The following is a 95,175-nucleotide window of genomic DNA, read 5'->3' as shown; positions in this document are numbered from 1 at the left end:
TAAAATTCTGGCCGTGGATTTTTGATACAATTTAAAATGCTAAAAATCCTGAAAGGAAAGGGAAATGCGTTATTTTAACTATCTGAGGCTTCCAGTTGCATCAACTTCTTATGTTATTGTTTTTATTCTGCTGATTCTTGTTTTTGCTCTGTTTCTCTTCACAGTTGCTGTAGTTAAGAAGTTTTTTGAGAAGAGACGTTATAGGGCTTCTTTTTTTAAAGAGGCTATGGATAAAGGGCTTTCGGAGAAAGAAGCGGAAATTCTCTGGGAATATTCTGTAAAAGAGGGGAGAGATCCCTTTTTAACCCTTGAGTTTAAAGTTGCATTCGAGAAGGTGGTTGATTTTTATCTTCACACTGCACCTGATGCTGATGAAGAGATTGTAAGATCTATGAGAGAAAAGCTTGGGTTTGATGCTGTTCCTTTCTTTGTTCCACTTGTTTCAACGAAAGATATAGAGCTTTTTCAACCGGCGCGTGTGGAACTTGCGGATGGTTATTCTGCGGATGTGGCACTTTTTGATAAAGACGAGAGGTATATGTATTGGGCATTTACAGACCCTTTTCCTATGAATAGGATAAAGACTGGTGATGAAGTAACTTTCGTTTTTATAAGAAAGGCCGATGCTATATATAAGTTTGTTGTTCCCGTGGAAGAAGTTTATAAGGAAGGGGACAGAATTATCATAAAGGTTCCCCATACCTTCTCCCTGCAAAGGTATCAGAGGAGGAACTTTGCGAGAGTTGAGGTTGATATTTTGTGTAAATTTGGCGTATCAACAGACGGTGGTTGGGAATGGTATGAAGGTAGATTAAAAGATATAAGTGGCGGTGGAGCAAGGGTTTGTTTACCCTACGGCAAAAAGAAGCCATCTGTTTCGATTCTCTCTGAGGTTAAGCTTGAATTTTTCCTTGAAGGGAAGCATTTTTCTTTAAAGGGGAGTGTTGTTAATGAGGATTTAAGGGAAAAGGTTTTGTGTCTTGGCGTTCAATTTGTAGATATAAAAGACACAGAACAGCAAGCTATTTTAAGGTTTGTTAAGAAAGAACAGAAAAAATTGGCGGAACTCTTTGTTAGAAAAAGATAATGAAGGCACTTTCTCTATTTATTAAACAGCGTGATTTGGTTATAAAAAAGAAGGAATATAAGCTCAGACAGGTTTTTGACCGTATCGATGCACTTTTAAAAGAAGTTGAATCGTTAAATAGGATTTACGATAGGTTAAAGTTTGACATGCAGAGAGGCAGAACGGTCGCTGAAATTTTTGAAAAGAACATTTATTGCCACTATGTTCTTGAAGAAATAAAGAAAAAAGAGGAAGAGAGGTCTTCTTTACTTAAGGAGGCAGAAAATTTAAAGAGAGAACTTGCTGTTCTGCACGGTGAGAAAAAGGCGGTTGAAAAGTTTATAATGAAACTGGAAAGAGAAAGAAGGAAAGAAGAGCTGATTCAGGAAGGGAGACTTGCCGATGAGATATTTAGCAGGCGTTTTAGTGATTCTTCTTTTAATGATTAATCCTGCCTTTTCTCAGGAGGCGGAAAAGGTTGAACTTCAAAAGGAGATTAAACGTTTAACTGCTCTTAGAGAAGAGGTACAAAAACTTATTCAAAAGAATGAGTCTATATTGAAGAAAATAGAAGAAGAAAGAAAAAAGTTAGCGGAAGAGAAGAAAGCTTTTGAAGAAGAACTTAAGTCCATTCAGAATGAGCGTTACAAAAGGTTAGCAAAGATTTTTTCCAAGATGGATCCAGAACTTGCCGGACAGAAAATTTCTGCCATGGATAATATGACGGAGGCAGCTTATATATTTTTGAACATGAAGGAGAGATACGCAGGTCAGATTTTGAATTATGTTAGACCTGATAAGGTTAACGAGATTGTCAGGATAATGGCAGAGGTGAAGAAGCAAAAAGGTGGTTAATCTTTTTAAATAAACACCTACCGTGTATAATTAAGTCTGTTATTTTTCTCTGGAGAAGATTCATGTTTAAGTTTTCTGTAAAGCATGTTCATTTTATAGGTATAGGCGGGATTGGTATTTCCGGCCTTGCATATCTCTTCAAAAAAGAAGGTTATTATGTAACCGGTTCAGATATAAGAGAGAGTGAAACAACAAAGTTCCTTGAAAGGGAAGGAATAAAGGTTTTCATTGGTCATAAAAAGGAGAACGTTGAAGGGGCGGATGTTGTTATTCATACTTCTGCTGTGAAGCGCTCAAATCCTGAGATAGTAGCAGCTCTTGAGAGAGGAATTCCAGTTATTCCGAGGTGTGACGCCCTTTCGGAACTTATGAGATTCAGAGAGGGAATAGCTGTTGCCGGGACTCACGGGAAAACAACAACAAGCTCTATGATTTCTAAAATTTTCTATGATGCTGGTGTTGAGCCTACGATTTTGGTTGGTGGAAAGCTTGATTTTTTAGGTTTCACCAATGCGTATTATGGGAAAAGCAGGGTGATGATTGCTGAAACAGATGAAAGTGATGGAACTTTTTTAAAAGTACTTCCGTCAGTCAGTGTTGTAACAAACATAGATGCGGATCATCTTGATTTTTATAAGAACATTGAAACCATAAAGCATTCCTTTGCAGAATTTGCAAATAGAGTCTCCTTTTACGGGAAAGTTTTTTTATGTGGTGAGTGTGAAAATGTTAGAGAGATTTTGCCCTTTATCTATAAAAGAAAAATCGTTTACGGTTTTTCTAAAGAATTTGATCTCTGTGCTTGCAACGTGAAACAGGAAGGGCTTTCTGTAGAGTTCGAAGTTCTGTTTAAAGGTAGATTGGAAGGAAAAATTCACCTTCCTATTCCGGGTAAGCACAATGTTCTGAATGCTCTTGCAGCTGTGGGTGTTTCTCTTGAGGCGGGGATTTCTTTTAACGAGATAGCAGAAAGTCTTTCCACCTTTAAGAACGCGAAGAGGAGAGCCGAGATTAAAGGCGAGGAGGCTGGTGTTGTTGTGATTGATGATTATGGTCACCATCCGACAGAGATAGAAAATACGTATAAAGGTATAAAGGATGCCTACCCTGATAGGGATATTCTGGTTCTCTTTCAGCCTCATCGTTACACAAGGACAAAACTTTTGTGGAATGAGTTTGCTGATGTTTTAAGCAGGATAGATAACCTCTTTCTCGTTGATATATATCCTGCCGGTGAAATGCCCATAGAATCAGTTTCGGCGGAAAAGCTTGCACGCTTTTGTGGTGGGACGTATGTAGGAAGTGTGGACGAAGCGGTTTTTCATATCCTTCCACTTTTAAAGTCTAATACGGTTCTATTAACCCTTGGTGCCGGTGATGTCTATCTTGCCGGGGAAAAAATTTTAAAGCACCTCAAGGAGAAGAAGATTTTAGAAGGCTCTTCCCGCTAAACGTTCTTTCGTAAAGTTCAACAAAGGCAACGATGGACAGGGGTACTGTCACAATCAGTCCAATCAAAAAGAACAGGGCACCTATAACATTTAAAAGGATGATAAGGTTGACGAATATAAAATACCGAAACCAGTGCTTGTGGACAGTTTTTCTGCTTGTTTCAAGAGCTTCCCATGGTGAAAGTCGCCTGTCGATGAGAAGGTATTGCGCAAAGATGTAACCTACAGAAAGGTATATTCCGGGTATTATTAAAAGTGTAAAGGCAATCGCTAAGATAATAATTTTAAGGACACTCATTATTACAAAGTTTGCTCCTAAGTTCATATCTTCGAACATAATAAAAAGGTCCATTACTTCGGCGGTTTCTTCTCTTACCAGCTTTATCATTGTATAGATTAAGCCGCCGCTGAGCAAATCGACAAATAGAAATCCTATAACGTCACCTGCAAGATAAAGGTGGAGCTTTGCCAGGATTGCGGTTAGCATCTGGAGTGCAAAGACAATTAAAAAGTAGATACTTAGAATTTTTATTATAATACCAAACTTTTTCTTTGTTACCTGCCATGACATTTTTATTATTTCAATAGCATTAACGTTTTCCATCTTTATTTTCTCCGAGCAGGTTGTTTTTAACAATAATACCAAATTGTTGAAAGCTGTTTAGAGGTATTGAAGGAAAATTACGCGGAAAGTTGGTCGCACTTACAAAATTAGTATTTGCTAATAAAACAATCTTCAGAAAATTTTATGTCGTTTGTTTTGTCTTATTGATTTTAATAATGTTTATTTTCGTCATATTTATTAAAACCGCAAGAACAGTCCTTGAAGAATTTTGCAGTTTAATGAGAAAGATGGGTCATGAAAGACGAAAGAGTGAGCCTCTTAAGGTGTCTGTCAGCAGGATATTAGAGAGATGTGAAAAGAAGAATGTCCGGAAATTTATAGAAATGCATGAAGAAAATTTTTATTAAAACAAGTTTATTTGCTGTATGACGCTGAAAAAGCCAGTAACAACACCCGGAGATTTAAAGGAAAATCATTTACAATAAGAAATTTATTTAATGAAACTTGCATTAATAGATAAGCAATAATAAAATTAAAAAGAGAGGAGGTAGTTATGGAAAATCTTTTAAAAAGTATGGACTTTGATTTCTGGGCTTCGGGAAAACATAAAATTTCTGCAGAAAAATTCTTTGAGTTATGGAAGAAAGACAAAGCAATTCTTCTTGATGTAAGGGATAGAAGGGAGACTGAACTGCTTTCCTTCTCTTTTGGTCTTAATATTCCTGTTCACGAGATCCCCGATAGAGTTAATGAAATTCCAGGAGATAAGATGGTGTGTCTCTTCTGTGCTGGAAAAATAAAAGCTTCCATAGTTTACTTTTATCTTTTAAATAAAGGTTTTGATAATGTGAAAATCCTGGCGGCTACTATAGAGCAGTTCGCCGGCTTTATAAAGCCGGGTTTCATAAAAAAACTGTTTTAAAGGAGAGGAGGAGTGAGAGAGTTTGCTGAAGCCATGAAGATTTTAGGAGAACCGAACAGGCTGCGGATAGTGAAGATGCTACAGGAAAGGTCTGCCTATGTTTGTGAAATAGCCCGGGTCCTGGGTATTTCGATGGCTACTGTTTCGACTCATCTTTCTGTTCTTAAAAGGTTTCATCTTGTTGAAGATAAGAGAGAAGGGGTAAAGATTCTTTACTCTTTATCTTCGCCACCCAATAAAGATGTAGAAAAACTCCTTGAGTTTTTAAAGGATATAGGTGAAGATTGGGAAATAACAAAAAGAGACAGAAAACACCTGAATTCTATACATGATGTTGATGAAATTTGTTCTAAGCAAACGAATACAGGAGTCTAATCTCTTCCGGCCATAGCGCCGGGTCTATCGTTTCAAGTATTAATGGAATATTATTGAACCTATTGTCTCTCATTATAAACCTGAACGGTTCAATTCCTAAGTTTCCTTTTCCAATAGAGTGGTGCCTGTCGACTCTGCTGCCAAACTGTGATTTGGCATCATTCAGGTGCATACCTTTAAGGAAGTGAAATCCAACGATAGAATCGAACTTTTTCATCGTTTCATTAAAGGTATCTTCTGTTCTTAAGTCGTAGCCTGCCGCAAACAGATGGCAGGTATCAAGACAGACGCCGATTCTTGTTTTGTCTTCGACAAGATCAATTATTTCTGCAAGATGTTCAAATCTGTATCCAACATTGCTTCCCTGTCCGGCGGTGTTTTCAAGTACCAGCGTTACGTTCTGTGTTGCTTCAAGTGTCCGGTTTATGGAATTGGCTATTAATCTTATACATTCCGTTTCTGAAATCTGACGGAGATGGCTTCCAGGGTGGAAGTTGAGATACTTTAATCCTAAAATTTCGCATCTTTTGACTTCGTCTATGAATGCATTAATAGATTTTTCCCGTTTTTCTTTTACAGGGTGGCCTAAGTTTATAAGATAACTGTCGTGAGGAAGAACGTGATCTGTTTTTATGCCCGCTTTAGCAAGGTTTTCTCTGAAACGTTCAACCTCTTCTTCAGATATCGGTTTTGCTTTCCACTGCCGCTGATTTTTTGTAAACAGAGCGAACGCCTTTGCTCCTATTTTCATGGCGTTTAATGGTGCGTTTGAAACGCCTCCGGCAGTACTGACGTGGGCACCTACAAACTTCATGCTTACTCCTTTTTAGCCGGACAGATGTGTCTAAAGTCACACCACCTACAGTTTGTTGATGATGGTGATGGTGTCAGATCTGCAAAACTCTTTCCGAAAAACTCTTCCTCAACCATCTCTATGATGGGTACCAATCTAAGCTTAAAATGGAGAATGTCAGTATCTGTAAAAATTACTCTTTTGACAAATCCGTAACGAACGTTGTGAACTTCGAGGGCAAGCTTTTTAAATTCGGGATATTTAGCCTTTGCTAAAAGTGCGTACCAGCGTAGCTGTGTTTTCATTCTTTTTGAGAATTCTCTGCTTCTGTTTGTTTTATGGTCAACAATGTAGAGGGTATCGTCCTGGGCAAATACAAAGTCAAGTTTTCCCCTTATGAAAGCCTCTTGTCCGTTAAAACCGGCCGGTACAAATTCCCTGTTTATGCAAAGTTCTACTTCTGAATGGAAGAAGTGAATTTTCCCCAGCCTCCTTAGTTGTCCGTTCACGTAGTTTAAGATTTTAGGCATGAACGGTTTTACCCTTTCATACTCTATTGAAGGCTCTTTCTGCTTGAACTGTTCGAAGAAGTACTTTAACACGTTGTAGTTGAGAGGTTTTTGCCTTTTGAAAACGGTATTTATGGCATTTTCAAGTATATAGTGAACGCCGCTTCCAAGAATGAAAAAATCTGCCCGTTCTGCCGGTTCCTGTTTTTCCACATAGGTCCAATAGAAATCGTAGGCGCACCTTTTTGCTTTTTGAATTTTTGAGAAAGACCACGGCCGTAGATGTTTTATGTCTATGTATATATTCTCATTAATTTTGGCTTTCATAACGGTTATTCTACCATTTTAATAGATTCAAGTTCTGTTGTAAAACCTGTTTTGAGAAGGGTTATATTTAAATTTAGAGGAAGTGCTTTGGAAAAAACTTCATTTCAGGGGGAATGGGATGGTTCGTTATCCGGCGGTTGCAGGGCAGTTTTATCCGGCGTCACCTGAGGATTTAAAAATGATGCTTGATTCTATGTGTGAACCTGCACCAAAAATTAAGGCAAAAGCAGTAATCGTTCCGCATGCAGGATATATCTATTCTGGTCGGGTTGCCGGTGCAACTTATAGCAGGGTGGAGATTCCCGATTTAAATGTTCTGCTTGGGCCAAATCACACAGGATTTGGCAGGAGGGTGTCTGTTTTCCCGGACGGTATCTGGGTTACGCCGTTTGGTGAGGTTCCCGTAAACAGCGAAGTATCGAAAAAGCTTGTGAAGTATCCACCTTACGAACCTGATGTTAATGCTCACATATACGAACATTCGCTTGAAGTTCAGCTTCCATTTCTCCAGTACTGTTCCGGGTTTAGAGAAACGCTTTCCATTGTACCTATCGTTTTTAGCTTCATAAGCTATGATGTGTGTGAGCAGGCCGGAAAGATTTTGGCTGAGTCTCTTTCCGATAAAGATGGTTTAATAGTTATAAGCTCTGATTTTTCCCACTACGTTACTCAGGAGAAGGCGAAGGAGATGGATAAACTTGCCATAGATGCCATTTTAGACCTCAACCCTTACGAACTCTACACCAGGGTTGTTACTTATGACATATCCATGTGTGGTGTTGTTCCGGCAACAGTAGGTCTTATCGCGGCAAAGCTACTTGGCGCTACGGCGGCAGAACTTGTAATGTACAGAACATCCGGTGATGTTACAGGAAATTACAGAGAGGTTGTCAGCTATGGTGGATTAATCATATATTAATGGTATAATCAATTCTCATAATCCAATTGAGAAGGAGAGAAACATTGGAAACGAAGGTGGACTATCAGGAGATAGCTGAACTTTTAAAAGCACTTTCTCATCCTACGAGGCTTCAGATTGTAGAGTATCTGGCGGGCGGTGAGAAGTGTGTTAAGGAAATATGGGAGGAGCTTGGTATCCCTCAGCCCACGGCTTCTCAGCATATTAATGTTTTAAAAAATGCGGGCGTTATCTGCTACAAAAAAGAGGGTGTTAGAACGTGCTACAGAATTAAAGATGATAGAGTAATACAAATCTTACAAATACTTAAAGAGGAGGAATAGTTAGATGGCAAGAGAAATCCAGACAATTGAAGAGTTTGAAAGGGAAGTTTTGGCTTCCGATGTACCGGTTCTCGTAGATTTTTGGGCACCGTGGTGTGGACCTTGCAGGATGCTCGCACCTACAATAGAGGAGCTTGCAAATCAGTACGAAGGAAAGATTAAAGTTTTCAAGGTTAATACGGATGACCTTCCGATGCTTGCTATGCAGTACGGCATAAGAGGTATTCCTACGGTTATGCTCTTTGTTAATGGTGAGCCCGCCGATGTTAAGGTAGGTCTTCAACCTAAGGCTGTTTTTGAGCAGACGATAGAAAGATTTATCGGGGAAGAGTAATGTTTGATACACTCTGGGATGTTGTGATAGTCGGAGCCGGTCCTGCGGGGCTGGCCTCTGCCATATATACGGGTAGGAGTAACCTTAAGACGCTCGTTCTTGATGCCATGTTTCCCGGCGGGCAGCTTCTTATTACCGAGATGATAGAGAACTACCCCGGTTTTCCTGAGCCAATGGCCGGTTTTGAGCTTTCCGACAGGATGAAAAAGCAGGCTGAAAACTTTGGAGCCGTTATAGAGAGCGGTTATTCCGTCAATAAAGTTGATATTGATGGTGACATTTTTACTTTAAAGCTTGAATCTGGTGGTGAAGTTAAGGCCAGGACTGTTATATGGGCTGCAGGTTCTACACCAAGAAAACTCGGCGTTCCCGGTGAAGCAGAATTTTTGGGAAGGGGTGTTTCATACTGTGCTGTATGTGATGGTGCTCTTTTTAAAGGAAGAGATGTCGCCGTTGTCGGTGGTGGAGATTCTGCACTTGAGGAGGCACTCTTTCTAACGAAATTTGCAAACAAGGTTTACCTCATTCACAGGAGAGATAAGTTCCGTGCTGTTCCGATTGTTCAGGAAAGGGTAAAGGCAAATGAAAAGATAAAGCCCGTTTTAAATAAAGTTGTGGAATCTATTAACGGTGATCAATTTGTTGAATCTCTTACGCTTAAAGATACAGTTACAGGGGAAAAGAGCGAGCAGAAAGTTGATGGTATATTCATTTTTATAGGTAGTGAACCAAATACAGCTCCTATAGCTCATCTTGTTGAGCTTGACGATAGAGGGTACATTCTTACCGATGATGAGATGAAAACGGCAACGCCGGGCCTCTTTGCTGCCGGTGATACACGTAAAAAGCCGCTCAAGCAGGTGATTACTGCCGCAGCCGATGGGGCTGTTGCGGCAATGTCAGCATCAAGATACTTAGAGGAGAAGAAATGAAAAAGAAAATAGCTGCCGGTCTTCTTCTTGCGGCTGCCCTTATCGGCGGTTGTGGTCAGAATAAGACTGTTTCTAAAGAAAATTCTGCTGTTCAGAAAGAGTCGCGAGAGCCTGAGAAACCAAAGTGTGCTGTTGGCTATAACTTTGAGCTTCAAACGGTAAGCGGTAAGAAGATAAGACTTTCGGATTTTAAAGGAAAGGTTGTTGTTCTTCAGTTTTTTGGGACATTTTGTCCAACCTGCAGAAGGGAAATTCCTGTCCTTAACAGACTTTATGAAGAGTATGGCGGAAAGGTTGTTGTAATCGGAATGAACACTGATTACGAGGGAAATCCGCCGCCAGCTCTAAAAGCGTTTGTTAAGGAGGAAGGAATTAAGTATCCCGTGGTTGTTGTTGACCAGAAAACCTGGATGAATTATCCGGGCTACTTTACCGGAAGTGATATAATTCCCCAGACATTTTTCATAGATAAAAACGGGGATGTTTGCTACTATGGTGTTGGTTTTGCCCCCGGTGATGAGGCAAAATACAAAGCTGCCATAGATAAACTACTGCACGGATGATAACGGTAAAGAAAGCACAACTTTACAAAACGGTTTTTAAACCGGAAGACCTGCCAGATACACCCTACAATGAGGTTGCCTTTGTCGGACGTTCCAACGTGGGCAAGTCTTCCCTTCTTAATACGATTGTCAAGAATTACCGCCTTGCAAAGGTGAGTTCTTCCCCCGGTAAGACGCGTTCCGTTAATTTTTACTTTGTTAATGATAGGTTTTTTGTCGTTGACCTTCCCGGTTACGGTTTTGCCAGGCTTTCGAAAGCTGAACAGCGGCGCTGGAAAGAGCTTATAGAATCCTACCTTACAGGAAGGGATAAATTAAAAGGAGTTTTTCTGCTTGTTGATTCAAAGGTTGGTCCTACTGACAAGGATATTATGATGAAGGAGTGGCTTGAGTATTACGGAATTCCTTTCTGTGTTGTTGCAACGAAAGTGGATAGGTTAAAAAAGCAGTCTGAAAGGGCTACACTAAAGAGGAGAATCAGACAGAAGTTGGGGATAGATGACAGCGTCAATGTAATTCCCTTTTCTGCCAGAACCCGGGAAGGAAGGGTTGAGATTTTGAAGCAGATAGAACAATTTCTGGAGCAGTAATGCTTTCGGAACTCTCAATTAGAAATTTTGCGACGATAAAAGAGGCGGAGCTTATCTTTGATAATGGATTGAACGTTATCGTTGGCGAAACGGGGGCTGGAAAATCCCTCCTCCTTGGTGCAGTAGGTTTTCTTAAAGGGGATAGGGTAAAACTTCCCATTTCTAACGGGACGGTTGTCGAGGCGGTGTTTGAGAGAGATGGAGAGGAGATAATTGTCCGTCGTGAAATTGTCAACGGTAGGACCCGGTTTTTCCTTAACGGTAGGCGCGTTCCTCAGCAATTAGTAAAAGAAAACATAGCCCCTCTCATAACCATTCAATCTCAGCATGAGTCTATAACCCTCTTGAAACCTTCACGTCAACTAAAGATTGTGGATCAGTTTGCAGGTAACAGTGATTTGCTTGAAGAGTACAGGGCAGCTTATACCCTTTTTTTAAAGGCTAAAGAGAGGTTAGAAACTCTTAAAGAGAGTATGGCAGAGAAGAAGAGAAAGATTGATGTTCTTAAATTTCAGATAAATGAGCTTGAGAGTGTTGAGTGGGGAGAGGAGATAGAAAACGAGCTTTCAAGGCTTGTGGATATCCTTTCAAAGGCAGAAAAAATAAAAGAGGTAATGGCCCTCTCCCGTGCTGAACTGTATGAAGGAGAAGATTCTGCCCACAGTAAAATAGGGAGGGTTTTGAGGGAGATAGAAGAGCTTGATGTGGAAGACTTAATTGAGGAGCTTTCGGATATCCATTATAGAATAGAGGGTTTTGTCTTTGAGCTTGAGAAGAGGCTTTCTATTCCGGAGACGGAAAGCTCCCTTGAGGAAATAGAAGATAGACTTTACGAGATGAGAAAACTTAAAGAAAAGTACGGTCCTTCGTGGGGTGATGTTAGAGTATTTTATGAGAGAGCGAAGGCGGAGCTTGAGGAGCTTGAGAACATTGATTTTAAGATAGAATCTGCAGAAAAATCTTATCTTGAAGCTAAGGAGAAGGTTGAAAGACTTGCAGAAGAGCTGTCAAAATCACGAAGGAAGGCGGCAGGACGCCTTGAGAGACGGATAAAAGAACACCTGAAAGAGCTTGAGCTTAAGAATGCGAGGTTCAAAATAGAATTTGAAACTGTTCCCCTTTCATCTACCGGGAAAGATAGAGTTTCATTCCTATTTACAGGTAATCCAGCTATGCCGCTTCAACCTGTTGATGTTTCGATTTCCGGCGGCGAACTTTCAAGGTTACTCCTATCTATCCTTGCTGAAGGTGGAAAGGCTTCCGATGTTCTTGTTTTTGATGAGATAGATGCCGGTATGTCGGGGAAGGTTCTTTCTCGCGTAGCGGAAAAACTGCTTAAAATTTCAAGGAATGTTCAGATTATAGCTGTATCTCATTCGCCTGCAGTTGTTGCTATGGCCGATACTGTTTTCAAAGTGGAGAAGTCTCCAAAGGGTGAGATAGCAGTGTTTCCTCTTGAGAAAGGAGATGTGGAAAGGGAAATAGCCAGGATGATAGCAGGAGAAATGACGGAAGGTTCGCTTCAGGCTGCCCGGGAGCTTATGGATAGGAAAGGTGAACTTGGATAGGAAAGTAAAAAGTATCTTTATTTTTTCTCTTATCTCTATTTACATTTTTTCCGTCATTCCTGTTCAGGCACTTCCACCTACAAACGATAAGCTTAATCACATTGCTGCTTTTCTCTATCTTGCTCTTTTAGGCAGTTTTTGGATTGATAGAGCCAGGCTTTTTTTATTACTTTTTTCTTATGGTGTTTTTATAGAGCTTACGCAGCTTTTTGTCCCGGGTAGGTGCTGTGACTGGAAGGACGTTGTTGCTGATACAATCGGTATAGCTGCTGGATTTCTGTTGTTTTCGGCTGCATCATCTCTTCTTTGTCTGGTAGGTAAGGACAAGAAACGCTAAAAAGATAAATCCGTTAACACCTGCCATAATTATAGCCGTTTTCATGTAGGGAAGTCCGTAAGTGATGCGCTTCGTGATTAACTGATAAGCTGTATAAGTGTAAATGCCTATTCCAACAAGGAGCGCTGTTTGTAAAATCTTTCTTGCAGTTGCGCTTTTTGAAAACCATAGAAAAAAGAGGGCAAGATAGCCGGCGGAAAGCAGTGGATTTCCGGCTCTTAGAAAGTGAGCGCTTATGAGCAGGAGGCTAAACAGGGTTAATGTGCCTTCAACGGCCTTTCTCATTGTTTACCTTAAAACCTCTAAAGGATTGAGAGGATATGCTTTTCCGTTATGAATTCTGCTTATTTCAAAGTATAGACCGCTTCTTCCCCAGTCGCCGGATATTCCAGAAGTCCCTATAACCTCTCCTCTGTGAACCAGCTGTCCGGGTTTTACATCTATTCTGCCCAGAGATGCATAAATGGTCGTATATCCTTGAGGATGCTCAAGAATGATGACGTTTCCATACTTTTTCAGGAACTTGTCATCCTTCCCCGCAAACTTAACTATACCAACCTCTGCTGCTTTAACAGGTTCTCCCGGTGGGGCTATTATGAATATTCCCTTGTATCCTTTTGCTCTTATGGTGGTGTCTATCTGCCCGTCAAGTGGCATTTTGAATTCAATTGGTCTGTTTAGGGCAAGGCGGTCTTTGTAGCCAACAAGAATTTTTAACCTCTGTCCCGGTCTTATGAGGTAAGGTTTTCTAATGTGGTTTACTCTTATTATGCTTCTAACGGAGACGCCAAATTTTTTTGCAATTTTTCCTATCGAGTCCCCGCGCCTTACCCGGTAGTATTTGTATATTGGAACTTTCCTCAACATTGAATATTTTGGGGTTTCTACCGTTTCTGCCTTTGTATTGCTACTTTTGTAATTTCTTTTTACAGGAATTTTTAATATCTGTCCCCTGTATATTCGGTAAGGTCTTTTTAGGTGGTTGATTTCAATGATATTTCTTACGGTTGTCCCAAATTTTTTGGCAATCTTTCCGAGATAGTCTCCTCTCCTTACCCTGTATCTGATAATTTTTGTTTTGGAAGTTTCCCTTTTAGTTTGCTGCCGGAGAGAAACTTTTCCTGCCGGGATTTTTAGCCTTTGTCCGGGATATATTTTATATGGTTTTCGAAGATGGTTTTCTTTGATAAGGGCTTTCAGGGAAACGCCGAACTTTCTGGCTATTCTGTTTAGAGAATCACCTTTCCTCACTCTGTAGATTTTGTACCGTTCCGGTATAACAAGACGTTGTCCTGGATATATTACGTAAGGTGGTTTTAGTTTATTTGAGAGAATAATTTCTGTAGTTGTTGTACCAAATTTTTCGGCTATCTTATTGAGGGAATCCCCCTTTTTTACGATGTACGTTGAAGCAGTTGCTGTAACGGAGATTGTGAGAACTATAATAAAAACTTTAATAAGTGATTTCAAAATCTTCATACACGCCTCTGTAGTTGGAGTAGCTGTATTTTACATCTTTAACATCTGCAAAGAAAGGCCCTTCTCTAAGGTAGCCAAGGAGTCTTTCGAGTTTTTCCTCATCGCCTTCAGCAACGACCTCAACTCTTCCGTCCGGAAGATTCCTCACGAAACCTTTTAATCCCAGGGATTTTGCCTTTGAACGTGTGAATGCTCTGTATCCTACGCCCTGAACCCTTCCTGATACGAAGGCGTGGAGTGTCTTCAGAGCCATTTTTTAATCTCCTCTGCCGTTTTTAAACCATTTTCATATCCGGTTTTAAAAAATTTTTCAATGTTTTTGAAGTCAAACGGCGAACCGGGCAGGTAGTGGTTGACAACAATGTCGCAGAAGGGCTCTCTGTACTGCTGGTTTTCAAGAACCTGTGCCATAGCACTTCTCATAGCAACATCTGTGAGAGATTCGGGATTGTATTCAGGATTTACGAAGTGAACGCTTGAACCTATGACGATGTCGCATCCAGAAACCCTTGGAAATTCAGCAGGCATGGCGTTTCTTATTCCGCCGTCTATGTAGTAATTTCCGTCTATTTTCCAGGGAGCAAATAGGGGCGGTATTGAACAGGAAGCGACTATCCAATCGGAAGCTTTTCCCTCTGTAACGAATCTGACTTTAAGTGTTTTAAGATCAACGACGGTGAGGGCAAATGGAATTTTGAGCTCTTTTATGTCTACGTCGCCAATGAATTCTTCCAGTTTCTTTTTCAACTTTGTCAGTTTGAAAAGACCACCTTTGAAGGACGGAGTTGCTAACTGCTTCCAGTTTAGAGACAGTGCAACTTCAACAATTTTATCAGGATTGTATCCGTAAGCGTAAAGAGCACCTATTATCGAACCGGCACTTGCACCGGAAATGGCAGCAGGACAGATACCCTTTTGTTCCAGACCTTTTAAAAATCCGGCATGAGCAACTCCCCTGAGGAAGCCGCCGGAAAGGGCAATTCCTATCTTTTTCATTTAGAATTCGTACTCCTGACCCGGTTTTACTATTTCAACCCTGATACCTCTTTCTTCAGCCAGCTTTTTGAAATCTTCCGGGTCTTTATCTATAACCGGCCAGGTTTTGTAGTGCATCGGTATGGCAACTTTCGGTTTTATCATTTCAGCTGCTATGGCGGCGTCTCCTGGGTCCATGGTAAAGTTTCCACCGATTGGCAGGAGTGCTACATCTATATTTTCATATTTTCCTAAAAGTTCCATGTCGGCAATAAGTCCTGTATCGCCGGCGTGATAAAGGTTTTTGCCCTCAACTTCTATTATTATTCCACACGGATTTCCACCGTAGATGACTTTATCGCCTTCGACGATTGCACTTCCGTGGGCTGCCGGTGTTAGTTTTACCCTTCCAAACGGGAACTGGTATGTTCCACCTATGTGCATTGCGTGAATGTTTGCTCCCTTTGATCCGCAGTAGGATGCAGTTTCAAAGATTGAGACTATAGTTGCGCCGGTTCTCTTTGCTATTTCAATGGCGTCACCTAAGTGGTCGCCGTGGCCGTGGGTAACGAAGATGTAGTTTATATCTGTAAACTCTTCAGGTTGGGCTATGTTCCATGGGTTCTGTGATAGAAATGGGTCAATAAGAGCTTTTAGCCCGTTTCCCTCCACGTAGAAAGCTGCATGGCCTAAATACCTTAGTTTTGCCATCTCCACCTCCCTCAAAGGGTTTCTCTGAGTGTTACAAGATTTTTCTTGACGATGAATCTCACTTTTCCGTAGAGAGGCGTCTTTTCAAGAGCGGCAACTAAGTAGGTTTCATATGCAAGTTTGTAGAGAATAACAATTGTGTGGCTCAAGAACACTACCATTTCTTCCAATTTTTCTTCCTTATCTACATCTGTAAAAGCTTCTGAGAGGCGTAGTGCCGGAGTAATTATGAGGCTTGCCATCTCTTCAATATCAAAGTTCAGGTTTGGCTTTGAGTATTCAGCGATTATAAGTCCTTCTTCATCAACGATAGCAAGTGCCTTTATATCTTTGCTCTCTTCAGCCAATTTTTTCAGAGTTTCTTTCATCCTTCTATCCTAAATAAGGTTTTCCTCTATTAAAACTTCCGCTATTTGAACGGCGTTTAACGCTGCTCCTTTTCTGAGATTATCACCAACTATCCACAAGTTTAAACCATTTTCTATTGTATCATCTTTTCTAATTCTTCCTACAAGAACGTTATCTTTCCCTGCTACATCTATGGGGGTTGGATATACGCCGTTTTTAAAGTCGTCAACGACGGTAACGCCCGGGGCATTTTTTAGAGCATTTATCGCATCTTCAACGGATACAGGTTTTTCAAATTCCAGGTTTACGCTCTCAGAGTGTCCTATGAAGACAGGAACTCTTACACAGGTTGCGGAAACTTTTATTTCCGGGTCGTGCATGATTTTTTTCGTTTCGTTTACCATTTTGTGTTCTTCTTTTGTGTAGCCGTCGTCAAAAAAGACATCTATTTGTGGAACGCAGTTAAAGGCAATTTGTTTTGGTATTTTTTTGGCTGGAGGGACTTTTGTTCCCTTTAAAACGGCTTCTGATTGGGCCTTAAGTTCTTCTATAGCGGCAGCGCCTGCCCCTGAAACGGCCTGATAGGTTGAAACGACGATTCTTTTTATTCTTGATAGGTCGTAGAGCGGTTTAAGAGCAACTACCATTTGAATAGTAGAGCAGTTTGGATTCGCGATGATTCCTTTGTGCCACTTTACGTCCTCTGGATTCACTTCCGGAACAACTAAAGGTACCTCTTTGTCCATGCGGAATGCGGAGCTGTTGTCTATTACTACGGCTCCCCTTTTAACGGCTTCCGGAGCAAACTGCTTGCTCCTGTCTCCACCGGCAGAAAATAAAGCTATTTCAACGCCTTCAAATGATTCTGGTGTAAGTTTTTCTACGGTTATTTCTTCTCCTTTAAACTTTAGTTTTTTTCCGGCAGAACGTTCAGATGCTAACAGTTTTATCTTATCAACGGGAAAGTTGCGCTGTTCTAATACCTTTATCATTTCTTTTCCAACGGCACCTGTTGCACCGACCACGGCTACGCTGTATCCCATTCTTTCTCTCCTTAAACCTTATTTAAATAGGGATTTAATTATACTACACCGATACTTTAAGTTCTTCACACAGGGTTTTAATGGCTTTGCCTCTAAGTTGACTTTTAACTTTCTCAGTAAGTGCTTTTTTAATTGCTTCTCTTTTTTCTGATACGTCTATTAGAGCTTTTTTGATTTCTGCAGGTGTCGCTTTGTCCTGGATAAGCTCGGGGATCACCTCTTCCCCGGCTATTATGTTAGGGAGAGATATATACTTCGTCCTTACGAGTCGCTTTGCAATTGCGAATGTTAATGGATGAAGTTTGTAGATGACAACATGAGGAAGAAGGGCTATTGCAGCTTCAAGGCTTGCGGTTCCGGAAGCTATAATTCCTGCCTTTGAATAAAACATTGCGTTGTATGCTTCTTTTCCTTTTACAATTTTTACGAAGGGGGCTTCTCTTTTTATCGTTTCCGAAACAGCTTTAAAATCGAGGCTTTCGGCAATAGGGAGAATAAATTCTTCTGCAGGGTCTGTTTCTTTTATTTTTTTGGCGGCTTTTAACATGAGTTGAAGGAGATATTTTATTTCGGATTCGCGGCTGCCCGGCATGAGGAGGATGGGAGGTTTTTTTAAGTTGTATTCTTTAAAGAATGCTTCTCTACTTTTGTCTGGTTTTACCATGTCCATTAGCGGATTGCCCACGTAGGTTACTTCAAAGTTAAATTCTTTATAGAGTTCCACTTCAAAGGGGAATATTACAAACATTCTATCGACTAACTTTGCAATCTTTTTTCCCCTTTTGTAGTTCCACGCCCAGAATTTTGGAGATATGAAGTAGAAGACTTTTATTCCCTCCTCTTTTGCTGCTTCTGCCACTTTCATGTTAAATCCGGGAAAGTCTATCAGAAGTACTGCATCAGGCTTTTCCTTCTTTAAAAAGTTTCTGATTGTATTTAGTCCCTTTCTTATTTCTAAAAGTTTTGTAACTGCTTCAAACAGCCCAAATGCCGTTAGTTTTTTTGCATCGTAGATGTTTTTAACGCCTTCTATCTCTTCAAGCAAAACGCCGTAAAGTTCTAAATCGTTTTTAAGTTCATCTGCGATTTCCCTTGCATAGTTGAATGCGGAAAGTTCACCTGTTACTATGAGAAGCTTTTTCATCGTTCACCTGTAATTTTTCTGGCTATCATTAAAAATTCACCCTCTTTTACAAGGTAGCTCTTTTTGCATCCCGCCCTTTTTCCGGCTTCAATATCGATTATCTTATCTCCTATCATGAAGCTCTCTCTTAAATTTATGTTCCACTTTTTTGCTGCTTTAAAGAAAAGTTCGGTTTCCGGTTTTCTGCAACTGCATCCTTCGTCAGGTTTGTGAGGGCAGAAAAAGAAATCGTCAATTTGAACGCTGTAAGGTTCTAAAAGTTGATTCAGCCTTTTGTTTACTGCATGGAAATCTTCCTCTTTAAAATAGCCTCTTCCTATGCCGGATTGATTGGAGATTACGATTAGGAGAAATCCTGCGTCTTTTAGTATTTTAAGTCCTTCGGCAACGCCCGGGAGTAGTTTTACCTTTTCTGGCTCGTGTATGTATCCTTCGTCTTCAATGAGCGTATTGTCTCTATCAAGGAATACTGCCCTTTGCATTCTATGTCCCTGCCTTTTCGGTGTGGTTGATTATACTTAATTCTGCTTGAATGGTATTGCTAAAACTTTCAAAAGTGTGAAAATTTATCTTGCTACTTTTAATCTGAAGGATAGATTTAGGTTTTGCTAACTCATGGTGGAGGGTGAAAGATGGAATTTGTAGGAAGACACATAATGATGGATGCGGTTGTAACTGATATTACAAGAATTAACACGATTCAGCCCATCTACGACTACATGGAAGAGATGGCGAGGCAACTTGACATGACACTTGTATATCCACCTATCGTTGCCCGTTTTCCGTTTGCACAGTCAGAACTTGAGCAGTTTGTTAAAAAACTTTCTGAAGAGAACGTTAAGAGTGTAACCCTCGATTTTATGGAGGAGACTCTTAAAAGGAGAGCCACTGAAGATAGCGGAGTTTCAGGTGTTTCTATCTGGCTGGAGAGCCACTGTACTATTCACACATGGCCTGAAGAGAAGTTTTTCAGTCTTGACGCTTACAGCTGTAAAGATTTTGATCCAATGGTTGCCCTTGAGCTTACTATAAAGTGGTTTAAGGTTGAGTATGCATCTTTTGTTGATGTTGAAAGATATATCGGTGCTCCATGTAAGATAAAAGCTTATGAGTATAAAAACGGAGAACTTGTTCCCTGTCAACCTTCCATTAAGTGAAAGCAGGCGGTTAGCCTGCTTTCACTCTGAAAATATCTTCAGTGCTTTCTTGTAAATCTCGTTTTTCTTTAAGCCTGTAATCTGGCATGTCTTTTTAACTGCTTCTTTGAGAGTTTTTCCCTCTTTTTTGAATTTCTCAAGGAGTTTTGCAGGGTCTATCTCTTCAGCTGTTGCTTTTTGAGGATAAAAGAGAAGCACCATTTCGCCTTTTGGTGTCAGGTTTTTTAAAATCTCTTCAGCTGTTCCCTCTGTAAATTCTTCGTGAAGTTTCGTTATTTCCCGGTAGAGAGCGATTTTCCTGTCGGGTGATAACTTTGAAATCGTTTTTAATGTTTCTTCTATACGGTGGGGAGATTCGTATGCTACCACTGTCCATGGCATTTGTAAAATTTCCACGAGCGCCTCTTCCCTTTTCTTTCTCTTTTTAGGCAGGAAACCGTAGAAGAGAAATTTATCCGTTGGAAATCCAGAAGCAGATAGTGCTGCGATTACCGCTGATGCACCGGGTACGGGAATGACATTTATTTTCTCTTCCCGGGCCCTTTTTACGACTCGGAATCCCGGATCGCTTATGGCTGGCGTTCCGGCATCTGAGACTAAACAGACGTTGTTCCCTTCCTCTAACAGATTTATGATTTTTTCGGTGGCTTCTTTTTCGTTGTGTTCGTGGTAAGCGAGGAGTTTCTTTCCTGAAATGTTAAACGCTGAAAGTAGCTCTTTTGTTCTCCTTGTGTCTTCTGCAGCTATTACGTCAGCATTTTTCAATGTTTTAAGTGCTCGTAGAGTGATATCTTCCAAATTGCCAATAGGTGTTGCCACAACAAAAAGGGTGCCTTTCATTTTAAACCTTTGCAATACACTCTATTTCTATCTCTGCATTGAGTGGAAGGTTTGAAACTTCGACTGTTGACCTTGCGGGGAATACCGGGCAATTCTTGAAGAAATTTCCATAGATTTCGTTTACTTTTGCGAAGTTTTTGATGTCTTTTATAAAGATAGTAGTTTTAACTATTCTTTCTTTAGAACTTCCTGCCGCTTTTAGAACAGCTTCTATGTTTTTTAAAATCTGCTCTGTTTGGTTTTCAATTCCTTCTACAAGTTTTCCCGTTTCCGGATCTATGCCTATCTGTCCGGACAGGAATAAGAATCCGCTGACGATTATTCCCTGAGAGTAGGGCCCCACCGGTTCCGGTGCTTCTTTCGTTTTTACACTTTCCACCGCTTGCTCCTTTTTGGTTTCTATTTCTACAGAAATTTTATCAAAATGTAAAGTTGAAAAGACGGCAGAAGTTGATGTAGAATAAACAAAATGAGAAGCTACATAAGAAATTATATTGGTGAGGGGATTCTTATATGAAAGAAAAAGAACTACTGATAAAGCAAATTGAAAAGGCAAGGGAAGAAGGGGATAAGATGGTTTCCGAGATTCTCTCGGGCGTAAAGAGAATCCTCGAGCTTCTTCCGGAGATTTCCAGCGGGAACGATGAAAAATGCGAGAGGGTACGAAACCTTCTTCAAGAAATGACGACAGTTACCGGCTATCAGGATATCATTTCTCAGAGACTTGAAAAGGTTAAAAAAGTTCTTGCCGGTGACGAAAATGTAACTGTTGAGGATCTTGATTGGAATTTAGAAGAGAGTAAAAGGGTTGCTCAGGACGACATTGATAAGTTTTTTTAATTAATGGAGCGGGGTTGGGTACATGAAGATTGATATTCCTCAGGACATGCAGGAAATTTTTGAAGAATTTTTGGTTGAAGCCGGTGAGATAATAGACAGTCTTGATCAGGATCTTATAAATCTTGAAAATTCTCCCGATGATGAAGAGCTGATTAACCGTATTTTCAGGGGAATGCATACCCTTAAAGGTGGTGCTGGATTTCTAAATCTTACTACTATCGTTGAGCTCGCCCACCGTATGGAAGACATTTTTAACAAGGTAAGAAGTGGTGAGTTGAAGATAGATTCTGAAAAATTGGACATTCTTTTTGAGGGCCTTGATAAGTTAAAAGAGGCTCTTGATATGGTGAGGGACAGTGGCGAAATTCCTGATCCAGAAGATATAGACGATATATTGAAAAAACTGGACTCCATACTTAAAGGCGATAGCGGCAGTCCGCAGGAAGAGAGTGGTTCAGAAAGCTCAGAAAGTTCTTCAACAGAAGGTGGTGAAAACGGTGTTAAGGGATTAAAGTTTAAGGAGGATGTTCCGGAAGCTCTTAAAAAGTTGATAGAGAGGTATCCGGATAAGGATTTAGCCGGACTTTTGGAAGAGATAATTTTGATGCCACCGGAAGAGCGGCCTATGGAGATAATTCCGGTTATTGAAAAGTTGATTGATGAAGGAAAGGAGATAAAAGACCTTTTGAAGGAAGAGAAACAGGAAGAAAAGAAAGAGCCTCCTCCACCTCCTTTGCAGAAAAAAGAACCTGAGAAAAGGCCAGAACCTGTAAAGCCTCCCGTGCCTGCCAAGCCTCCTAAGGAAAAGAAGAAAACAAGTGATGTTATCAGAATAGATGTTGAGAGAATAGAAAATCTTATGAATCTCGTTGGAGAGATAGTCCTTGATAGAAACAGAATAATGAGGCTTATTTCTCAGCTTGAGAGAGAGCTTAGAAGTGAGACGATAGAAGCTCTCAACGAAACCGTTATAAGTATGGACAGGACGGTTAGTGACCTTCAGGCTGCGGTTATGAAACTGAGAATGCAGCCCATAAAGAAGATATTTTCCAAGTTTCCCCGCATAGTAAGAGACCTTTCTAAAAAGCTCGGCAAAAAGGTTAATCTAATAATAGAAGGTGAGGATACAGAGCTTGATAAATCCATAATAGATAAGCTGGAAGATCCACTTATCCATCTTGTTAGAAACTCTCTTGATCACGGTATAGAGATGCCCGAAGAAAGAGTAATGATGGGCAAGCCGGAAACGGGGACGATAAAGCTTTTTGCCTATCACGAGGGTGATCACATCATTATTGGCATTTCTGATGACGGTCGCGGTATAGATGTTGAAAAGGTGAAGGAAAAAGCGATAGAAAAGGGGTTGATAACGCCGGATCAGGCAAAACAGATGACGGAGAAAGATGCCTACAGCATTATCTTAATGCCAGGGTTCTCAACCAATGACCAGGTCACGGAACTTTCGGGTCGTGGTGTTGGCATGGATGTTGTTGCCTCTGTCATTTATTCCCTTAGAGGAACTATAGAGATAGAGAGTGAAGAGGGGAAAGGGACTACAATTCTTCTCAAACTACCGCTGACTGTTGCCATTATAAGAACCCTTATCATAGGCGTTAATAATCAAATATTCTCTATCCCACTCCATGCCATAATAGAGATTGTGAAGTACGATAAAGAAAAAGTTAAAAATGTTGGAAGGTTTAAGAGTCTTGTATTAAGAGATGAAGTTTTACCTTTGTTTAGCTTGAATGAACTTTTAGGCATTGAGGAATCAGGAGATAAAAATTTCATCGTTGTTGTTAAAGTTGGTGAAAAGTATATTGCCGTTTCTGTTGATAAACTTTACGGAGAAGAAGAGATAGTTATTAAATCAATGGGGGCTCTTCTTGAAGATATTCCCGGAATTGCCGGTGCAACAATTGCCGGCGATGGAAGAGTAATTCTGATTTTAGACATTAATTCCCTTTTGAACGACATTAAAAAAGACCTGATAGGGGTAATCTAATGCAGGTAGAAGATGGTAGGAAGAAAGAGCTGGAGATAGAAGAGATAGTTGGTGCGACGGTTTCAAGAGAGATACAGGTAATAGGTTTTAAGTTGAACGATGAACTTGTCGGTATTCCTATAGAAGAGATTGTTGAAATAACGACCGATAAAGATATAACGCCTGTTCCAAAGTCGCCCGAGTTTGTTTTGGGAGTAATGAACCTGAGAGGAAAGATTGTTCCCGTAGCTACTGTAAAAAAGAAGTTGGGGATAAGGGAAGAAATTACACCGGAGCTGTTTGAAAAGAATAACATCATTATCCTTGATACCGACTACGGAGAGGTTGGAATTACGGTAGATGAAATAGTCGGTTCTCTGAGGTTTACTGAGGATGATATCCTGCCGGAGCCGACGGGAACAATAGGGATTGAGATTAAACACATAAAAGGTGTGGTTCAGTTAGACAGTCAGCTTTTGATAATCCTTGATACGAAAACCATTTTTTCAAAGGAGGAAAAATAGATGTTTGGCAACAGAGGGAACGGGGAATCCACAGTTTTTCTCAAAAAAACGATAGCCAATCTTGAGAAAGAGATAGAAAAACTTGAAGAGCAGCTGAAGGCTTGTGAAAAGGAGAAGAAGAACCTTTTTGAAACAGTAGAACAGGTAAAAAGGACTGCGGAAGAAGAGAAGAGGGCATTACAGGAAGAGCTTGAAAAGGTTAAGGAAGAAAAAGAGAAGATAGATAACGATCTCTACATGTATAAACAGATAGTTGACTCTTTCATGGAAGAAGCATTTTTCCTTGCCAGTCCGGACTTTAAGCCAGGTCGGGCGGGTAACGAAATTGTGCTGGCAAACAGGAGAGCTCTCGAGATAGCCTCAAAGTGGAAAGACGTTTTCCTTAAAGAGTTTGGCGTTAATCCCGATAATTTAATAGGGACGTCTATTCACGTGATGCATAAAGATCCGGAAAGGATAAAGACTCTTCTTAAAGCGACAAGACCCGGTGAACACATTAAAAACGCCGACATCCCTGTAGGCCCTTACGTTATGGCATCATACAGGCATGTTATTCTCAATAAAGACGGAAGCGTCAGGGGTTATCTTGCAACCTGGAAGGATGCAACTGCAGAAAGAGAGATAGTTGAAAACCTGAAAACAACGCAACAGATGATAGTTTCAAACCTTAAAGCAGCGAAAGAGAGTCTCTTCCAGGCTATTGACACGGCCGTTTCCGTTTCTGTTGTTCTCAACAGCATTCAAAAGGTTATAGAGACATCAAAAGAAGAGTCTGAAGCGGCAAGAAAGATAAAGGAACAGATAAATGACCTTGTGAAGGTTTCTGAGCAGCTTAAAGTAAACTACAACAAAATACTTGAATATCTTAACGAAGCGGAGAAGAAAACCACCTCTTCTATTGAGCAGATGAAGTACATTCACTCAATAACCAGCAACCTTGAAGAGGTTGTTCAGGACTTAAGGCATCAGACAGAGCAGATTGACCAGGTTGTGGAAGTGATAACTTCCATAACTGAGCAGACTAACCTGCTTGCTCTCAATGCTGCCATTGAAGCCGCAAGGGCAGGAGAAGCAGGTAGAGGCTTTGCCGTAGTTGCTGATGAGGTAAGAAAGCTGGCAGAAAGAACGAATAAGTCTGCCGTTGAGATTAAAGAGGTTGTTAAGAACATGCGTGAGAAGATGGCAAAAACAACTAAGATTACGGAAGAAGCAACGAAAGCTGTCAACGACGGGATGGATATATTCAGTCAGAACAAGGAGGTTTACAACAATATTAAGGATTCAGCGGAAGACACACTTGCAGTTATCAACAGGCTGTTTACTGCCGTTGAAGAGGAAGAGAAACACATCGAGACAATTGTTGAGAAGATTCAGGATTCTTCAGAGATTATCAGTAACCTTTCCACGATTACAGATAATGTTATTAAGAATTCTGACAGAACGAAAGCCGAGATTAAAAAAGTTCTTGCTACATTTGGTATGGTTGATCTTGGAGATGCAAAAGACCTCATCAAGATTGTTACCGATGTTCTTGATATTATTGAAAGCATTGAGGAGAACATCAGGAAAGTTTACGTTCTCAATATTCAGCCCGATACAACATTTATCGCTTCCGTTAATTCACTGATGAATACGATAACCTCTTCAACCCACGTCTTTAGAACGGTTGTTTCAAAACATCCAGAGCTTGCTTCTTTAATTTCTGAGATAGAAGAACTTATAGAGGATCTTCTTGTAGAGGCTAAAGAGATAGCCGTAGCTCTTCAGAATAGGGACTTTGGAGAAACACTTGAAAAGATGGAAGAGCTTATCAAGGTGAGCAACGAGATTACATCAAAGGTAGTTGTTTGTATAAAAACCTATCTGAACATAAAAGATGGAGGCCGTTGATAAATGCCTAAGAAACAGGAGCTGCTTCCGAAAATACTTGAAACCGGAGCCAATGAGCTTGAGATAGTTGACTTTAGAATGTATGAGGAGCTTGAGGACGGTTCCATATATGAGTGGGCTTTAGGCGTTAATGTTGCCAAGGTAAAAGAAGTTATCTTTACCCCTGAGAATGTGGCGAAGACGCCGAAGTCACCTCCTGAAGTTGTGGGAATAGCCAGAATAAGGGATAAGAATGTCCCTCTCCTTTCTCTTGCAAGATGGATGAAGATTAAACCGGCAATGGATGAGAAATACACTATTGTAATGGAATTTTTGAGAGAGATTGTCGGTATAACAATTCACGAGGCAAAGAGAATCCGCCGTTTAAAGTGGAACGAGATTAAAAAACCGCCTGAGAGTATGAACAACAAGCTCGGCGGCAAGATTGTTGGAGTTATAGAGATAGAGAACGGTCAGCTTCTTCTACTGCTTGACTTTGAAGGTATTCTTGATGAGCTTGGTATGATAAGGGTTATGAGCGTCAGCAGTATTAATAAGAAAAAACTCGGAATTAAGGAAGATGAACACTTTAAGATTCTCATTGTTGATGATAGTTCCGTTGCTCGCAGAATAATGAGAAAAATTCTGACCGAAGATGGTCACACCGTATATGAGGCGACAAACGGTATAGAAGCTCTTGAGTTACTTCACGACTGGCTTAAAAATGCCAAAGAAGAGGGGAAAGACCTTTCCGATTTTGTTCAGCTTATAATTTCTGACATAGAGATGCCCGGAATGGATGGTTTAACTTTCACCAAGAAAGTTAAAGGCAATCCTGAGCTTGCAAAGATACCTGTTATAATAAATACATCGCTCAGTGACCAGGCTAACGTTAGCAAGAGTAAGTTTGTTGGAGCAGATGCGCACCTTGTAAAGTTTGATGCACCTGACCTGATAAAGCTTGTCCATAAATACGCTTTAAGGAGGAATGATGCCTCTTCCTGATCCGAATATAAAGATTCTGGTAGTTGACGATATGGCTACAATGAGGAGGATAGAAAAATCCCTTCTGATGCAGCTTGGTTTTAAAAACATAGACGAAGCTGAAGACGGAAAGGTTGCCCTTCAAAAATTAAGGCAGGGGGATTACGATTTTGTTCTTACAGACTGGAACATGCCCAACATGACCGGACTTGAGCTTGTTCAGGAGATAAGAAAGGACCCAAAGTTAAAACATCTGCCCGTTTTGATGGTAACTGCTGAAGCGAAAAAAGAAAACGTTCTTGCAGCCATAAAAGCCGGTGTTAATAACTATGTTGTTAAGCCATTTACCGCAGAAACGCTGAAAGAAAAGATAGAAAAGATATTTTCTGCCTATAAAAAGTGAGGAAACTATGGCAGTTGACCTTCAATCTATATATATGCTTGCAAGTGGCGGCAGGCGTGCTATGGAACAGTTGGATGTTGTTTCAAACAACATAGCCAACGTTGACACGCCGGGTTTTAAAAAAATTTTTGAAGAAGAGATGTACCAGAATGTTCCTGTTAATAAAGGAGAAGCCGCCAAACTGTTGACCTTCCCGAGGTTTAAAGAAACGGTTCCTGTACTTTCCCAGGGTTCACTTCAAAAGACCGATTCGCCCTTTGATTTTGCCATTTCCGGTAAAGGCTTTTTTACCGTTTTAACAAAAGCGGGCGTTCTTCTTACCAGAAACGGACACTTCCACCTTGATAAAAACGGCTTTTTAGTTGATGCAAATGGGAATAAAGTTCTTGATGGTGCGGGGAAGCCTATTCTTTTAGACGGGACAATGCCTTTTAATGTTACAGAAGATGGCAGAGTATTACAGGGTGGTGTTCAGGTTGCTGTTTTAGGTATAGAGGATTACGATTCTGTGACGCCCGTTGGGGAAGGTTACTATCGGGGTTCAGGAAACCGTAAGAAGGCAGAGTATAAAGTTTTGGCCGGTTATCTTGAGAATTCTAACGTCAATCCGGTTGAGGAGATGGTTAATCTGATAGAAGCACAGAGACGTTTCGACATTTATGGAAATTTGATACGAAGCCTTGACAGAATTAACATAAAGAGTGTTGAAATAGGAAAGGTTTAATAAAGGGGGAAGACGATGATAAGGGCTCTCTGGACATCCGCTTCCGGAATGGAAGCACAGCAGACAAACCTTGACGTTGTTTCAAACAACATAGCCAACGTTAACACTATTGGATTTAAACGTTCGAGAGCAAACTTTGAAGACTTGATGTATCAGACGATTAAAGATCCCGGAGTTATGAGTTCAGATGAAAACATGGTGCCTTCCGGCATTCAGATAGGACTTGGCGTTAAGCTTTCTGACGTCAGCAAGATATTCACACAGGGAAGTTTGATAAAGACAGATAAAAAGTTTGACCTTGCCATTCAGGGTGATGGATTTTTCAAAATAGAGCTTCCCGGCGGCGGAGAGGCTTATACGAGAGCGGGTGATTTTCAGGTTGACAGTGAAGGTTATCTTGTTACGCCTGAAGGTTACCGTTTGAGCCCAAATATACAGATTTCTTCCCCTGAAACGATAGTAAATGTGTCCATAAGTCCAAATGGAAACGTTTACATTGTTAGAAACAGCGGCGGGCAGGAGACAACAGAAGAGGTTGGAAAAATAAAGCTTTATAAGTTCATAAATCCCTCAGGTTTAAAGTCACTCGGTGGCAATCTTTACGCTCAAACAGATGCTTCAGGTGAACCTATTGAAGGTGATCCAAACACCGATGGTTACGGAAAACTACTTCAGGGATTCCTTGAGGCTTCCAACGTCAATATCGTTGAAGAGATGGTTAACCTGATAGTGGCCCAGCGTGCCTATGAAATTAACTCAAAAGGCATAACAACGGCTGACGATATGCTTCGGGTTGTCAGTTCTCTTAAATCATAAGTTTTGAGAGGGTGTGTTTTGCGCTTTTTACTCCTTGCTTTTTCGTTTCTTCTTTTAACGGTTTTGCCGGCAAGTGGTGAAACCGTTAAAGATTTTATAAAACACTACATTGATGTTCATTTTCCGGGTAAAGCGGTAATTTTTGTAAGTGCACCTGATAAAGATATAGATTCTGATTCTGTCAGGGTTACGCTTACTTCAGAAGATAAATATTATCTGCGTTTCAGACTTTTTGTAAAAGATGGCGCAAAGGAAGAGATTATTCCTGTAAACGTGAGGGTTGCAAATCTTAAACCTGTAGTTGTTGCTGCACATGATATTCTTCCTAAAACGCTTATAAAAAAGAGTGACCTTAAAGTTAAAAAGGTTTTAGAAGGCAGGGCTTCTCTTGGTTTCAACTCTGCTGAAGATGTTATCGGTAAAAGGGCAAAAAGACTTATAAGAGCCGGCGCTATAATTAAGCCTTCAGATGTGATTCCAGATTTTAAGGTTTTCAAAAATGCGCCGGTTAAGGTTGTCTATGTTTCTAACAACATAAGAATAGAGATGGTGGGACAGGCACTTCAAAATGGTGCTTTAGGGGATATAATAGAGGTTAAAAACATATCTACCGGGAAGAAATTGCTATGCAGAGTTATAGGAAGTGGTGTTGTGGAATTTGTGCCCTGATTTTCTTTCTTTCAGGGTGCGCAAGTAATCCGCCGGTGAAAAAGGAGGTGGCCTACAGACCGCCGCCGCCACCAGTAGAAGAGGCAAAACCGCTTTCAAAAGGTTCTCTTTACACTGGCTATGACAATCTCTTTTCTGATCCCAAAGCTCATCAGGTTGGAGATATTATAACGATAAAGGTTGTGGAGTCGCTTTCTGGTGAGGGAAGTTCAACCAGCTCAACGGGAAAGAAGTCTTCTATGAGTCTCAACGTTAATGGTCCAACCGTTTTAGGTAAGAGCATTCCCGGTAATTCAACCAATCCGATTCTTGGTTTTTCTACTTCGCCTTCGATGGATTTTTCCGGTCAAGGAGCTACAAAAAGAGATGCCAAGCTTGTGGCAACGATAACTGCACGGGTTGTTAAAGTTTATCCTAATGGGAATCTCTACATAGAAGGCGAAAAGGTTATAAAGATAAACGACGATACTCAGGTTTTAAAAATATCGGGGATAATCAGTCCAACCGACATAGAACAGGACAACTCGATACTATCTTCCAGAATTTCTGACATGTACGTTGAATATAACGGTAAAGGTTTCTGGGCAGAGAGTCAGAGGCCCGGCTGGCTTGCAAGATTCTTGATGAAGATATGGCCATTTTAGGGAGCAGATTTATGATTAAAAGGGTGTTTTTTCTCTTCGCTGTTTTGTTTATCTTTTCAGTTAATGCCGGAGCGGTCACTACGAAGATAGGTTCTGAGGTAAATATTGAAGGCGTGCGGCCGAACTTTTTGACGGGTTACGGTATTGTTGTCGGGCTTGACGGTACCGGTGACGGCTCTTCCAGCGTTTTTACGCTTCAGAGTATTTCAAATATGCTGAGAAAAATGGGGATTTATGTTGATCCAAAGGTAGTTAAGACCAAAAACGCTGCAGCTGTGATAGTTACGGCAAAACTTCCACCTTTTGCGAAACCGGGAATGACATTTGATGTTAATGTTGCTTCAATAGGTGATGCAAAGGATATTTCCAACGGAATTCTTATAAGAACGCCGCTCCTTGGTCCCGATGGAAAGGTTTATGCCTTTGCTCAGGGTTCTGTTTCCACCGGCGGTGGTTATTCAGAATCAAACAAAGGAGGAAAGGTTCAGAAGAACTTTCCAACAACCGGTATCATTCCAGATGGTGGTATAGTTGAGAGGGGACTTCCCTTTGAACTTACCGATGAACATTCTGTAACTCTCACGCTGAAGCATCCTTCCTTTTCTGAAGCTGCTACGATAGCCGATGCCATTAACAGTGCCTTTGGTAGAGGAACGGCTGTTGCCGTTGATTCTTCAACGGTTAAAGTGAGGTTTCCGGAAGGCGTTAACAAGGTTGATTTCATTTCAAAGATTCTTAACCTTTCCATAAATACCGAGCCTGAACCTGTAGTTGTGATATATGAAAGGACAGGAACGGTTATAATGAGCGGTAACGTTAGGATAGACCCTCCTGTTTATGTTGCCCACGGTAATATTTATGTTTCAGTAACGAAAACGCCGCAGGTTTCGCAGCCATCCCCTCTTTCAAACGGCAAGACGGTTGCTACCGAGAATGTAACTACCGAGGTTAAAGAGGAGAAGGGTCGTATATTTAGTGTTCAGTCTGCCGACCTTAGAGATCTTGTTAAGGCTCTCAACGAGCTTGGTATATCCCCGAGGGATTTAATAGCGATAATTCAGGCTATAAAAGCAGCTGGCAAGCTTCATGCTAAAATAGTGATTATGTAACGGGGAGAGAGATGGAGCCGAAGATTATTCCTTACTGGGATGTTACGGCAATTAAAAATATCAAAACGGTAAAAGACGTTGCCAGAGAGTTTGAGGCAACGTTTCTTGAGATTATGTTGAAAGAGATGAGAAAGGGAATACCGGAAGGTATGTTTTCCTCCTTTTCAGATAAGATGTACACCGATATGTTTGATATGACAGTTGCAAATAAACTTGCCTCCTCTGATAGATTTGGACTTGCAAAGTATATAGAGAATGCCCTTAACGCCTATAAAAAGGCGGAGAATCTATGAAAGAAACACTTCTTCTCTACGTGAACAAGCTTTACAAGTATTCTGATCTTCTTTTTGTTCTTCTCCTCCTTGCCATTCTTGCCTCGATGGTGCTTCCCATTCCTCCTATGGCTCTTGATATTCTTTTAACCTTTAGCATTACACTATCTCTGTTAATTCTGATGACTACGATTTATATAAACCATCCCCTTGAACTTTCTTCTTTTCCATCTCTACTCCTTATCGCAACGCTTTTTCGTCTATCTCTTAACATTGCAACAACAAGGCGAATTCTCCTTCATGGAAATGAGGGACCTGCGGCAGCCGGTAAGGTTATAGAGGCCTTTGGACAGTTTGTCGTTGGTGGTAACTACATCGTAGGTATTATCGTTTTCCTGATACTTGTGGTAATCAACTTTATCGTCATTACAAAAGGTACTGAAAGGATTTCAGAAGTTGCCGCAAGGTTTACTCTTGACGCCATGCCAGGTAAACAGATGGCGATAGACGCTGACCTTAACGCCGGTTTGATCGATGAGAAAGAAGCCCAGAGGCGCCGTCAGGAAATAGCAAGAGAAGCGGACTTCTACGGGGCGATGGACGGTGCTTCGAAGTTTATCCGTGGCGATGCCATTGCAGGGATTATCATTACGCTTATAAACATCCTTGGCGGTCTTGCCATAGGTGTTTTTCAGCATCACATGAGTTTGTCTGATGCCGCAAAAACATTTACTATTCTTACCGTTGGTGATGGACTTGTAGGACAGATTCCCTCTCTCATTACCTCAACCGCGGCCGGTCTTATGGTTACAAGAGCAGCAGCCGAGACTGACCTTGGAACGGAAATTTTCAAGCAGTTGACAGGTTACCATAAAGCCCTTTTCATGGCGGCAGGAACTCTTGCAGTTATGGGTATCGTTCCGGGAATGCCAACAATTCCGTTCCTGCTTGTAGCTTCTCTCATTGCAATAGTTGCCTACATGGTTTACGAAGCTACTAAAGAGAAAGAGTTAAAAGAGGCAGAAGAGAGGGCAAAAGAGCTTTTAAAAGAGGCAAAGGCGAAAGAAGAGGAAGAAGATGTGATTTCTCCACCGGAAACGCTGGCAATGGAAATAGGTTATGCTTTGATACCTTATGTTGAGGATAAGAAAAAAGGGGAAATTGTTAAGAGGATAAAATCGCTAAGAAAGCAGCTTGCTAAAGAGTTAGGAATAATCATTCCCCTTGTTCACATAAAAGATAATCTTGAGCTTAAACCGGGTGAGTATAGAATTTTAATAAGAGATGTTGAGGTTGCCAGAGGTGAGGTAGAGCCTAACAAGCTACTTGCCATTGATACGGGGACAACAAAGGAAAAGATTCCCGGGAAGGAGACAAAAGAGCCGGCATTCGGGCTTACAGCTTACTGGATAGCACCTAACCTGAAAGATAGGGCAAAACTTTTGGGATATACTGTTGTTGACATTCCAACAGTTATAATTACTCATCTTTCGGAAGTTATCAAGAAACATGCCTACGAGATTTTGGGAAGGGTTGAAACAAAAGAGCTCATAGACAACCTTGCCAGGAAGTATCCTCTCGTTAAAGACATCGTTCCGGAGCAGGTGCCTTTAGGTGTCGTTCACAGGGTTCTTCAGAATTTGCTTAAAGAGGGCATTCCTGTTAAAGACCTTATGACTATCCTGGAGGCGCTTTCAGATAACATTTCAAAAACGCAGGATCCGGACATCCTCACCGAATTTGTAAGACAGGCACTTGCCCGTTTGATAACGAACCTTTACGCTGTGAACGGTGAGATTACCGTTCTGACGCTGACTCCAAAAGCAGAAAATTACATTTTAGAAAAGGTGAAACAGAACGACGGTTACCTTCCGCCTCTTGAACCTGCTTTCGTTCAGCGAATAATGGGTGACATTATGAAATACCGTGACATTTTCACCAGGAAGCAGGCAGTTCCGGTTATTCTCACCTCTCCTGCCGTTCGCCGTTTTCTTAAAAAGATAATAGAACCGTATGCACCAAATATTGTTGTTCTTTCTTACTCTGAAGTAGAACCGGGCGCAAAGGTTAACGTCGTAGGAACAGTCGGAGAGTGATTTTCCTTTGTCTTTGGAAGTTGATTTTGTTGTAGAATAATGGCACTAACAACAGTCCTACGGAGGTTTAAAGATGATTCTCTCTTTTGGAGAAGTTCCACAGAAGCATGAGGTTATAAACATAGCTTACGCTTTCATTCAGCAGAAAGAGAAAAACTGGTTCAACGGCGAGCTTCCGATTGACCCTGTTATGAGGGTTGTTGCAATGCTTGAGCAGCAGGCTGAGGATATCGGCGGGAACGGTGTTAAGAATATTACTGTCAAGATTCTTGAAGGCGTTGATAACGACGGTGATAAAGTGATTAATGTTTGGGGTATGGGAACGATAATAAAGGTTGAAGAAGGCGGTAAAGAGATATCCTTCAATAGGTAAATTTGAATTCAGGAGGAGAGTATGAAGATAGGAATTATCGGTGGAAGCGGACTTTACGACATTGAAGGTCTTACCGATGTTGAGGAAATAACACTTGATACACCTTTTGGTAAACCTTCAGATGCTTACATTCACGGAAAACTTGCCGGTAAGGATGTCTATTTCCTTCCAAGACACGGAAGGGGACACGTTTACCTTCCTTCAGAAGTTCCTTATAGAGCAAACATTTACGGATTTAAAATGCTCGGCGTTGATGCCATTCTCTCTGTCAGTGCTGTTGGTTCAATGAAGGAAGAAATAAAGCCCGGTGATTTTGTTATAGTTACCCAGTACTTTGACAGAACAAAAAACAGACCTTCTACGTTTTTTGGTAACGGCATCGTTGCCCACATTCCTTTCGATAAACCCACCTGCGAATGTTTGAACGAGCTTATTTACAAGGCCTGCCTTGATGAAGGTATCCCGGTTCATAGAGAAGGAACTTACATCTGTATAGAGGGACCTCAATTTTCAACAAAGGCTGAATCAAAGATTTACAGGAGCTGGGGTGTTGATGTGATTGGAATGACAAACATCCCTGAAGCAAAGCTCACAAGGGAAGCAGAGATTCCTTATGCGGCTGTTGCTCTTGCAACAGATTACGATGTATGGAAGGAAGGTGAAGAGGTTAACGTTGAAAAAGTTCTTGCCACTATGGCGAAGAACATTGAGAATGCTAAAAGGATGCTTAAGCGTGTTATAGAGACGATTAAGCCAGAAGACATTGAAAACTCTTACGCAAAAACGGCGCTTGTTGGTGCTATTCAGACAAAAAAAGAGTATATCTCTGAAGAGGCGATGAAAAGGCTTGAGCTTCTAATAAAAGATAGAATTTAAAGTAAAAAAGGGGCTTTGAAGCCCCCTTTTTTTTTATTTTTAAGGACTTTTTACCTTTCCACTTCACCTTTGATAAATCTATCAACAAGCTCTTTTGCTTTCCAGTCCGGATACTGGATAGGTGGATGTTTCATCGTGTATGAAGAGATGGAGTAGAGGGGACCGCCTATCTTTCTATCAAGTCCAACTTTTGCACATCTTATAGCATCAATTGCAGAACCTGCACTGTTTGGTGAGTCTTCAACGGATAGTTTCAATTCTATGTACATTGGAACGTCGCCAAAGAGCCTTCCTTCAAGTCTTATGTATGCAATTTTGTTGTCTTTAAGCCATGGGACGTAGTCACTTGGTCCTATATGAATGTTGTTGTCAGCCATAGGGTACGGAATCAGTGAGCGAACGGCTTCCGTTTTTGATATTTTCTTTGTTTTAAGTCTTTTTCTTTCGAGCATGTTTAAGAAGTCTGTGTTTCCACCAAAGTTTAACTGGTAGGTTCTGTCTATTGCAACGCCTCTGTCTGACATGAGTGTTGCCAGAACTCTGTGAGTGATTGTTGCGCCCACCTGTGATTTTATGTCGTCTCCGACGATTGGTAGTCCTTTTTCTTCAAACTTTTTAGCCCATTCGCTGTCTGATGCTATGAAAACAGGAATACAGTTGACAAAGGCGCATCCAGCGTCAAGAGCGCACCGGGCATAGTATCTTGTTGCTTCTTCAGAGCCAACAGGTAAGTAGTTGATAACAACCTCTGCTCCCGATTCTTTTAAAACTTTTGTTACGTCGACAGGTTCCTTGTCAGCTACCACGAATCTCTGGTCTTCCGGGTACTCATTCATGTGTTCTGCAAAGCCGTCAAGAACGGGTCCCATCTGGACTTCAACACCCATTTCCGGAACATCGGGATTGAAAACGGTCGTGCAGTTTGGCTTTTCAAAAATTGCCCTGCTTACATCCTTTCCAACTTTTCTTTTATCAATGTCAAATGCGGCAACGATTTCTATGTCCCACGGTCTATAGCCGCCTATATCGTAGTGCATAAGTCCAGATATATCTTTTTCTGACTTCCCCTGGTAGTAGTAAATTCCCTGTATGAGGGAACTGGCACAGTTTCCAACCCCTACTATGGCAACTTTTATTTTCCCTGACATTTAATTGCCTCCTTCCTTTTCTCTATACTTTTTAGCAAGCTCCTTGAACTGGCTAATTTTACCATTTATACTTTCTGCTATCTTTTCCATCTCTTCCACTATGAGGGGAAAGTCAGACGCAAGCTGCTCCACAACCTCTTTTATTACCTGTTCTCTCTCTTCTTCAGTAAAGTACTCCTTACCTTTCAGAGCATCCTCTATTAATGCCATTTCAAGGAGTCCTAAAACTTCAAGCAAGGGATTGAGATTTTCCGTTTTGAACCGTTTTGACAGAAACCTTTCGACCTCTTCGTAACCGCCGTCCGGCCGGAACTTCGAAAGTTCAAGGTTAAGCCAGAGATCGAAGCCTCTATATGCAAGTCCTTTGATTCTCATATCTCTTTCATTCATCTATCAATCTCCAAGTTCCATCAGTTTTACTTTGGCTATGGCTGCTTCGTTTGTTGAAGGGTATTTTGAAATCAGTTTTTTCAGCAGCTGCTTTGCTTTTGCATTGTCACCGAGTCCTTTGTAGCAGAGGGCTTCTTTAAGCAGGGCTGCAGGCACTTTGTTTCCTTTTGGTGATGGGTAGTAGTTTGAGTAGTTGTCAACAACCTTTTTGAAGTAGTCAAGTGCTGTTGCGTAATCGCCGTGGGAGTAGAATATTTCACCTATCCAGTAGAGGGAGTTGTCTGCCAGAGGACTGTCCGGATACCTTTTAACCAGTGTTTCAAACAGGATTCTGGCCGTGTCGAGTTCACCCGATTCCATTGCGTTGAAAGCCTTTTTATAGATGTCTTCGTCAGATACATTTATTACTTCTGGTGTTTGGACTTCTGCTGAAGGTTGCTCGACTTCGGCAGTTTCCTGCGGAACTGCCTCTGTTTGATTTTCCGGTTGTACGGCGGATTTAGCAGATACGGTTATTTCTTTCAAAACTTTTTGTGTCTGCTGTGATGTTTTCTTGAGTTCGTATATTTCTTTTTCGTCTTCAACGAGCCTGTCCTCTACTCTGGCGACTCTCTCGTTGAGAGTTTTAATTTGAGCGCTGTTCTGTAAACTTTTTGCTTCTATTGAAGATATACGTTTTTCTAATTCTTCAAGTTTTTTATCGTATGCGCTCTCCTGCTTTGCAGGTGTTGTGTTTACCGGCTGTGTCTGAACGCAACCTGCCAGCAGAAGAGGAAAAACTGCAGCAACAAGTATCTTTTTCATCATTCCCCCCGGAAGTTAAGATTTTTCTTTGCAAGTTCCTCTTCGCACTCTTTTACAAGTTCCTGTATCAGTTCGTCAACGTGGTACATTCTGTTAACTCTTCCTACGTTACTGCCGGAAAATACAAGTCCATTTACCACGTCGCCCGCTGCAGATGCAAGCAGGGCATCAGCTATACAGTATATAGAATCTGCCTTTGCACATGTCTTTAAGCAGTTGTAGTGGCATCTGTGAGGTATTTTCCCTTCCTTTTCCAACCTTTCCGTAAATGGGTTTCTAACTGCATGTGCCGGCATGCCAACAGGGCTTTTTATAAATATAGAATCTTCCGGCTTCGCATTTATTATATACTCTTTGAATTTTTGATCGGCGTCACATTCGTAGGTTGCTATAAATCTTGTTGCGATTTGAACGCCTTTTGCACCCATTTCAAAGGCTTTTGCCATGTCTTTTCCGTCGAAAATGCCACCGGCCGCTATTACAGGTATCTTCTTAACGGCTTTTACTATGTCTGGAAGAACTTCCCACAATCCTTTGTCTGTTCCAAGATGGCCGCCCGCTTCGACGCTTTCAACAATTATCGCAGAAGCTCCGAGTCTTTCAGATAGAGCGGCGCCTTTTGGCGTTGATACTATCTCTATAAGCGGGATGTCAAAGGTTTTACATATTTTAAAGACGTCCTTTCCAAAGCCTGCTCCCTGAATGATAAAGTCCGCACCTGCATCAATGGCTGTAAGGAGCAGTTCGTAAAAGTGTGTCAATGCGTACATTATGTTTACGCCTATCAGACCGTTTGGTGCAAGTTCCTTTGCTTTTCTTATCTCTTCTGCAAGCTCTGTTGCGTATAGATAAGGCTTCATTCCCAATTCTTCAAGGTTTTTGCCTTTGCAAGTCTTTTTGGGTTCCTTTTTTCTGTCTTTTTCCTGGAGTAGAACGGCTGATATAACGCCCATTCCACCTGCGTTTGCAACAGCAGCTGCAAGTTTGTGGAGGGATACTTTCGCACCCATTCCGCCCTGGATAATCGGGTATTTTGGTTTTAGTCCTGCTATAACAAGTTCTGGCAATCTACTCATCTGTACTCCTTTTTAAAGTTTTTCTATCTCTTCAAGTTCGTCAGAACTTAAAACGCGGTAGCCATTTTTAATAAATAGGGCTGCTGCTACGCCTTTCCCTGCTTTTAGAGAGTCTGAGTTAAAATTATATATGGTTTTCACGCCGCACGAAGGACTTTTCTCCTTTAATATTACAGCTTTCACATTTTCTCTGAATAGATTTACTATTTTGAGTGCCTCCTGCGCACCTTTCACAAAATTTGCTGTCACGTCTGTTTTTTCTTCAACGGTTAAAACTCTGCTTTTTCCTTCTAAAACGGTGAAGCCGTCTCCTTTCTCTATTTTTGATGGAGATCTTGGCGTTGAAAGTCCTCCAAGCTGTTCCGGACAGACGGGAAGGATAAAAAACCTATCCTTAATAAACTTTAATCCTTCCCACGGAACACTCTTTCCGTCGTAACGGCATCGTATTCCTAATAAACACATACTTACAACTATTACGCTATCCATTGCAGACGATTACCTGATGGTAGGGTTTTTTACTTAACTCTTCAGCTGCTTCTTTTACGTCTTTAAGTGTTAGTGATTCAATCTCTTCTATGTATTGGGTGTCTTTTTCCGGTGTTCCTGTCAGCACTGTCCACCATCCGTAGTACCAGGCTTTTCGTAGTCTTTTCTCGTGGTCAAGTAGATAAGTCCCTTTAAGGTAGTTTTTGGCCCTGTTAATATCTTCTTCGCCGATTAACGCCGGCAGGTTTTCTATCAGGTTGTCAATGCCTTTTAGTGCCTGTTCTTCCTTTTCCGGCGACGTGCCTATGTATATGACAAATCTTCCAGGATTTTTTAGTGTCGGGAAGAAGGAACCTGTTGAATAGGCAAGTCCCTGTTTTTCCCGTAGCTGCTGAAAGAGGATAGAGTTAAATCCATCACCTACAACGGTGTTCAGCAGCTTATAGGAGACGTACTTTTTCCAGTCATTTACTGACGGTGCTTCGTATCCTCTTATTATGAAGGTTTGTGTTGAACCTTTCCTGCATAAGTTTACACTTTCACTTTTTTCAATGGGCGTTTTAAAGAGAAGTTTTCTGTTCTTTCCTCCCTTTATGGGAAGTTTAGAGAGTAGTTTTTCCACATTTTCGGGGATTTTCCCTGCAATTGAAATAATGAATTTTCCTTCGTTAAAAAACCTTCTGTATTTCTCTTTAAGGTCGTTGAGAGTTATGGGCACGACGGTTTCTACCGTTCCGGACGGTAGATTTTTGTAAGGTGTGTTTTTATAGGTGAAAAGGTTAAATTCTTCGTAACCAAACGAAAATGCACTTTCAAGTCTTGCCCTTATGGCAGCAATGGTTGTCTCTTTTTCTATTATGAAATCTTCTTCGGTAAAGGCCGGTTCCGTTATCAGTTCAGAGAGGACTTCTATGAAGACCGGGAATCCATCGGGAGTTATCTGGAAAGATATAGTAGAAAAATCTTTTCCTGTTTCTGGAATTATCGATGAACCGTAAGGTTCTGTTAAGAATGCTATTTCCTTGGTCGTTTTTGAAACACTCCTTTTTAGACCAACGTGGAGGGACAAGTTTGTGAGTCCTGCTTTTCCGTTGTCTGTTACGCTTCCGTTTTCTGAAAAGATGACGACAGAAGTTATGTCAAGTTCATCTACGGGATTGAGGACTGCTTCAACGTTTTCAGAAATTTTAAACCTCTCCATCAAAAGTCCTCCAGTGCCGGAACGACCGGCGGGGAGTCATAGGATGCACCTTTTACTGTAACCTTTCTTTCGTTGATTGTTATCCTGCCTTCAACGAACCACTTTACAGCCTGGGGATAAATTCTGTGCTCCCATTCCAAGATTCTATTAGCAAGTGTGTCAGGCGTGTCTTCCGGCTTTACAGGTACAACCGCCTGAATGATTATTGGACCTGTGTCAACACCGGTATCAATAAAGTGGACTGTGGCGCCGGAAAACTTTGCACCGTATTCCAGAACTTTTTTGTGAACGCCAAGTCCTGGAAAAGCGGGAAGGAGCGAAGGGTGTATGTTCATTATTCTGTTTTCAAAGGCTTTTACGAAAGTTGGCGTAACTATTCTCATGTAACCGGCAAGACAGACGAGGGATACACCTTCCCGTTTTAATATGGAAACGATTTTTTCATCGTAAGTTTCTCTATTTGAAAATTTTTTGAAAGGCAGGTAGCAAATGTTTATTCCAAATTCTCTTGCAATATTTATCGCACCGGCGGTTTCTCTGTCAGTGATAAGCAATGCTATTTCAGCTTGAATTTTTCCTGCCTCTACGGCTTCTGCTATTTTCTTAAAATTTGAACCTCTTCCAGAAGCAAGGACTGCTATTTTCATTTTATCTCAACCTTTTTGTTTCCTTCCTCTATTTTACCTATTATGAAAGCTTTTTCACCCGCTTCTTTAAGAACGGCAAGTGTTTTCTCCACGTCTTCAGGTGAAACTACCACACACATTCCAACGCCCATGTTGAACGTTTTAAACATCTCTTCTTCAGGAACGTTTCCCTTTTCCTGAATGAATTTAAATATTGGCAAAACTTCCCATGAATCTTTCTCTATTACGGCTTTTGTTCCGTTTGGAAGAATTCTTACAAGGTTTCCGGGTATTCCACCGCCCGTAATGTGGGCAAGCCCTTTAACATTTACTTTTGACAGGAGATTTAATATCGATTTTACGTATATTTTTGTGGGTGTCAGCAGAATTTCGGCAACGCTTTTTCCTAACTCATCAACGGTATCGTTTACGTCTAATTTCAGAATTTCAAAGAAGAGCTTTCTTACTAAAGAGTATCCGTTGCTGTGTATTCCCGATGATGCAATACCTATAACAATATTCCCCGGCTTTATCTTTTCGCCGGTTATGTACTTTTCCATGTCAACGATTCCGACTACGAAACCTGCAAGGTCATATTCACCTTCAGGGTAAAAGTCAGGCATCTCAGCCGTTTCGCCACCGATGAGTGCACAGCCGGCAATTTCGCATCCCTTTGCTATACCTTTTACAACGTCTGCGGCGGTGTCAACTGAGAGTTTACCTGTTGCGAAGTAGTCAAGGAAAAAGAGGGGTTTTGCACCAACGGTCAATATGTCGTTAACGCACATTGCTACAAGGTCAATTCCAACAGTATCGTGAACGTTTGCCATCTGGGCAACTTTAAGTTTTGTTCCAACACCGTCTGTTCCGGAAACTAAAACGGGTTTTTTGTAACCTTCAGGTATAAGATATCCTGCACCAAAACCGCCTATTCCGGCAAGTACGTTACTGTCAAACGTTTTTTTCGCGAAAGGTTTTATCCTCTCAACGAGTGCGTCTCCAGCTTCAATATCAACGCCAGCGTCCTTGTATGTAAGTTTTTTCTCACTCATAGCTAATCTCCCCGTCAAAGTAGATAGGAACTTCATAGGCAAAGTGTCTCTTTGTCCATCCCTTTCCTTCACCAAGCTCTCTCTCTATGTGCTCTTCGTATCCTTTGACTTTAGAATCGAGGGCGTCCGCATAGTGGAGAGCTACCGCCTCGAGTGTTTTTGGTTTTTTTGGTGAACCGAATTCGTACTCACCGTGGTGGGAAAGGATGCAGTGGAGCAGTTTTACTTTTAAGGTTTTAGGAAATCCTTCTATTTCATCAATTTTTTTAGAGATTAGTTCGCTTCCCGTGAAAATGTGGCCTAAGAGTATTCCTTCGTCTGTTCTATCAATTGCTACGTCCATGCTGTATTCGTCTATCTTTCCTATGTCATGAAGTATTGCAGCAGTAATGAGGAGATCTCTGTCTATGCTTTTATACCTTTTTGCCACGACTTCGCATATTTCAACAACCCCTAAAGTGTGTTCTAAAAGACCACCGATGGAGGCATGATGGATGAACTTTCCACCTGGTGCTTTCATAAATGCTGATGCAATCTCATCGTCGTAGAATATGAGTTCAAGAAGTTTTTTCAGGTATGGATTTTCTATCGTTTCAATAATTTCAAGCAGCTTTGTAAACTGTTCTTCAACGTCAAACCTGCTTACCTTTATAAATTTTTCTCTCTTAAATTCGGCTTTTTCTGCGTGGCGCATAAATTTTATCTTTGGCTGGACGTTTCCCTGAAAAAGTTCAACGTAAGCTTCAATAAAAACGACGTCACCTTTTTTGAAAATTGTGAGGTCTGCATCCTTTGGCGGCTTCCACCAGAGAATTGGAAGAGTTCCTGTCCTGTCAGAAACGATAAGTCTCAAGTATGGTTCGCCCGTTCGGTGCTTTTTGATCTCGGCGCTCTCTATTATAAAAAAGCCCTTAAACTCCTGCCCTGCCGGCATTTTATAAATGTCCCTTACAAGTACGTCCATCACGCTCCTTATAGTGATGAGTTTTAGGGGAAAATTATAGACTTTATATGAAATTGTAAACTTTTTTGAATGCTTTTACGAATAAGTTCTGATGGTTTAAAGAGAAAGATGGGATTTCGGCAGGTTTTTGTTAGGAGGGGGGATTTCCCCCCTTAAATTTTGAAAAGATGAGTACTTTTAGGTGTGGTTTTTGATGTATTCGATGGCGTCGCCAACTGTTTGAATCTTTTCAGCGTCTTCGTCAGGAATTTCAATTCCGAACTCTTCCTCAAGAGCCATAACGAGCTCAACTGTGTCAAGAGAGTCTGCGCCGAGGTCTTCTACAAAAGAAGCATCTGGAGTTACTTCTTCGGGATCAACTCCAAGTCTATCGGCGATAAGTTCTTTCACCTTTTCTTCGATGTTTTCTGCCATGCCAACCTCCTTAAATAGTTGATAGTGGAAATTATATTCCTAACTTTAGAAAAGTCCACCGTTGACGTGAATTGTGGTGCCTGTGATGTATGACGCCATGTCTGACACTAAAAATAGGACGGCGTCTGCAACCTCTGATGGTTCACCTTCTCTGCGCATAGGTATGGACTTTATTAGGGCATCTTTTACCTTTTCCGGTATTTTCTGCGTCATGTCTGTTGTTATGTATCCCGGTGCTACGGCGTTTACGCGGATTCCCCGAGATGCAACTTCTTTTGCCAAGGATTTCGTAAATCCAACAAGTGCTGCTTTTGTAGATGAGTAGTTAACCTGTCCCGGGTTTCCTGTGAATCCAACGACAGAGGAGATGTTGACGATGGAGCCGGTTTTCTTTTTCATCATAAGGGGGACTACCTGCCTTGTTACATTGTAGATGCCTGTGAGGTTTGTTTCTATTACTGCATCCCAATCTTCATCCTTCATTCTCATAAAAAGGGTGTCCCTTGTAATGCCGGCGTTGTTTATGAGAATGTCTATTTTTCCCTCTTTTTCCGCTATCTCTGAAACAACTTTTTTGACCTCTTCTCTGTCGCAGACATTCATCTTCACGCCGTTTACGCCTATCTCTTCTGCGGCTTGCTTTGTTCTCTCTTCGTTTGTTCCCGTGATATAGACTATTGCACCTGCACTTTTAAGAGCAACAGCTATTGCCCTTCCTATACCTCTTGTGCCGCCTGTTACGAGGGCAACTTTACCGCTTAAATCGATGCTTTTTGCCATTAAAACCTCCCTATTACTTTTGAAGGGTTATAAGTGAATAACCTCCGTCCTCTCTTACTAAAACATCATCTTCAATTCTTACGCCGCCAAGTTCGGGTATGTATATACCCGGTTCTACCGTTACAACGCTGTTTTTCTTTAAAATCTCATTTGATTTCGGGCTTAACGTTGGTGCTTCGTGGATTTCAACGCCTATTCCGTGTCCCGTACCGTGGACAAAGTAGTCACCGTATCCCTTTTCAGTGATGAAATCTCTTACTATTTTATCAACTTCGCGGCAGGGCATGCCCGATTTTGCTGCTTCTATTCCTTTTAATTGAGCTTCAAGGGTTATATTGTAAATCTTTTTAAGTTCGTAAGAAACGTTTCCTATAAGAAAAGTTCTTGTTATGTCTGAAAGATAGCCGCCGAAAATTGAACCGAAATCAACAATAACAACATCACCGTCCTTTACCTCTTTATGAGAGGTTTTCCAGTGAGGAATAGATGCACCTTTCCCGGATGCGACTATCGTCTCAAACGATTCTTCGCTGCCGTAGTGAAACATTCTGTTTACTAACTCTTTTCTGAACTGATACTCTGTTATACCCGGTTTTAAAAGGTGCAGAACGTCCCTTAATGACTGTTCGGCAATGGCAACTGCACGGGCTATGGCGCAGATCTCTTCTTCCGTTTTTACCACGCGAAACTCTTTCAAAAAGCCGTTGACCGTGGTGGTTTCAAAGTGTTTTTCTATTTCGTTAAACTGTTTTAACGTTACTCTTTCGCCGTCAACTATTACCTTCCTGTTCCCGAAAATTTCTTTCAGGTTTTCAAAGCTTTTCCACTCTAAAACGTTGAACTTTTTTGCTCTTTCTCTTGCAGCGTTAAGGTAGCGTTTATCGGTGAAGAAAAAGCCTTCACCTTCTGCTGTGATAACCACGACGCCAAATGACGACGGAAACTTTGTGAGATAGAACCGTTCCTTTCCATCAATGGTTATTAAAAGATCACCGTACTTTTTTATCTTTGCGGCTATCCTTTCAAGCATGCTTTCTCCAGATTCACAGTATGTATCTTGTAAGATCTTCGTCTTCTATAATGTTGCCGAGTCTTTCTTTTACGTATTCTCTGTTTATTATGACCTTTTGTCCTTTCATTTCGGGTGCGTTGAATGATATGTCTTCAAGGAGTCTTTCAAGTACGGTGTGAAGTCTTCTTGCGCCGATGTTTTCGGCTTTTGTATTTGCCTCTTCCGCCATTTTAGCTATCTCTTCGATGCCGTCTTCTGTAAATTCTATTTCAACGCCTTCCGTTTTAAGAAGTTCAGTGTACTGTTTTGTTAGTGCGTTTTTCGGTTCCGTCAGGATTCTTATGAAATCTTCTTTTGTGAGCGGTTTTAGTTCTACCCTTATCGGGAATCTTCCCTGAAGTTCCGGTAGCAGGTCAGAAGGTTTTGCTATGTGGAAAGCACCGGCCGCTATGAATAGTATGTGGTCTGTCTTTATCAGGCCGTATTTTGTTGGCACTTTTGAGCCTTCTACTATCGGCAGCAGATCTCTCTGGACACCTTCCCTTGAAACGTCCGGGCCTTTTCCGCTTCCCTTTGCAGCTACCTTATCTATTTCGTCTATGAAAACGATGCCGTGATTTTCAACGCGATTTATTGCCTCTTTGATTACTTCGTCCATGTCTATCAGTTTTTGTGCCTCTTCCTGTTCAAGGTATCTGAGGGCTTCTTTTACTTTCATTTTTCGCATCTTTTTAGGCTTTGGAAAGAGCGAGGAAATTATGTCCTGAATGTTTCCGGCGTCGCCTCCCATCCCGGGACCTATGCCTATTACGCCTATGTTGGCAGGTGTTTCAACGGTTACCGGTATCTCAACCTCTTCTTCATCAAGTTTTCCTTCTTTTAAAAGCTTCAGGTATCTTTCCCTTTCCTTTTTAATCTCTCTTGCTAATGGTTCTTCTTTTTTCTTTGATTGTGAAGGCAGAAAAACGTCAAATAGAGTTTCAAGGGATTGAGGTTTGGCGGGCTGTTCCGGTATCATGTGGTCAAGAAGTCTTTCGTAAGCAAGTTCTCTCGCCTTTACCTTTACCTCTTCTATCTTTTCCTCTTTTACCATGTTAACCGCTATTTCAACAAGGTCTCTTATCATTGATTCTACGTCTCTTCCGACGTAACCGACTTCTGTAAACTTTGTGGCTTCTACTTTCACGAACGGTGCATTTACAAGCTTTGCCAATCTCCTTGCTATTTCCGTTTTTCCAACGCCTGTAGGTCCTATCATAATAATATTTTTGGGCGCAACTTCTTCTCTCATATCTTCAGGAAGTTTTTGCCTTCTCCACCTGTTTCTAAGGGCAATGGCAACCGCTTTCTTTGCTTCCTGCTGTCCTACGATGTATTTATCCAGCTCTTCAACTATCTGTTTTGGTGTCAGAAATCCTTCCTCGTTTCCCTTTTTTCTGAAGATATTCTTAAACATTCTGCCTCCTTGTCTGATATGAAACCTCAATTATTTTATCACTGATAGTATGTCAGTTTCTTGCCGGTTGCAATGTTTTGCTATTATTAAACCACTTTCTACTTGTGAGGTGGTTGATGGAAGCTACGGGATTTATAACGGGTACTTTGAAAGGTTTAAAGATAGATTATGTTCTTTCTCTTCCGTGTGATAGGGTTAAGACGTTACTGGCTAAACTTGATGATGTTTACGGTAAAAAGCACATTCACCTTTCAAGGGAGGAAGAGGGTTTAGGTATAGCTGCGGGACTTTTTGCCGGCGGCAAGCGTTATGCTCTTTTCATTCAGTCTTCCGGTGTGGGTAACATTTTCGGTGCTCTTATGACGCTGATAAAGACTTACAGAATTCCCCTTCCCATCTTTGTTTCTCACAGGGGTATTTATAAAGAGAAAATTTTTCCTCAGGTTTTGATGGGCGAGGTTACGGAAAACCTTTTTAAAGCCTGCGGTGTTCCTGTTGTAAAGGTTTATGATAAGAGTGCCCTGCCTATCATTCCAAAAGCTGTAGAAGAAGCTTTTAGGAAGAGGGAGCCAATAGCCATTCTGCTTTCTCCTGCACTTTTTGAAGGTGAAGAGTATAAAAATCCGGTATTTGAGAAAGAGAGAGAAAAAGTTGTTTCTGTTAAGGTTGAAAAAAGTATTAAAAATCCCGACATGAGAAGGTTTGAAGCTGTGGCGGAACTTTTCTCTTTCCTGAAGGAAAAGGGAGATAAAGGTACGGTTCTTTTTGCAAACATCGGTTTCCCGGCAAGGGAAGTTTACCATCTTAAAAACCTTTTTGGTATCGAAAATTCCGTTTTTTACATGCTCGGAAGTCTTGGCCTTGTTTCCTCAATAGCCCTTGGATACTCTGTTGCAACAGGCAGATCCGTTATTTCCATAGACGGTGACGGTTCCCTTTTAATGAACACGGGAACGCTTGCAACGTGCAGCAGCTACGCACCGGAAAACTTTAGAATTTTCTGCGTTGATAACGGAACGTGGGGAAGCACCGGTGATCAGGAGAACTTTAACTTTTCAACGGTTGATGTTGAGGTTGTTGCAAAGGGAATGGGCTTTAAAAACACTTCTTCGGTATGGAAAAGGGACGGTTTGAAGGAAAAGCTTGAGTGGTTCTTTACATCCGATAAACCGTTCCTTCAGGTTGTTGTTAATCCCGGAAATGAAAAGGTCGGAACAATTCCCCTTTCTCCAGAAGAGATTTTAAGAGAGGTTAAGGTTGATTCTTGCTACTGAAGCTTTTAAAAACTGCACAATCTGTCCCAGAAACTGCGGCGTAGATAGGGAAAAGGAAAAGGGCTTTTGCAAAACGGGAATTAAACTGAAGGTTGCCTCTGCCTTTGCCCACTTCGGTGAGGAACCTGTTTTAACGGGTATTTACGGTTCGGGAACTATATTCTTTTCAGGCTGTAACCTCGGGTGTGTTTTCTGTCAGAATTACGACATTTCGCACCTGTGCGAAGGGGAAGAGATAACGGTTGAAGAGCTTACAGAAATCATGCTCTACCTTCAGGCAAACAGGTGCCACAACATAAACCTTGTGACGCCGACCCATCAGATTCCCCTTATAGTTCCTGCGATTTTAAAGGCGAAAGAGAAAGGCCTTTCCGTCCCTGTAGTTTACAACTGCGGAGGTTATGAAAAGGTTGAAACGTTAAAAGAGTTAGATGGTATCGTTGACATCTACATGCCGGACATTAAAACTTTTAACCGGAATTTTGCAACTAAATACCTTAAAGCGCCGGATTATCCGGAAGTTGTAAAAGATGCGGTTCTGGAAATGTTTCGTCAGGTTGGAAATCTTGAAATCGGCAGTGACGGGACAGCTAAAAGGGGCGTTTTAATAAGGCACCTTGTCATGCCGGGATACACCGGTGACACCATAGAAATTCTTAACTGGATAAAAGATACGATAGGAAAAGGTGCTTACGTAAACGTTATGGATCAGTACTTTCCCGCTTACAGGGCATCTGAATTTCCTGAAATAGCGCGGCGGATAACGGAAGAGGAATTTTTAACCGTTTACAACCACGCAAAAAAACTCGGATTGAGGCTTGCAGTTGAATAAGTTAGAGATAAAAAGAGAAGTCATCCTTGCACCTATGGCAGGATACACCCACTCTGCGTTTCGGAGGCTGTGCAGGCGGCTCGGTGCCGACAGGGTCTATTCAGAACTCATGAACGCTACCGGTATCGTTTTTAAAAGAATAGAAAAAGAACTTGCCTACTTCACCGAAGAGGAGCGGCCGATACATTTACAGCTTTACGGAAGAAACCCCGAAGAGATAGCAAGAGCTGCTGTTAAAGTGGTAAAGGAGTATAAGCCCGATGCTGTAGATATAAACTTCGGCTGTTCCGTTAAAAAGGTTTTAAAAGCAAAATCTGCAGGATACCTTCTCCAGTTTCCCGAAATTATGGGGGAGATAGTAAGGGAGACTGTTAATGCCCTTAAACCTTACGGTGTTCCTGTTACTGCCAAAATCAGGCTCGGCTTTCATGAAGACAACCTTGAAAAGATAGCCGAAGAACTGATAGAAGCAGGTGTTTCCCTCATTGCACTTCATCCGCGGCTTGCAAGGGAACTTTTCACAGGAAAGGCACGGTGGGAAAGGATAAGAGACCTTAAAAAAATTTCACCTGTTCCTGTTGTTGGCAGCGGTGATGTCTGGAGCTGGAAAGATATAGAGAGAATGTTTGAAGAGACCGGCTGTGACGGTGTCATGGCAGGCAGAGGCGCCATTTCAAATCCCTGGATATTTAAAGAATTTAAAGAAAAAAGAGACTACAAAGCAACATTTGGCGAAAGAATAGAATTTCTTTTGGAAGAACTAAAATTAATGTGGGAATTTATGGAAAAAGAAAGAGCCTGCAAAGAGATAAAAATGGAAGCAGTCCAGCTTTTCAAGGGCATCCGCGGCAAAGCAAAGTTAAATGAAAGAGTAATGCGAAGCAAAAGCTGTGAGGAGCTGATAAAAGGTTTAGAGGAGTTGCGTCAATATATAAACCGTTAAAACCCGGTAAAGTCTTCTGTGCTTTCATTTTTTACTCCTGAGGTTGGTATTTGTGGGTGTTCCTCGGGAGCTTTTTATCTAATTTCTCAAGCTTACACAAAATATCGTACACTACCGGAGAAAAGGACTAATTGTTAGAGTTATCTAAAAGCAGAAATTTTTATTTACGACTCTATGAAAGTTTAAAATAGTGCGAGTCACATCTTCTATAATATATTAATTTTTAATACTTCCTGACGGGAGACTTGAAATGCCCTGAAAAGTGAAAGGGATTGCAATAAGGACTACTCCTTACCTTTCCACATGACTGTTGGCTAATTCGAATCAACCTGAAGAGTGAAAAGAATGAGGAACATTAGAAGGTTACTAATCCTCCAACCTTTTGCCGTTAGTGTCCTGAAAGGTAGAAGAGGGTAGTTCTACGTTTCCCATACCCATTGTTGTTTTTCTTCCGATTCCTGAAAAGGAGGAAAAATTAAAGAGAATATTTAGTTTACGCAAGGTTTCTTTTTTTTCTGTTCTTACATTTATGAAAACTCTACCGTAAAATCCGATTGTTTTTCCATTAGGTAAAAGGGAAAATTTTCTGGTTTTTATCCAGACTCCTCCGATTTGAAGAAGTTTTAATAGCTCTTTAGTAGATATTTCGATTTTGAAAGGGGAGAATTTATTCCACTTCTTCAAAAGATTTTTGAATATTAAAACCGGTTCGGGAAGGGGATAGTCAGAACTTCCTTTTTTGAATGTGGTGGGGGTTTTGAAGTAAAATAGGAAATCCCTGTTCTCTTCAGTATTTCCAATCAGATCCTCATAACTTTTGTGTTCGATGGAGAGTATTTCTTTTTTTCTTATTGCAGTAGAGCCCATGTATAGTTTTTTCTCTCCGAGGATGACTCCCTGAGAAAAATACGGAAATAGAAAGTCATCCAGAAGGGTTACCTTCAGTTTTAACTTTGAAACTTCATTTTCTCCATTCTCTCTAAAAAACTTTTCAAAGCAGATGGTAAAGGGTTTCGTACTTTTTTGAGAGTGAATTTTTTCTGATATATCTTCAGGGAGAATAGAGAAAAAAAGAGCATGCACTCTTTTAGGATATACTTCCTTTATCTTAATGGACTTTTCAAGATGAAGAATTAAACCGAGTTTTACAGGCATTAAATACTCTCCACACTACAAAATCCGAGGGGAAGTTTCTCCTTCATTGTAAGTTTTCTTGTCTTGTTGGGAATTCCTGATACTCTCGGAGCGGAGAGTTTGAACACTTTTTCAAAGGTTTTCTCATTCTTCTCTTTCAATAAGGCCATTACCGTTGTGAAAAGATAACCTTCATGTTTACCGATTCTTACTACCGACCGCTTTCCTTCTTTTAGCTGGTTGATGAACCTCAATATCTGGTTAGCCCTCTTCTTATTTTTTGTTGAGGAGAGGATTTCGTTATCAGAAACTGGAACAAGGTAAGGATCAAGTTTGATGCACTCTTTCTCAGCTTCTTTCCAGATCTTGATGATTCCTTCTATCGTTGTGTCTTCGTTATTAGAATCTAAAAAGAGAGACTTGATGATATGATGACAATCAAGCACATCAGCGAGCCTCTTTGCGCTGAGAGATAAATTTATATTAAATTCAAACTGTGTTCCCGCTAAGACAACTTCCGAAGGAAACTCTTTTCGTTTCTGGGACGTTATGTAAAAAAGACCAATTTTTTTCACTTTTAGATTTTTCTCAGAAGGCTTAAGAAGATTTGTATCACTTACTCTCAGGAGCTTCATGATATCATACTGCATGATATCATACTGTACATCTTCTTCCCTTCCTCTAAAAACTATATTCTCTATACGTTTACTGACTGTTTTAAAGTTTTTCTTTTCCTTTGCTTCTTTTAGCATGTTTAGGAGTTTTTCAAAAACTTTTTTGTCTTCTTTTAAAACGTGAAAAAGGAGAGCTCTCCTTATACTTCCCTTAATTTCACTACCCGGAATGTAGATTTTTCCACTGCTTTTTATAAATTCTTCCACCTCCTCTTCTTTTCCAATTTCTGCCCTGATTATGTACTCAGGTTCCTGCTCGAGAATAATTTTCCTGAGAGATGGATTTGTATTGCAAATTTCATTTAAACTGTAGAGTCTTTTATTTGGTAAAGTTTCTCTCTTGAAATAAGAAGCTAACGATTCTAAAAGCTTTCTCTCTTCCGCTTTGCTGATTATTTTCTCAATGCTGTACTTTTTCAGCAGTCCATTTTCAAGAATGTATTCAAATGCAGAATACTTTTCTCCATTTCCTATGTGAATAGGAGTGATCACTTTCAGTCTAACTTTCATCTCCACTCTCCTTAATGTAGATGGGAAATTCAAAACCGTAATGGTAGAGTTCTATCCCTTCAAACGGTTTTATTAAAGCTCCTGCAAATTTACTATCCTCTTTTAGTTTTATTAAACTTCCGGCTTTCAGATAGAAAATTTTCGGTTTCCAGAGGAAATTCTGGCATCCGCTCTCCACTGCTCCTTTATAGGTTTTTATATCGTAAAAGCTCTTTTCATAATCTATTCTGTCTGTAGCAACAACTGGCGAAAGAGTTATGAAGTCTTTTCCATTCCTGTTGATGAGTTTCTCAAACCTCTTTTCTCTCTCTATTTTGAAAGAAAAACTTCCGAATCCTACGCTTCTGTTTCCTCCAATTCCCCAGTCCTGCAAAAGTTTCAAGGGTGGTATTAACACCTCGTCGGTAATATTTTCATCTTTGACAGCAACCAAAAAGTAAACATCAGATCTGAAAAAGAGGGATTCTTCAAAGTAAAATTCACCACCTTCCGATGTACTGTTTGTTATTCTGTTCAGTTTTGCATGGGGTAGAGCTAAAGAGGTAAATGGAAAAACTTCTCCAGGTTCCTTTCCCAATGTTAGCATAAGATCCTTATCGTTTTTTATTTCTCCTTCTGACACTTTCATCAGAACATCGAGAGGGACAAAAGAGAGCTTTTTGAATTTCTTGATGAAGTTCCTGAATTCACTCTCTCTGTTTTCTTCATTGCTGCTTAGAAATTTGAGGTCTTCCGCACCAATACGTTCAGGTTTAAGTATCGGCTTGAATACATAGAGTTTCCCATCGACTACCGGCATAACAGAAGAGATTAAAAGTTCCCCCTCTTTTACCAGTTTGATCAGTTCTGAAACTCTTTTCTCTCCGTAGAGGTATCTTACCGCCCAGCAGAGAGCTCCAAAGATCGTGTGAGAGGAAAGTTCTGATGAGAAATAACTCAGGGGTTTTAAAGTAATCCTGAAAACTTTAAGGTTCTCCATCTTTCAGTCTCCGCTTAACTTACTGCAGATTTTTTGCCAATTCATCTGTAGCTTTTAGTAGAGCATCAGTTTCTCCTTCTGAAAGAATTACTTCTTCCTTCCTATTTTCATAGTACTCTTTGCTTCTAAAAACTACTTTAACTTTCTCAAACTTCACTCTGCCTGAGCCTCTTGAACCTCCTCCTCCGAGATAATCATCCTCAAGAAGGCTGAAACCTTCGTATAGCAAACGGAGAAGCTCGCTATCCTTTTCTGAGAAAATTCTAATAACTATCTTTCCTTCAAATTCTGCTCCCGCTGGTACCCTCTCAAAGTTTCGGGGATTGGCTTTTGAGGTTATCCTGTTGATTGAGTTTTCAAACTTGAGCTTTGTTTCCACTTTTTCGACCGGATAAGCGTCAAAGACACGAATTCTTACAGGTTCGTTGAAGTCTTTATCCGCTGGAGCTCCAAAAAGCTTCTTTATCAGTGGATTGCCAAAAGCAGGTTCTCCAAAAGATTTTGAACTGCTGTCAAAATCCACATCGTTGTATTTGAGTTCCAAGAGGCTTCTCATTTTACCTTTCAAAGAAGAACCGGGAATGTAAGGTTGTTCAGGAAGTACGTTTATCTTTCCACCGAAAGCGGATTTGATGGTAAGGTATTCATTTGAGTTGTCAGAAAGTCTTGCAAGCTTTATTACGGGATTATCCACCCCGCCTATTTCGAAAGAGTCCTTCGAACCTCCTATGTGAAGTCCTGTTAAAGTCTTGAGCCTGTAATGGATGATAACATTTCCTCTAAACTTAAACTCCATAACTACCCCCTGTCACCGTGAAGTTTAGAATAAGCCACTATAGCTGTTATCAGTTTGACCACCATTTTGGCATCTTCTTTATTCTTTTCTGCTTTTTCAAGCAGCAAAGTGAGTAGCTTAAAGAAATTTTTCGGCATTAAACCCCTTCCTGTTGAGTAAGCAAGCTTGGGATATAGTTCCAGAATTTTAGATTTGTAGTCTTCTCCTCTTTCTATTGCTCTTTCTATCTCCTTAACTTTATTAAAGACTTTACGAAGTTGAGCAGTTTTAAATTTCTTTTTGAGTTCCAGGTCACTGGCTATTTTGTCCGCAAATTTACCGGGTTTCAGTATTTCTTCATCGGTTAAAATCTGCGTTAGCTTCTTTCCCTTTTCTGCTTTTATTCTTCCTGTTAACTCTTCTATGGCACTCATTTTCTCCCCCTCGTAGCTGTTAAGATATAGTTACAAAGAAACTTTATCTTCCACTTTTCTGCATTGTTGACAAATTCTGTAGCTTCCTCTCTTACTTTTTCATCTTTGATGTTCCTGGCAATGGTGTAGTGCATTAAAGGGTAAAACATCATATTTTTTTTCTCTCCTGCCAGCATCTCTACATAGAGATTGTAGAGCCTGAAAAAAAATCCTCTTGGTATTCTTTCCTCTTCTATATAGGGTACCCACTTCTCTTTACACTTGTTAATCAGGCAATCAGCTGTTTCCCAGCTTAGAACTTCTCCGAATGCTCCTATGGCATTTTTCCCTTTTTCTTTGGCTTTCTTTTCTTCTTTTTTACACATTTCTGCTGCCATTCTGACCGTAAACTTGGGTTTAACGGTAACGAATCCTGCAGAAAGGGAAAGTCCTTTCCTTTTTCCATTTTCATCTTTTTGATAGAAGATGATTTCATTTTTTTTATTCTCTTTTTTTAGGAGTTGTGCAATTTCCCTATCTCCATTAAGGGATTTTGCAAAGTTTTCAAACTCTTTGTTAACTTTCACTGCAAACTCTAAAAGCTTGTCCCACGGACCTATTGCAAAAAGGTCATCCCCTCCAGCATAAAGAATGTATATAACTGTGTCATCAAGTAGATCAATTTTCTCACTTTCAGGTTTAAAATTGCTCCTTGCAATCTTTGGAACTTCTTCTGAAAAAAATTCGTCTATCTTTTTACTTATCTTTTCTTGAAGTTCCACACTGCGAATTTTTCCAAACAGTAATCCTAAATTGTCAACATCCATAACTAAGTATCCTAACTTATTGTCTCCTTTTGAGTAAAGAGATATTACCTCAAAAGGGGCTACCATTCCTTTTCTCAAATCTGCTATGTCTTCCGATAGTTGATATCTATTTATATCTTCATGTGTCAGATTTCTTTTCAGCAGAGGGACGGTGATCAGAGGTGTTTTATCACTCTCTTTGTTTTTGGACAAAGATAGTGTAAAGCAGGTGTTTCCTATCTTACCTATTTCGAATGTTTCGTTTTCTTCTTCGCCGTCTGTTTTACCGGATGTCTCTATTTTTTTCTCGGTGGTTTTGGGAAGAACTGTTCCAAGTCTTTTTAATGTCCTGCAAAATTCGCAGACGTTCCTATCCTTCTCAAAAAAGGTTCTGCAGACAGCACACCTTTTGTTCTTCCCATTCTTTTCAGGTTTTTCAAGGAAAAGAACGCCCTCTTTATCCTTTGAAAACGCTGAAGCATCGGTAAGGGCTTTTCTAAACTTCCTTTTTTTTCCTCATCAACACGTTCATAAAGTTTATTTAAGTTGATCTCTTCATTCTTTCCTTTTAGATACCCAAACGTTATTCCAATTTCTCCATACAGTTTTTTCAGTAGAAACTCTTCTACATTTTTTCTTACATCTTCTAATCTTTCTTTAAACTCTTCTTCTTTTCCTTCTTGTTTGGGAGTAATTTCCATAATGAATCCACCACCGCCGTTAAGTATTGTTTTACACTCCCATTCTTTGTCCATTATGTCTTTAACATATTCAATAATGACATCCGATAATATAGAAATGTAAAAACTTCTTGCTCTTAAAATCTTTGCAACGCCTCCTTCTCCTTCATAGACATTGTATATAAAATTCTGAATGCCGTTTATATCTCCTTTAACAAGATAGCTTTCCATCACCACCTCTCTTTACACAAACGTATGTAGAAATTTTTCAGTTTCTTTTATGTAATCTTTTATTCGCTGAGATAGCTTACCTGCTTTTTTCAGTTTGTCTTTATTTACAAATCCATGTGCCATATTGTTCCTTATTTTATCCACTTCAAGGAGAATTTTCTTGAACTTATGTTCTCCTAATTTAGAAAGTTTTTTTTCATCAAGTTCGCTTCTTGAAACAAGGATATTTCCATATCTTTCTATCTCTTTAGCATTTAGTAACAATCGTTTATAAGCATTTCTTATAGAATATATACTCCCCTTTTTATTTCGAAGAGCCGAAGGTTTAACTATCATCTCTATAATGCATAATAGAGCTTCGGATAAGTTGGTTATAGCATTTAGTTGATAATTTCTTTTATTGTATATACCTGCTAATAACAACCGTTCTTCAGCTTCGCAAGAAGATGTATTTATCCTTTCAATTTCTTCTAAAAAATCAATGGCTTTTTTTATCCCAACTATCGAAAACTTGAGTGATGGGTGCTTACTTAAATTCACTAACTTTCTTTTAAAATCAGATACTTCCTTTTTAATTTCGGGTATATTGTTCTCAAAAAAGAAGTTGGAGAATTTTGCAAGTTCTCTACTTACTTTTCTTAGTTCCGTGTTTTGAATTTTCTTTGATAGATAAGAAGCCATATTGACTGATTTTCCGAAGAAATGAAGAATCTGATTAAAGTAGGCGATGTCAAGATAAACAGTGAGATCCATAAATTCACTTTTACCGTACTTTCCATCAGAAGGGCTTTCCGTTTCCAAAGCAAAAAATATGTTCCTTCTTTTCTCCAAATCTATGCCCTCTATCAATGTTGCCATAAGGAGCAACATAGGTAAATGTCTATAACCTTGTGTTAGATCGATAACAACATTGGAATTTCTATCGAGACAGTCAAACATGCTTTCTATAACTTTTTCAAAATCTGTACTGGAAATATCTCTATATTCGATGGGTATAGAGAAGTTTTTTCCTTTTATTAATTTTTCGGTAACATTGCGAGACTGAGGAGTAACGAAAAGGATTACCTTTTCTATGTCATTTAGAAATTTAGAAAGAGCTATGAATGTTGCTTTCGATTTTACTTTCTGTCCATTATAACTATATTCATACATCCGCTGGCTTGTTCCTTGGCAGCCTATGAGGATTCTTCCCACTTTTTCTTCCTCCTAATCCTCCTCCAATAGAATCTTTTATCTTCTTTTAGCCATCTTCTACAATTATGGTGTTTATTTAATTTACGATTATACTCCTTATGTATTACGATTTTAGCACATCCTGGGGAACATCCCACAAATACCAACTGGAACTATAGAAAATTTTACCAGGTATCATTAAAGAAGCGGTAAAGCAGATACTGGAATCCATCATGACAGCAGAAAGAAAAGTGTTTCTTAAAGAACACGGAGGAACAAAAACGGCTTTTATAAAAGTATTTTTATGATGCAACCTTTGGGAAACTTTGAAACCTAAAAATAGATAAAGACTATAAAGAAAACAGAGAAGTAAGTTAAGCTAATAGAAGCGTTACCGTCTGTTAGTTCTGCTTTTGAAGTTCGTTTACTTAATAGTAGCAATGTACAGGTGTGGGTGGTCTAACAGGGCAGTGAACGGCTTTTTAGAAGTCAAAAAGGAAATTCGGGAGATGTTCTCCAGGAGGTATTTCTGATAGCTTCCACAAAATTATTGACATAACTTCAAGTTCTGCCTCAAGGGCTTCTCTAAGGGCCTGCTGGATGAGCTTTTAAAGATCTTCCCATATGAGTTTGGGATCATACTGCTTTTTCATGTGTCCACCCTCCTTTAGGTTAAAGATTAAAAATTTTTACACTTGGGGGGATACTCCCTGATAAACCCCCTCACATCTATTCGCTTTCTGTTCTTCTTGAAAAATCAAGAATGGTAAATCCTGCGACTTCATTTGTTTTAGGGTCTATTCTAAGGATAGTTCCGTCTCCAATGTCTAAACCTTCGGCGGGCTTGGGCTTCCCGAAAGAAACATATAAAACGTCAGCTTCACCATCATAATGAATAACTGCATTGGCTCTTTTAGGAATTTTTAGCATTGCCGTCTTCTTTATTTTGTATCGAAAAACTTTTTCCAACCGAAAATTTCTAAACCTACGGGTTCTCCGTCTTTATCAAAATCAACTACAAAACCACCACTAAAATATTCACCCTCACAACTGCTTTTATCAACTATATTCACCCAAAGAGTATCGTCTTCAGGAAAATACTTTGATTTATCCTTGAGATTTTCTAAGGTGAGTGATACCCATTTTCCTTTTTCAGTATCATAAAACGATACATAAAGAATATCCTTACTCTTATCGTAGTGAATCTCACCCTTCTCAGGTTCAAACTGTTTTAAGCTTTCCATTCTCTGCTCCCTGCTCTGTTAACACAGTAGAGTTCCGTCTGACGGTCAACTGTGATTATGTTCCTGCTCCCTCAACAGCTGTATCCAAAAGGTAAAACCCCTCACTCAATAAATGCTTAATAGAAATATTTTCGTCTAATAATTTATCCCGGTAAATTCTGTCAGCGGTAAATCTAATTTTTTACCTCTATATTACCCACTTTTCGTGCCATCTCCGGTATTCCTACCTCTCTCCTGCAAGCTCAAGTATTTTTTCTTTCTCTTCTTGAGAAAAGTAAACGGCTATGTAAGTTTCGCTACGCTTTCTTTTTCCAGTATTCTTCTTTAAATCCGCCTTTTTCACGAACTCATCGGCTTTCTTTTTGTCAGAGTTTGTCTTTTTAATTGGTCAAGCTCTTGAGAATTTCATGAAATTTTTTGCTTTCTTTTTGTCAGAGTTTGTCTTTTTAAGCATCTTTTCCTCTACAGTATAGCTTTGAATAATTAAGAGAGGCGCCGTTCGGCGCCTCTTTCAGTTTTCACAGGGCAGAAACGAGAGCTTTTGCCTCTTTTTCGGCTTTTTTGCATATCTCGTCAATTTCGCTGAAAGAGAGTCCTTCTGTATCTTTTAGGTCAGCCTGCTCATTTCTTGATACTTTTTCGCAGAAAGAGAGAATTTTCTTTGTGAATTCTTTTATTCTGTAAAGAGAGCTGTCCTTGTCGAGGAGTCCCATTACGATGTTGTCTGATACGCCGGCTTTCTGGAGAATTTTTTTGATTTCTGCTTCGTCAACCTCTTTGAGAACGGGGTCAAGGAGTCCCACCATGAAGGCTTCATCTGTGTGGGCCGGAAGGAGCTTTTCAGAAACGTATCTCATTGCGAATGCCTGCTTGAGTATTTTTGTAATCTCGTCTCTATCAGCTGACTTTAACAGTGAAGAAGTTAGTAAAACGAAAATGTAATCTTTCAGATTTTGGTATCCAAGGTATGCTACTGCCTGGACGATAGAGGTAATCTCTTTTCTCAATCCAAAGTACGGTGAGTTTATGAACTTAAGGAGTCTCAAGGATAGGTTTGGATCCATGCTGACTATTTCGGAAACCTTTTCAAGCTCTTCACCGTCTATCAGAGCTTTGATAAGTTTAAGCATGACTTCTCTTTTTAGCTTCAGCCTTTCAACTTCTGCCATGTCCCCTCCTTATTTTCTAAATATGGCGTAGAAGAAGCCGTCCATGTTGTCTCTGTGGGGAAAAACTCTCATGGTGTTTTTCCGGTTTTTTCCCACATCTCCAAATTTTATATCAAATTGGACAGGTTTAAAACCTATACTAACTGCGTATTCTACGTTTTCTTCTCCTTCCTCCCTTTCGAGACTGCAGACGCTGTAAAGCAGATATCCCCCCGGCTTTAGTAGCTTATAGGCACTTTTTAAGAGAGCTCTCTGTATCTTTTGATTGTGTTTTATCAGGTTAAGGCTTTTGTTCCATTTTCCTTCGGGATGCCTCCTTATTACGCCGGTTGCACTGCACGGAGCGTCAAGGAGTATCCTGTCAAAATAGTTTTCGGGAAGGGAAGTCCTTTTTGTTATGTCTTCGAGAAGGATTTTACATTTTAGTCCTGCCTTTTGAACGTTTTCTTTTAGAAGCTTTAATCTCTCTTCGTCTATGTCAACAGCAGTGATTTCGGCTTTCCCTTTTGTTAAAGAGCCTATTGCTGTCGTTTTTCCGCCGGGCGCGGCAGCTATGTCAAGTATCTTTTCGTTTTGTTGTGGATTTAGCAGAACTGCCGACAGAAAAGAAGCAGGATCCTGAATGTAGAAAAATCCCTCTCTGTAGCCCGGAATAGAGGTTATTTCCACTCTTCCCTTTATTCTGAACATGTCGTGCAGGAAGGGATGCGGTTCAAATTCTATGTTTGCCTTTTCAAGGAGTTTTGCAAAGTTTTCCGGAGAGGTTTTTGTCCTGTTTATCCTTAAAAACAGGGAGGGTGTTCTGTTTAATCCTTCAAGGAGGTTTATATAGTCAGGATAAAATCTTTTCCACCTTTCAACCATCCAGGTTTCAAAAGAGAAAAGTGTTGCTGTTCTTTCAATTTCATCTGGAATCTTTTCTATTTCTCTTCTGTAGTTGAAGCTAATCAGCTTTTTACCGACTGCGTTTACAAAACCGGCACTTTTTCTGCTTACCTTTTTAACCGCTTCAACCGTTTCGTACAGCGTTGCGTAGGCGGGCACAGACATGAAAAATAGCTGGTAGGCTAATATGCGGAGAGCGTTTCGGATGAAGGGTTTCTGTTTTTTCTGCTTTTTTCCGGATGCTTTTTCTATGGAAAAGTCTAAAAGCTTTAGAAATCTCACGCTTCCAGAAGTCAGCTCCCTTACAAAGCTTCTATCTCTGAAGTTTAGATGATTTGTTAGCGATTCAAAGTGGGGTTTAAGTTTCAGGTCTTTCTCAAAGTTGCAGAGGATTCTTACGGCAGTTTCTCGGGTGCTCATTGGCTACCGCCCAACTTTTCTTTTGCTATTTTCTTTCCTATTTCAACGCCCGGCTGTCCATAGGGGTTTACACCTATAAGATGTGCCATTATTGTCGTTTTTATCATGAAAACTATGAAAAGAGCACCGATGGCTTCAGGTGTGATTCTGTCTATCTCTATCGTGCACACAGGTCGTTTCTTCATTTTAAGGGATTCCACCGTTCCTTCAAACTCTGCGTGGACAATTTCAGAGATGGTTTTTCCACCTATAAAGTCAAGGATCTCTGTTTTTTCCGGAAGGACGAAGTTACTCCCGTAACTTCTAAGTTTTATGAACTGGTAAAACTTGTCGTCCGGGCCGTCTATGAACAGCTGGAGGAGAGAATGCTGGTCAACGGTTCCGACGGCTGGAAGAGGTGTTTGCCCTTTTCCCTCTTTGCCAAGACTTTCAGCCCAGAGCTGCACCCACCAATCAGAAAACTTTCTAAGAGAATCTGAGTAGGGCATTAAAACGGCTACATCTCTACCTTCTTTGTAGTTTAAATACTGTGCAAGTACGGATACGATGGAAGGGTGTAGCGGTTCTCTTATAATCTCTTCTACTGTTTCCATGGCTCCGCCAAGAAGAGCGTAGGGGTCTATATCAACAAATTCTGAAGGGACAAGTCCCACCGGTGTCAGGACGGAAAACCTGCCACCTATGTTTTCCGGTATGTGAAAGAAGGGAGCTTCTAATTCTTTAGACAGCCTGTGGAGAGGCGTGTTTTCGCCGGATATAAAAATGAAGCGTCTGTGAAGGTCTCTGAATCCTCTCCTCTTCATTTCGTGGAGGACGAGGTTCATTATTGATACTGTTTCGAGGGTTTTCCCGGATTTACTGATAACGCAGTAAACCGTTCTATCCCAGGGAGCGTTTTGAAATATCTGATGGATATTGAAGGGGTCTATGTTTTCAAGAAAGTAGAGCTTTCTTCCCCCAATTTTGTATTTTCCGTGTATGGCTTCGTATATTGCCTGTATGCCGAGGGATGATCCGCCTATACCTATAACGAACATGTTATCAAAATCGATTTTAAATCGTCTTAAAATTTCTTTTATGTCTTTTATTCTCGTTGAAAATGAGTATAGAAAAGGCATATTTTTCGTGTTAATTTCTAAATTTTCTCGAAGTTTCACTGTTTTTTCTTCTAAATTTTTCACATTTATATTAAGCCCGCTGATGTCGTACTTTAAATATCCCATTGATCCTCCAGCCAGTCTATCTCTTCCACCAACCCACCATTTTTAATTCCTTTCATTATAACATTTGCAACTTCTTCGGGCTTTCTCTCCGTAGTGTCTATGTGGATTATTACAGGTGATAGTGGATTTTGAAAAACCTCCGTTGCACAGAATGCAATTCTTTCGGATTCGGCATTCTCATTAAGCTTTTCCTGAGGATAGTTTCTCTCTTTAAGTCTTGAGATGATAACTTCCGGTTTTGCCCGTAAAATCACGATAACGTCTGAAGGTATGTAGTGGGCGATAAGTCCTTCTGCTATAAAATCTTTTTTTTCTTTAAAAAAATCTTTTAATTTTTCAATATCCACTATAAATGCATCTCTTTTTTCGTCGTAACTGGTGTAAAGTTTTTCCTTTTTTATAAGATCGCTTAAGTTGTACAGCGGAAGAGATAGTTTTCTGGAGAGTATTTGAGCGACTGTACTTTTCCCCGTACCCGGCGTTCCTGTGATCGTTATTCTCAATGCCCCCTCCAGAAAAAGAAAAGGTAAGCCGGGAAGGCCCCGGCGATTGATCTTTAGAGTACTTCGTCAGGGTGAGCGATTCTTCCAAGGATGGCGGATGCTGCTGCGACAGCAGGAGAAGCAAGGTAAACTTCACTTTCAGGATGTCCCATTCTTCCAACAAAGTTTCTGTTTGTTGTGGCGACCGCTCTTTCACCCTTTGCGAGAATGCCCATGTGTCCGCCAAGACACGGTCCACACGTAGGTGTTGAAACCACGCATTCGGCGTCTATGAATATATCAATAAGGCCTTCATCCATTGCCTGCTTGTAGATTTCCTGAGTTGCAGGAATTACGATACACCTTACGTTTGGATTAACCTTTTTACCTTTGAGAATTTCAGCGGCTATTCTAAGGTCTGTTATCCTTCCGTTTGTACATGAACCGATAACGACCTGGTCAATGGTAACGTGTGTAGATTCCGTTACCGGACGGGTGTTTGACGGAAGGTGAGGAAACGCAACTTGAGGTTCTATTTTTGAAACGTCTATTTCATAAACTTCTGAATATTCTGCATCCGGATCGCTCTTGTAGAGTTTGAAGGGCCTTTTAGCTCTATTTTTAACATACTCAAGCGTAATTTCGTCAGGTTCTATTATGCCGTTTTTAGCACCGGCTTCTATTGCCATGTTGCAGATTGTGAATCTGTCATCTATGGGAAGCTCTCTTATCGCTTCGCCTGTGTGCTCCATGGTTTTGTAAAGGGCGCCGTCAACACCTATCATACCTATTACATAAAGGATAAGGTCTTTCCCGGAAACCCACTTCTGTCTCTTTCCGTAGTAGATGAACTTTATCTGTTCCGGAACCTTGAACCAGACTTCTCCTGTAAGCCATGCGTAGGCCATATCTGTTGAACCGACACCTGTTGAAAATGCACCGATGGCACCGTATGTACAGGTGTGTGAATCGGCACCTATAACTACGTCACCAGGAACAACAACTCCCTGCTCTGGGAGGAGGGCGTGTTCAATACCAACTCTTCCCTCGTTCCAGAAGTGGGTAATGTTGAACTCTTTTGCAAAATCTCTCATCATCTTTACCTGTTCGGCAGACTTTATGTCTTTTGCCGGGGTAAAGTGGTCAGGCACGAGGGCTATCTTGTCTTTGTCAAATACCTTTTCAGCACCAAGTTCTTTTATTCTTTTAATGGCAATTGGTGCTGTAACATCGTTAGCAAGGGCAATATCTACCTTACACATTATCAATTCGCCGGGATGGACCTCTTCTTTGCCGGCATGTTCGGCCAAGATTTTCTGAGTTATCGTCATTCCCATCTTCTCACTCCTTCGGATTTTGTGATTTTGACATTTAGAATTTATGCTTTCTGCGGGGGATTTCTATTCCAAGTTCCTTGATTTTTGCCCTGAGGGTGTTTCTATGAATGCCAAGTGTTCGAGCTGCTTTCACCTGATTCCAGTCTGAGTGCTTTAAAACTTCCGTTATAAGTATCTTTTCGGCGCTTCTCATTACGATGTTGTACAGGTTGTTCTTGTCTTTCTGTTCTACCATAAAGACGTAGGTTACAAATTCTCTGATGGCTTCTTCAAGGTTCGGTGTTTTCTCTTCCTGTTTTTCCGTTTGAAGGTCGTTGACATCTATGATATCGATAGGTGACAGCAGCATTGCCTTCAGTATCATATTTTCAAGCTCTCTCACGTTTCCCGGGAAATCGTAAGAGCAGAGCCACTCTTTTGCCCTTTCTGTTAACTGTTTTACGGGGAGTTTAAACTCTTTTGAGAATTTTTTGATGAAGAAGCAGGCTAAGGGAATGATATCTTCCCGTCGCTCTCTAAGTGGCGGCAATTCTATTCTTAAAACATTTAATCTGTAAAAGAGGTCTTCTCTGAACCTTCCTTCTCTCACCTCTTTTTCTAAGTCTCTGTTTGTGGCTGCAACTATTCTCACGTCAACCTTTATCGGTGCATCACCCCCGAGGCGCCTTATCTCTTTTTCCTGTATGGCTCTTAGAAGTTTTGACTGTAATGAAAGTTCGATCTCGCCTATTTCATCTAAGAAGAGCGTTCCTCCATGTGCCTGTTCAAAAAATCCCTTTTTCCTTGAAGTTGCTCCTGTAAAAGCTCCCTTTTCGTATCCAAAAAGTTCTGCTTCTAACAGGTTTGTCGGGAGGGCGGCGCAGTTTATGGCAACGAATGGTCCGTCTGCCCTTTTGGAATACTTGTGAATGGCCCTGGCTACAAGCTCTTTTCCTGTTCCGCTTTCACCAACTATCAGAACGGTTGCATCTGTCCTGGCCACTCTTCCTATTAGCTTAAAAACTTCCTGCATCTTTTTGCTTGAGCCTATGATGGCGTCTTCATCTATTACGTCAAGTTCTTCCTTTTCTGTTGAAAAGGTAATTCGGTCAACGATCGTTTTTATGTCTTCAAGTTCAAAAGGTTTGGTAATGTACTCAACGGCACCTCTGTCAATTGCTTTAATCGTGTAGTCCATCGTGCCGTAAGCTGTTAGTATTACTTTAGGGATATCTTTTTCATAAGAGAGGAGGTCTATGCCGCTAATACCGGGCATTTTTATATCTAAAAAGGCCAAATCCGGCTTTTTGGTCTTTAGTATCTCAAGGGCTCTGTTTCCGTCTTCCGCTTCGTAAACTGTGTGCCCCAGGGTTTCAAGATACTTTTTCAGTACTAACCTTATGTTTCTTTCATCGTCAGCTATGAGAATCCTTGCCATTGCCTTTCAGGTCTCCGATAGGTAGATAGATGGATACAGTTGTGCCTTTTCCTTTCTCGCTTTGAACTTCTATTTTACCACCGTGGTTGGTTACAATCTCTTTTGATATGTACATTCCGAGGCCTGTTCCCTTTTCTTTGCCTTTTGTAAAAAACGGTGTGAAGAGGTTTTCCAGGTCTTCTTTTTCCATGCCACTGCCGGTATCTTTTATTTTTATGAAGTAAAAGCCCTTTGGTTGAATTGCGTATCCTGTTTCAATCGTTATGACTTTGTTTTTTGCGTTTTCAAGTGCTTCAATGCTGTTCTTTATAAGGTTAGAGATGACCTGAAACATTCGGTCTTTGTCCATGTAAACTTCAGGCAGGGAAGGGTCAAACCGTCTATCTATCTCTATTCCTTTTTCTTCGAATACCGTTTTAAACGTTTTTAGAACATCGTTTAAAAGTCTGTGTATGTTGTATCTACACCATTTAAGATTTGTGAAGTCAAAGCTTTCAGATATTCTGTCTAAGAACCTCTCTATTCGCTCTATTTCTGAAAGGATGACTTCTAACAGTTCTTCATCAAAGTTTTTTAATGTAAGCATCAGTTTTGCAGAGGCTTTCATTCCACTTAACGGATTGCGGAGTTCATGAGATATGCCTTTTAAAAAGACATCAAAGTGTTCTGCCGGGTTGTCCTTCTTTTTTGTCTTTACGGCGACGACAGCACCTTTTATCTCTTCACCTGAGAAAAACGGAGATATGGACAGTATAAAGCCGTTGACTTCCACGTTGTGAATCTCTATTCCGTCAGTCACGCATTTTTCTATCCATTTTTTGATGTCTGCTGCGAGGATTTCAGAAATGTTTTTACCTTCAAGATATTTCCTTGAGCGGTTCAGTAGCATTTCCAGCTTTTGATTGAAAAAGAAAACCCTTCCCGACCTATCGCATACGGCAATCGGGAAGGGAAGAGAGAATATTAGGTCTGAAAATTCCGGGTTTTTCAAGTGAGTGATATACCTCCCTGTCCGCCTTTTGGAAATTCTTTAATCTTAGAGATGTCAAGGCCGGTTGATGGCAGTTCTATTCCTGCTGCTGCCGCTTTAAACTGTTGATGGAACTCTTTCAATCTTGATCTTTCTCCGACAGGAACGATTGTTACGATCTGGGATTTCATTACGATTGCATCAACGGGTTCGTTTGCAGTTGGATCGACAGGCATTATCGTGGCTTGTGCACCCTGGGATGTTGGTATAAGTGCAAACATACCTGCATCTTTGATTTTCAGGTAGTCATCGCCTATTTCATCTAAGATACCTATGATACCTGAAGAAGGTATTACACCTTCACCTGAAGTTGTTTGAATAAATACAAGTTTTCCCTTGAGATTTTCCATAATTTCCTCCGTTATTTTTGGACTGATAATAAATATAATCCTATGGCTACAGCATTGGAAACGTTTAAAGAATTAACATGTCCTTTCATGGGAATCGTTACGATGTCATCCAACAGTTTTTTTACAGGTTTTGAGATACCTTTCCCTTCAGAGCCGGCAATAAGTCCTACAGGATAGGGAAAAGAGTATCTGCTTATGTCTTTTCCGCCTGCCTCAAGTCCTATTAGCCAACCGCCTTTCTCTTTGAATTCAAACAGACTCTGGCGGAAACTGTTTACTATGGCAAATGGAACGTAGAATACTGCACCGGTTGATGCTTTTACCACGGTGTCCGTTATGGTAACACTTCTGTCTTTAGGGATAACTATCCCTGCGGCACCAAAGGCGTCGGCACTTCTAAAGATGGCACCCAAGTTGTGGGGGTCTTCCACTCTATCTAAAAATAAAAGGTAGCCGCCTGTTGCGATAGTCCTTTCCACAAGTTCATCAAAGGATTTTGGTTCGACAGGGGAGACGAGGGCTACAATGCCCTGATGTTTATCCGTTTTGGAAACTTCGGATAGTTTTTTCCTTCCGGTTTTTACCGTTTTAATCCTCTTTTTCTTTAAAAGGGATAGAATTTCCCGATGTTTAAACCTTTCATCAACATAGACTTTCAGTATAGGGTAGTCTGCCCTTAAGGCTTCCATTATGGGATTAACGCCGTAGATAACCATTAGTTTGTCCCTACCATTTCAAGAAAGTTTGAAAGGAGTTTGAGTCCGGCTTTCTGACTCTTTTCGGGGTGGAATTGAGTGGCTATTATGTTTTCTTTTTCTATAGAAGAGACAAAGTCGATACCGTAGTCTGTTGTTGTAAGGATAACAGACGCATCCTCTGGTTTAACGTAGTAAGAATGGACAAAGTAGAAAAATTCGCCGGTTTTTATACCGTTTAGGAATCTTGATTCTTTTTTGATAGAAACCTGATTCCAGCCCATGTGTGGGATTTTGTACTCATGGGGGAGTTCAAATCTTACAACTTTTCCCTTTATGATGCCAAGTCCTTCTTCTTCGCCGAATTCGTAACCTTTCTCAAAAAGCAGATGGAGTCCGAGGCATATCCCTAAAAAAGGTTTACCCTTTTCAACCTCTCTTATTATGACTTCCCATAGGTTTCTTTCTTTTAAATTTTTAACGGCGTCTTTAAAAGCTCCGACACCTGGCAGAATTATGGCTTCTGCGTCTTTTATCTTATGCATTTCGTCTGTAACAACAACGTTGCCGCCCACGTACTCGACGGCCTTACTAACACTTCTTAAATTTCCCATACCGTAGTCTATAACCGCTATCATCCCTATAACTCCCGATTAAAAAGATGGCATTGAACCCATGAGGTACTTAACATCTTCGTCACCAAAAGATAAACCACTTCCAATAAAGAATCCCCGCCACTTATTGTAGAGAAGTTCATCTCCGCCGAAGTAAAGATACCAGTTTTTGTTTATGTTGTAGGATAAGCCTATTCGCAGATGAGGAGGCAGTTGCTTTCCGTAACCGTCCTTTCTGTCTATGTCCCAGATGGATGTATAAATTTTCCATTTGTTGTCTGGAAAGAGATAATCAATTCCACCACCGGCAGTTGTCTCTATGACGCCACCTCTCAGCACCCACTTTCCATTTTTCAGGAAAAACGGGTCTTTAAAAATTCTTGCGTACTGGAGTGTAAATTCTGTGTCAAAGCTTTGCGTTACCTTCTCATCAATAGATAGAGCACCCGTTGCGTTTGTTATGTAATAGGTTGTGTGGTCTATCTTTCCGTGGGAATCTGCAACAACTTCAAACAGGTAATATCTGTCTTTTGATTCGGGAACAACTCTTAAAGAGATGCCACCTCTTGCGTTGCCTGTGGCGGTGTTTACGTCACCCCTGAATCCTATGTAAACCTTTGTTTGTTCAAATTTGTCGGCAAGTTTACCAAGGGCATGAGCGGCACTTGTGAGGTTTTTGTACAGTGTATCGTCGTTTATTATCTTTGCTATTGTGCCGTTGCCCTGCTGTAGTTTCTTGATAAGTTCATTGAGGTTTCTTGTAGATTTCTTAACATTCTCAATGGCTGCTGAAATGTTTTCTTCGTTCTTTCCGCTTATGAGTCTGTTTATCTGTGTCACAGTTGCGTTTATTTGATCGGCTATTCTTTCTGCCTCAGCTACAAGTTTAGGTGCTTCCTCTGATGAAGTTTTTAAGTTTTTTACGATGTCTCTAATGTCTCCCCTGTTTTCTACGACTATCTCATTAAGCTGTGAAGAGAGTGACTTAAGGTTTTCTGCAATTTCAGGAACGTCACTTTTTAAAAATTCAGACAAAGAAGCAAGGTTTTGGGCGAGTTTTCTCAGGTTTTCTCTGTTGTCTTCCACTGTTGCTGTAACCTGTTCGGTGAGTTTTGTTATCTGATTGAGGAGCAGTGCTATTCTGTTTTTTCCGTCAGGTGTTATTAATGATTGATTTAGAGCGTCAACGGTTTCGTAAATTTTGAGCATAAGCTGGTCGGTTGAAATTGTAGATTTTCCTCTTGTAATAGTTGAGCCGGAAGTCAGAACGGGCGCATTTTCAGAACCGGGGATTATCTCTACGTATTTTTCACCCATTAGTCCCATCGTTTCTATGATTGCATAGGCGTCCTGGTGGAGCGTTACAGGTTTTGTGAACACAACTTTGACTTTTGCTTTTCCGTTTGGTAGCACCTCTATGTTTGTAACTTTTCCGACGCGAACCCCTGCAACCATAACCGGTGCTTCTTCGGCAAGTCCTGCAACGTTGTCAAAGAGAATGTAATATTGGCTGATAGCCCTTTCACTACTGTACTTTAGGGGTTCTATTGTTGTGGCTATTATGCCAAGTCCAAGAAGTCCTGCTATTACAAACGCACCGACCTTTGCCTCTACGGAAAGATTTTTCATCCTCTATACCCCAGATTAGCTGTTATCGGGCCTTCAGGAAGGCCTTCTATAAACTGTCTTACTGCTGGATTTTGAGATTTTTCTATCTCTTCTGGTTTACCAAGTTCCAGTATTTTTCCGTTCCAGAGAATGGCCATTCTATCAGCTATCCTAAAAGCACTGTTGATATCATGGCTGACTACAACGCATGTTTTACCGAGTTCATTTTTAAGCTTTAAGATCATCTTGTCAATTATAGCGGTCATTACGGGGTCAAGTCCCGATGTTGGTTCATCAAACAAGATACATTTGGGGTTTACACAGAGAGCTCTCGCTATGGCAACTCTTTTTCTCATACCGCCGGAGAGTTCAGAAGGGTATAGGTCTTCTGTTCCGTGCATTCCAACGAGGGAAAGGTAACGTTCAGCTTCCTTCCTTGCCTCTTCGGCTGGAATACCTTTGTTTTCAAGGAGAAAGAAGGCGACATTTTCCCATACTGTTAGGGAGTCAAATAGAGCTCCTCCCTGAAAAACATAAGTTAGCTCTTCTCTAAAGTGGAATTTTTCTTCTTCGGATAGAGAAAAAACGTCTTTTCCATATACGATTACTTTTCCTTCATCCGGTGTTACCAGTCCTGATATCTGTTTAAGCAAAACACTTTTGCCCGTTCCTGATGGACCCATTATGACGAAGATTTCACCTTCGTACACGTTGAAAGATACGCCGTTGTGTACGATTTTATTTCCAAAACTTTTCTTTAAATTTTCCACTTTTATGGCTATTTTCATCTATACTCCGTCAGAGGTTCAGGGTTCTTAAAATGTAAGTTATTATGTAGTCAAATATAAGAATGGCCATCGATGATGTGACTACAGCTTTCGTTGTTGCTTCACCGACACCTTTGGCGCCTCCTTTTGTGTAATATCCGTACAGACAGCTTGTCACAGAGAGGATGAAACCAAAGAAAGCAGCTTTGATTAGACCGTGCCATACATCGTCCATAGTCATGAAGTTTTGAGTGTATCTCATAAAAAGGGTGCTGTTGATGTTGAACATTTTTACACCTACTATGTATCCACCGACAAAACCGATAATATCCGATAGAACACTCAGGACAACCGTTCCAACGATGGTTGCATAAACCCTCGGCGTTATAAGGTATTTTATAGGATTAACCGCCATCATTTCGAGGGCATCTATCTGTTCAGTTACCCTCATCGTTCCGATTTCAGCAGCCATTGCTGAACCGGTTCTGGCCGTGACGAGGAGTGCTGTTAAAACGGGGCTTAACTCTCTTGCCATAGAGATACCGACAACTGCACCTATGAGGTATTCTGCGTTAAATCTGTGAAATGCAGTATAGGTTTCAAGTGCTATAACACCGCCGGTGAATAGGGAAGTGATTGCTATAACCGGGAAGGAATCTGCTCCTATCGTGGCCAGGTAGTAGAAGTATCTCCCTGCTTTCAAGGGCTTTTTAAATGCAAGGGATACGGCCTTTCCAGCGATTAAAAACCATCTCCCGATAAATTCGAGGAATCCAATGACTATCTTACCGGTGATTTCAAAAAGTTTCACAGGTTAAACCTCTCAAGTTCCGGAAATTAATATCCTAATTCTACTATAGTGGCTAAAGTGAGGCTTTTCAGGTTGGATTTAACAAATCTGTCATTAGGATTATAATATTACACTCTGCAAACTGGTGAAAATAAAAGGAAGGAGACGTAAATGGCTGAAAAGACCATAATGGAAATTCGTAAAGAGAAAGCTGAGAAGTGGAAAGAGGAAGGTTTTAATCCTTATGCTTACAGGTATGAGACAAATGCTACCTGCGGTGAATTGATAGAGAAGTTTGGCAAAACAAAAGATGAAGAAGAGAGAGAAAATGAAAGGTTGCCGGAGGACACCTATTCTTTAGCTGGAAGAATTGTTTCCATGAGGATTATGGGAAAAGCGGCATTTTTCCATATTCAGGATTCTACCGGAAGACTCCAGTGTTATATAAGGAGAGATGACGTTGGGACTGAGTTTTACAATAAAGTTTTTAAAAAGCTGATAGATATAGGTGATATTGTAGGTGTTAAGGGGGTGCTTTTTAGAACGAGAACAGGGGAGCTCACTTTAGAAGTAAAAGAGATGACGCCGCTTACAAAGTCTTTGAGACCGCTTCCAGAAAAGTGGCATGGGCTAAAAGATGTTGAGAAGAGATACAGACAGCGTTATCTTGACCTTATCGTTAATCCAGAAGTTAGAGAGATATTTAAAACCCGCTCAAAACTTATTCAAAAAATAAGGGATTTTCTTAACAGTAGAGGTTTTATGGAGGTTGAGACACCCATTCTTCAGACTGTTGCTTCCGGTGCTGCCGCAAAACCGTTTATTACTCACTACAACGCTCTTGATATAGACGTTTATCTCCGAATAGCACCTGAGCTGTATCTTAAAAGGTTAATTGTGGGTGGTCTTGATAGGGTTTATGAAATAGGCAGGAACTTTAGAAACGAAGGAATAAGCACAAGGCATAATCCTGAATTTACGATGATAGAGTGGTACATGGCCTACGCTGATTACTACGACTTGATGGAGATGACGGAAGAGCTTTTTGAGTATCTTCTTGATGAGATAAAAGGTAAAGGTGTAAGAGAGATAGAGTATCAGGGAATGAAGATCTCTTTCAAAAGGCCATGGAAAAGAATTTCTTTTGTTGGTGAGCTTGCAAAAAGGACAGGGCTTACGGTTGATGAGATTCTCCACGATGAACAGAAGGTTCTGGAAGTAGCAAAGAAACACGGTGTTGAAGATGCGGAAAAGCTTTCCCACTTCAAGAGGGTGCAGGAACTTTTTGAGATTCTGATTGAACCAGAACTTATTCAGCCGACGTTCGTTGTTGATTTTCCAAAAGCCATTTCCCCTCTTGCAAAAGAAAAGAGAGACAATCCCGAGCTTGTAGAGAGGTTTGAGCTTTTTGTGTTTGGGCAGGAGATAGCTAACGCCTATTCCGAGCTTAACAATCCTGAAGAACAGGCAAAAAGGTTCATGCAGCAGCTTCAGGAAAAGGCGAAAGGTGATGAAGAGGCAATGGCCTACGACGAAGATTTTGTAAGAGCACTTGAGTACGGTATGCCTCCAACAGCAGGAGAAGGCATAGGTATAGATAGGCTTACGATGCTCTTTACGGATAAAGATTCCATAAGAGAGGTACTTCTCTTCCCGCAGCTTAAGCCGGAGAAGAGAGAAGAAGAGGCGGATGAATAAACTTATTGAATGGTTTTCGTTAAGGACTGTAAAACCACGGAAGGGAGGCGGTTACCTCTCTTTCGTTTTTCTTATAGCGGTTCTTGGTGTTGTTGTTGGCGTGGCGGCTCTCATAATTGTTAACTCTGTTATGACGGGATTTCAGAGTGCCATAAAAGAGCGGCTTCTTGCCAGTAATGCCGACATAATTGTAATGGGGACGGAACTTAAAACGCCTTATAGAGAAGCTGAAGAGAAGATTTCATCCCTCCCTCATGTTAAGGGTGTAGAACCTTTCATATACATTCCTGTTATGGTCTCTGCCGGTGCTCATTCTTTTTCCGGTGGTACCCTTAGAGGATGTGTTCCATCGAAAGAGCCGAAGATAACGGACATACCATCACATCTTGTTATGGGGAATTGGAAAGATTTTGAAAAGACGCCAAACGGTGCAGTTGTTGGTGAGACGTTGGCCAATACAGTCGGTATCTCTGTGGGTGACAGCATTACCCTGATAACGCCGATGGGAACAAAAACCCCTTTCGGCTACATTCCAAAAACAGGAAGGTTTAAGGTTGTTGGTATTTTTAATGTTGGTATGTATCAGTTTGATTCGGCATTGGTGTTGGCACACATAGGTACGGTAAAAGAGATGTTCAATGTGAAGCAACCTACAGGATTGATGGTTAAACTTGACAATCCTGATAATGTAAAACTTGTTGAGCAAGAGATAAGGAAGACGCTTGGTCCCGGTTTTGTGGTTAACGATTGGATATCAATGAATAAAAGTCTCTTCTCTGCCTTGAAGCTCGAGAAGTTAGCAATGTTCCTGATACTGACCCTTATTGTTATAGTTGCCTCTTTCAACATTTCAAGTCTTCTTATGATGAACGTTAACTACCGCAGCAAAGATATTGCTATACTTAAGACGCTTGGTGCCCAGGATGGATTTATACTGAAAATTTTCATGGCTCAGGGGCTTTTAATAGGCATAATAGGAACGGCAATTGGAGAGTTTTTAGGGATAGGTATCTCATACATAGGTGAAAAGTATAAGCTTATAGCCCTTCCGCCTGATGTTTACTACATAGACCACCTGCCGTTTAAACTTCAGGCGTCAGACTGTATAATTGCCGGTATAGCGGCTATATTGATAAGTGTCTTAGCAACTATTTATCCTGCTAAAAAGGCTGCAAAAACAGATCCTATAAAAGTTTTAAGGGCAGGTGAAAATTGAAAGGAACAATAAGAAAGGCAACGATAAAGGATGCAGAGGCAATACAGTTTCTCATCAATGAATACGCAAAGAAAGGGCTGATGCTTCCCCGTTCTCTCAACAGCATCTACGAAAGCATAAGAGACTTCTTCGTTTATGAAGAGGCTGGAAAGATATTTGGTGTTTGTGCTTTAACTGTTGTCTGGGATAACCTTGCGGAGGTTCGTTCCCTTGCTGTCCATCCTGAACGGCTAAAACAGGGAATAGGTACAGCTCTTGTTAAGAGTTGTCTTAAAGATGCAGAAACTCTCGGAATAAACAGAGTATTTACACTTACGTATCAGGTTGACTTTTTTGAAAAACTTGGGTTTGAAAAGATAGATAAAAACACGCTTCCCCAGAAAATATGGCGTGACTGTATAAATTGTGTGAAGTTTCCAAACTGTGACGAGACGGCTATGGAAATTAGAACAGGAGGAGATGAATGAATCCTGAAAAGCAACTTGAGATTATAAAAAGAGGCGTTGCTGAAATTATTGGAGAAGAGGAACTCCTTGAAAAATTAAAAAAAGGAAAGGTTTTGAAGGTAAAAGCCGGCTTTGACCCGACGGCTCCGGATCTTCACCTTGGACATACAGTTTTGCTCTGGAAGTTGAGAGATTTTCAGGAACTCGGGCATACGGTCTATTTCCTGATAGGTGATTTTACAGCAATGATTGGTGATCCTACCGGGAAGAGCGAAACGAGACCGCCTTTAACGAGGGAAGAGGTTTTAAAGAACGCTGAAACTTATGCCCAGCAGGTTTATAAGATTCTTGATCCTGAAAAAACGGTTGTTGTCTTTAACAGTGAGTGGCTTTCAGGGATGTCTTCTGCAGATCTTATAAGGCTTGCTTCAAAGTACACTGTTGCAAGGATGCTTGAGAGGGACGATTTTGCCAAGCGATTCAGAGAAAACAGGCCCATTCACATACATGAGTTTCTCTATCCTCTCCTTCAGGGATACGACTCTGTTGCACTTGAAGCCGATGTTGAACTTGGAGGGACAGATCAGAAATTTAACCTTCTTGTGGGAAGGCACCTTCAGAGGGAGTACGGTAAGTCCCAGCAGGCCTGCATAATGATGCCTATTCTTGAGGGGCTTGACGGCGTTCAGAAGATGAGTAAGTCCCTTGGAAACTACATTGGCATAATGGAAGATCCGAAAGAGCAGTTTGGTAAAGTTATGAGGATTTCAGACGAACTTATGTGGCGCTACTACGAGCTTGTTACAAGGCTTCCTGAAGAAGAAATAGAGAGGATGAGAAAAGAAGTGGCCGAAGGAAAACTCCATCCAATGGAAGCAAAGAAAAGACTTGGAGAGGTTATCGTTTCCACCTTCCACGGAGAGGAGGCAGCCAGGGAGGCAAGAGCCCACTTTGAGAGAGTTTTTTCAAAGAGAGAGTTGCCGGAAGAGATTCCGGAACCAAAAATAAAGGTTCCTGAAAATCCTGTCTGGCTTCCAAGGCTCTTAAAGGAGGCAGGGCTTGTTAAGAGTACATCTGAAGGTAGAAGACAGATAAAAGGTGGCGGTGTCAGAATAGATGGCGAAAAAGTTCTTGATGAGAATAAAAAGGTTGATGTTCTTGAAAAGGAATTAATTCTTCAGGTAGGTAAGAGAAGATTTGCCAGAATAAAACCTGAAAATGTGGAAAAAACAGAGGGTTAGCCCTCTGTTTTTAATAAAACAATAATTTTATTTATTTGCCAAAAACAAAAGCGGTCTATTTTTAGTTCAAATAACGAAATTTTTGGAGAAGAAAATGAACATAAGAAAAATCAGATGGCTCGTTCAGACCGCTTTTTTCCTTCTTGTGGCTTACGGAATTTTTGAATATGCACAGTTTGTCTATTACGGAGCACAGCGTCCCGATTTTATGGATGGTTTTTGTCCAATTTCTGGCGTTTATGACATCATTATGAAAGTTAGAAGTGGTGTAACTGACCCGTTCCACCCTGCGGCAATGGCGATAATGGTATCGGCAATACTGACTACCCTTATCTTCGGTAAGGGATTTTGTAGTTTTATATGTCCTGTTGGAACACTTCAAGATTACATTACCTTTGTTAGGAGTAAAATCTCTTTTTTCAAGAAGATTGATAAGTTTGGTGAGAAGATAAAGAGCTGGAAATTTTATAACTTTATGGATTACCCTTTGCGCTCGATAAAGTTTGTACTGCTTGCCTGGATTCTCTACATAATTTTCCAGATACCTGCACAGATGATGGCTATGATGAATCAAAACATCAATGCTGCTGCCGATATTGAACTTTTTAAATTCTGGATTGAACTTTTTAAAGGTAACAAACCCATGGTGGCTGCCATTCTGCTTGCCATTGTTGTTTCTTCCATTGTAATCCCGAGGTTCTGGTGCAAATATCTGTGTCCTTTAGGTGCTTTTTACGGGATTTTTAACCTGTTTTCTTTCACGCATCTCAGGAGATGTCCGGAAAAGTGTAACGACTGCAAGTTGTGTTCAAAATGCATTATCGGTCTTAAACCTTATAAAAGCGTTGAATTTAATAATACAGAGTGTACCATGTGTCTTGATTGCAGAAGTGCCTGTAATAAGGATGCAGTCAGGCTTCAGATTTTAGGAAGGGAAATTCCTTCCCTCCTTTACCCCGCCCTTTTGATAGGTGCTTTTATGGGAGTTATTTTTCTCTTCATCCACTTTGGAGTGTGGCACTCTCAACTTTCTCAGAGGGACGAAGCCTATTTGATTTTAAAACAAGGTTTTGATGTTAAATGGGCCAAAGACCTGTTGATGAAATAATTGCCAAAATTCCATTATAGCATAAATTACTATTATGCAAAATTGAATAAGGATTTTGTTCTACCCTCATTTGTCTTTATAAATAATGGGGGTGACAGGTTTCGACGGGGATGCAACGGTACGGATAGCGGCACGCCGAGGCGCCTACCTCGTAAAAAAGGCACAGCAAATAGCTGCCGACGAAAACTTAGCTCTCGCTGCCTAATAACGCAGCGACGTCCCCTGTGGCTCATTTCCCCGGCTACAGGTAGGGCGACAGAGAGGGGAGATAGGTTATCACCTTTTCCCCGGAGGTGATAACCGAAACTTTACGGGGATAGCTTCGGAGCGCCTGCCTGTGGGCTAACTCCGAAGCGAAGCAATAAAACACAGGCTAAGCGTGTAGAAGCTATCCGGACCGCATCTCCGGACGCGGGTTCGATTCCCGCCACCTCCACCAAAAAAAAATCATTTATACTTTAAAGCTCTTCTACCTTAATAACTTTATCTCTGTTTTCAAAGATTGTTGCCACCATTTTCTGAAACTTTTTGGGAAATGCTCTGATGTCTTCTTCGGTCGCATCTGGATTCAAAACGGTTTTCAGTATCTCTTTCGGATTTACAACAGCATACGGGTTGTAGTTTATTCCCACCTGTTTTCCATTATCAAGTCTTGTCATAACAACGTCGTAAGGCACGTTGGCGTTAAAGGACAGCAATCCTCTCCTTTTAAACCGCCCGTCAGGTATGCCGGAAAATCCATCATCGCCGCCTGCACCTGTTATTGCAGAGATGATTAGGCCTATAACCCCAAAGTTATTTTCCGTTGGCAATTTTGAAATTTCAACTTTTATGTTTCCTCTTACAGGAATCTCATCTTTGTAGAGGTGCTTTAGCCCTTCTGATGCTATTAGATAACCGCCTGCAACGGTTGCACAGCTGTGCCCTGTTATCTTCACCATATCGTAGTAGGAGTATTCAAAAATTCCGTTTCCGGCTCCTAAGAATGTGGCAAGTTCGTCTTTCACCTTGATTTTCTCTATTTTTTCAAAAAAATCTGGATATTCCATGGAACCCTCCTGAATGCGTGGTCTGGCATTCAAATTTAGAGGATTCCACAGTGTAAAACTTTAATCTGAATCAACTTTTTTCTCTAAAAGTTCTCTGATTTTGGTACTTTCTTCTGCTACTTTAATAAGGCTTATCATACCTTCCATCCAGACTCTTGTTCCAATCATCACAAGGGGCAGAAAGATTATAATTCCTATAAATGTTCCTATAAATGCAGCAGCCCCTTCCTTGTAGCTTCCAAGCAGTGCAGCAAGTGCGACTAAAGCTTCTACAACATATGCAATAGCCAGTGTTGCTCCTGCTATCTTTGTCGTTATGAATTTAGAGAAGTTGAAATCGAAGAGTATTTTGAAAAGTTCCACTCCTGCCTCCTATCCCTCAAATTTTTGTTTTATCCTTCTCTTTATTTTTTAGGGGGTGCAAAAGCCCCCCCTTTTTTTAATGTGTAACTTTTTTAGGCAATTCTTTAGCCTGCTCTATCCAGTTCTCTATCTGTTTTATCCCCGGAATCTGACGTACTAATTTTTTCTGCTCGTTTACCTCTTTTAGTTTCCTGTACAGGTTTTCTGGATTTCTCCTTGCGAGTTCAGGAACACTGTCAACGCCGCCGGCTTCTAAAAGGTCGGCATATTCTTCACCAACACCTTTTATCCGCATCAGATCTGCTCTGTTTACCCAGTTTAAAATTGTCTTTTTTGATATGCCTGTTTTCTCGGAAATTTCTTCCCTTCCTTTTGCAGTAGCTCCTTTCTCAAGGAGGTCCTCCACAGTTGCTATGCCTATTTCTGCTAATTTTTCGGCATAAGCATTTCCAATTCCTTCAATTTCTGTAATTTTTCTTCCCATGATTAACCCCCAATAATGGATTTGTTTAATAAATTTTAATTTATTTTAATTTGCATTGTCAATTGCAATTATCCGTTAAAGTCTGAAATTTTTAAAAAATAAATTCCAGTCGTTCAATAAATATCTTTAAAATGCTTACCTGGAAAGCCTAAGTGGTGTAAAGATGCTTGATTTCCCTTCGGCGGTTGACTTTTCCAATTTTCCAAATATAATTTGAACTTCGCACAGCGGTGAAATGAATTCTGGAGGTTTTAGATATGGCTGGAATGGACGAGCTTATGCAGGCGGTAAAGGAGAAGTACGCCGCAAAGGTCCCTCTTCCTGACTTCAGGCCTGGTGATACCGTAAGAGTTTATGTTAAAGTGAAAGAGGGTGACAAGGAGAGAGTCCAGGCATTTGAAGGTGTTGTTATCAGAAAGAGAGGCAGTGGCACAGACGGTACTTTTACCGTGAGGAAGGTTTCTTACGGAATCGGTGTTGAGAGGATTTTCCCGTTTAATGCTACGGTGATTGAAAGGGTTGAAGTTCTCAAGAGAGGTATTGTAAGAAGAGCAAGACTTTACTACCTCAGAGAGCGTAAGGGTAAGGCTGCAAGAATTAAAGAGAAGAAAGAGTGGATGACAAAGAAAAAATAATATTTTATGAGTCAAAACTGTGGCAGTCAGGAAAAAAGTATGTTGTTGGTATAGATGAGGCTGGACGGGGCCCCCTTGCGGGTCCCGTTGTTGCTGCCGCAGTTGTCTTTCCAAAAGGAATTTCGCCTTTTATCTTTAGAGATTCAAAAAAACTTTCCGAGAAGCAGAGGAAAGCTCTTTTTTTTGAAATTTTTGAAAAGGCCATATCTGTTGGTGTTGGTTTTGCTGACAGCATTGAAATAGACGAAATAAACATTTTAAATGCAACAAAGCTGGCAATGATGAGGGCGGTTGAATCTTTATCTGTGAAACCTGATTTTGCAGTCACCGATGCGGTTTTTCTCCTTCCTTTTGGAAAGAATCAGCTCAATCTTGTTAAAGGTGATGAAAAAAGCCTTTCCTGCGCCGCTGCAAGTATTGTTGCAAAGGTTACAAGGGATTTTATAATGGAATCTATTCATGAGGTGTTTCCTGAATATAATTTTAAAAAGCATAAGGGTTATCCTACGAAAGAGCATATAATTTTACTCAGAGAAAACGGTGCTTCACCTGTTCACAGGAGGAGTTTTGGGCGGGTTAGAGAGTGTAAATTCAGGGGAAGAAGGGGAAAGGATTGCTTCCCGATATCTACTCAAGAAAGGTTACTCTATTTTGAAGAGAAATTTCAGGAGTTATTACGGCGAAATTGATATTGTTGCTTTTGATCCTTATTCTAAAACAGTTGTGTTTGTTGAGGTAAAATTAAGGAAATCCGGTTCTCATGTTATGCCTGAAGAGGCTGTAACCCAGAGGAAGATAGAAAGAGTAAAGAAAGCAGCTTTTAAGTTTTTAAGTACTTATAAGGTTAAGTTTGAGAGTTTGAGGTTTGATGTTATAGGAATTGAAAAAGGTGAAGGTCGGGTAAAAGTTAACCACATAGAAAACGCCTTTTAAAAGTTGATATAATTGCGCGGGTGTTTATATTTAAGGCGTAAACAATTTGGAGGTTGTAATTGGCTAAGACGAGAGTGTATCAGCTTGCTAAAGAACTTGGAATGAGTTCAAAAGAGCTGATAGAGAAACTTAAAAATGAGCTTGATATTCAGGTAAAAAATGCTCAGTCAGGGCTTGACGAAAAACAGGTTATGCTTGTTAAGGAGTTTATTAAACCTCCTGAAAAGAAACCTGCAGTTAAAAGAAAAGAAAAACCTGCTGAACAGAAAAAAGAACCTGTAAAAATAGAAAAAGTGGAGAAACCTGAAGTCTCTGCCGAGAAGACTGTTTCAGAAAAAGAAGTTAAACCTTTGAAACCAAACATTCCTTCTCAAAAAGTTGAGAGACAGGAAGAGAAAAAAGGTGAAAAAGAGACAAGAAGAGAAAGAAGACAGAGAGAAAAGAAGGATGTAAGGATTCTTTCACCTGAAGAGCTTGCGAAAAGGCGCAGAAGGCGTCGTTCTCCTCGCAGGAGAGAGGAAGAAAAGGGAGAAAAAGGTCACAGAGAGAGGAGAGACAGAAGGCATCCTCAGAGAGACAGAAGGCGTCCTGCGCCAGCTTCTAAAAAAGAGGAAAAAATCACGAGGGAACAGCTTGAAAAGTTGGTCGCTTCAACCAAAGAACAGAGGGAGAAAGAGAAACCCAAGACGGAAGAAGCGATAATAGCTGAGAAAAAGAGAGAAGAGAAAGAGAGAGAAAGTGAGAAGCACTTTATGGAACTTATGCGTAAAATAGAAGAGAAAAACAGGGCAAAGGCTAAAAAGCGTAAGAAGAAAAAGAAAAAAGAAGAGAAACCTGAAGAGGTTCCTTTTGAGCAGCTCTCTGAAGAAGAACAGCTTCAAAGGCTCATTGAAGAGGAAGAGAAAGCTAAAACGGTTATTGTTCCGGAAGTTATTTCTGTTAGAGAGCTTGCCGAAAAGATGGGCGAAGACCCTAATAAGCTTATCGCAGACCTTATATCTCTTGGTAAGTTTGTGACCATTAATCAGGCGATAGATTTTGAAACGGTAAGTAAGCTTGTTGAAAAATACGGAAAAGTTGCAAAGCTTGAAGGTGCCGAAGAGGAAGAGGCTGTCCTTGAGGCGGAACTTGAAGAGACAGAGGACAAACCGGAGGATCTTAAACCAAGACCTCCCGTTGTAACCGTAATGGGACACGTTGACCACGGAAAAACGACACTCCTTGACTACATAAGAAACACAAAAGTTGCCGAACGTGAAGCCGGCGGAATTACGCAGCACATAGGTGCTTCCATTGTAGAGGTTGATACAACTGAAGGAAAGAAAAGGATTACCTTCCTTGACACGCCGGGACATGAAGCCTTCACCGCAATGAGGGCAAGGGGAGCGCAGGTAACAGATATCGCCGTTCTTGTCGTTGCGGCAGATGACGGCGTTATGCCTCAAACCATAGAGGCCATAAACCATGCTCAGGCTGCTGGTGTGCCTATAATTGTCGCTATTAACAAGATTGATAAACCCGGTGCAAATCCCGATAGAGTTAAGCAGGAGTTAACGCAGCATGGCCTTATTCCTGAAGACTGGGGTGGCACAACTATTATGGTGCCCGTTTCAGCAAAAACCGGTGAAGGTGTTGATGAACTTCTTGAGATGATTGCACTTCAGGCTGAACTCATGGAACTTAAAGCTAATCCCAATAAAAAGGCTCGTGGCGTTGTTCTTGAGGCTAAACTTGATAAACAGAGAGGTCCTGTTGCAACGTTGCTGGTGCAGTCCGGAACGCTTAAAGTTGGTGATCCGATTGTTGCAGGTCTCTACGCAGGCAAGATAAGAGCTATGTTTGATGATAAAGGAAAGCCTGTTAAAGAGGCAGGACCTTCAATGGCTGTTGAGATTCTCGGCCTTGAAGATGTGCCTCTTGCTGGTGATAAATTCTATGTTGTTAAGGATGAAAAGACGGCAAGGAAGATAGCAGAGAAGAGACAGGAGCTTGCCAGAGAATCTGCTCTTGAGAAGGAAAAGAGAGTATCCCTTGAAGACCTTTTTGCTCAGATACAGGAAGGTGAAGTTAAAGAACTTAACATCGTTCTTAAGGCCGATGCTCAAGGTTCAATAGAGGCTATACGTAAATCCCTTGAAGAACTTTCAACAGATGAAGTTAAAGTTAAGATAATACACGCAGGTGTTGGTCCCATTACTGAAAACGATGTGATGCTTGCGGCAGCGTCAAACGCCATTATTGTTGGATTTAACGTCAGGCCTGATTCTGCTGCCAGAAAAGCGGCAGAGAGAGAAAAAGTTGATATGCGTACTTACCGTGTTATTTACGACATTGTTGATGAAGTCAAAAAAGCCATGCAGGGTCTCCTCCAGCCTGAGGAAAAAGAGGTTTACCTTGGAAGTGCTGAAGTGAGAGCAACATTTAAGGTGCCGAAAGTTGGAACCGTTGCCGGTTGCTACGTTAAAGATGGTGTTATAAGAAGAAACGCCAATGTGAGACTTGTGAGAGACGGTGTCATCATCTACGACGGTAAGATTGCATCCTTAAAGAGGTTTAAAGATGACGTCAGGGAAGTGCAGGCTGGATACGAATGTGGTCTTGGACTTGAGAACTTTAACGACATTAAGGTTGGTGATGTCGTGGAGTGTTACACAATAGAAACCGTTGAGAGAGAACTGTAATGGAAGAGATTAAAAAGAAACTTGAAGAGAAATATAAAAACAACATAGAGAGAGGGCTTTCAAAAGAGGAAGCTCTCTCTAAAGCTATCGAAGAAGAGAGAGAAAATCACGATAGGGACAGTTTTGAAAAGGCAGTTGTTGAATTTTTGAAAGAACACTTTGCTGAAAGTCTCACGGAAGAAGATCCTCTTCAGGCTTTTGTGGATTCTATCTACCTTGAGTATGAGCTTCTTCTTGCAAAAGTCAAAGCCCTTTTTTCCTCGTAGGAAAAAAGCAAATTTCCCATCCATAAATCTTTACTCTTAAAAATTTTTAATATAAATTTAGTTACGAGGGGGTGGCTTTTCCGTCAACTTCTCAATTTATCTTTCGGGGAGGAAATATGGTTTCTTTTAAAAAGCCATGTTTTTTAACTGTCTGTTTTGCTTTTCTACTTTCTATTATTTATACCGGCTTTGCCTTCGCCTATCAGGAAAACTGGGCAAACTACTGTCAGATTGTCCAGACAATAAGCACACCGATATATCACAGTCAGGAGCATTTTGGCTGGAAGTATCCGATAAGGACAATAGGCGATGCAAATCCTCCACCGGGTGGTAGCGGGGGTGCATTTTATCTTCATCCTGTTTCAACGTCAGTTCCGGCTCACCTGAGGTGCAGATTTCCACAGCGGAACATAAAAGCTATTAGAGTGAAAGTGGCTGGTAATAGGAATGGCGATTGGGTTATGGTTCTTAAGGTTAACGGGAAGACAGTAAAGACTGCCACGGTGGATGGGAAGAGGTGGTACGTATATACGATACCTGTGAGGAATAATAGGAGATACACGACTGTTGACCTTTTTGCAAAGGCTAACGGCTGGTTTTTTGAGTACGCTTTTATTGACGAGATAAAACCTGTTTTCCGTTCTTCTATAAAGCTTGATAGAAGACCTGTTGCCTACTACAGCTTTGATACCTGCACTGCTAAAGACTATTCAGGTCACGGGCAGGATGGTGAAATAAAGGGTAACGTGGCGTGTGTTAACGGTGCAAAGGGGAAAGCTCTTTACTTTTCGGGCAACGGTTATGTGAAACTTCCACCTTTTGGTGCAATCTGGAGCAAAGGAATGAGTGTCTGTGCATGGGCAAGGTTTGAAGAGCCGAGAAATTTTGAAAGGATAGTTGATTTTGGAAACGGTCCCGGTGATTCTAACGGAATGAACGTTTGGTTTGGAAGGGTGGGAACAACCAACAACATCGCCGTTGAAAGCTGGATAAACAGTGACGGCAATATAAACCGAAGTGTTGGAAGATTAACTTATCCCGGCGGTATAGAAAACGGAAAGGCAAAATTTTACTGCTTTACAATAAACAACAGTAATAGAGAAATGGCTATCTACATAAATGGGCGAAAAGTTGCTCAAAAATTCGGAAATTCTGTCGCCAACGTTGAGAGATTCCAGAACTTTATAGGCCATTCAAACTGGAGCTTTTTTGATCCGGACTTTAAAGGAATGATTGATGAAGTAAAGATATTCAACTATGCCCTTTCTCCTGAACAGGTAGCTGCTCTGTATAGAAGCAGCAGTGTTATTAAAAAGCCTCAAACTACCTTCAATCAAAAACCGGCTGGTATAGTAAGATTTGGCAGATGTGCCGTGATGAATGAGCTTTCTGTTGCTGCTTTTGAGAGGGCAGGCACTCAACCAGCGTTTCCAGTCAATACAAGAAGTGTTTACGCCGTATGTGAAATCTCATCATCTGCAAAGGCAAACATAGACACCGTCTGGTACTACTTTAGACCCTCCGGTGAAAAAGAGTACATCATAAGAAAATCCATTACGTTGAGCCGTCCAGTCACCAAAAATTATCTCAAGTTTTACCTTGAAATGCCGCCGAACAGAAACTGGCCGCAGGGAAAGTATGAGGTGGATATTTTGGTAAACGGTAATGTAAGGAAAGTTCTCTACTTTAACATGAGATGAGAAAGGGCGCTTTAGGCGCCCTTTTCACACTTTAACTTTTCCTTTTATCTCTTCAATGCATCTATGTCCATTATCTTCAAGATATTTTTTAATGCCTTCAGCGATCTCAACAGCAGCGTTTGGATTGAGGAAATTTGCCGTTCCAACCTGAACGGCTGAAGCTCCTGCTATTATGAATTCAACGGCGTCTTCCCAGGTGGTTATACCGCCAATTCCTATTACGGGAATGGATACCGCTTTCGCTATCTGGAAGACCATTCTTACAGCTACCGGCTTTATGGCGGGACCGGAAAGTCCGCCTACTACATTTTTTAGCCTGGGTTTTTTAGTTCTTATGTCTATTGCCATACCAAGGAGGGTATTTATGGCGGATATTGCATCTGCTCCGGCTTCTTCTACGGCTTTTGCTATTTCCACAATGTTTGTAACGTTTGGTGAGAGCTTCATTATTACGGGTTTATCTGTGGCTTTCCTTACAATTTCTGTTATTTTTGCCGCTTCTTTCGGATCTGTTCCAAAAGCAAGTCCGCCTTTTTTCACATTTGGACAGGAGATGTTCACCTCAACTGCGTGAACGCCTTCAACACCTTTAAGGGCTTCTGCAACTGCCCTGTACTCTTCGTAGGTCGTTCCGTAAACATTTGCGATTACCTTTAGTCTGTATTTTTTAAGTTTTGGCAGTACTTTTTCTATGAAATGGTAAACGCCCGGATTCTGAAGGCCTATTGAGTTAAGCATGCCGCAGGGCGTTTCCCATATCCTTGGTGGCGGATTTCCCTCTTTAGGTTTTATTGATAGACCTTTAACACACACGGCACCTATACGGTTTAAGTCCGTGTACTTTTCGTACTCAAGACCAAATCCAAACGTGCCTGAAGCAGTCCAAACGGGTGTTTCAAACTTTACACCAAAAAGTTCAACACTTATGTCAGCCATTATCTCACCTTCCTTAAAAAGGCTATTGTTTCTATGTGGTAAGTTTGCGGGAACATATCTATGAGTTTTGATTTTTCCATGTGAATGCCGTGTTGATAGAACAGTGCTATATCTCTTGCAAGGGTTGCCGGATTGCAGGAGACATAGATAATCCTTTTAAGTCTTGGAAGAGAAGCAATTTCCCTTATGATTCTCTGGCTTAAGCCACTCCTTGGTGGGTCGATAACTATTAAGTCGGGGCTGTTTTCTTTAATGATTTCTATACCCTCTTCCGTTTCGCGACAGTAAAAGCTTATATTTCTCAGTCCATTTATGTCTTTATTATAAAGGGCATCGCTTATTGCGGAAAAGTTTGCCTCTATTCCAAAAGCCCTGTGAACGTACCTTCCTACAGGTATTGTTAGCGTTCCAACGCCGCAGTATAGGTCTGCAGCAAGCAGATATTGATATTCCATTGCACCGCGGGAGACTTTTTTAATGAGGTTTTCTACCTGAAATCTGTTAACCTGAAAGAAGGAGTCGGCACTGACGCGGAACTTAAACTTATCTACCGTTTCGTACGTAAAGTCTTTTCCGAAAAATTTAATTCTTTCAGGATATCCAGATTCGCCCGTCTTGTAGATGCCAAAACCGATTACGTTTATCTCTAAAATATTTCTGATTTCTTCAAGGCTTAGTGTTACCTTTTTAAACTTTCCCTGATAGACAAGCTTGAGGATAACTTCGTTCTTGTTAGAGGAGTATATGTGAACCTCGTTTGGTTCAGTTGCAAGCCTTTTAACAAGTTCTTTTATTTTTGGAATTGCGCCTGCAATGTCCTCTTTTAGAATGTAACAGGTGTCTATGTCAACAATTTCGTGGGTTCCCTTTGCGTAGAATCCGACCTTACCGTTTTTAACCTTTAGCTGGGCTCGGTTTCTGTAGTGCCAGGGTGACGGTGATGGTATGACTTCATCGATATTCGGTTTTTTTATCCTTCCAATTTTTTGAAGGTTCTCTTCAAGGATACTCCTTTTAAACTCAACCTGAGAATCGTAATCTATGTGTTGCCAGTCACATCCTCCGCATTTTCCAAAGTAGGGGCATCGCGGTTTTATGCGGTTTTTCCCCTTTTTCAGAATTTTTATAACTTCACCTTCACTGTAACCGCTCTTCCTTGATGTTTCCCTTACTTCGACGATGTCTCCAGGTGCTGTGAACGGCACAAAGAATGTTCTGCCTCTGTATCTTCCGAGTCCTTTCCCACCGTAAACCAGTTTTTCAATTTCAATCTGCAAGGAAGCCTCCTATGTGTGTCGGGAGTGATTAGGTTGAAATTTATGGTGCAGATTGAATTTTACCACGGTGGGATTTGTGAAGATTTATGAGGAGAAAGAAATAAAGCGGGGGAAGAATCCCCCGCCGGAGGTTACTTCTCTTCGTTTTCTCCCTTTTCCTTTTCTTCCGGCTCTTTTACTATTATTTTCACTTCTTTCTTTGCCGTTTCGGCTTTTGGAAGTCTTATTTCAAGTATTCCCTTGTCGTAGGTTGCCTCTATGCCTTCTTCTTTTACCTCTACGGGTAACGGTATTATTCTCTGAAATTCACCGTAGAAGCTCTCGCTGAAGAAAACGTTTTCTTTCTCTTCTTTCTGCTCCTGCTTTTTAACACCTTTTATAATAAGGTGATTTCCCCTTACTCTTACGTCTATGCTGTCTTTGTCAAGCCCCGGCATCTCAGCTCTTACCACCAGTTCATCCGGTGTTTCGTACATCTCTACTCTTGGTTCAAATCCCACTTCAAATCCAGGGACTTCACCAAATGACCGTGTAAGTTCTGCAAGCATTCTCTCCATCTCTTTTGAGAGTCTAAAGAAATCTTCAAAGGGATCAAATCCTCTATTTCTACCAAAGAATCCTCCAAACATCGTTCCCTCCCTTAAAAGGTTATTTTAGATTTCATTAATTCCAATTTTAAATATAGATAGAGAGGGATTGGACGTCAAGGGGAGAAAGGAAAAGAATTTTTATGAAAGGAAAGGAATTTTTATGGAAGATATTTTAAAAAGGGCGGTGCTAAACCGCCCTACGGTTAATCTCTTCTTTCGCCAAACAGGCTCAGGATGGCGAGGAAAAGGTTTATAAGGTCAAGGTACAGGGCAAGAGCACCGAAGAATGCGTTTCCGTCTGTGTATGCTACCTCTTCAAGTGTCTGTATATCGTAGGCCGTGAGTCCTAAAAATATGATGATCGTTATAGCATTTATTGCCATGTTGAATCCTGCGGAGTGAAAGAGAAACATGTTAAGCAGAGATGCAACGATTATTCCTATCAGTCCAACGAACAGATAGGTTCCGAACTGTCTAAAATCGACCTTCTTTGTCATTGCAAGCAGTGCCATTATTCCAAAGAGAATGCTGGCAGAGGCAAAAGCTGTTATGATGGAGGCACCGGTGTAAATGTAAAAAATAGGTGCAAGCAAAATGCCTTCGCAGGCTGAAAAGAGGTAAAACATTATGCCTGCCAGTAGTCCGTTCTTTCTTAAAACGCCGGTCATTATTACAAGAACGAAACTCAAGATTCCAAAACCGATAGCTCCCACTGTACCTATCCTTGCCCACAGGCCCGTGGCAAGTGTCATGTAGGCGGATATTGCCGTCAGCAAGAGTCCCAGAAACATATTTAAGAATACCTTTGAAAGGAAAGAGGCAAAGTCTGCCGTCCCTGCCTTCTCTATTTCATAAAATCTGTTCATACTCTCCTCCTTTGTCCTGAAATTGGTAACGGATATTAATATAGTGCCTTTTAACGGTGAATGTATGGCAGAAAAGTTAAATTTGCATATATTTGCATCTTGACCAGAGAGGTATTTTTGTTATAAATTACACCTCTGCTTCTTATAACTTTATTGCCCGGAGGTATTCCGTAATGTATGCAGTTGTTAGAACCGGCGGAAAGCAGTATGTTGTTGAGCCCGGTCAGGTTTTAAAGGTTGAAAAGATCAACCTACCTGAAGGGTCAGAGGTTGAGCTTGAAACACTCATGATAAGAAATGATGACGGAAGCGTAAAGGTTGGTGACGAAGTTAAAGGTGCTAAAGTTAAAGCCACAGTGGTAAGACACGGTAAAGGCAAAAAGATTATTGTGTTTAAGTACAAGGCTAAGAAGCACTATCAGAGAAAGTATGGTCATCGTCAGCACTTTACAGAGCTAAAGATTGAAGAGATTGTAGGCTAATCGGAGGTTTGTTATGGCACATAAGAAAGGTATGGGTTCTACCAAGAACGGTAGAGATACGATTGGTAAAAGGCTTGGTGTTAAAAGGCACGATGGACAGATAGTAAAGGCCGGTAATATCCTCGTTAGACAGAGAGGAACAAGCGTCCATCCCGGCGCTAATGTTGGTGTTGGAAGAGACTACACGCTTTTTGCCCTTGTTGACGGTGTAGTTAAGTTTGAGAGAAGAAGAAACAAGAAGGTTGTAAGCGTTTATCCTTTAGATAACTAATTCGCAGAGGGTTTCTTCCCTCTGCTTTTTAATCTTTCAATTACATTCTCCACATTTTCTGCGCCCAAATAGACTTTTCCGTCCGGGAGTATAAAGACAGGTGTATCAACGAGGCCTCTTGCCTTTAGTTTATCCATAACTGACCACACCTTGAGTTTCCCTTCGCTGCAGACTTTCCCTCTGTAATTTCCAGATAAAAACATTTCCAGCCCGCCATGGTTGCATACAAGTTTGTAAGCTTTCTCTTCTGCCTCTTTTCCTGAAAATGGCGCTACTATAAACTTTAACTGAATGCCATTTTTTAAAAACTCTTTTATCTTGTCACTGCTGTTTCTGCATGCTTTACAATCGGGGTCAACGATTACGTAAACGTACTTTTTGCCTTTACCAACTTTAAAGTCGACAGCTCTTTCGAGGAAGTTGAGAAAGTCTTTGTCAACCTGTCTATCAGGCAATTTAAAAATAAGCCCTTGAACAAGATATTTCTCCTGTGTATCTATGAAAAAGTTCCCCGCTTCTGCTGTTATTACTCTGCAGAATCCTTCGATACCTATCGGGTAGACGGCTTTGACGTGGATTCTCTTTTTGAAAATGCCAGATATCTGTTTTTCTACGGATTCTATAGATGGGCAGTTTGAAGCGCTGGCTGTTGAAATGGAAAGTAACGTTATAAACAGTGCAATCAGCCCTTTTTTCATAATAAAAAATTTTACCACAGTTTCTCTTGATTTCCATTGTACTTTTCATATATTAGCGATAGACATTGAGGAGGTGAAACATGTTTGAAATTAAAGACATTTTGAAAAATATAAAGAAGTACAGAGATTTGCTTGGTGAAAGGGCTCTGAACAGAGTGGAGGATCTGCAAGAGCTTGGAAAGGTGGCTTACAAAGGCTACTGGGAAAGAGATTGCGAGTACGGAGTAATAAGGGCTTTTGTGGAGACCGCAGGGCTTGATATCTCTTTTGATGAAGTGATTGAAAACAAGATGAAGATTCCCGTTAAGTGGCATTCAATATGTGGAGCTCTTACGGGTGCTTTTGTGGTTTTTGCAGTTTCTCTTCCTGAAGATGAGATAGAATCTGCCGTAGAGGAACTTGTGGAGTTTCACAACAACTCTGTCCTTCCTATCTTTTCCGGTAATGGAAGTTTGATTCCCGGTGCTTCTCCCGATTCTGTTCTTTGCAGGGATTCTATTGTGAACTGGGCAAGGAAAACGGGTATTTCACCAAGGAGTGCTGAAAGGAGAGAACGGTGTGCCAGAATTACTGCGGATATTGCTATTAAAGCAGCTGAGATAATAAACAAGAAAGTTGCTGTTTCTCAGGTTGCCGGGTAGAGCTCTTTTCTTATGGAAATAATTTTAAAGCGTTATAAATTAACTTAAACAGTTACTGAATTTCGGAGGAATTTATGGAAGAGAAGTTAACAAGGGAAGAGCTTGCCGAACTCATGGCAACCGTCCTTGAGATGGAAGGGTTTGAAGTGTATGACGTTGATACAGACGAAGAGTATAAGCCCGATTTCCTTGCCGTTTATAAAGATGAAGAGGTGGAGTATCAGATAGCCATTCAGGTTGAAGATTGCCAATCTCTTCAGACAGAAGAGGCAGAGAATAGGGCAAAGGCAATTGCGCAGCACTGCAGACAATCTGGAGAGGGATTTTTTATCTCTGTTCCCCTTGAGTGTGAAGAGGAAGGTAAAGAGAAGTTGAAAGAGTGGAACATAGGTGATGTTGCCGAGCTTGTTCCGATAGGCCTTGAATTTGAAGAAGAGGGAGAAGAGTAATAGAGGGCAGGAGATCATTCCTGCCTTTCACTACTATTTAGGAAGAGACTGTGGAAGCGAGGTTTAGAACCTTTTCCTCATATCTTAAGTCTATATTTGGCGAGCGGGTTTACCGTGTTACGGTTGATGCTGGATTCACCTGTCCCAATAGAGATGGAATAAAAGGGACAGAAGGGTGTATATACTGCTATGCAGGTTCTGAGTACGATCCATCAAAAAGAACATTATCGGTAAGAGAACAGATATCAATCGGTATTGAGCGAATAGGAAGGCGATATAAAGCAAAAAAGTTTCTTGTCTATTTTCAGGCTTTCACAAACACGTATGCGCCCGTTGAGAGACTAAAGTCCATCTACGATGAAATCAAGAATTTCCCGGAGGTTGTTGGTCTAATTGTCGGTACGCGTCCTGATGCCGTTTCGAAAGAGATTCTTGAACTTATTAATAGTTACACGGATAATTATCTTGTATGGATTGAGTATGGCCTTGAAAGCCCACATTTTAAATCTCTCCAGTGGATGAAGCGGGGACACGGATTTTCCGATTTTTTAAACGCGTATCTTATGACTAAGAAGTATGAAAAGATAAAAGTCTGCTCTCACGTTATTTTAGGAATACCTGGTGAAACAAGAGAAGAGATGTTAGAAACAGCAGATATACTTGGGGCCTTGAAAGTAAACGGTGTAAAGATTCATCCTCTCCACATAATAAAAAATACACCGCTTGCCGGACTTTACGAAAAGTCGCCGTTCCCCCTACTTTCGGAAGAAGAGTATGTTGACCTTGTGATTGACTTTATCGAAAGACTTCATCCTGACACGGTTGTTCAGAGGATAACCGGTGAGGCTCCTTCAGAGCTACTAATTGCACCTTGCTACTGCGATAAAAGGGAAAAGAATCGATTGATTCAGAGAATAAGAAACAGGTTTGTTGAGAGAGACACCTATCAGGGAAGAGCTTTCAGGTTTTGATAAACTTGAAAGATAAGAGTAATCTGCCTAAAATTCAGTTAAACTTTCCGGAGGAGTTTTAATGTTGACAGAAGAAGAGATAAAAGAGATTTTTCTTAAAACGGATGCCTTCCTTGAAGGTCACTTTTTACTTTCAAGCGGCCTTCACAGTCCTTATTATCTCCAGTGTGCAAAGGTTCTTCAGTATCCCAGGTATGCTGAAATTCTCTGCAGGGAAATAGCTGAAAAGATTGAGGAGCTTGGCGTTAATATCGATTTTGTTATTGCCCCTGCGATTGGCGGCATAATAGTTTCTTATGAAACTGCAAGGCATGTAGGTGTAAGAGGGATTTTTGCAGAGAGAAAAGATGGCGTTAACCTTGTCTTAAGGAGAGGATTTGAGATAAAGTCAGGTGAAAGAGCTCTGGTTGTTGAAGATGTTGTTACGACGGGAAAATCAACAAAAGAGACAATTGAAGTGGTAAAATCTTTCGGTGCTGAGGTTGTTGCAGTCGGAAGCCTTGTAGATAGAAGTGGTGGGAAGGTGGATTTTGGTGTTCCTTTTGTAACACTGTGGCGGTTAGATGTTCCTGCCTACGAACCTTCAAACTGCCCTATCTGCAAGGAAGGGAAAATTCCTCTTGAGAAGCCAGGAAGTAGAAAAATAAAGTAGGAAGGCATGTATGAAGATATTCAAGCCCTTTGAAGTTATTAGAGAAGAGCTTTTAGCATGTGAAGATTATGCAAGGAGACTCTTGCGTTCTGATGTGAAGTCCGTTCTTGAAGCGGGCGGTTACATATTTAACAGTGGCGGAAAGAGGGTAAGACCGGGGTTAACAATCCTTTCGGGGAAGCTTTTTAATCCTGACGATAGCCGTTTAATTCCTGTTGCTATAGCCATGGAGTATATTCATACCGCTACGCTACTTCATGATGATATTGTGGACGGTGCCTCCTTAAGAAGGGGTAAACCTTCCGCCAACGCAGTTTACGGTAATGATGTTGCCGTTTTGGTCGGTGATTACATGTTTGCTCAGGGTGTTTCAACATTTGCCACTTTTGGTGGCATGGAAGTTCTTCAAAGGGCTTTAGACGCGATTAGGGACATGTCAGAAGGGGAACTTAAGCAGCTTGAAGTTATTGGTAAGTTTGATTTAAGTGAGGAAGATTACTTTGACATAATTTACAGAAAGACGGCTTCTTTGCTCTCTACCTGCTGTGAAGCCGGAGCAATAGTTGGTGGTGCCAGTGAAGAAGAAAAGATTGCTATGAGGAAGTTTGGTAAATATATAGGTTATGCCTTCCAGCTTGTGGACGATGCGTTTGACTACATTTCAGATTCAGAGACCATAGGGAAACCTGCCGGAAACGATATCAGAGAAGGAAAAGTTACGTATCCTTTAATCGCTGTTAGAAATGGCCTTTCGGAGGTTGAAAAGAAAAAAATTAATCATATTTTAAATAAAAGCAATCCTTGTAAGGAAGAAATAGAATATGTACGTATGCTGGTTGTGAAGAAAGGGGGAATAAGTCAAACGTTTGATCTTGCTAAAAACTATATAGAAAAAGCAAAAGAGCTTCTTGGGGCGATTGAGGACTCAGAGTATAAAGAATCCCTTTTAGAAATAGCGGACTTCATAGTCGCCAGAACGTTTTAAGGCGGTTTATAAATTTTCTGGGAGGGGCTGTCCCTTCTCCACACCTCCTTGACTGAATAGAGTCAGAGGTTGGGGCAGTCCCTTCTTTGCTGTTTACAATTTACATATTTTTTTTGTAATTTTCAAGTTTTTTAAGTAAAGTTAAATCCTTATTTGTTTGAAATCCATGTGAAACAGACGTTTGCTTTTGATGATAGGTACGGTGCCAGAAGGCATGATGGTACTTCCTCTCACTCCTTTGAACATTGCAACCACTTTAAGGCGAAAAATCTGTTTTCATTTTCGCTGATTATAATGACTGAAGAACAAACTGGAAGTTTTTCCTTCAGGGAGAGTGATTTTACCCTGTATTTTATGCTGTAGTTTTTAAATTCTTTTAGAAGCCTCAGGTATTTTTTAGTTTTTGCGCTGGTTGTGGTAAAACTTGTAACGCTTACGATTGTTGTTTCTGAATATTTTAAGTAACCGTAGATATTTTTCAATGTCGGAAATGGTTGGTGCGGTAAAGAGGAGATTGACTGCCATTTCACCTGAGATTGTTTTTCCAATACTATATCGGAGGTTGTGCTCACTTTAATAAGGGTAAAATTTTAAAATAAGAAGTGTTTCAGAGAGGATAGTTATGGTTTTTAGAGACAGAAGGGAAGCTGGGGAACTTCTTGCAAGGGCGTTGATTGAAAGATACGACGGAAAGCTTGTCAATCCTGTTGTTGTGGCTATTCCAAGGGGTGGCGTTGTTGTCGCAGAGCCGATAGCTAAAGCTTTAAGTGCGCCTCTCACTTTGACATTTCCAAGGAAGATAGGTGCTCCGTTTAACGAAGAGTTTGCGATAGGGGCAGTTACAGAGACGGGACACGTTCTCCTAAATCCCTCTGTCACCGATGATGTGGCTGCAAGGCTTGGAATTACAAGGGAGTACATTGAGAAGAAGGCTCTTGAAAAGATAAGAGAGATTGAGGAGAGGAAGAGGAAGTTTGGCATTTCGGATATTGACCTTTACGACAGGGATGTTATCCTTGTAGATGACGGTATAGCAACCGGCTTAACGGTAAAGGCGGCTATTTCTGAAATACGTAGAGAACGTCCCTTGCGGATAATTCTTGCCGTTCCCGTTATGCCGGAAGATAAACTTGAGGAGTTTTCTTCTCTTGCTGACGACCTTGTTGTCCTCTATGCACCGGCCTTTTTCAACGCCGTTGGTCAGTTTTACCAGCGTTTTCCTCAGGTTGAAGATGAAGAAGTGATAGAGATTATCAGAGAGTTAAAAGAGAGATGAAGGATACGCTTTTTTCAAAGGGAAAGAGACCCCTTGCTGTGAGACTCCAGCCTGAAAATCTTAATGAGTTTGTTGGTCAAAAGCATATTATAGGCGAGGGAAAACCTTTAAGGCGATTGATAGAAAGTGATGCCGTCAGATCTTCCATTTTCTGGGGTGAGCCGGGAACCGGGAAAACGGCACTGGCAAGACTGATAGCAAAGACATCTAACGCTGACTTTATAGAGCTTAACGCCGTTACTTCAAATATTAAGGAGATAAAAGAAGCCCTTGCAAAAGGGAGAAAGAATTTTGAGATTGGCAGAAAAACAATCCTTTTCATAGATGAGATTCATCGGTTTAACAAGGTTCAGCAGGATGCTTTACTTCCTGACATAGAATCGGGTAACGTTATACTTATAGGTGCTTCAACAGAGAATCCCTACTTTTCTCTTGTTCCGGCTTTAAGATCAAGGGTAAAGCTTTACAGGTTTAATCCTCTTTCGCCTGAAGAGATAAAAACGCTGGTTTTACGTGCACTTACCGATAGACGGGGATTAAAAAGGCAAAATCTTTCCATATCTGACGGAGCACTTGAATTTCTTGCTAAACTCTCTGGAGGTGATGGCAGGAAGGCTTTAAACTACCTTGAAGAGATTGCTGCTTTAGTGCCTTCCGGTTCCAGGATAACGGAAGATACCGTTAAAGAGGTAGCTTTTGGTGAGAGTTCAAGGTATGGTAAGGGAGACTATCACTACGATGTTATTTCGGCCTTTATAAAGTCTATAAGGGGGAGCGACGTTGATGCAGCCCTTTACTATCTGGCAAGGATGCTTAAGGGCGGTGAAGACCCTGTATTTATCGCAAGGCGTCTTGTGATTCTTGCCTCTGAAGATATAGGGAACGCAAATCCTCAGGCTCTTCTGATGGCGAACGCCGCCATGGATGCAGTCTCAAAAATAGGAATGCCCGAAGCTGCTTTAACCCTTGCCCAGGTTACGATATATCTTTCAATGAGTCCAAAGTCAAACGCCGTCTATACGTCGATAAAGAGGGCTATGGAAGCGATTGAATCTGGTGATATTCTTCCTGTGCCGTTACACTTG

At 40.8% G+C, this 95,175-nt stretch carries 112 protein-coding genes and 1 other RNA gene (1 of these 113 cut by a window edge); 54 read left to right on the top strand and 59 right to left on the bottom strand.

Annotation, left to right across the window (positions count from 1 at the left end; translation table 11 throughout):
* The first annotated feature begins 64 nt into the window (after window positions 1-64).
* From H153_RS0108770 to murC, 4 genes are all read left to right on the top strand, one after another.
* Entirely contained in the window at window positions 65-1,087 is a 1,023-nt protein-coding gene (locus H153_RS0108770; RefSeq protein WP_022847752.1) for a PilZ domain-containing protein, read from the top strand.
* Between the two features lie 35 nt (window positions 1,088-1,122).
* A complete protein-coding gene (locus tag H153_RS0108765; protein WP_196799806.1) occupies window positions 1,123-1,515 on the top strand; it encodes a flagellar FliJ family protein in 393 nt (130 codons plus the stop codon).
* Window positions 1,469-1,921, top strand: a complete 453-nt coding sequence (locus H153_RS0108760) for a hypothetical protein (protein ID WP_027720131.1) — start codon at window positions 1,469-1,471, stop codon at window positions 1,919-1,921. Before H153_RS0108765 ends, H153_RS0108760 begins: the two co-directional genes overlap by 47 nt.
* A gap of 62 nt (window positions 1,922-1,983) precedes the next feature.
* The gene (gene murC, locus H153_RS0108755; protein ID WP_022847749.1) at window positions 1,984-3,372 is read left to right on the top strand and encodes a UDP-N-acetylmuramate--L-alanine ligase; all 1,389 of its coding nucleotides are present in this window, start codon (window positions 1,984-1,986) and stop codon (window positions 3,370-3,372) included.
* Here murC and H153_RS10025 read toward each other — a convergent pair.
* Window positions 3,335-3,976 (bottom strand): hypothetical protein, encoded by a 642-nt coding sequence (locus H153_RS10025; RefSeq protein WP_022847748.1) that lies wholly within the window; start codon window positions 3,974-3,976, stop codon window positions 3,335-3,337. The two genes, murC and H153_RS10025, sit on opposite strands and share 38 nt — an antisense overlap.
* Window positions 3,977-4,490: 514 nt before the next feature.
* On the opposite strand from H153_RS10025, the gene H153_RS0108740 reads away from it, so the two are divergent.
* Complete coding sequence (locus tag H153_RS0108740; RefSeq protein ID WP_022847746.1) at window positions 4,491-4,859, top strand: sulfurtransferase; 369 nt, start codon at window positions 4,491-4,493, stop codon at window positions 4,857-4,859.
* Between the two features lie 12 nt (window positions 4,860-4,871).
* On the top strand, window positions 4,872-5,234 hold the full coding sequence (locus H153_RS10020) for a metalloregulator ArsR/SmtB family transcription factor (RefSeq protein ID WP_022847745.1): 363 nt from the start codon (window positions 4,872-4,874) through the stop codon (window positions 5,232-5,234).
* Here H153_RS10020 and nfo read toward each other — a convergent pair.
* Window positions 5,209-6,048 carry a deoxyribonuclease IV gene (gene nfo / locus H153_RS0108730; RefSeq protein WP_022847744.1) on the bottom strand — a complete coding sequence of 280 codons (840 nt, stop codon included), beginning with the start codon at window positions 6,046-6,048 and terminating at the stop codon, window positions 5,209-5,211. The genes H153_RS10020 and nfo overlap by 26 nt on opposite strands.
* A 2-nt stretch (window positions 6,049-6,050) precedes the next feature.
* Complete coding sequence (locus H153_RS0108725; protein ID WP_022847743.1) at window positions 6,051-6,863, bottom strand: PD-(D/E)XK nuclease family protein; 813 nt, start codon at window positions 6,861-6,863, stop codon at window positions 6,051-6,053.
* 118 nt (window positions 6,864-6,981) lie between these two features.
* On the opposite strand from H153_RS0108725, the gene amrB reads away from it, so the two are divergent.
* Genes amrB through H153_RS09745 form a run of 8 tightly spaced genes read left to right on the top strand, consistent with a single transcriptional unit; the run spans window position 6,982 to window position 12,429 of the window.
* Window positions 6,982-7,782: an AmmeMemoRadiSam system protein B gene (gene amrB / locus H153_RS0108720; RefSeq protein WP_022847742.1), complete on the top strand. Its 801-nt coding sequence runs from the start codon at window positions 6,982-6,984 to the stop codon at window positions 7,780-7,782.
* Between the two features lie 44 nt (window positions 7,783-7,826).
* Window positions 7,827-8,105 carry a metalloregulator ArsR/SmtB family transcription factor gene (locus H153_RS0108715; protein WP_022847741.1) on the top strand — a complete coding sequence of 93 codons (279 nt, stop codon included), beginning with the start codon at window positions 7,827-7,829 and terminating at the stop codon, window positions 8,103-8,105.
* Between the two features lie 4 nt (window positions 8,106-8,109).
* On the top strand, window positions 8,110-8,439 hold the full coding sequence (trxA, locus tag H153_RS0108710) for a thioredoxin (RefSeq protein WP_022847740.1): 330 nt from the start codon (window positions 8,110-8,112) through the stop codon (window positions 8,437-8,439).
* Window positions 8,439-9,371, top strand: coding sequence for a thioredoxin-disulfide reductase (trxB, locus tag H153_RS0108705; protein WP_022847739.1), 933 nt, complete (start codon window positions 8,439-8,441; stop codon window positions 9,369-9,371). The genes trxA and trxB overlap by 1 nt, the downstream gene beginning before the upstream one ends.
* Window positions 9,368-9,934, top strand: coding sequence for a TlpA disulfide reductase family protein (locus H153_RS0108700; RefSeq protein ID WP_022847738.1), 567 nt, complete (start codon window positions 9,368-9,370; stop codon window positions 9,932-9,934). The genes trxB and H153_RS0108700 overlap by 4 nt, the downstream gene beginning before the upstream one ends.
* Complete coding sequence (gene yihA, locus H153_RS0108695; protein WP_022847737.1) at window positions 9,931-10,524, top strand: ribosome biogenesis GTP-binding protein YihA/YsxC; 594 nt, start codon at window positions 9,931-9,933, stop codon at window positions 10,522-10,524. Before H153_RS0108700 ends, yihA begins: the two co-directional genes overlap by 4 nt.
* A complete protein-coding gene (locus tag H153_RS0108690) occupies window positions 10,524-12,092 on the top strand; it encodes a DNA repair protein RecN (RefSeq protein WP_022847736.1) in 1,569 nt (522 codons plus the stop codon). The genes yihA and H153_RS0108690 overlap by 1 nt, the downstream gene beginning before the upstream one ends.
* Window positions 12,079-12,429 carry a VanZ family protein gene (locus H153_RS09745; RefSeq protein WP_196799805.1) on the top strand — a complete coding sequence of 117 codons (351 nt, stop codon included), beginning with the start codon at window positions 12,079-12,081 and terminating at the stop codon, window positions 12,427-12,429. Before H153_RS0108690 ends, H153_RS09745 begins: the two co-directional genes overlap by 14 nt.
* On the opposite strand, the gene H153_RS0108680 is transcribed toward H153_RS09745, so the two are convergent.
* From H153_RS0108680 to H153_RS09735, 9 genes are read right to left on the bottom strand one after another with little or no spacing between them, the layout of a single operon-like run.
* The gene (locus tag H153_RS0108680; protein WP_022847734.1) at window positions 12,388-12,714 is read right to left on the bottom strand and encodes a hypothetical protein; all 327 of its coding nucleotides are present in this window, start codon (window positions 12,712-12,714) and stop codon (window positions 12,388-12,390) included. The genes H153_RS09745 and H153_RS0108680 overlap by 42 nt on opposite strands.
* 3 nt (window positions 12,715-12,717) lie before the next feature.
* The gene (locus H153_RS09740) at window positions 12,718-13,908 is read right to left on the bottom strand and encodes a LysM peptidoglycan-binding domain-containing protein (RefSeq protein WP_022847733.1); all 1,191 of its coding nucleotides are present in this window, start codon (window positions 13,906-13,908) and stop codon (window positions 12,718-12,720) included.
* The gene (locus H153_RS0108670) at window positions 13,883-14,161 is read right to left on the bottom strand and encodes an acylphosphatase (protein WP_022847732.1); all 279 of its coding nucleotides are present in this window, start codon (window positions 14,159-14,161) and stop codon (window positions 13,883-13,885) included. Before H153_RS0108670 ends, H153_RS09740 begins: the two co-directional genes overlap by 26 nt.
* Complete coding sequence (locus H153_RS0108665) at window positions 14,152-14,904, bottom strand: patatin-like phospholipase family protein (protein ID WP_022847731.1); 753 nt, start codon at window positions 14,902-14,904, stop codon at window positions 14,152-14,154. Before H153_RS0108665 ends, H153_RS0108670 begins: the two co-directional genes overlap by 10 nt.
* On the bottom strand, window positions 14,905-15,594 hold the full coding sequence (locus H153_RS0108660; RefSeq protein ID WP_022847730.1) for a metal-dependent hydrolase: 690 nt from the start codon (window positions 15,592-15,594) through the stop codon (window positions 14,905-14,907).
* Window positions 15,595-15,605: 11 nt separating this feature from the next.
* Window positions 15,606-15,962 (bottom strand): hypothetical protein, encoded by a 357-nt coding sequence (locus H153_RS0108655; RefSeq protein WP_022847729.1) that lies wholly within the window; start codon window positions 15,960-15,962, stop codon window positions 15,606-15,608.
* 9 nt (window positions 15,963-15,971) lie between these two features.
* Window positions 15,972-16,985: an aspartate-semialdehyde dehydrogenase gene (locus H153_RS0108650; RefSeq protein ID WP_022847728.1), complete on the bottom strand. Its 1,014-nt coding sequence runs from the start codon at window positions 16,983-16,985 to the stop codon at window positions 15,972-15,974.
* A 43-nt stretch (window positions 16,986-17,028) separates the two neighbouring features.
* Window positions 17,029-18,129 (bottom strand): lipid-A-disaccharide synthase, encoded by a 1,101-nt coding sequence (lpxB, locus tag H153_RS0108645; protein WP_022847727.1) that lies wholly within the window; start codon window positions 18,127-18,129, stop codon window positions 17,029-17,031.
* Entirely contained in the window at window positions 18,126-18,611 is a 486-nt protein-coding gene (locus H153_RS09735) for an HAD family hydrolase (protein WP_022847726.1), read from the bottom strand. Before H153_RS09735 ends, lpxB begins: the two co-directional genes overlap by 4 nt.
* Window positions 18,612-18,761: 150 nt before the next feature.
* Here H153_RS09735 and H153_RS0108635 point away from each other — a divergent pair, with 150 nt between their 5' ends.
* The gene (locus tag H153_RS0108635) at window positions 18,762-19,286 is read left to right on the top strand and encodes an S-adenosylmethionine decarboxylase (protein WP_022847725.1); all 525 of its coding nucleotides are present in this window, start codon (window positions 18,762-18,764) and stop codon (window positions 19,284-19,286) included.
* A 21-nt stretch (window positions 19,287-19,307) separates the two neighbouring features.
* On the opposite strand, the gene rsmI is transcribed toward H153_RS0108635, so the two are convergent.
* Window positions 19,308-20,126: a 16S rRNA (cytidine(1402)-2'-O)-methyltransferase gene (rsmI, locus tag H153_RS0108630; RefSeq protein ID WP_022847724.1), complete on the bottom strand. Its 819-nt coding sequence runs from the start codon at window positions 20,124-20,126 to the stop codon at window positions 19,308-19,310.
* 1 nt (window position 20,127) lies between these two features.
* Complete coding sequence (locus H153_RS0108625) at window positions 20,128-20,505, bottom strand: RidA family protein (RefSeq protein WP_022847723.1); 378 nt, start codon at window positions 20,503-20,505, stop codon at window positions 20,128-20,130.
* A gap of 134 nt (window positions 20,506-20,639) precedes the next feature.
* On the opposite strand from H153_RS0108625, the gene H153_RS0108620 reads away from it, so the two are divergent.
* The 15 genes from H153_RS0108620 to mtnP all read left to right on the top strand — a co-directional run bounded on the left by H153_RS0108620 (window position 20,640) and on the right by mtnP (window position 34,309).
* Entirely contained in the window at window positions 20,640-20,966 is a 327-nt protein-coding gene (locus H153_RS0108620) for a hypothetical protein (protein WP_022847722.1), read from the top strand.
* A 22-nt stretch (window positions 20,967-20,988) separates the two neighbouring features.
* Window positions 20,989-22,971: a chemotaxis protein CheA gene (locus tag H153_RS0108615; RefSeq protein WP_022847721.1), complete on the top strand. Its 1,983-nt coding sequence runs from the start codon at window positions 20,989-20,991 to the stop codon at window positions 22,969-22,971.
* On the top strand, window positions 22,971-23,474 hold the full coding sequence (locus tag H153_RS0108610) for a chemotaxis protein CheW (protein WP_022847720.1): 504 nt from the start codon (window positions 22,971-22,973) through the stop codon (window positions 23,472-23,474). The genes H153_RS0108615 and H153_RS0108610 overlap by 1 nt, the downstream gene beginning before the upstream one ends.
* On the top strand, window positions 23,475-25,364 hold the full coding sequence (locus H153_RS09730; protein WP_022847719.1) for a methyl-accepting chemotaxis protein: 1,890 nt from the start codon (window positions 23,475-23,477) through the stop codon (window positions 25,362-25,364).
* A gap of 3 nt (window positions 25,365-25,367) precedes the next feature.
* Window positions 25,368-26,348 (top strand): chemotaxis protein, encoded by a 981-nt coding sequence (locus tag H153_RS0108600; protein ID WP_022847718.1) that lies wholly within the window; start codon window positions 25,368-25,370, stop codon window positions 26,346-26,348.
* A complete protein-coding gene (locus H153_RS0108595) occupies window positions 26,335-26,730 on the top strand; it encodes a chemotaxis response regulator CheY (RefSeq protein WP_022847717.1) in 396 nt (131 codons plus the stop codon). The genes H153_RS0108600 and H153_RS0108595 overlap by 14 nt, the downstream gene beginning before the upstream one ends.
* Window positions 26,731-26,737: 7 nt before the next feature.
* Window positions 26,738-27,454, top strand: coding sequence for a flagellar hook-basal body protein (locus H153_RS0108590; RefSeq protein WP_022847716.1), 717 nt, complete (start codon window positions 26,738-26,740; stop codon window positions 27,452-27,454).
* Window positions 27,455-27,469: 15 nt separating this feature from the next.
* Window positions 27,470-28,270, top strand: a complete 801-nt coding sequence (flgG, locus tag H153_RS0108585; protein WP_022847715.1) for a flagellar basal-body rod protein FlgG — start codon at window positions 27,470-27,472, stop codon at window positions 28,268-28,270.
* 18 nt (window positions 28,271-28,288) lie between these two features.
* A complete protein-coding gene (gene flgA, locus H153_RS0108580) occupies window positions 28,289-28,939 on the top strand; it encodes a flagellar basal body P-ring formation chaperone FlgA (protein WP_022847714.1) in 651 nt (216 codons plus the stop codon).
* Window positions 28,897-29,583 (top strand): flagellar basal body L-ring protein FlgH, encoded by a 687-nt coding sequence (locus H153_RS0108575; RefSeq protein ID WP_040371921.1) that lies wholly within the window; start codon window positions 28,897-28,899, stop codon window positions 29,581-29,583. The genes flgA and H153_RS0108575 overlap by 43 nt, the downstream gene beginning before the upstream one ends.
* An 11-nt stretch (window positions 29,584-29,594) precedes the next feature.
* On the top strand, window positions 29,595-30,692 hold the full coding sequence (locus H153_RS0108570) for a flagellar basal body P-ring protein FlgI (RefSeq protein ID WP_022847712.1): 1,098 nt from the start codon (window positions 29,595-29,597) through the stop codon (window positions 30,690-30,692).
* 11 nt (window positions 30,693-30,703) lie between these two features.
* A complete protein-coding gene (locus H153_RS0108565; RefSeq protein ID WP_022847711.1) occupies window positions 30,704-30,985 on the top strand; it encodes a rod-binding protein in 282 nt (93 codons plus the stop codon).
* On the top strand, window positions 30,982-33,060 hold the full coding sequence (gene flhA / locus H153_RS0108560) for a flagellar biosynthesis protein FlhA (RefSeq protein WP_022847710.1): 2,079 nt from the start codon (window positions 30,982-30,984) through the stop codon (window positions 33,058-33,060). The genes H153_RS0108565 and flhA overlap by 4 nt, the downstream gene beginning before the upstream one ends.
* Window positions 33,061-33,133: 73 nt before the next feature.
* Window positions 33,134-33,433: a hypothetical protein gene (locus H153_RS0108555; protein ID WP_022847709.1), complete on the top strand. Its 300-nt coding sequence runs from the start codon at window positions 33,134-33,136 to the stop codon at window positions 33,431-33,433.
* A gap of 21 nt (window positions 33,434-33,454) precedes the next feature.
* The gene (gene mtnP / locus H153_RS0108550; RefSeq protein WP_022847708.1) at window positions 33,455-34,309 is read left to right on the top strand and encodes an S-methyl-5'-thioadenosine phosphorylase; all 855 of its coding nucleotides are present in this window, start codon (window positions 33,455-33,457) and stop codon (window positions 34,307-34,309) included.
* Between the two features lie 50 nt (window positions 34,310-34,359).
* On the opposite strand, the gene H153_RS0108545 is transcribed toward mtnP, so the two are convergent.
* The 13 genes from H153_RS0108545 to hslU form a co-directional block, all read right to left on the bottom strand.
* Window positions 34,360-35,457, bottom strand: coding sequence for an inositol-3-phosphate synthase (locus H153_RS0108545; protein ID WP_022847707.1), 1,098 nt, complete (start codon window positions 35,455-35,457; stop codon window positions 34,360-34,362).
* Window positions 35,458-35,847, bottom strand: coding sequence for a hypothetical protein (locus tag H153_RS0108540; protein WP_022847706.1), 390 nt, complete (start codon window positions 35,845-35,847; stop codon window positions 35,458-35,460).
* A gap of 3 nt (window positions 35,848-35,850) precedes the next feature.
* Window positions 35,851-36,651 (bottom strand): tol-pal system protein YbgF, encoded by an 801-nt coding sequence (gene ybgF, locus H153_RS0108535; RefSeq protein WP_022847705.1) that lies wholly within the window; start codon window positions 36,649-36,651, stop codon window positions 35,851-35,853.
* Window positions 36,651-37,727 carry a nitronate monooxygenase gene (locus H153_RS09725; protein ID WP_022847753.1) on the bottom strand — a complete coding sequence of 359 codons (1,077 nt, stop codon included), beginning with the start codon at window positions 37,725-37,727 and terminating at the stop codon, window positions 36,651-36,653. The genes ybgF and H153_RS09725 overlap by 1 nt, the downstream gene beginning before the upstream one ends.
* Before the next feature lie 12 nt (window positions 37,728-37,739).
* Window positions 37,740-38,216, bottom strand: a complete 477-nt coding sequence (locus tag H153_RS0108525; protein WP_027720127.1) for a DUF523 domain-containing protein — start codon at window positions 38,214-38,216, stop codon at window positions 37,740-37,742.
* Entirely contained in the window at window positions 38,209-39,417 is a 1,209-nt protein-coding gene (locus H153_RS0108520) for a pitrilysin family protein (protein WP_022847704.1), read from the bottom strand. The genes H153_RS0108525 and H153_RS0108520 overlap by 8 nt, the downstream gene beginning before the upstream one ends.
* A complete protein-coding gene (gene purN / locus H153_RS0108515) occupies window positions 39,417-40,064 on the bottom strand; it encodes a phosphoribosylglycinamide formyltransferase (protein ID WP_022847703.1) in 648 nt (215 codons plus the stop codon). The genes H153_RS0108520 and purN overlap by 1 nt, the downstream gene beginning before the upstream one ends.
* Entirely contained in the window at window positions 40,061-41,095 is a 1,035-nt protein-coding gene (gene purM / locus H153_RS0108510) for a phosphoribosylformylglycinamidine cyclo-ligase (RefSeq protein ID WP_022847702.1), read from the bottom strand. Before purM ends, purN begins: the two co-directional genes overlap by 4 nt.
* The gene (locus H153_RS0108505; protein WP_022847701.1) at window positions 41,088-42,059 is read right to left on the bottom strand and encodes an HD domain-containing protein; all 972 of its coding nucleotides are present in this window, start codon (window positions 42,057-42,059) and stop codon (window positions 41,088-41,090) included. The genes purM and H153_RS0108505 overlap by 8 nt, the downstream gene beginning before the upstream one ends.
* 177 nt (window positions 42,060-42,236) lie before the next feature.
* Window positions 42,237-42,473: an acyl carrier protein gene (gene acpP, locus H153_RS0108500; protein WP_022847700.1), complete on the bottom strand. Its 237-nt coding sequence runs from the start codon at window positions 42,471-42,473 to the stop codon at window positions 42,237-42,239.
* Between the two features lie 45 nt (window positions 42,474-42,518).
* The gene (gene fabG, locus H153_RS0108495) at window positions 42,519-43,253 is read right to left on the bottom strand and encodes a 3-oxoacyl-[acyl-carrier-protein] reductase (protein WP_022847699.1); all 735 of its coding nucleotides are present in this window, start codon (window positions 43,251-43,253) and stop codon (window positions 42,519-42,521) included.
* Window positions 43,254-43,266: 13 nt separating this feature from the next.
* Window positions 43,267-44,283, bottom strand: coding sequence for an aminopeptidase P family protein (locus H153_RS0108490; RefSeq protein ID WP_022847698.1), 1,017 nt, complete (start codon window positions 44,281-44,283; stop codon window positions 43,267-43,269).
* Window positions 44,284-44,296: 13 nt separating this feature from the next.
* Window positions 44,297-45,721 carry an ATP-dependent protease ATPase subunit HslU gene (hslU, locus tag H153_RS0108485; RefSeq protein WP_022847697.1) on the bottom strand — a complete coding sequence of 475 codons (1,425 nt, stop codon included), beginning with the start codon at window positions 45,719-45,721 and terminating at the stop codon, window positions 44,297-44,299.
* A 116-nt stretch (window positions 45,722-45,837) separates the two neighbouring features.
* Here hslU and comD point away from each other — a divergent pair, with 116 nt between their 5' ends.
* The 3 genes from comD to H153_RS0108470 are packed head-to-tail and all read left to right on the top strand — an operon-like array spanning window position 45,838 to window position 48,770.
* Window positions 45,838-46,995, top strand: a complete 1,158-nt coding sequence (gene comD, locus H153_RS0108480; protein ID WP_022847696.1) for a sulfopyruvate decarboxylase subunit alpha — start codon at window positions 45,838-45,840, stop codon at window positions 46,993-46,995.
* Window positions 46,979-47,827: a radical SAM protein gene (locus tag H153_RS09720; protein WP_022847695.1), complete on the top strand. Its 849-nt coding sequence runs from the start codon at window positions 46,979-46,981 to the stop codon at window positions 47,825-47,827. Before comD ends, H153_RS09720 begins: the two co-directional genes overlap by 17 nt.
* On the top strand, window positions 47,820-48,770 hold the full coding sequence (locus tag H153_RS0108470) for a tRNA-dihydrouridine synthase family protein (RefSeq protein ID WP_022847694.1): 951 nt from the start codon (window positions 47,820-47,822) through the stop codon (window positions 48,768-48,770). Before H153_RS09720 ends, H153_RS0108470 begins: the two co-directional genes overlap by 8 nt.
* A gap of 366 nt (window positions 48,771-49,136) precedes the next feature.
* Here H153_RS0108470 and cas6 read toward each other — a convergent pair whose 3' ends face one another.
* From cas6 to H153_RS0108350, 23 genes are all read right to left on the bottom strand, one after another.
* Window positions 49,137-49,925: a CRISPR-associated endoribonuclease Cas6 gene (gene cas6, locus H153_RS0108465; protein ID WP_022847693.1), complete on the bottom strand. Its 789-nt coding sequence runs from the start codon at window positions 49,923-49,925 to the stop codon at window positions 49,137-49,139.
* Window positions 49,925-51,088: a type III-A CRISPR-associated RAMP protein Csm5 gene (gene csm5 / locus H153_RS0108460; RefSeq protein WP_022847692.1), complete on the bottom strand. Its 1,164-nt coding sequence runs from the start codon at window positions 51,086-51,088 to the stop codon at window positions 49,925-49,927. Before csm5 ends, cas6 begins: the two co-directional genes overlap by 1 nt.
* Window positions 51,078-52,067 carry a type III-A CRISPR-associated RAMP protein Csm4 gene (gene csm4 / locus H153_RS0108455; protein WP_022847691.1) on the bottom strand — a complete coding sequence of 330 codons (990 nt, stop codon included), beginning with the start codon at window positions 52,065-52,067 and terminating at the stop codon, window positions 51,078-51,080. Before csm4 ends, csm5 begins: the two co-directional genes overlap by 11 nt.
* Before the next feature lie 19 nt (window positions 52,068-52,086).
* A complete protein-coding gene (gene csm3 / locus H153_RS09715) occupies window positions 52,087-52,863 on the bottom strand; it encodes a type III-A CRISPR-associated RAMP protein Csm3 (RefSeq protein WP_022847690.1) in 777 nt (258 codons plus the stop codon).
* 2 nt (window positions 52,864-52,865) lie between these two features.
* Window positions 52,866-53,276, bottom strand: coding sequence for a type III-A CRISPR-associated protein Csm2 (csm2, locus tag H153_RS0108445; protein WP_022847689.1), 411 nt, complete (start codon window positions 53,274-53,276; stop codon window positions 52,866-52,868).
* Complete coding sequence (locus H153_RS0108440; RefSeq protein WP_155883449.1) at window positions 53,273-54,148, bottom strand: hypothetical protein; 876 nt, start codon at window positions 54,146-54,148, stop codon at window positions 53,273-53,275. The genes csm2 and H153_RS0108440 overlap by 4 nt, the downstream gene beginning before the upstream one ends.
* 254 nt (window positions 54,149-54,402) lie before the next feature.
* Window positions 54,403-54,972 (bottom strand): hypothetical protein, encoded by a 570-nt coding sequence (locus H153_RS0108435; RefSeq protein ID WP_022847687.1) that lies wholly within the window; start codon window positions 54,970-54,972, stop codon window positions 54,403-54,405.
* 12 nt (window positions 54,973-54,984) lie between these two features.
* The gene (locus H153_RS0108430; protein WP_022847686.1) at window positions 54,985-56,166 is read right to left on the bottom strand and encodes a TM1812 family CRISPR-associated protein; all 1,182 of its coding nucleotides are present in this window, start codon (window positions 56,164-56,166) and stop codon (window positions 54,985-54,987) included.
* A 708-nt stretch (window positions 56,167-56,874) separates the two neighbouring features.
* Window positions 56,875-57,075: a DUF2283 domain-containing protein gene (locus tag H153_RS0108425; RefSeq protein ID WP_040371955.1), complete on the bottom strand. Its 201-nt coding sequence runs from the start codon at window positions 57,073-57,075 to the stop codon at window positions 56,875-56,877.
* Between the two features lie 11 nt (window positions 57,076-57,086).
* The gene (locus H153_RS09710) at window positions 57,087-57,389 is read right to left on the bottom strand and encodes a DUF2283 domain-containing protein (RefSeq protein ID WP_022847684.1); all 303 of its coding nucleotides are present in this window, start codon (window positions 57,387-57,389) and stop codon (window positions 57,087-57,089) included.
* 518 nt (window positions 57,390-57,907) lie between these two features.
* Window positions 57,908-58,558 (bottom strand): HDOD domain-containing protein, encoded by a 651-nt coding sequence (locus tag H153_RS0108410; protein ID WP_022847682.1) that lies wholly within the window; start codon window positions 58,556-58,558, stop codon window positions 57,908-57,910.
* 9 nt (window positions 58,559-58,567) lie between these two features.
* Window positions 58,568-59,863 (bottom strand): 16S rRNA (cytosine(967)-C(5))-methyltransferase RsmB, encoded by a 1,296-nt coding sequence (gene rsmB, locus H153_RS0108405; protein WP_022847681.1) that lies wholly within the window; start codon window positions 59,861-59,863, stop codon window positions 58,568-58,570.
* Window positions 59,860-61,086 (bottom strand): glucose-6-phosphate isomerase, encoded by a 1,227-nt coding sequence (locus tag H153_RS0108400; RefSeq protein WP_022847680.1) that lies wholly within the window; start codon window positions 61,084-61,086, stop codon window positions 59,860-59,862. The genes rsmB and H153_RS0108400 overlap by 4 nt, the downstream gene beginning before the upstream one ends.
* Window positions 61,074-61,589: an adenylate kinase family protein gene (locus tag H153_RS0108395; protein WP_022847679.1), complete on the bottom strand. Its 516-nt coding sequence runs from the start codon at window positions 61,587-61,589 to the stop codon at window positions 61,074-61,076. Before H153_RS0108395 ends, H153_RS0108400 begins: the two co-directional genes overlap by 13 nt.
* Before the next feature lie 53 nt (window positions 61,590-61,642).
* Window positions 61,643-62,905 (bottom strand): 3-isopropylmalate dehydratase large subunit, encoded by a 1,263-nt coding sequence (gene leuC / locus H153_RS0108390; RefSeq protein ID WP_022847678.1) that lies wholly within the window; start codon window positions 62,903-62,905, stop codon window positions 61,643-61,645.
* Between the two features lie 34 nt (window positions 62,906-62,939).
* Window positions 62,940-64,322: a sigma-54 dependent transcriptional regulator gene (locus tag H153_RS0108385; protein ID WP_022847677.1), complete on the bottom strand. Its 1,383-nt coding sequence runs from the start codon at window positions 64,320-64,322 to the stop codon at window positions 62,940-62,942.
* Window positions 64,300-65,313 carry an ATP-binding protein gene (locus tag H153_RS0108380; protein WP_022847676.1) on the bottom strand — a complete coding sequence of 338 codons (1,014 nt, stop codon included), beginning with the start codon at window positions 65,311-65,313 and terminating at the stop codon, window positions 64,300-64,302. Before H153_RS0108380 ends, H153_RS0108385 begins: the two co-directional genes overlap by 23 nt.
* Complete coding sequence (locus tag H153_RS0108375) at window positions 65,310-65,702, bottom strand: hypothetical protein (protein ID WP_022847675.1); 393 nt, start codon at window positions 65,700-65,702, stop codon at window positions 65,310-65,312. The genes H153_RS0108380 and H153_RS0108375 overlap by 4 nt, the downstream gene beginning before the upstream one ends.
* Before the next feature lie 11 nt (window positions 65,703-65,713).
* The gene (rlmB, locus tag H153_RS0108370; protein WP_022847674.1) at window positions 65,714-66,418 is read right to left on the bottom strand and encodes a 23S rRNA (guanosine(2251)-2'-O)-methyltransferase RlmB; all 705 of its coding nucleotides are present in this window, start codon (window positions 66,416-66,418) and stop codon (window positions 65,714-65,716) included.
* Window positions 66,418-67,035 (bottom strand): imidazole glycerol phosphate synthase subunit HisH, encoded by a 618-nt coding sequence (hisH, locus tag H153_RS0108365; RefSeq protein ID WP_022847673.1) that lies wholly within the window; start codon window positions 67,033-67,035, stop codon window positions 66,418-66,420. Before hisH ends, rlmB begins: the two co-directional genes overlap by 1 nt.
* Before the next feature lie 15 nt (window positions 67,036-67,050).
* Window positions 67,051-68,640 (bottom strand): MlaD family protein, encoded by a 1,590-nt coding sequence (locus tag H153_RS0108360; protein WP_022847672.1) that lies wholly within the window; start codon window positions 68,638-68,640, stop codon window positions 67,051-67,053.
* Complete coding sequence (locus H153_RS0108355; protein WP_022847671.1) at window positions 68,637-69,407, bottom strand: ABC transporter ATP-binding protein; 771 nt, start codon at window positions 69,405-69,407, stop codon at window positions 68,637-68,639. Before H153_RS0108355 ends, H153_RS0108360 begins: the two co-directional genes overlap by 4 nt.
* A gap of 10 nt (window positions 69,408-69,417) precedes the next feature.
* Window positions 69,418-70,197 (bottom strand): ABC transporter permease, encoded by a 780-nt coding sequence (locus H153_RS0108350; RefSeq protein WP_022847670.1) that lies wholly within the window; start codon window positions 70,195-70,197, stop codon window positions 69,418-69,420.
* A gap of 150 nt (window positions 70,198-70,347) precedes the next feature.
* Between H153_RS0108350 and lysS the strand changes: the two genes are divergently transcribed.
* The 6 genes from lysS (at window position 70,348) to ssrA (ending at window position 76,324) form a co-directional block, all read left to right on the top strand.
* Window positions 70,348-71,874, top strand: coding sequence for a lysine--tRNA ligase (lysS, locus tag H153_RS0108345; protein WP_022847669.1), 1,527 nt, complete (start codon window positions 70,348-70,350; stop codon window positions 71,872-71,874).
* Complete coding sequence (locus tag H153_RS0108340) at window positions 71,867-73,090, top strand: ABC transporter permease (RefSeq protein ID WP_022847668.1); 1,224 nt, start codon at window positions 71,867-71,869, stop codon at window positions 73,088-73,090. The genes lysS and H153_RS0108340 overlap by 8 nt, the downstream gene beginning before the upstream one ends.
* The gene (locus H153_RS0108335) at window positions 73,087-73,557 is read left to right on the top strand and encodes an N-acetyltransferase (RefSeq protein WP_022847667.1); all 471 of its coding nucleotides are present in this window, start codon (window positions 73,087-73,089) and stop codon (window positions 73,555-73,557) included. The genes H153_RS0108340 and H153_RS0108335 overlap by 4 nt, the downstream gene beginning before the upstream one ends.
* Window positions 73,554-74,777: a tyrosine--tRNA ligase gene (gene tyrS / locus H153_RS0108330; RefSeq protein ID WP_022847666.1), complete on the top strand. Its 1,224-nt coding sequence runs from the start codon at window positions 73,554-73,556 to the stop codon at window positions 74,775-74,777. Before H153_RS0108335 ends, tyrS begins: the two co-directional genes overlap by 4 nt.
* Window positions 74,778-74,871: 94 nt before the next feature.
* Entirely contained in the window at window positions 74,872-75,885 is a 1,014-nt protein-coding gene (locus tag H153_RS0108325) for a 4Fe-4S binding protein (RefSeq protein ID WP_022847665.1), read from the top strand.
* An 87-nt stretch (window positions 75,886-75,972) separates the two neighbouring features.
* Window positions 75,973-76,324: a transfer-messenger RNA gene (gene ssrA, locus H153_RS10120) on the top strand.
* A gap of 19 nt (window positions 76,325-76,343) precedes the next feature.
* On the opposite strand, the gene H153_RS0108320 is transcribed toward ssrA, so the two are convergent.
* The 3 genes from H153_RS0108320 to H153_RS0108310 form a co-directional block, all read right to left on the bottom strand.
* Window positions 76,344-76,934, bottom strand: coding sequence for a hypothetical protein (locus H153_RS0108320; protein WP_022847664.1), 591 nt, complete (start codon window positions 76,932-76,934; stop codon window positions 76,344-76,346).
* 60 nt (window positions 76,935-76,994) lie between these two features.
* Entirely contained in the window at window positions 76,995-77,297 is a 303-nt protein-coding gene (locus H153_RS0108315; protein ID WP_022847663.1) for a DUF4282 domain-containing protein, read from the bottom strand.
* Window positions 77,298-77,373: 76 nt separating this feature from the next.
* Window positions 77,374-77,781: a DUF4332 domain-containing protein gene (locus H153_RS0108310; RefSeq protein WP_022847662.1), complete on the bottom strand. Its 408-nt coding sequence runs from the start codon at window positions 77,779-77,781 to the stop codon at window positions 77,374-77,376.
* A 266-nt stretch (window positions 77,782-78,047) separates the two neighbouring features.
* Between H153_RS0108310 and rplS the strand changes: the two genes are divergently transcribed.
* From rplS to H153_RS10015, 6 genes are all read left to right on the top strand, one after another.
* Window positions 78,048-78,416, top strand: a complete 369-nt coding sequence (gene rplS / locus H153_RS0108305) for a 50S ribosomal protein L19 (protein WP_027720119.1) — start codon at window positions 78,048-78,050, stop codon at window positions 78,414-78,416.
* A complete protein-coding gene (locus H153_RS09705; protein ID WP_022847660.1) occupies window positions 78,395-79,105 on the top strand; it encodes a ribonuclease HII in 711 nt (236 codons plus the stop codon). The genes rplS and H153_RS09705 overlap by 22 nt, the downstream gene beginning before the upstream one ends.
* A complete protein-coding gene (locus tag H153_RS0108295) occupies window positions 79,029-79,349 on the top strand; it encodes a YraN family protein (protein WP_081638860.1) in 321 nt (106 codons plus the stop codon). The genes H153_RS09705 and H153_RS0108295 overlap by 77 nt, the downstream gene beginning before the upstream one ends.
* Window positions 79,350-79,408: 59 nt before the next feature.
* Complete coding sequence (gene infB, locus H153_RS0108290; protein ID WP_022847658.1) at window positions 79,409-82,030, top strand: translation initiation factor IF-2; 2,622 nt, start codon at window positions 79,409-79,411, stop codon at window positions 82,028-82,030.
* Window positions 82,030-82,296, top strand: coding sequence for a hypothetical protein (locus H153_RS0108285; protein WP_022847657.1), 267 nt, complete (start codon window positions 82,030-82,032; stop codon window positions 82,294-82,296). The genes infB and H153_RS0108285 overlap by 1 nt, the downstream gene beginning before the upstream one ends.
* A gap of 116 nt (window positions 82,297-82,412) precedes the next feature.
* Entirely contained in the window at window positions 82,413-83,996 is a 1,584-nt protein-coding gene (locus tag H153_RS10015; RefSeq protein WP_022847656.1) for a LamG domain-containing protein, read from the top strand.
* Between the two features lie 24 nt (window positions 83,997-84,020).
* On the opposite strand, the gene H153_RS0108275 is transcribed toward H153_RS10015, so the two are convergent.
* The 4 genes from H153_RS0108275 to H153_RS09695 form a co-directional block, all read right to left on the bottom strand.
* Window positions 84,021-84,932: a dihydroorotate dehydrogenase gene (locus H153_RS0108275; protein WP_022847655.1), complete on the bottom strand. Its 912-nt coding sequence runs from the start codon at window positions 84,930-84,932 to the stop codon at window positions 84,021-84,023.
* On the bottom strand, window positions 84,932-86,209 hold the full coding sequence (locus H153_RS0108270) for a class I SAM-dependent RNA methyltransferase (RefSeq protein ID WP_022847654.1): 1,278 nt from the start codon (window positions 86,207-86,209) through the stop codon (window positions 84,932-84,934). The genes H153_RS0108275 and H153_RS0108270 overlap by 1 nt, the downstream gene beginning before the upstream one ends.
* 131 nt (window positions 86,210-86,340) lie before the next feature.
* Window positions 86,341-86,838, bottom strand: coding sequence for an Hsp20/alpha crystallin family protein (locus H153_RS0108265; protein ID WP_022847653.1), 498 nt, complete (start codon window positions 86,836-86,838; stop codon window positions 86,341-86,343).
* Between the two features lie 164 nt (window positions 86,839-87,002).
* The gene (locus H153_RS09695) at window positions 87,003-87,665 is read right to left on the bottom strand and encodes a Bax inhibitor-1/YccA family protein (RefSeq protein WP_022847652.1); all 663 of its coding nucleotides are present in this window, start codon (window positions 87,663-87,665) and stop codon (window positions 87,003-87,005) included.
* A gap of 173 nt (window positions 87,666-87,838) precedes the next feature.
* Between H153_RS09695 and rplU the strand changes: the two genes are divergently transcribed.
* On the top strand, window positions 87,839-88,147 hold the full coding sequence (gene rplU, locus H153_RS0108255; protein ID WP_022847651.1) for a 50S ribosomal protein L21: 309 nt from the start codon (window positions 87,839-87,841) through the stop codon (window positions 88,145-88,147).
* Between the two features lie 13 nt (window positions 88,148-88,160).
* Entirely contained in the window at window positions 88,161-88,418 is a 258-nt protein-coding gene (gene rpmA / locus H153_RS0108250) for a 50S ribosomal protein L27 (protein ID WP_022847650.1), read from the top strand.
* Here the strand turns inward: rpmA and H153_RS0108245 are convergent.
* Window positions 88,415-89,134, bottom strand: a complete 720-nt coding sequence (locus H153_RS0108245) for a hypothetical protein (protein ID WP_022847649.1) — start codon at window positions 89,132-89,134, stop codon at window positions 88,415-88,417. The two genes, rpmA and H153_RS0108245, sit on opposite strands and share 4 nt — an antisense overlap.
* 62 nt (window positions 89,135-89,196) lie before the next feature.
* On the opposite strand from H153_RS0108245, the gene H153_RS0108240 reads away from it, so the two are divergent.
* The 5 genes from H153_RS0108240 to H153_RS0108220 all read left to right on the top strand — a co-directional run bounded on the left by H153_RS0108240 (window position 89,197) and on the right by H153_RS0108220 (window position 92,814).
* Window positions 89,197-89,757, top strand: a complete 561-nt coding sequence (locus tag H153_RS0108240) for a C-GCAxxG-C-C family protein (protein ID WP_022847648.1) — start codon at window positions 89,197-89,199, stop codon at window positions 89,755-89,757.
* Between the two features lie 74 nt (window positions 89,758-89,831).
* Entirely contained in the window at window positions 89,832-90,206 is a 375-nt protein-coding gene (locus tag H153_RS0108235; protein WP_022847647.1) for a hypothetical protein, read from the top strand.
* 50 nt (window positions 90,207-90,256) lie between these two features.
* Window positions 90,257-91,177, top strand: coding sequence for a TIGR01212 family radical SAM protein (locus H153_RS0108230; protein ID WP_022847646.1), 921 nt, complete (start codon window positions 90,257-90,259; stop codon window positions 91,175-91,177).
* A gap of 61 nt (window positions 91,178-91,238) precedes the next feature.
* Window positions 91,239-91,829 carry an orotate phosphoribosyltransferase gene (pyrE, locus tag H153_RS0108225; protein ID WP_022847645.1) on the top strand — a complete coding sequence of 197 codons (591 nt, stop codon included), beginning with the start codon at window positions 91,239-91,241 and terminating at the stop codon, window positions 91,827-91,829.
* Between the two features lie 10 nt (window positions 91,830-91,839).
* A complete protein-coding gene (locus tag H153_RS0108220) occupies window positions 91,840-92,814 on the top strand; it encodes a polyprenyl synthetase family protein (RefSeq protein WP_022847644.1) in 975 nt (324 codons plus the stop codon).
* A gap of 230 nt (window positions 92,815-93,044) precedes the next feature.
* Here H153_RS0108220 and H153_RS10220 read toward each other — a convergent pair whose 3' ends face one another.
* Entirely contained in the window at window positions 93,045-93,362 is a 318-nt protein-coding gene (locus H153_RS10220; RefSeq protein ID WP_196799804.1) for a hypothetical protein, read from the bottom strand.
* Between the two features lie 74 nt (window positions 93,363-93,436).
* On the opposite strand from H153_RS10220, the gene H153_RS0108210 reads away from it, so the two are divergent.
* Window positions 93,437-94,090, top strand: coding sequence for a phosphoribosyltransferase family protein (locus H153_RS0108210; protein ID WP_022847642.1), 654 nt, complete (start codon window positions 93,437-93,439; stop codon window positions 94,088-94,090).
* A protein-coding gene (locus tag H153_RS0108205) for a replication-associated recombination protein A (RefSeq protein ID WP_022847641.1) crosses the window boundary here: on the top strand, window positions 94,087-95,175 show its 5' portion. Its footprint extends 204 nt past the window's final position; only the first 1,089 of its 1,293 coding nucleotides appear in the window; its start codon is at window positions 94,087-94,089; its stop codon lies beyond the right edge, outside the window. Before H153_RS0108210 ends, H153_RS0108205 begins: the two co-directional genes overlap by 4 nt.

Origin of the sequence: Desulfurobacterium sp. TC5-1 (genome assembly GCF_000421485.1) — a bacterium.
In the GTDB taxonomy this organism is placed as follows: Bacteria; Aquificota; Aquificia; order Desulfurobacteriales; family Desulfurobacteriaceae; genus Desulfurobacterium_A.
The sequence above is the reverse complement of the archived record's forward strand: the minus strand, read 5'-3'. Positions and strand labels throughout refer to the sequence as shown.

What these genes read in the sequence shown, in the direction of transcription:
- H153_RS09730 (WP_022847719.1), top strand. Translation starts at nt 23,475, where the DNA reads ATGTTTGGCAACAGAGGGAACGGGGAATCCACAGTTTTTCTCAAAAAA.
- H153_RS0108325 (WP_022847665.1), top strand. Translation starts at nt 74,872, where the DNA reads ATGAACATAAGAAAAATCAGATGGCTCGTTCAGACCGCTTTTTTCCTT.
- H153_RS09725 (WP_022847753.1), bottom strand. Translation starts at nt 37,727, where the DNA reads ATGAGTAGATTGCCAGAACTTGTTATAGCAGGACTAAAACCAAAATAC.
- H153_RS0108545 (WP_022847707.1), bottom strand. Translation starts at nt 35,457, where the DNA reads ATGTCAGGGAAAATAAAAGTTGCCATAGTAGGGGTTGGAAACTGTGCC.
- H153_RS0108265 (WP_022847653.1), bottom strand. Translation starts at nt 86,838, where the DNA reads ATGTTTGGAGGATTCTTTGGTAGAAATAGAGGATTTGATCCCTTTGAA.
- csm5 (WP_022847692.1), bottom strand. Translation starts at nt 51,088, where the DNA reads ATGAAAGTTAGACTGAAAGTGATCACTCCTATTCACATAGGAAATGGA.
- H153_RS0108610 (WP_022847720.1), top strand. Translation starts at nt 22,971, where the DNA reads ATGCAGGTAGAAGATGGTAGGAAGAAAGAGCTGGAGATAGAAGAGATA.
- H153_RS0108385 (WP_022847677.1), bottom strand. Translation starts at nt 64,322, where the DNA reads ATGGCAAGGATTCTCATAGCTGACGATGAAAGAAACATAAGGTTAGTA.
- H153_RS09710 (WP_022847684.1), bottom strand. Translation starts at nt 57,389, where the DNA reads ATGGAAAGCTTAAAACAGTTTGAACCTGAGAAGGGTGAGATTCACTAC.
- nfo (WP_022847744.1), bottom strand. Translation starts at nt 6,048, where the DNA reads ATGAAGTTTGTAGGTGCCCACGTCAGTACTGCCGGAGGCGTTTCAAAC.
- H153_RS0108615 (WP_022847721.1), top strand. Translation starts at nt 20,989, where the DNA reads ATGAAGATTGATATTCCTCAGGACATGCAGGAAATTTTTGAAGAATTT.
- H153_RS0108620 (WP_022847722.1), top strand. Translation starts at nt 20,640, where the DNA reads ATGAAAGAAAAAGAACTACTGATAAAGCAAATTGAAAAGGCAAGGGAA.
- H153_RS0108340 (WP_022847668.1), top strand. Translation starts at nt 71,867, where the DNA reads ATGAATAAACTTATTGAATGGTTTTCGTTAAGGACTGTAAAACCACGG.
- H153_RS09740 (WP_022847733.1), bottom strand. Translation starts at nt 13,908, where the DNA reads ATGAAGATTTTGAAATCACTTATTAAAGTTTTTATTATAGTTCTCACA.
- H153_RS0108525 (WP_027720127.1), bottom strand. Translation starts at nt 38,216, where the DNA reads ATGGATAGCGTAATAGTTGTAAGTATGTGTTTATTAGGAATACGATGC.
- H153_RS09735 (WP_022847726.1), bottom strand. Translation starts at nt 18,611, where the DNA reads ATGCAAAGGGCAGTATTCCTTGATAGAGACAATACGCTCATTGAAGAC.
- H153_RS0108440 (WP_155883449.1), bottom strand. Translation starts at nt 54,148, where the DNA reads ATGGTAGCCCCTTTTGAGGTAATATCTCTTTACTCAAAAGGAGACAAT.
- H153_RS0108655 (WP_022847729.1), bottom strand. Translation starts at nt 15,962, where the DNA reads ATGAAAGAAACTCTGAAAAAATTGGCTGAAGAGAGCAAAGATATAAAG.
- H153_RS0108435 (WP_022847687.1), bottom strand. Translation starts at nt 54,972, where the DNA reads ATGGAAAGCTATCTTGTTAAAGGAGATATAAACGGCATTCAGAATTTT.
- purM (WP_022847702.1), bottom strand. Translation starts at nt 41,095, where the DNA reads ATGAGTGAGAAAAAACTTACATACAAGGACGCTGGCGTTGATATTGAA.
- fabG (WP_022847699.1), bottom strand. Translation starts at nt 43,253, where the DNA reads ATGGCAAAAAGCATCGATTTAAGCGGTAAAGTTGCCCTCGTAACAGGC.
- H153_RS0108505 (WP_022847701.1), bottom strand. Translation starts at nt 42,059, where the DNA reads ATGGACGTACTTGTAAGGGACATTTATAAAATGCCGGCAGGGCAGGAG.
- H153_RS0108540 (WP_022847706.1), bottom strand. Translation starts at nt 35,847, where the DNA reads ATGAATGAAAGAGATATGAGAATCAAAGGACTTGCATATAGAGGCTTC.
- H153_RS0108770 (WP_022847752.1), top strand. Translation starts at nt 65, where the DNA reads ATGCGTTATTTTAACTATCTGAGGCTTCCAGTTGCATCAACTTCTTAT.
- flgG (WP_022847715.1), top strand. Translation starts at nt 27,470, where the DNA reads ATGATAAGGGCTCTCTGGACATCCGCTTCCGGAATGGAAGCACAGCAG.
- H153_RS0108725 (WP_022847743.1), bottom strand. Translation starts at nt 6,863, where the DNA reads ATGAAAGCCAAAATTAATGAGAATATATACATAGACATAAAACATCTA.
- H153_RS0108660 (WP_022847730.1), bottom strand. Translation starts at nt 15,594, where the DNA reads ATGGCAAAACTAAGGTATTTAGGCCATGCAGCTTTCTACGTGGAGGGA.
- H153_RS0108240 (WP_022847648.1), top strand. Translation starts at nt 89,197, where the DNA reads ATGTTTGAAATTAAAGACATTTTGAAAAATATAAAGAAGTACAGAGAT.
- H153_RS0108760 (WP_027720131.1), top strand. Translation starts at nt 1,469, where the DNA reads ATGAGATATTTAGCAGGCGTTTTAGTGATTCTTCTTTTAATGATTAAT.
- csm3 (WP_022847690.1), bottom strand. Translation starts at nt 52,863, where the DNA reads ATGGAGTTTAAGTTTAGAGGAAATGTTATCATCCATTACAGGCTCAAG.
- comD (WP_022847696.1), top strand. Translation starts at nt 45,838, where the DNA reads ATGGAAGCTACGGGATTTATAACGGGTACTTTGAAAGGTTTAAAGATA.
- rlmB (WP_022847674.1), bottom strand. Translation starts at nt 66,418, where the DNA reads ATGGTTATCTACGGCGTTAATCCCATAATGGAAGCCTTAAGGGCAGAC.
- H153_RS0108425 (WP_040371955.1), bottom strand. Translation starts at nt 57,075, where the DNA reads ATGCTAAAAATTCCTAAAAGAGCCAATGCAGTTATTCATTATGATGGT.
- H153_RS0108360 (WP_022847672.1), bottom strand. Translation starts at nt 68,640, where the DNA reads ATGAAAAATCTTTCCGTAGAGGCAAAGGTCGGTGCGTTTGTAATAGCA.
- rpmA (WP_022847650.1), top strand. Translation starts at nt 88,161, where the DNA reads ATGGCACATAAGAAAGGTATGGGTTCTACCAAGAACGGTAGAGATACG.
- cas6 (WP_022847693.1), bottom strand. Translation starts at nt 49,925, where the DNA reads ATGCCTGTAAAACTCGGTTTAATTCTTCATCTTGAAAAGTCCATTAAG.
- H153_RS0108635 (WP_022847725.1), top strand. Translation starts at nt 18,762, where the DNA reads ATGGAATTTGTAGGAAGACACATAATGATGGATGCGGTTGTAACTGAT.
- H153_RS0108285 (WP_022847657.1), top strand. Translation starts at nt 82,030, where the DNA reads ATGGAAGAGATTAAAAAGAAACTTGAAGAGAAATATAAAAACAACATA.
- H153_RS09695 (WP_022847652.1), bottom strand. Translation starts at nt 87,665, where the DNA reads ATGAACAGATTTTATGAAATAGAGAAGGCAGGGACGGCAGACTTTGCC.
- csm2 (WP_022847689.1), bottom strand. Translation starts at nt 53,276, where the DNA reads ATGAGTGCCATAGAAGAGTTAACAGGAAGAATAAAAGCAGAAAAGGGA.
- H153_RS0108490 (WP_022847698.1), bottom strand. Translation starts at nt 44,283, where the DNA reads ATGCTTGAAAGGATAGCCGCAAAGATAAAAAAGTACGGTGATCTTTTA.
- csm4 (WP_022847691.1), bottom strand. Translation starts at nt 52,067, where the DNA reads ATGGAGAACCTTAAAGTTTTCAGGATTACTTTAAAACCCCTGAGTTAT.
- rplS (WP_027720119.1), top strand. Translation starts at nt 78,048, where the DNA reads ATGGACGAGCTTATGCAGGCGGTAAAGGAGAAGTACGCCGCAAAGGTC.
- H153_RS10025 (WP_022847748.1), bottom strand. Translation starts at nt 3,976, where the DNA reads ATGGAAAACGTTAATGCTATTGAAATAATAAAAATGTCATGGCAGGTA.
- flhA (WP_022847710.1), top strand. Translation starts at nt 30,982, where the DNA reads ATGAAAGAAACACTTCTTCTCTACGTGAACAAGCTTTACAAGTATTCT.
- amrB (WP_022847742.1), top strand. Translation starts at nt 6,982, where the DNA reads ATGGTTCGTTATCCGGCGGTTGCAGGGCAGTTTTATCCGGCGTCACCT.
- H153_RS0108575 (WP_040371921.1), top strand. Translation starts at nt 28,897, where the DNA reads ATGCAGAGTTATAGGAAGTGGTGTTGTGGAATTTGTGCCCTGATTTTC.
- H153_RS0108320 (WP_022847664.1), bottom strand. Translation starts at nt 76,934, where the DNA reads ATGGAATATCCAGATTTTTTTGAAAAAATAGAGAAAATCAAGGTGAAA.
- yihA (WP_022847737.1), top strand. Translation starts at nt 9,931, where the DNA reads ATGATAACGGTAAAGAAAGCACAACTTTACAAAACGGTTTTTAAACCG.
- H153_RS0108700 (WP_022847738.1), top strand. Translation starts at nt 9,368, where the DNA reads ATGAAAAAGAAAATAGCTGCCGGTCTTCTTCTTGCGGCTGCCCTTATC.
- murC (WP_022847749.1), top strand. Translation starts at nt 1,984, where the DNA reads ATGTTTAAGTTTTCTGTAAAGCATGTTCATTTTATAGGTATAGGCGGG.
- H153_RS0108680 (WP_022847734.1), bottom strand. Translation starts at nt 12,714, where the DNA reads ATGAGAAAGGCCGTTGAAGGCACATTAACCCTGTTTAGCCTCCTGCTC.
- H153_RS0108235 (WP_022847647.1), top strand. Translation starts at nt 89,832, where the DNA reads ATGGAAGAGAAGTTAACAAGGGAAGAGCTTGCCGAACTCATGGCAACC.
- trxA (WP_022847740.1), top strand. Translation starts at nt 8,110, where the DNA reads ATGGCAAGAGAAATCCAGACAATTGAAGAGTTTGAAAGGGAAGTTTTG.
- H153_RS0108400 (WP_022847680.1), bottom strand. Translation starts at nt 61,086, where the DNA reads ATGGGATATTTAAAGTACGACATCAGCGGGCTTAATATAAATGTGAAA.
- H153_RS0108600 (WP_022847718.1), top strand. Translation starts at nt 25,368, where the DNA reads ATGCCTAAGAAACAGGAGCTGCTTCCGAAAATACTTGAAACCGGAGCC.
- H153_RS10015 (WP_022847656.1), top strand. Translation starts at nt 82,413, where the DNA reads ATGGTTTCTTTTAAAAAGCCATGTTTTTTAACTGTCTGTTTTGCTTTT.
- hisH (WP_022847673.1), bottom strand. Translation starts at nt 67,035, where the DNA reads ATGATAGCGGTTATAGACTACGGTATGGGAAATTTAAGAAGTGTTAGT.
- lysS (WP_022847669.1), top strand. Translation starts at nt 70,348, where the DNA reads ATGGCTGAAAAGACCATAATGGAAATTCGTAAAGAGAAAGCTGAGAAG.
- H153_RS0108220 (WP_022847644.1), top strand. Translation starts at nt 91,840, where the DNA reads ATGAAGATATTCAAGCCCTTTGAAGTTATTAGAGAAGAGCTTTTAGCA.
- lpxB (WP_022847727.1), bottom strand. Translation starts at nt 18,129, where the DNA reads ATGAAAAAGCTTCTCATAGTAACAGGTGAACTTTCCGCATTCAACTAT.
- H153_RS0108665 (WP_022847731.1), bottom strand. Translation starts at nt 14,904, where the DNA reads ATGAAAAAGATAGGAATTGCCCTTTCCGGCGGCTTCCTCAGGGGAGTT.
- H153_RS0108520 (WP_022847704.1), bottom strand. Translation starts at nt 39,417, where the DNA reads ATGGAGAGGTTTAAAATTTCTGAAAACGTTGAAGCAGTCCTCAATCCC.
- ybgF (WP_022847705.1), bottom strand. Translation starts at nt 36,651, where the DNA reads ATGAAAAAGATACTTGTTGCTGCAGTTTTTCCTCTTCTGCTGGCAGGT.
- H153_RS0108555 (WP_022847709.1), top strand. Translation starts at nt 33,134, where the DNA reads ATGATTCTCTCTTTTGGAGAAGTTCCACAGAAGCATGAGGTTATAAAC.
- pyrE (WP_022847645.1), top strand. Translation starts at nt 91,239, where the DNA reads ATGTTGACAGAAGAAGAGATAAAAGAGATTTTTCTTAAAACGGATGCC.
- acpP (WP_022847700.1), bottom strand. Translation starts at nt 42,473, where the DNA reads ATGGCAGAAAACATCGAAGAAAAGGTGAAAGAACTTATCGCCGATAGA.
- H153_RS0108650 (WP_022847728.1), bottom strand. Translation starts at nt 16,985, where the DNA reads ATGGGATACAGCGTAGCCGTGGTCGGTGCAACAGGTGCCGTTGGAAAA.
- H153_RS0108595 (WP_022847717.1), top strand. Translation starts at nt 26,335, where the DNA reads ATGCCTCTTCCTGATCCGAATATAAAGATTCTGGTAGTTGACGATATG.
- H153_RS0108375 (WP_022847675.1), bottom strand. Translation starts at nt 65,702, where the DNA reads ATGGAAAATCTCAAGGGAAAACTTGTATTTATTCAAACAACTTCAGGT.
- H153_RS0108275 (WP_022847655.1), bottom strand. Translation starts at nt 84,932, where the DNA reads ATGGCTGACATAAGTGTTGAACTTTTTGGTGTAAAGTTTGAAACACCC.
- trxB (WP_022847739.1), top strand. Translation starts at nt 8,439, where the DNA reads ATGTTTGATACACTCTGGGATGTTGTGATAGTCGGAGCCGGTCCTGCG.
- H153_RS0108410 (WP_022847682.1), bottom strand. Translation starts at nt 58,558, where the DNA reads ATGGCAGAAGTTGAAAGGCTGAAGCTAAAAAGAGAAGTCATGCTTAAA.
- H153_RS0108310 (WP_022847662.1), bottom strand. Translation starts at nt 77,781, where the DNA reads ATGGGAAGAAAAATTACAGAAATTGAAGGAATTGGAAATGCTTATGCC.
- tyrS (WP_022847666.1), top strand. Translation starts at nt 73,554, where the DNA reads ATGAATCCTGAAAAGCAACTTGAGATTATAAAAAGAGGCGTTGCTGAA.
- rsmI (WP_022847724.1), bottom strand. Translation starts at nt 20,126, where the DNA reads ATGAAAGGCACCCTTTTTGTTGTGGCAACACCTATTGGCAATTTGGAA.
- hslU (WP_022847697.1), bottom strand. Translation starts at nt 45,721, where the DNA reads ATGTTTAAGAATATCTTCAGAAAAAAGGGAAACGAGGAAGGATTTCTG.
- H153_RS0108355 (WP_022847671.1), bottom strand. Translation starts at nt 69,407, where the DNA reads ATGAAAATAGCCATAAAAGTGGAAAATTTAAAGAAAAGTTTTGGAAAT.
- H153_RS0108210 (WP_022847642.1), top strand. Translation starts at nt 93,437, where the DNA reads ATGGTTTTTAGAGACAGAAGGGAAGCTGGGGAACTTCTTGCAAGGGCG.
- rplU (WP_022847651.1), top strand. Translation starts at nt 87,839, where the DNA reads ATGTATGCAGTTGTTAGAACCGGCGGAAAGCAGTATGTTGTTGAGCCC.
- rsmB (WP_022847681.1), bottom strand. Translation starts at nt 59,863, where the DNA reads ATGAGCACCCGAGAAACTGCCGTAAGAATCCTCTGCAACTTTGAGAAA.
- H153_RS0108690 (WP_022847736.1), top strand. Translation starts at nt 10,524, where the DNA reads ATGCTTTCGGAACTCTCAATTAGAAATTTTGCGACGATAAAAGAGGCG.
- H153_RS0108590 (WP_022847716.1), top strand. Translation starts at nt 26,738, where the DNA reads ATGGCAGTTGACCTTCAATCTATATATATGCTTGCAAGTGGCGGCAGG.
- mtnP (WP_022847708.1), top strand. Translation starts at nt 33,455, where the DNA reads ATGAAGATAGGAATTATCGGTGGAAGCGGACTTTACGACATTGAAGGT.
- purN (WP_022847703.1), bottom strand. Translation starts at nt 40,064, where the DNA reads ATGAAAATAGCAGTCCTTGCTTCTGGAAGAGGTTCAAATTTTAAGAAA.
- H153_RS0108570 (WP_022847712.1), top strand. Translation starts at nt 29,595, where the DNA reads ATGATTAAAAGGGTGTTTTTTCTCTTCGCTGTTTTGTTTATCTTTTCA.
- H153_RS0108740 (WP_022847746.1), top strand. Translation starts at nt 4,491, where the DNA reads ATGGAAAATCTTTTAAAAAGTATGGACTTTGATTTCTGGGCTTCGGGA.
- H153_RS0108670 (WP_022847732.1), bottom strand. Translation starts at nt 14,161, where the DNA reads ATGGCTCTGAAGACACTCCACGCCTTCGTATCAGGAAGGGTTCAGGGC.
- H153_RS0108565 (WP_022847711.1), top strand. Translation starts at nt 30,704, where the DNA reads ATGGAGCCGAAGATTATTCCTTACTGGGATGTTACGGCAATTAAAAAT.
- leuC (WP_022847678.1), bottom strand. Translation starts at nt 62,905, where the DNA reads ATGGGAATGACGATAACTCAGAAAATCTTGGCCGAACATGCCGGCAAA.